The sequence below is a fragment of the Spirosoma lacussanchae genome (assembly GCF_005870035.1).
GTDB classification, from domain to species: Bacteria; Bacteroidota; Bacteroidia; order Cytophagales; family Spirosomataceae; genus Spirosoma; species Spirosoma lacussanchae.
The window spans coordinates 2271212-2386554 of sequence record NZ_SWJG01000001.1 but is presented as its reverse complement, the minus strand read 5'-3'; the positions used below and the strand labels follow the sequence as shown (position 1 = coordinate 2386554).

Here is a 115343-nt window from a genome sequence, read left to right as displayed (position 1 = left end):
GCAAGGTAGAGACCGTCAACAACGATGCTTTATTCAAAAAATCATCGGGGGGCGGTGGGTCCAACGGTACCGTGGGGAAAGCATCCGGCACCGGCGGGAACAGCAACGGAGATGACGCGAGTGGAGTCGGGGATAAAGGGAATCCCAACGGTAAAATCGACGCCAAAGAATTTTATGGTACCCCCGGCGGAGCCTCGTCCGGGGTCGCATTCGATGTATCCGGCTGGTCACTGGCTTCGCGCCCCAGCGTGAACGACGATTCTGATGAAACCGGTAAAATTATTTTCCAGATCAAAGTCGATAGCGGAGGGGATATTATCAACGTCCGTACGCTACAGACTACGGTGAGTCCGTCGGTGGTTGATGTGTATCGGAAAGCAGTACAGCGGCTCAGACTCCGACCAAAAGGTGGTGCTACCCCCCCAACAGCCACCGGTACCATTACCTTTATCATTACCTCCAAGTAAATGCAGTATTCGGAAGCACTCGACTACCTCTACAGTCGGCTCCCTGTTTATCACCGGATCGGCCCCAAAGCAATTAAACCCGGTCTTACCAATACCCTGCGGCTTTGTGCGGCTCTGGGCAATCCACAGCATAAATTCAAAAGTATCCACGTGGGCGGTACCAACGGGAAGGGTAGTACTGCACATATGCTGGCAGCCGTGTACCAGGCTGCCGGCTACCGGGTGGGTTTGTATACGTCGCCCCATCTTCGCTCGTTCACCGAACGGATTCGGATCAATGGTCAGCCCATCGACGAAGAGGATGTAGCGGACTTTGTCACGAGCCAGCAAGCCCTGATCGAATCGGTAGAGCCGTCTTTCTTCGAAGTTACGGTGGCTCTGGCTTTTCTGTATTTTGCGTACCAGGAGGTTGATGTGGCGGTGATTGAAGTGGGGCTGGGTGGTCGGCTGGATTCTACCAATGTCATTACCCCGGCCGCATCGGTGATCACGAACATCGGGTTCGACCATATGGACATTCTGGGGGATACCCTGCCTGCTATTGCAGCCGAAAAGGCCGGCATCATCAAGACTGGTATTCCGGTCATCATTGGTGAGACCCATCCTGAGACCGAACCGGTCTTCAGGTCCAAAGCCACCCAGGAAGCGGCCCCTATTACGTTCGCGGATCAACAAGTCCGGGTTCAGGACCAGGGACTGTTTACGGGTTTCCGCCAGGTGCTGGTCAGTCAGGATGGCGAATCCGATAGCCGGTTTGAACTCGGGCTGACAGGCGGTTACCAGCGTCACAACCTGGCAGCGGTTTTGGCAACGGTCGATACGTTGCAATCTGTCTGGCCCGTCAGTACAGAAGCGCTTCAGCGGGGGGTACGGGAGGTTGTTACCTTGACCGGGCTGAAGGGACGGTTTCAGTTGCTCAGTGAAGAGCCCCGTGTCTTTGTCGATACGGCTCATAACAAACCGGGGCTGGAGGCATTGATGGAGACCGTTTCGTCCCTGTCGTTCGACAACTTACGGATTGTGATGGGGGTGGTAGCTGATAAAGCGGCATCGTCTTTACTGCTAACCCTGCCCTCGTCGGCTATCTATTATTTTTGTCAGGCATCGTCTCCCCGTTCTCTACCTGCCATACTTCTTCAGGCCGAAGCGGCAGAGGTAGCCCGGTTTGGTGAGGTATATTCAGATGTAAACATTGCGCTGGATGCAGCCCGGCTGGATGCCCAGGCCAATGATGTTATTCTTATCACAGGCAGCAATTATGTCGTTGCTGAATTAATCGATTTATAACCGTGACTCGTCGTAAGCAACACCGCTTTCTGCAAAACGCAGAAAGTCAAAACGTCATTGAAGTTGGTAAACCGCTGTACAAAACAATTAAAGGCAACTGGCGTAGCGGCTATTTTAACAATAATAATCCGATTGTTCTGGAGTTAGCCTGTGGGAAAGGCGAGTACACGGTTGGACTGGCACAGGCTTACCCGGCCATGAACTTTATTGGTGTAGATATCAAAGGAGACAGAATAGCGCGTGGTTCACAAGCTGCTCTGGGGCTGAATTTACAAAATGTAGCTTTCCTCCGTACCGATATAAACTTTCTGCTTGAGTTCTTTTCTGCGGGTGAGGTTAACGAGATCTGGATCACATTCCCCGACCCGCAACCACGGCCCAAGCAGGAAAAGCATCGGTTAACCCATCCGCGATTTCTGGACTTATACAAGACTATACTAGTTCAGGAGGGGACGTTACACCTCAAAACCGATAATCCCGAGCTATTTGCGTATAGCCTGGAGGTCATTGGTCAGAATGGATTCGCTGATTTACAATATACAACAGATCTCTACGAGTCAGCTTTGAATGCTATTCACATGAATATTAAGACGAAATACGAGCAATTGTTTTTTGATAAAGGATTTACAATTAATTATTTACAATGTAAAAAAGTATAATTTACATATATATCGATAGTATTCACAAAGAAAAATCTCACATTGTTAAACGATTGACAGTTTAACAATGTGAGATTTAATATTTACAATTGTTAGCTTAGAACAACTTTGCGATCAGATCCGCCACCCGGCTCGAGTAACCGAATTCGTTGTCATACCAGCCTACTACCTTAGCCAGTGTACCGTTTACGGTCGTCAATTTTGAATCGAATATGCACGAGTGCGGATTGCCAATGATATCGATCGATACAATTTCATCAGTCGAATACTCAAGGATTCCTTGTAGCGCGCCTTCCGAAGCCGCCTTCAACGCATTATTAATCTCTTCAACCGACGCTTCTTTTTTCAGGATGACCGTCAGGTCAGTCAACGAACCATCTGGCGTGGGCACCCGCATGGCGTTGCCATCCAGTTTACCTTTTAGTTGAGGTAATACCAGACCCACTGCTTTGGCAGCACCAGTAGAGGTTGGTACGATTGACAGAGCGGCAGCCCGGGCCCGGCGTAGATCAGAATGGGGAGCATCCTGTAGGTTTTGATCCGCTGTGTAGGCATGGATCGTTGTCATATAACCTTTCTCGATTCCAAATACGTCGTCCAGTACCTTAGCCATTGGGGCCAGGCAGTTCGTCGTACACGAAGCGTTTGAGATAATGGTTTCGTCTCCCGTCAGTGTATCGTCGTTTACGCCTAATACTACAGTTGGAATATTTCCTTTAGCGGGCGCTGAAATGATTACTTTTTTGCAACCAGCCTGCAAGTGCATGCCCGCGCCGGCTTCATCAACAAAGCGTCCTGTTGATTCCAGAACTACGTCAATCTCCAGTTGCTTCCAGGGAAGATTTTTAGGATCACGTTCGGCGTAGGCATTGATTCGTTTACCGTTTACAGTTATGCTTTCGCTGTCTGATGATATGTCGCCTAAAAAACGGCCATGAACCGAGTCGTATTTTAGAAGATGAGCCAGTGTAGCATTATCTGTAAGGTCATTTATGGCTACTACTTCTATGTTATCTTTCTCGATCAACCGCCGAAAGGATAAACGACCGATTCTACCAAAGCCATTAATGGCTACGCGTATTTTTTCCATGAACTGATAGATGTTAGTTTTCGGGGTCAAATATACTGATTAAATAAAAAATCATCGAGTTTATGGCAAGATAGGGCAGGTAAATACTAAATAAACGTTATTAGTAAAATCAAACCATATTTTTTAGCAAACTAAGTATTTTAGCATAATATTAGTAGGTTGTCATATAATTGCTAAGAATCTATGGCAAAATAGTGCCTTTTTACTATAAATTTTAGGAAAATACTATTATAATACTAAAAATAGCTAAAATTTTGTTTTATTAATTACTAATACTAGGCTGTGTTATTACCTGTGTTACTAAATAGCTTTTGGGTTATTATTAGTAGATAGAACAAGTCATAGAATAGTAGGGGTAGAATATCCCACTTTACAAGGCCATTAACACTTAGCCTTAACCAATTCTCGTAAAAGAAAATATCACATTGATTAGCTTCTCAACTACGTAGCTTGCTCGCTAACGGACATTATTTGAACCACTAATCTCATGATGGTATTTCAAAGCTAATACTGCAATACGAGTCATCAGCTCATTGCTGTTACTTGTCCCTGATGATTAAGTATTGCATTGACTTCGGTATAGTCTCAACTACAAAACATCGTTTTCAGTCATATTGATATTTTGCGACAGCTAATGTATCGGTAAGCTAATTCTATTATATATACCCAGATGAATTAGCCGAGAACATAGGTATATGTTTAACAGAGATCTTGCTCTCCTTTAAATAAGCAAGAAATAACCTATGGCATTGACTTTGCACTAACAAGTTGTGGCTTAGATTCTCGTGGATGTTATTCCTCATCGCGGCACAGATCGTTTTCAAAAAATTAGTGGCGTATGTTTCAGATATAAGGTTCTGGGCCTTACATTTGGATAAAGAAAAAAAGATAAAACTATAATATAAATAGCTCACAGAATATTATTTGTCTTCAAACTAGTCAACCTTAATATTCAGCAAGTTATAATCTGTTTAGTGAACCTTTACTTTAAATTAATGAAGCAATTAGTCGAAGAAATCTGGGCCGATCGGACGTTGTTGGCTCAACCAGAATCACTAGTAAGCATCCGCAGTGTAATTGCCCAATTAGATAGGGGAGAGCTCCGCGTAGCCGAACCGTCATCCACAGAAGAAGGGGGGTGGGTGGTCAACGAATGGGTAAAAAAAGCCATACTACTCTATTTTGTCAGCCAGTCTATGAAACCCGAGGAAGTCGGGATTTTTTCATTTCATGACAAAATCCCTCTAAAATCTGACTACAGCGAGCGCCAGGTTCGCGTGGTACCACCGGCAGTTGCCCGTTATGGTTCTTACCAGGCTCCCGGAGTTATTCTCATGCCTTCCTATGTTAATATTGGTGCCTACGTGGATGAACGGACTATGGTTGATACCTGGGCTACTGTTGGAAGCTGTGCTCAGATTGGCAAGGACGTTCACCTTAGCGGTGGAGTAGGAATAGGCGGTGTACTCGAACCACCGCAGGCCGCTCCCGTCATTGTAGAAGATGGTGCCTTTATCGGTTCCCGGTGCATTGTTGTCGAAGGCGCTCACATCGGTAAACGAGCTGTTCTAGGTGCTGGCGTCACGATCACCGGCTCCTCTAAAATTATTGACGTTACGGGCAACGAGCCTGTTGAGTACACAGGTTTTGTCCCAGCTAATTCAGTAGTTATTCCAGGGAGCTTTGCTAAACGTTTTCCGGCAGGGGAGTTTTACGTTCCCTGTGCCATGATTATTGGCCAGCGGAAGCCGTCTACTGATCTGAAGACGTCCCTGAACGAAGCGCTCCGGGAAAATAATGTTAGTGTCTAGTTGATGACGAGAATCCTGATATTATCACAGGCAGTACACATTTGTAATTAGCTCAGAAATTCACAAAAAACAACGCATTGATCGATTTACATAAAGACATTACAAGTGTGCATTAACTGTAAATTGATCAATTCGCTTTACATTTATAGCTAATTTATTTATGTTTGTAACATATCGACTTCCGTGTTGACACTATGAACATAAATGACAAGATTAAACAGATTCTGATCGAGCGTAACTTTACGCCATCTTATTTTGCTGACGAAATTGGCGTGCAGCGATCAAGCATATCCCATATTCTATCGGGCCGGAACAGACCAAGTTTTGATATTATTCAGAAAATAATTCGTCGCTTTCCTGAACTGGGATACGAATGGATTATGGAGGAAGACAACCAATCTGCACCAAATCAGACCCAGTCACCCTCGACATCCCGGTATTTGAATCCACAACCTGTCTTAGCCTCATCAGCCGACAACCGGTTCGAATCCCGACAGAATAACTCAGGCCCGGTTTATTCATCTCCACCACGTGTGGCTTCATCAGGACCAATCCGTTCTCAACGTCACGAGATTGCCGCAGCACCGCCAGACATTTCTAGTACAGATCCGGTTGCTGATTCAACCGATTCTACGGTTGGCACTGCGGTAAAGAAAGTAGAACGAATTTTGATTTTTTACAGCGATGGGTCATTTCGGGAATACATGCCTGCTTAATGTATTCTAATGTATTCTTCCGCTTCGGCTTGTAGTAACCCTTTATTAGAATCTCAAAAACGGCCTCCATTAGCTTTCAGGGGCATTTTTGACTTAAAAAATCTTAAGTCTTTGTAAAGCAGTACATTAACGTTCCACGTGGATAACTTGTGGATAGGCTGTGGATTACAGCCTATTATTTTGTTGTATAATTTATATTATGTTAAGTAAGAATCACTTAATAAGGGCTGGTGATTAACCAGCCCTTACCTATTCCAGCTTATTTACTTTCTACGCAAACGATCTTACGCTCTTCGTACTGTTTCAGGATATTCTCCAAGTTGGTCAGGTTTTCAACCAGATCGGCTTCTTCCTTCACGCTTTTGGCTTTCTGGAAATATGGAAGAGCCTGCTTGAATTTACCACAAACTCGGCCATCAACTTCTTTACCACGCTTGTTGTACTCAGCCATGTCCATACCATCAACGGCTTTCTTCATTTCAACCCCGTCGTTGAAATAAGCCACACCTAAGTTGAAGTTGGCATCGTAGTTAGCCGGATCGATGGCGAGTGCTTTCATGTAGCTCTCTTTTGCCAATGCCCGCTGATCGGCATTCTTCTTCATCAGGTCGGCCAGCTTCGCTTCGTTACCGGCGGTGCTTGAGCTTTTAGCAGCCTCTTCTTTAGCCTGCGTTTCCAATTGCGCCAGAGCGGCTTTCGTATCAGCCTGACGCTTGGTTACGTCGGCTAGCTGACGCTTGGCATCGGCATTTTTGGGCTCTTTCTTTACCTTAGCCGTAAGCCGGGTAATCTCACCATTGATTGCGTCCAGTGCGTCTTTCTGGGCTGCCAGTTTCTTCGAAATGTCGCCCCCTTTTTTGGTCTCTTCCGACAGTTTACGGATTTCGGTCTGCATCCCGTTAGCTGCATTGTCGTACAGAATACCCAGGTTAGCGATATTCTGCGCGTTGTTTGGCTCCCGCTGTACCAGTTGCTTGTAGCCTTCAATAGCTTCGTCGATCCGGTTAGTCGCCAACATAATGTTGATCCGTTCATTGGACAGATCCTTGTTGGTAGGCGCCATAGCAATACCTTTATCCAAGGTAGCCAGTGCTTTGTCAATCTCGTTATCGGCGCGGTACAGCATGGCCAGCGAGCCGTAGATGGTAGCATCCTTACCGCCGGCGGTCATGTATTTTTCCAACTGCGTTTTGGCAGTAGCATTGTCTTTGATCTGCTGAGCAGCAATAGCCGTGTAGAGCGGAGCCAGCGTGTCGGTTGGCGTGATTTCTCCGGCAATAATCATCGACTTCATCGCTTCAGCATAATTCTTGTTCTGAAACTTAGCTACCCCCTGCTGCATGAAAGCGCCATACATAGCCTGACTCTTCATAGCCTCCTGGGCTTCTTTAGCCAGACGACCCGGACCACCTTTTTTGTCCTTGTCAAGTTCAACTACCTTGGTGTATGCCTCTTGGGCTTTCGTTGCTGCCATAGAATCTAACCGAATGTATTGTCCGGCTATGCTCTGGTAGGTTTTGGCCCGGTCCATCCAGGTCGATGCCTTGGCCGAAGCTTTTGCATCCGTGATATCTTTATCACTCTTTTCCTTGTCCTTCTTCACGGCATCCATAGCAGCCTGATCGAGTACCGATGCAGCTCCCTGTCCTTGTTGCTGAGCCTGCACCCGCGTACCAAAAGCGAGAAAGCAAACCATCAGCACGAAATAGATTGATTTCATGTGTTAATTGGGATTGTTTTTGTTTCAGAAACGAAATTACGGAATCAATCCGTATAAGCATAGACGGGCAGGAATTGTTTGAGCCGCTGGTCCTGATTGATTACAACCAGAACCAGCGGCTCAAACAAACTTATACCGGGAAATTATACAATTATTCAGAGGCTTCCGCTACCTGTACGGCCGCTTCCTCCTCGCCTTCTTCCTGCTTGATCTTGGTTACAGACGAAATGGCATCGCCGTCACGCAGACTGATCAGCCGCACTCCCTGGGTATTCCGACCGATCACACTAATGTCGGACACCGGAGTACGAATAGCGATACCTGATTTGTTGATGATCATCAAATCGTCGTTATCTGCTACATCGAGGATCGCAACCAGTCGGCCTACTTTCTCCGTAACCTTGAGGGTGCCTACTCCTTTCGCGCCCCGGTTAGTAATCCGGTACTCATCGATTTCGGAACGCTTTCCGTAGCCCTTCTCCGAAACCACCAGCAGCTGGGCCTCGGTAGAACCGATGCAGACCATACCCACCACGTGATCGGTCGTATCCTCATCGTCGAGCGAGATACCACGCACACCGGTAGCCGTACGTCCCATGGGCCGTACCCGGCTTTCGTGGAAACGAACCGCTTTGCCAGCACTTGACGCAATTACGATATCGTTATCGCCATTGGTCATACAAACACCGATCAGTTGATCGTCCTCATCAATGGTGATGGCGATGATACCGTTCTGGCGGGGCCGCGAGTACGCTTCGAGCATGGTCTTTTTAATCGTGCCCTGCCGCGTACACATCACAATGTAATTATTATTGATATAGTCCTCGTTCTTCAAATCGGTCACGTTGATTACCGCGCGCACCTTATCGTCCGATTCGATATTGATAAAGTTAGCCAGCGGCCGTCCTTTCGACGTACGCGATCCTTCGGGCAGTTCGTATACCGGTAGCCAGTACAGTCTGCCTTTCTGGGTAAACGCCAGCAGGGTATTGTGCATCGTGGCCGTGAAGAGATGCTCGGTAAAGTCTTCTTCCTTGGTCACGGCGGCTTTGGCACCCACCCCTCCCCGGCTCTGTGAGCGGTACTCGGTCGTTGGCGTCCGTTTGATGTACCCTTCGTGCGAAATGGTGATGACCATGTCATCATCGGCAATCAGGGACAGGTCGCTGATATTTCCGTCGCCCAGCGGGTTGATTTCGGTACGGCGAGGATCCCCATAACGAGCCCGGATATCGAGCAGCTCTTCTTTGATAACCTGACGCTTGCGATCTTCACTGGCCAGAATCTCTTTGAGACCGGCAATCTCCTGCATCAGCTCATCGTACTCGGCCTGGAGCTTATCCCGCTCCAGACCGGTCAGCCGCTGCAACCGCATTTCCAGAATAGCCTTCGCCTGCACATCACTCAGCGAGAAACGCTCCATCAGACTCGTACGGGCAATTTCGGGATCGCGCGAGGAACGAATCAGGTCAATCACCGCGTCGATGTTGTCGAGCGCAATCAGCAAGCCCTCCAGAATGTGAGCCCGTTTTTCGGCTTCACGCAGTTCGTATTGAGTCCGACGGGTTACCACCTCGAAACGGTGTTCGACATAATACCGCATCATATCCTTCAGATTCAGCAACATAGGCCGTCCTTTTACGAGGGCTACGTTGTTGATGCTGAACGACGACTGCAGGGCTGTGTGTTTATAGAGGTTGTTGAGTACTACGTTGGGGATAGCATCTTTCCGCAGGTCATACACCACCCGAAGGCCATCCCGGTCCGACTCGTCACGGAAAGCACTAATTCCCTCGATTTTTTTATCGTTGATCAACTCAGCGGTTTTCTCGAGCATAACCGCCTTATTGACCATGTAGGGTACATCGGAGACGATGATCTGGGTTTTGCCCCGATTCTCTTCAATCGTGGCATTGGCCCGCATCACTACGCGGCCCCGGCCGGTTTTATAAGCCGACTTCACCCCTTCCATGCCGTAAATGGTAGCTCCCGTCGGGAAGTCAGGGGCTTTGACGTGCTGCATCAGGTCTTCGATCGAGATATCCTGATCGTCCAGATACGCAATAATTCCGTCTACCACTTCGGTCAGGTTGTGCGGAGCCATGTTAGTAGCCATCCCGACAGCGATCCCTGACGAACCGTTCAGCAGCAGGTTTGGTAGTTTGGCCGGCATAACGCTCGGCTCTTCCAGCGAATCGTCGAAGTTGGGCTGAAAATCGACCGTTTCTTTGTATATATCCGACAGGATCTCATCGGCAATTCGCTTCAGGCGAGCCTCCGTATACCGCATAGCGGCCGGCGAATCGCCGTCGATAGAACCGAAGTTGCCCTGACCATCGACGAGTGGATACCGCAGCGACCAGTCCTGGGCCATCCGGACCATGGTATCGTATACCGACGAGTCACCGTGCGGGTGGTACTTACCAAGTACCTCTCCGACGATACGGGCCGATTTCTTGTGTGGCTTATTGTAATTGACTCCCAGTTCCGCCATACCAAACAGAACCCGGCGATGCACCGGTTTCAGACCGTCACGAACGTCGGGCAGAGCACGCGAAATGATAACCGACATCGAATAGTCGATGTAGGCACCACGCATTTCGTCCTCAATGTTAATGGGAATGATGTTACTGGGTGATTCGAGGTCGGGATTTTCTTCCGCCATGTGTTCAGTATATTTCGCAGAAAATTACTATTCCGGCCCACACCCTGCGCATGAGCCGCTGTATAGACAAATATACAAATTTTTCGCATCAAAAGGAAACAATACCGGTAAAACGGCCCAAAACGACGGTAAAAGCCCCATCCAAACCCGACGTAAAATACCTGATCAATCCCTCAACGTCCCCTCCCCTATTCCAGATCAAATACAATTCTATTTCAAGGAAAACACAGCGTTGGAAACTATAAACGCAGCTGGTTCATCCGACTGAGACCGTATTGTTGCGTAGCCGTTTGAAGACCAGCCAATTGGTGCGAAAAAGATCAAATACATTGTTTTCTACGTTCCGCGCCCGCCCGCAAATCCCCGGCCGATTCCCCCCGCTGCCACGCTTCGCAGGCCGCTTGCCGGTTGCCACTCGCCTGCTCGGCCCGACCGAGGTAATAATACAGGTCATCAACCGATGCATCCAGTCGCTCGGCCTGCCGAAAAGACGCCAGTGCTTTTACTGCTTCCCGCCGATTCAGGAAGTAAATACCCGTTGTTCGGTGAGCCCAGGCATTATCAGGATCCAGCCGCAGCGATTCCTGCACGAGCGGCAGGGCCTCTTCACCCCGGTTCAGCATCAGCAGCAGATAGGCTTTATTGTTCAGGTAATAAGGTTGGTTAGGCTGCACCAGCAGTGCCCGCTCCACGTACGTCAGCGCATCGGTGTAGTTCTCAGCCCGGGCCAGTAACAGACTAAGGTTATTCAAAGCGGCATCCTGCCTGGGGTTGAGCAGCAGCGCCTGACGAATATCCGATTCGGCCTGTTCATACGCTTTCTGGCTATACAGCAGGGCACCCCGGTTGGTGAGGGCTTCCGCATTTCTGGGATCGAGTTGTACGGCCCGGTCGTAAGCGGCCTGGGCAGGGGCCGGTTTGTTGAGTCGAACGTAACTATCGGCAAGTCGGACCTGGTAGAATGAAGAGTCTTTGTATTCCCGCTCGATCCGTTGCAGATCGGCCAGACTCCCGGCGGCATCGCCGGTTTCGAGCCGCACCTCAGCCCGGTTCAGGTAGGTAGCGCCGAAGTCAGGGTCGGTATCAATAGCGCGGTTGTAATCGGCCAGGGCCCCTTCCCGATCACCGTTCCGATATTTCGCCAGGCCTCTGTTATTGTACGCGTCGGCAAAATCGGGCTTTTTATCGAGCGCTTCTGTATAATAGCGTATGGCTTCCCGGTATTCTCGCTTCTGGAGTTGCAGGTTTCCGCGCAGAAAAAACTGAGCTGCTTCGTCGGCGTTACTGTCCGAGCAGCCAGAACCGACAGCTAGTATGAGCAGGAACAGTGTATATCGTAAATAGTGCAGCCGGGCCGGGTGTCCTATCTGTTCCTTCGGCGTCTGCCCTTTTTGAGTTGATGAACCGATTGGTAAACTGATTTGCGTCGTCATTGGTTGGTATTACGTAAACAGTACGCTTATTAGCCCTCAACATGCGTTTCGTCCAGGACATTCCCCACCCGCAGTTTCGAATAGGCCTCTACGCCTGGAATGGCAAATATATCCTCAAAATAGAGGCAGGGCCCTACGAACAAACGTACAAGGTAAGCGAAATGGACGTTACCGACAGTACCGATGTGCTTCAGATGCTGGATACGGACTTTCTGAATCGGGTTGCCCAACGATTTGCTGATATGGACACCGACTGGCAGGCTACCGGCGAACGAAACGAGGTGTTTTAAGCTGATGATCAGCCAGTCGGTCCGGATCGAGCGCTATGCTCACTATGTGCGTATGTACCGTTAGTTTTCTCATATCTACCGCTACAGTGACCCTTCGGCATCGCGACACTGATAACCAGTTTTTATAGACCATAACCAATAGTTGGGCGAGTTCTGAACCATACCCCTTCCTATTTTATTTAGTATTGTAGGTCACATTCACCCGACACACGCCGACAATCAACGGCGTTTCGTTTTATTTAATTAGTCTTTTAATTCTATAGACAATATACCTTATGTCTATTCAGCTCACCGACAACGTTAGCGCAGCCGCCCGACGCGACATCCTCGATCTGGACCGGAGAATCCGTTCGTTCCAATCGGGGGATATTGCCGACGAAGCCTTCCGGAAGTTTCGACTGACGCGGGGCGTGTATGGTCAGCGCCAGCCCGGCGTGCAGATGATCCGGATCAAACTGCCCCATGGCCGCATTACCGCCAATCAGCTGATTCGGATTGCTGATCTGTCGGATCAGTATGCCACCGGTAATCTGCACGCGACAACCCGTCAGGATATCCAGCTTCATTTTGTCAAACTGGCCGATTCGCCCCAGTTGTGGGCCGACCTTGAGGATGCGGGCATCACCCTGAAAGAAGCCTGTGGCAATACGGTACGCAACGTAACGGGATCGGCCCGCGCCGGCATAGACCCCGACGAGCCGTTTGACATAACCCCCTACGCCTACGCCATTTTCGACTACTTTCTGCGGAATCCGATCTGTCAGGATATGGGTCGAAAGTTCAAGATATCCCTGTCGTCGAGTGAAAAGGATTCAGCTTACGGCTATATGCATGACGTAGGACTGATTCCCCGCCTTCAGGATGGCAAACGAGGATTCAAAGTGATGCTGGGCGGTGGCCTGGGGGCACAGCCCTTTCCGGCTCAGACCGCCTATGAGTTCCTGGAAGAAGACCGAACCATTCCTTTCATTGAGGGGGTTATCCGGGTATTCGACCGGTATGGAGAGCGCGTCAAACGTCACAAAGCTCGTATGAAGTACCTCCTCAACGACATTGGTCTGGACGAGCTGCTTCGGCGAGTGGATGAAGAAACGCCCGCCCTTCGCAACAAGGTTTACGCCATTGATACCACCGCGCAGTCACCCGTGCTCCCGGAGGGACTACCCGCTCCTGATTTGTCGGCACACGAAGCCATGCTTGCTTCCAATCCGACCTATGCCACCTGGTTCAAAACCAACGTTTTTGCACAGAAACAAACTGGCTGGTATGCCGTACAACTCCGGGTACTGCTGGGAGATATGGATTCAAACACGGCCCGTGCACTGGCCAACGTGGTCAGGCAATACGCAGCCGATGACATCCGGGTTACTGTAAACCAGGGGTATCTGCTTCGGTACATCCGTCCCACCGACCTGCCGGCGGTGTTTACGGCCCTCACCCCCCTGGGACTGGCCACGCCCGGTTTTGACACCACCGCCGATATTACGACCTGCCCCGGGACCGACACCTGTAACCTGGCCATCTCGAGCAGCTACGGCATTACCCGCGCTCTGGAGCAGATGATGCACGACGAATTCCCGGATCTGGTCTTCAATGACGATATCAAGATCAAGATTTCGGGCTGTATGAACGGCTGCGGTCAGCACTCGGTAGCCAATATCGGGTACCACGGCTCGTCGCTGAAAAATGGAGCGTACGTATTGCCAGCGCTGCAGGTATTGCTGGGTGGCGGCTTCAACGGGAAGGGCGAAGGATTGATTGGGGATAAAGTTATCAAAATTCCTTCCAAACGCGGACCTGACTCCCTCCGGCTACTCCTGCGCGACTATGAAGCCAATGGTTTCGACGGCGAGTACTATAGCGATTACTACGCACGCCAGGGCAAAAATTATTTTTATCAGTTGCTCAAACCCCTGGCCGATCTAAAAACCCTGGTCGACACCGATTACATTGACTGGGATCATACGGAACAGTACGTTACCGAAGTTGGCGTAGGTGAGTGTGCCAGTGTGCTCATTGACCTGGTTGCTACCACGCTGACCGAAGCGGCTGAAAAAATGGAATGGGCTCGGGAAGCGTACCACGACAGCCGATGGGCCGACGCCGTATATCACGCCTACAACGTGTTCATCACCGGTGCCAAAGCAGCGCTGATGAGCCGGGATATTCCCACGAATACCCAGCACGGTATTGTCAGCGACTTCGACAAAACGTTTGCGGGTGAGCCTGGCTTTCACCCGGCCGAAGGCGATTTCAAAAGTCGGGTGTTTAGCATCAACAAGCAGGAGCCTTCCGAGGACTTTGCCACCCAGTTTATGGCGGATGCCGACATCTTCCTGAAGGCAGTACAAGCCTACCGCGACATCCAGATTGAGCGGGAAGGCTTGCCCGAACTTCAGGAGCTGGTTCAGGCTAAAGACAGCTAAATAAACGTGTACGCGAACAGACCGGCAGATGCATCCGCTTCGCCCGTCGATTCTTCGCGAGCCTTGTCCCTTATTGATATGAAACTTACCCTGGTTGGCGCGGGTCCCGGCGATCCCGATCTGATTACCCTGAAAGCCATCAAGGCGCTACAGGCCGCCGACGTAATCATGTATGATGCGCTGGTCGCCCCGGAGTTGCTCGACTATTGCAAACCGGCTGCCCTTAAGGTATACGTAGGCAAGCGGAAAGGGGCTTACAGTTGTATGCAGGAAGACATCAATCCGTTGATCGTTCATTATGCCCGCCAGTACGGACATGTTGTCCGACTTAAAGGAGGAGATCCGTTCGTATTTGGGCGGGGTTACGAAGAAGCCGACTACGCCAGCCAGCACGGCCTGGATGTCGCCATAGTACCCGGCATTTCGAGTAGTTACTCGGTTCCAGCCTCAGCCGGGGTACCGCTGACGAACCGGGGCGTATCGGAGAGCTTCTGGGTCGTTACCGGTACCACAAAAGACGGCCAGCTTTCCCGCGATATGCAGCTGGCGGCCCAGTCCTCAGCTACCGTAATCGTATTGATGGGTATGCACCAGCTTGCCAAAATAGTAGCGCTCTACGAATCCATCGGCAAAGCGGAACTACCAGTCGCCATCATCCAGAACGGCACGACCCCCGATGAACGAATGGTAGCGGGTCGGGTATCGACCATCCAGGAACAGGTACAAACGGAAGGTATCGGTAATCCGGCCGTCATTGTACTGGGCGAAGTAGCGGGTTTACCGGTGGCCGGTTGGCATAAACAGGTTCAGCAACTGGCGCTACCGACGCAGGAGTAAATTGCTTTCACGACAGTATAAAGCCGTATGGTTCAGTAACCATACGGCTTTGTTTTTACCGTTGACACAGTAGGTTTACCGTTGGTATACTTCTTCCGTTTTTACACTAGTAAAATTATAGACATATTAGTATCTTTAGCCGCAGTACAAGCTGACGCTGAGCCAACTACTCTTTTTTATACCTAATCCTGAACTCATCTCCGGAGACTCTCTGGCATGATACGCATTCATGACGCCTACCTCCGCTGGTTAGGCCCTGCGCTGTTATTTTTGTTTGGCACTGTTTTTTTCAGGCTTTCTTTTTGGCTGGAAGCCTCTTCATCGTTGCTGATCCACGCTACGCTGGTAGGCCTGGCAGCGGGTTACCTGTTCTGGCAAATTAGCCGTTGGGTCGTTTTGTGGCTGCAGCAAGAGTTTCCAGGGCTCGAACAGACCCGGAAACGGCTGCTCATGCTGCTGCTGATAGGCCCCCTGCTGGTTAATGCAGCTGTTTTCTTCCGGTTTGGTGTCCATCTGCTGCTGGGCTCCCGCACCACGCTCTGGCTGGGTCTGGTCGACTACACCACCTCGCTGGGGATTCAGCTTTTTTACCACGTTGTGTATTTCAGTATCTACGAAGGGCTGTATGTTGTCCGACAATGGCGGGAAACCTGTATTGAGAAAGAAGAACTGCTTAAAGCCCAGTGGCAAAGCCGCTTCAACTCACTCAAAAGCCAGGTCAACCCCCATTTCCTGTTTAATTCCCTTAATACCCTATCGGTATTGATTGATGAGTCACCCGTTCAGGCCAGCCGGTTTGTCGACGAACTATCCTCCATTTACCGGTATCTGCTCCAGGCCAACGACCGGGAGCTGATTACCCTCAGCACCGAGCTAACGTTTATCGAGTCGTATACGAACCTGCTTCGGACGCGCCATGGCACAGGCATCGACGTACGTATAGCCGTAGCCGACCCGTACCTGTCCAGTTCGCTCCCCCCGCTCACCTTACAGCTACTGGTCGAAAATGCCGTAAAGCATAACATCGTTCTGCCCGACCAACCTCTGTTCATTGAGATCAGCACCACAGATGCGGGGCAACTCCGGGTCCGGAACAACCTGCAACGCAAAAACCGATGGGTCAGCAGCACGGGGATCGGCTTAACCAATATCGCGGCTAAATACCGAATGCTGACCCAGACCGATATTATCGTACAGGATAGAGACGGCTATTTCACCGTCCTGCTTCCCCTCCTGAGCGAACCCGTTCAGGCTGCCGTTTACCAGGGAGATACTGTCTATCCAGCTTAGCTCTTGGTCACGAACGCGATCAGTTCATCGGCGGTCAGTTTCTCCTGAACTCCAGTCAGCATGTTTTTTACGGTAAGCTGCCCCGTCTGCACCTCTTCAGAGCCAATCAGGACGACTAGTGGAATCCGTTTGGCGTTGGCGTAATCGAGCATCTTCTTAACCTTAGCCAGATCGGGGTACATTTCGGCCGATGTGTTGGCCTGCCGCAGTTGATTCAACAGCGGTAAGGCTACGGTACGACCATCGGCATCGAAGGGAACCAGCAGCACGGCCGTACCCTGACCCGCATCGGCCGGGAACAGGCCAAGCTCTTCCATAACATCGTAGATCCGATCGACGCCAAAGGAGATACCGACCCCCGACAGCCGCTCCGAGGTGCCGAACGCGCTGGTCAGGTTATCGTACCGCCCTCCTCCGCTGATACTACCAATCGAAACGCCCAGCGCTTTGACTTCGAAAATAGCCCCGGTATAATAGGATAGGCCACGCGCCAGGGTGACGTCGAGTTCGGTTTTCGACGGATCGAGACCATACTGACTAACTAGCCGCAGCGTTTCTTCCAGCTCGGCAATGCCCCGCTGCGCAGTTTCGGACGAGGCAAGCCATTCTTTCAGCCTGGTCAGCACCGCGTCTGTGTTCCCCTCCACGGAAAAGATGGGCATGAGTGCTGTCAGGGACTCCTCCGAAAAGCCCCGTCCACGAAGTTCGTCCAGCACTTTTTCCTGACCAATCTTATCCAGCTTGTCGATAGCTACGGCCAGTGCTCCCTCCTGCCCCGGCACACCGATTACCTCGGCAATTCCGGTCAGAATTTTTCGATTGTTGACTTTTAAGGCAAACTGCCCGATACCAAGGTTTCGCATCACCTCGTGCACCATCAGCACAATTTCGGCTTCGCACAGCAGCGAATCGGTACCGACCACATCGGCATCGCACTGGTAAAACTCGCGGTATCGGCCTTTCTGGGGACGATCGGCGCGCCAGACCGGCTGCATTTGGTACCGCTTAAACGGGAGGGCCAGGGCATGCCGGTTCATAACCACGTAACGGGCAAAGGGAACGGTCAGATCGTACCGCAGGCCTTTTTCGGCTATTCGGGGTAACAGGGCTTTCGAATGGAGAGACGGCTGATCGGCTCCGTCAGTGGTCAGGCCGGCCGCAAAATCGCCTGAGTTCAGAATCTTGAACAAGAGCTGATCACCTTCATCGCCGTATTTGCCCGTGAGCGTAGACAGGTTTTCCATGGCGGGCGTTTCGAGCGGCAGAAATCCAAACCGCTTGAAAGTTGCCCGGATTGTATCGAATATAAACAGCCGTTTGCTCATCTGCTCCGGCCCAAAGTCACGTGTTCCTTTAACGAGGGATGGTTTCATACGGCAAAGGTACAACAGCCGCTCCAACCAGTCTATCCTGGTCGGCCATAACCCTCACCCGCTCCGGTTACGTCTATACCCCACCGGCGTATTTTCGCCAACGGACCAGGCTGACACAAGCTATAGCTACTGGATAGCTGGAAGAGGTGGAGGTAAATACTGTGACCGATGGCGGTACGGCCTGATGAACCATACCGGGTATTACTTGCCAAATAGGCCAACAAATACAGCCGAAATCTATTTTGCTGTCGAGAAATTCCTTACTTTTGCGGTCTGAATTCAGGAACTGACTAAAAAATACAGGTATACCGTCATGGCAATTACAGAACTAAAGCGCAAAGGCCGGAAGAACCGGGCTATTGCCAATAACAAAACCAACGCCATCAAACAACTGCTGCGTAAGCCAACGATTAAGAACGTTGACATCGAAGCAATCAAGGCATCGTTTGCTGAGAAGAAAGCCTAAGGCTCTTTTCGCGTACGGAATCAGACCTCATCCCGACCGGATGAGGTTTTTCGTTTTTTGTTACCCCCCCGCTGATCCCGTTTCTTCAGTTCACGGCGCACAAACCGGCGGTAGTCCAGCTGCACCCGAAAGCGAACCGCCTGCCCGAACAACGACAACCCGCCATTGACCAGGATGAGTCCGTATGCGCCCCACAAAAACCACTGTCGGAAGGGCGCGCCGGTATGTTTAGCGTAACCGGCTTCGCTAACCACGCACAGCCCGGCTCCGATTAACGCCAGACTAATTGGAGCCAGCAGTAACCATTTTGTTCGGGTGGTCATCCGGTTGACTAACCGACGACCCGGTGGTGGGGGGATTTTAGCCATGTATATACGTCTCAATCGCAGGGGTAAATCTACAACGGAGAGTCATTTATTTTGTTAACATTGGCTTAACATCTTAGGAGGGGTACTCGATCGATGCGCCGGTCTCCCTAAAGTCCCTGGGCTCCCGAAGTCGCTTCCAGCCTTCGCTCAGAAACCCGATGCCGTAACCGGTCAACTGCACAAAAGCTGCCAGTACACTTAAGGTGCCTACCTGAATGCTCTTCTGCTGCCGAGAGCCGTCTATGAAAATAAGCAGGGAGAACAGCACCAGTACCCCAACCGCCAGCCCGAACAGAACCGGGCTGACCAAGGCCCATACCGGTATTGACGCCAGAAACAGAGTAAACAAAGCCGGAAACGTATGAACCAGCTTCAGCTCGGCTGGGTAATAGCGGGAGATATTGATCCGGGCGCGGCCAAAAAACCGAAGTTGCCGAAAAAACTGCCCGAAACTCGTACGCCGTTTGTGATAAATAAATGCCTCAGGGATCAGACCGGTCGAAAATCCAGATTCAATAATCCGAATGGCGAATTCGATGTCCTCACCCATCCGACTCAGCCGATACCCCCCGGTCTTCTCCCAGACCTGCCGCGACAGACCCATGTTGAAACTGCGGGGGTGAAAGGTACCTCCCAGATTTTTTTTGCTTCCCCGAATGCCTCCGGTGGTAAACGGGGAGGTCATCGAGTAACTGATCGCCTTCTGGATTGGGGTAAAATCGGGGTGAGCCGCATCCGGACCACCGTAGGCATCCAATAATGGCTTCCCCGACGGGGTCTGGCTGGCCTGTAACCGCTCATTCACTACCGAGAAATAATGGGGAGGAATCAGCGCGTCAGAATCGAATATAACGAAATAGTCACCGGTAGCCCGTTCAAACCCGTAGTTTCGGGTAAACCCCTGTCCGGAATTTGGTTTACAATAATACCGCACGCTCAGCCGCTCGGCGAAGTCGGCTACCACCCCATCGGCTTTAGTTAGCGAGCCGTCTTCAATGACCAGCACCTCAAAGTGGGTATACGTCTGCTTCGTTAAGCTTTCGAGCAGCTCCCGTAACTCATCGGGTCGGTTGAAAATGGGAATGATAACGGAAAAAAACATATCGGTTCAGGCTGGTGGGCAACTGAGTGGCCCTCCGGTTCGGGGCCACTCAGTTGCCCATTAGGCGTTCGTCAGGGCGACGGTCAGACTTTCTTCGTTGGCCTGGATTACCTGATCGATCAGCTCGTCGGTCAGCGCTACCGATACAAACAGGCTTTCGAACTGCGACGGGGCCAGATAAACCCCCCGTTCGAGCATAGCGTGAAAATACCGGCCAAACAACGGCAGGTCACACGTTTTGGCATCGGCGAAGTTTGACACCGACCGCTCAGTCATGAATAGGGTGAACATGGAGCCGATCTGGTTGATGGTAAACGGCAAGCCGAGCCTGGTCAGGCTGTTGCTGAAACCGGTATGAAGTTTGGCACCAATCTCCTCCAGCCGCGAATAGACCCCGGGATTATCGTTCAGATGACGCAGCATGGCCAGCCCGGCCGACATGGCAATCGGGTTGCCGGACAGGGTACCGGCCTGGTAGACCGGTCCGGCTGGCGATACCATATCCATGATCTCCCGTCGGCCTCCGTAGGCGCCTACCGGCATCCCCCCCCCGATTATTTTACCCATCGTTGTCAGGTCAGGGGTAATACCAAACCGCTCCTGGGCTCCACCCCTGGCGAGCCGAAATCCCGTCATCACCTCATCAAAAATCAGTACGACCCGGTGTTTGTCGCAGAGCGAGCGGATGCCTTCCAGAAACCCGGGTTCGGGCAGCACACATCCCATGTTGCCGACCACAGGCTCCAGAATCAGGGCCGCTACCTGGTTGTGGTTGTTCTCGAGCAGGCCCTCAACAGCGGCCAGATCATTATAGGGCGCGGTCAACGTGTCGGCGGCCGTGGCTTTGGTGACCCCCGGCGAATCGGGCACGCCCATGGTCATGGCGCCACTGCCGGCCGCGATCAGAAACGAATCGCCGTGGCCGTGGTAGCAGCCTTCAAACTTGATGATCTTGTCGCGGCCGGTAAACCCACGCGCTACCCGAATGGCGGCCATGGTCGCTTCCGTTCCGGAGTTGACCATTCTTACTTTCTCAACCGACGGAACCATACTGATGATCAGTTCGGCCATTTCTACCTCTTTCCGGGTAGGTGCGCCAAAGGAGAACGAGTGCTGTATGGCATCACGAACGGCTTTTTCAACGGGTTCAAACGCGTGGCCAAGTATCATAGGTCCCCAGGAGTTGATCAGCTCGATGTACGACCGACCGTCTTCGTCGTAGATATAGGGGCCTTTAGCCGACTTAATGAAGAGAGGATTTCCGCCTACCGCCCGAAACGCGCGAACGGGCGAGTTTACCCCACCAGGTATCAATTCTTTAGCCTTCTCGAACAGTTGTTGACTCGTTGTCATATCACTAGCTAGGTAAACGCAGGTAGACGGCCGGTAGCCCAGGATACGCCTGAGCGGGGGCTACTACTAATTCATTTTTACAAACCGACCGCCCTCGTACCGGACGATTGGAACGATCTGGTTATCATTGCTTCTACTATAATCAAAACCCGACAGCAGATAATCATCCGTATCCGAGCGCAGGGCAGACCGGTTCCGGATTTGCCCGCCATTACGGGCTAGCTGACGCCCAAAAAACAACATCATGTCATACCCCTGGCTGGCAAATACCGAGGGAATGGTATTCCGGCTGGCCAGATAATCGGCCCCGAAATTACTCACTATGTCGCGGCTGGTATCGATAAAATCAGGATACAGCAGGTACAGGCTCCGGCGGGTAAAGGTAGAGAGGGTGTTGCGGTAATAATCGAATGCTGCGGATGTGGCAATGAGAGAACCGGACACCCGTCGGCGGGATAGCGCATCGAGCAGCTTCGGCCCATCTTCATCGTTACTGCTGGCCAAAAACACATGATTCAGCGATACAGTCGGCTGGCTGGCCGGTGTGCTGGACGAACTGGACGAAGGGCGGGCCGACACCGACGCATTGGCCGATAACATGAGGCTGGCCATTGTCTGCGCTGAACCAGCTACCCGCTGAAAATCAACAACCTGATAGTTTTGCCGTTTCAGTTCATCCCGGTACGAAGCTGCCAGTAACGAATCTTTCCGGGCGGTACCGAAATAGATGGCCACCCGGCGGGTCCCCGTTTCAGTAGCGGGCCGACCGGGCTGTCGGATGAAGTCGGCCACCTGCTGAGCCTGACTCGTCAGCGACGGCTGCACCAGAAAAGACATAGGCTGGTTGGCAATCAACTCACTACTGGTCGCTATGGGATTGAGCAGTACGATGTTGTTCTGATTGGCGTAAGCCGATGCAATCCGGTTCGGCTCGGCATAGAGGGGGCCAACGATCAGATCCGTTTGGGAAAAGGCCGGACTGTTGACCAGTTCCAGCGTCTTGTTGGCGTCGTTCTCAATATCGTAGGCGAGGAGATTAATTGTTATGCCTTCTTCCTGCAGTTTCTCCTTCGCCAGCTTGATGCCATTGTACAGATCGAATACGTACTGATTGGAGCGCAACCGCTTGCCCGCATCGAACTCATCGAGTCGGAAAGGCAGCATAACGGCTACGTTAAAATATCCTTTGGACCGCGTTGAACGGGTCGTGGCGGAGGGCGTAGCCGACGAGGCTGGCCGGTTGGCAACAGGTGCTGTGGGCTGAGCAGACGGAACGGCCGGTAAGCCAAAGCGGTTTGTCAGCCGGTCCGACAACTCCAGATCGTCCTTATCGGTAGAGGTTCGCTGGATCATGGCAATCAGGTTCAGGGCAATGGTCCTGTTTTCCGGAAACTCTCGATGCATCTGCTTTAACCGGTTCAGGTCGGTAATCCGACCCAAAAAATACTGTTCCAAATTGCTGGCATCGGCCCGTAGGCCGGGATCGCCAATCCGCTGCAGGTTGGTCAACCCTTCTTCATACTGACCAGTTTCCATGGCGATGGCAGCCAGCAGATACTGGGCGTCATCGATCTTGCGCCAATCTGGGAATCGGCTCGTGAGCTGCTTCAGCATCAGCCGGCTTTGATTGAAGTCACGCTGTCGAAACGCGGCTATCGACCAGTAGTAATGGGCGTAAGGGGCCAAGGGGCCTCCCCGCTGTATGATGGCGCTGAGTTCCGATTTAGCCTGGTTGTACTCGCCCCGCTGCAGTTGGCTAACGGCTGCTTTGTAGCGCTTCTGCAGGTCGGGAGGAATCTGCGCCATGGCCGTGCAGCCGGGTAGGAGCCCGATCAGGCCAACCAGCCCTAGTATAAGCCAACGGAATTTTGGGTTCATAGTCGTGGCAGCTATCAACGGAATACGGTCGAATGAAGGGGCTTACGCCAAAATCATCCGACCGTATTCTGCCGATCTCGACGTTTACTTTTTCTGTTTTGCTTTACGCTGAGCCTCTTCAGCCTGTTTCCGGGCCTCTTCGGCAGCGGCCAGCTGTTTTTGAAGCAGCGCCTGGAAACCACCCGGTTTCTTGCCCTGACCAGCGGCATTCTTCTTCCGGTTCTCGTCCAGTACCGCCTTGATTTTCGTTTCGTCAACAAACCGGCGAATGAGCTGTTGCTGGGCAATGGTCACTACGTTCGATACGAAATAGTAGAACGTCAGACCCGCCGGATACGAATTCAGCACGAACATGAACATCAGCGGGAACACGTAGCTAAGCGCCTTCATGTTGACCGGGCCCGGTTGGGTAGGTGTTGTCTGGTTGTTGTAGTAGGCGTAGGCGATCGATGAGGCAGTCATCAGCACCGTGAACAGACTCAGGTGACTGCCAATAAACGGAATGGCCGGGAACGTAACGAATGCGTCGTAGGTCGAAAGGTCGCCCGCCCACAGAAACGGCTTCTGACGCAGCTCAATCAGGTTCGGAAACAGCATGAACAACGCAAACAGAATCGGCATCGTAGCCAGCACCGGTACACACCCGCTCAGCGGACTGACACCCACCTCCTGATACAGCTTCATCTGCTCAGATTGCTGTTTGGCCATATCGTCACCCACCCGTTCCTTAATAGCCTCAATCTCGGGTGCCAGCACCCGCATTTTGGCCATACTGACGTAAGAACGGTAGGTTAACGGTGTTAGAATGAGTTTTACAAACACAACCAGGGCAATAATTAGCAACCCGTAGTTCGAGATGAATTTCTCCAGCAGGTTAAATACCGGCACGAAGAAATACTTGTTAATGGGCTTCAGTACGGAGTACCCCAGATAGACGTTCTGGTCGAATTCGGGGGCTACCGTACCCAGTAGCTGGAAGTCATTAGGACCATAATAGAATGAATATTGCCCTTTACCGGCTTTTACATCGGCCATGGGCAGGGTTACGTCAGCCACCGCCGTTTTAACCACGCTCTTGTCGTCAGGATTGACGAGCGTCTGGAAACTGGCTTTGGGCATGGGCGCGTTGCGAGCTACAAAACCAGCCAGAAAATACTTGTGCTTGATCGTGAACCACTGAACGGGCTGATCGACCGTTACGTCCTGATTGCTGGTGCCTTCTGCCAGTTTCTCGAAGCTTTCGTCCGCCGTCAGGTAGTTGATCGTGGCCGACTGGACATTGTTAGCCAGATCGTTTTCGTACTGCTGCATCCGGTCCTGCCAGTAAAACCGGATGTTATCGTTAGTCACTGAGCTACCCAGCCCATTCAGTTTTAGGTCGTACGAGATCACGTAGCCTTCAGTCGGTACGGTATATACCTGTTCAACGGATTGACCCGGAGCCACCTCAGCCGTGAAACGGATGGTTTGAGCCTGACCGCCAACGCTGCTGTTCTGGGCCGACGTTTTAAAATACAGACGGTGCAGGTCTACCGGTCCGCGGTTGGTAGGCAGCTCGAGCCGCGTCTGGCTGTTACGGCCGTCAACCAGGACCAGCGGTTTCTGATCAAAAGTCTTGTAGTTTTTCAGTATGACTTCCTTCACCCGGCCACCAACTGTGCTGAAGGTAACTTTCATGTCTTTATTCTCCACAACGACATCGCGGGTCTCTCCCGTGGCGACAGTGGCGAAATCGCCGAAGCGGGCGCGGGCCGTGGCGGAGTCAAGCGAAGGGCGAGCAGCGGATGAAGCCGTTGATGAGGTGCCGGAGGCAGTGGTAGGCGGGGTGGTTTGTGTTGTCTGAGCCGGTTTTTTGCCGGACTGAGCCGCATCGGGTGCGGGTTTTGGCACCAGCAGCTGATAACCGACCAGCATGGCCATTATCAGAACGATACCAATAAGTTGATTGCGATCCATTTTAGAAGTTTTCCGCTTCCGGATTGCGGTTTACAGTCGAAAACTACCCGCCCGGCATACCGGACTGATCGTAAAACTGTAAACCACAAACCAAAAACTATTTTGCGCAAAAATACGCCAATCTACCCGCTTAATCAACCGCGTCGACGGTTTCTACCGCCCTCGATTCAGCAGCGGTAGAATCGGCCGTACCAGCGGTACGTTTTTGCTGACTGTAGGTCAGGGCGGCCCGTACAAAATGGACAAACAGCGGATGCGGATTCATGACCGTACTTTTTAGCTCGGGGTGAAACTGAACCCCAACGAACCACGGATGACTGGCCAGTTCAACAATTTCGACCAGCCCCGTATCCGGGTTGATACCCGTTGGCCGCAGGCCGGCCCGTTCAAACTGGTCCAGATAATCGTTGTTGAACTCGTACCGATGCCGGTGCCGTTCGCTGATCTGGGTTTTTCCGTAAATCTGGTGGGCCAGCGAATCGCGCTTAAGCTTACAGGTGTAGGCACCCAGCCGCATGGTACCGCCTTTGTCGGTGATTTCTTTCTGCTCGGCCATCATGCTGATGACCGGGGTAGCGGTATGCGGCTCCATCTCCGTAGAGTGTGCGTCGGCAAGCCCCATGACGTTACGGGCGTACTCGATAACGGCCATCTGCATACCCAGGCATATACCCAGGAACGGAATCCCGTTTTCCCGCACGTAACGAACGGCATTGATCTTGCCTTCGATACCACGCTCGCCAAAGCCGGGGGCTACCAGCACCGCATCCAGCTCGCGCAGCGCGTCGGCGCAATGGTGTTCATCGACCAGGGTTTCTGACTGAATCCACTCCAGCTTCACCTTGCACTCGTTCTGCGCTCCGGCATGAATAAAGGATTCTGCTATTGATTTATAGGCATCTTTCAGCTCGATGTATTTTCCCACCAGACCGATCCGAACTTCGTAGCCGGGGTTCTTGAGCCGCCCCAGAAAACTCTTCCAAGCGTCCAGATCGGCATCTTTGTCGTTGTACAGATCGAGCATGTAGAGCGCCCGCTGGTCGAGCCGTTCTTTCTGCATCAGCAGCGGCACATCGTAAATCGTTTCGGCGTCGATAGCTTCGATAACCGAGCTAACCTGTACGTTGCAGAAGAGCGCAATCTTCCGCCGGATGTCCTGCGGCAGCGGGTGTTCCGTGCGGCAAACGATGATGTCGGGCTGTACTCCGTTCTCGAGCAGCATCCGAACCGAATGCTGGGTTGGTTTGGTCTTCAGCTCGCCAGCCGACTGCAGATACGGTACGAGAGTCAGGTGAATGACGAGCGTATCGTGTTCGCCCAGCTCAAACTTCAACTGACGAACGGCCTCCACAAACGGTAACGACTCAATGTCGCCCACGCAGCCGCCAATTTCGGTGATGATGATATCGTACTCGCCCGTGTCGCCCAGCAACCGGATATTACGCTTGATTTCATCGGTGATGTGGGGAACGACCTGCACGGTCTTACCCAGAAAATCGCCCCGGCGTTCGCGGGTGATCACGTTGTTGTAGATCCGGCCGGTGGTGATGTTGTTAGCCTGCGACGTGGGTCGATTCAGGAACCGCTCGTAGTGGCCGAGGTCGAGGTCCGTTTCGGCCCCGTCGTCGGTTACGTAGCATTCTCCATGTTCGTACGGATTGAGCGTACCCGGATCAATATTGATATACGGATCGAACTTCTGGATGGTTACTGTAAGCCCGCGCGATTGCAGCAGTTTGGCAAGTGAAGAAGCGATAATGCCCTTGCCGAGCGATGACGTCACCCCGCCTGTGACGAAAATATATTTTGCGGATTTGGGTCCCGTAGCCGCCATGATTGAAACCTTGTTTGGTCGTTACGGGATATAAAGGTACGACAAAAAAGGGGCATTGGGTGGATCACAACCGGAAAAAAATCAAGGGAACGCCGTAAGCGGTTGGTGATCAGTTACTGGCCCCACCCACTTTTTTTTAGTTACTCTACAGCATCGCGGCTGGCTCTCCCGATCGGCCCAACACCCCCCTTCGTCGGGTTACGTTTACGGGCCTTGCTTAACCGCCTGAGGCAAAACTTTCAAATACGGTCATACCTCCATCAATAAAGATACTGGCTCCTGTAATATAATCTGACAGATCCGAAGCCAGAAAAACGGCCAGATTCCCGATATCCTGCGGTTGCCCAATCCGGTTATACGGAATAAGGCCCATTAGGGAATTATAGGCCTGCGGGGTGGCCCAGGCATCGCGGTTGATGGGGGTCTGTATGGCACCGGGGCAGATACTGTTCACCCGAATCTGGCGGTCGCCGTATTCCTGCGCCAGCGACTGCATCAACATTTTAATGGCTCCTTTCGATGCGGCATAGTTGACATGACCGGCCCAGGGAATCAGCTCATGCACCGAACTCATACAGATGATTTTTCCCGTAGCGGCCGACACCTCCGGCCGGGGACCGCGACGCAGAAACTCCCGGATGGCTGCGCGGGCACATAGGAACTGCCCCGTCAGGTTCACGTCGATAACCGTGTTCCACTGCTCCAGGGTGAGTTCGTGAAAGGCGGCATCCCGCTGCAGACCGGCGTTGTTGACCAGTATATCGACCGTGCCGTATCGGGTGATCACCTCGGCAAACATGGCCTCTACCTCGGCTTCTTTACTGACATCGCACTGGGCGATCATACCGCTCCCCCCGGCACTGGTGATTTCGTCCAGGACTGCCTGAGCGGCCGGCTGGCTTTTCGATGAGGAATAGTTGACAACAACCGTAGCGCCAGCCTGAGCCAGAGATTTGGCCACCCCTGTACCAATGCCGCTGCTTGCGCCTGTGACAACCGCAATCTGTCCTTTTAATACGTCCTGCATACTTTACCTGCTTGTTATATTCTTAGTAAGACAATCGGACAGATTTTGTTTTCGATTCGTTTGGCTCCGATTATTGTAATCAAGCGCCGAAGCGGTTCTTTATCAGTCGCTCTGCCCGCTGTCTACGTATCGCTTTTCACCCTTCAGCACCTCCTGCTCATGTTCACTACCAAACGTGTACCGTTCGCCATCGTGTTTCCGTTTGCCTGGCGCGCTGTCTTGCTGTTTTTCGTTTATTCAACGCTGATCTGCTCCCTCTACACCTTTGCTGACTGCACGTTTCTGGCCATTCCATTTGTGCCCGTAGCGACCATCGGTACGGCCGTCGCCTTTTACGTTGGCTTCAAGAACAATTCGTCGTACGATCGTCTGTGGGAGGCCCGCCGGATCTGGGGAAGCCTGACCAACGCGAGCCGCTCCTGGGGTATCATGGTACTCGATTATGTACAAGGAGCCGATGCCGATGACCCACTGCCCCGCCTGGCCCATCGCGACATGATTTACCGGCATTTGGCTTACCTGACCGCAATTCGGGTACAGCTGCGGCAAAAACCCGTCTGGGACCTTCACCACGACCCGGCCCATGAGGTTATTGAGCGCATCAAGGAATTCAAACAATGCAGCCTGGACAAGGAGCTGAGCCGATTCCTGTCCAACGACGAGGTCGAGGCCATTATCAAACACCCTAACCCGGCTACCTACCTGCTTCGACAGCAGTCGGCTCAACTGCGCGACCTGCGCGATCGGGGTTACCTGAGCGACTTCTACCACGTCGACCTGGAGCGGATGCTGGTTGAATTTTACAACCAGCAGGGCGCCTGTGAACGAATTAAGTCGTTTCCGTTTCCCAGGCAGTATGCGTTCTTCAGCTACCTCTTCACCTGGCTGTTTATCCTGGTCCTCCCCTACGGCCTGCTCAGCGAAATGGCCAAATTCAGCGGCTGGCACATCTGGCTGACCGTACCTTTCTTCACCGTTATCGCCTGGATTTTCAACACCATGGAAATTGTGGGAGATACCAGCGAAAACCCCTTCGAAAACAGCATCAATGATATACCCATGACTGCCATATGCCGCAATATCGAGATTGATCTGCGCGACATGCTGGGTGAAACCGAACTCCCGAAACGGGTTCAGGCCGTCAACAACATCCTGATGTAAGGCTCCCTGACGGACTGCGGCACAGGCTCCGATTTATCATCATTTTTATAAAATTGGATTCTTACCATGAAAAATAGCGTGCGGTAACGACGAAATCCAATCTTTTCAAATTATTGGAAAAATGCAAACTACATGCCATTTATAGGGACTTGTTGCACTTTTCCGATAATTGCACTATTCTGTTTATAACGAATTGACTTTTAAGAGGAATCTTCAAAAAACAGGACTTTCTGATGGGTTCGACACTTGCATTTAGCCGCCTGACAGCCACACCTTTGTCACGGTAAAACCAAATTTCAAACCACAATGAAACAGTTCCGTTTATCAATTGCTGTACTGCTATCAGTATGGAGTCTGGCTGGCATGGGAGGTGCAAAAGCTGACACAGGTTCGGGGGTTAGTGGGGTGAAAGTCGTGAAGTCCGAAAGCAAGAAAGTTCGTTTGTATACACAGGCAAGTCTGCCCGTTGATGTCGCTATCATCGACGCCGACGGCAACGTGCTCTACCGCGGTGAAACGAAAGGCCAGAAACAGGCCATGACGTCGTTCAACCTCAACAGCCTTCCCGATGGACAGTATTACATCACGGCCGGTAACAATGCCTGGTGGATGTCGCAGGCGCTGACGATCAAAGGGAATTCGCTGACCATCGACGAGCGCAACATGCAGCAGCTCGCGCAGCCAACCCTGACGGCGTACGAGAAAAATAAAATTGAAGTAAGCTTACCAGCTACCAACGTCGATCATGCGAACGTGGTTATCTACGACGCGCAGAGCAACCCGGTCTATACCGATACGTTTAAAGGATCGGTTCGGCGGTTCGACCTGTCGTCGCTGCCTGCCGGGTCGTACACGTTCGTGGTAGGTCCTGATCAAAAGCAGTTTACCTCGCGGATCGACGTTCGCTAGTTCGTTGCAGCGAGTGATCCAGTACGTAATATCCCAGTACCATTTCACGACTTGATGAGCCGTCTTTTCGGACAGGACGGCTCACCCACTACCAGAACATCCCGCTGCTTTCTGCTGAAAGCAGCGGGATTTTTTTGCACCATCTTTCCGCTATGAGCGTCCCGATCATCCTACCACTTCGGCCGGCGGATTCTCAGGGTCCTTCTTTTTCTGCTGGTTGATGAGCCGTTCGAGTTGGGGAGTCAGGTCGGGTTCGTCGCCACGCAGCCGCATAATGGAAAGTTCTTTCATTTTAGACTCGAATACAATATCGACTTCACGCCCGTACGTATTGGCGGGGGTATAGAGCCAGTCTGCATGCGCTTCGGCGCGGGCCTTTGGGTCTTCATAATCCCGGCGGGAGTTGGAATAATGCACTACCGGCCTAACATCCCAGGTGTCATAGGCCATCAGAAAGGCCTCCTGCTCGGTGAGCCCGTCGGGGTGAAGTGAGTGGTGAAAATAATCGAAGACGATGGGGGTTCCGATCCGCTCATGAACCGGCACCAGGTCCCGAACCGAATACAGACTGGGGCGATCGTCATTCTCGACTGTTAGCCGGGCACGCAGGTTTTCTGACAGGCGGTTGAAATTGGCGCAAAACCGAGCTATGGTGGCTCCTTTATCGCCGTAGGTACCGCCCAGGTGAATGTTGATTTTATTCCAGTGCGATGGCGTCAGCCCCATCAGGTCGAACAAATCGGCATGGTACTCGAGGTCCTTAATCGTGTTGGTCAGTACGCTCCCCTGCCCGGCCAGATGATTAAACGGCCCGGGATGTACCGTTAGCCGAATGAGGCGACTACCAATTTCTTCCAGCGTGGCCCGAATGTCGATGAAGTCGGGTAACTCGGCAATCTTGTATTCCGAGGCCCAGGGAAACAGATCAGACGAGATCCGAAACAGCCGGAATCCGTGCTCCAGGTTCCAGTCAACAATTGTAAGCAGGTCCTGTACGTTTTTTAAAGCCAGTTCCGAGGCATAGGCCAGGCCGCGGCTCTGGAACGTTTTCTTGATCATGCCCCGGTTGGTCATGATTTTGTTGGCCTGTAAATTCAGGTTGATACAGGCGTAACCAACAGTAGGTGATAAATCAATCATAGGTGTAAAACCGGAACATAGGCATCCTGGTTTACTGACCGTTCGTTCAAAAGTCCCGAAAGCCTGCCCACATTCGGCTGCAACCGCTTATTTTTCCAACCTAACGGAGTTTATTCCGATGAAAAAACTATACCTTTTCTGGGTAGGATCGTGTGCACTGCTGCTAACGAGTTGCCTGAACGTAAAATCAGTAAACACGTTCAGCACGGCCACCCAGGCGGGTCTGCAACCCAGCCCAGCCCTGCCCGTGACGTTTGAACGAATCTACCGGTATCGAACCCTGACCGATTCGCTCAGTCGACATCCTTTCAACCGGATTCCCGTTATCGGACTCGATTTTGACAGTGAGGTTGGTCGCGACTCGCTGGCGTCGTACCGCCGGGCCGATAGCCTGACGCTGGCCGGAACAGCGTTACTGGTCAATTATTTCAAAGGAATAGCGGCTTTATCGGCAACCGGCAGTTCGTTTAAACCGGTTCAGCTAAAATCGGCTTCATTTGATGCGTTCATGCAGGGATCGGTGGTCAAACTAACCCCCGAAGAAACCGTTGCGTTTAACCGGGTACTGTCAGTAGTTGGCACCCTGGCTACGAGTGGCTACCGGCAACGTACCCTCAAAGCCCTGCTGGATCAAAGCTATCCGGATGTCAGACAGGTGCTCGGCGTGCTGATCTTCGCCCACGAGCGACTGGCCGATGTTGTGGCCATCAGTCGGGAGCAGCAGTATAACGCGTACAAGAACGGACTGATTCGGGACCCGGCCCTGTCGTATACCCAAAAGCGTGAACTCGCTCAGCAATGGCTACGCACCAGTCAGGAAACAGAACTAAACAGACAGGCCGTTCGTACGCACGTAAAAACGCTCAGCACCATCCGGGCTGGGTATGACCAACTTTACGCCAGCCGCAATCACCTGACCCGGAAAGACCTCGTTTCGACTCTGGGTAATTATGTGGCCACCATCCAACAACTCCGTACTGATCTAGAGCAACTTAGGCCCGTATATGGAAGACTTGTCCCCTGAACAAATCGTTGAGCTCGCTAACGGATACCGGAGCCTCGCCCGGTCGTTGAACGAGTTTCAGGTCAGCCACTGGCCCGACCTTACGGTCGAGCAACACCTGGATCTGAACGCCTATCAAAGTAGTTTATTAAACAGGGCTCAGGATTTGCAGACCCTGGCCGTTCGTCCGGCTTTTCGGGACGCTGCCGAGCTAATTACCCGCATTCAGCAGGCAACCAACGATGCGCAGGCCAGCCTGAAGCGCATTCGGAACCTGACCATTGCCCTGAACATTGGGGCCATTACGGTGGCTTTGGCCTCCTACATTGCCCGGGCTAATCTGCGGGGCATCCAGACGGCCCTGCGCGAGCTGGGCGACCTGTTGAGTATGAGCGAAGAAACCACCTGACAACAAAACGGCCTGTTGCCGGAGAGCAAAATACTCCGGCAACAGGCCGCTACCACTGGTACGGATACATTACAGAATCAGCCCCGAAGCCGATTTCACCCCGACCAGTTCAACCTCAAATACGAGATCCTGGCCCGCCAGCGGGTGGTTTGCATCGAGCGTCACGCTGGTATCCGTCAAATCGCGTACGATGACGGGAATAGGACGTGGATTACCGTCTTCGTGCATATTCAGGGTCATGCCTAACTCGAGCGGGATATCATCGGGAATATCGGAGCGATTCAGCGTAAAAATCATCTCTTCATTAGCCGGGCCATAGGCGTCTTCCACCGGGATATTGATGGTTTTCTTTTCGCCCTGGCTCATGCCCGCCACGCCATCATCGAAGCCTTTGATGACCTGGCCACTACCGACCGTAAATTCAAGGGGGGTGCGGCCTGCCGACGAATCGAAAATCGTACCATCGGTCAGGGTGCCGGTATAATGCACCTGAACGGTGTCGCCGGATTTTGCTTGTGCCATAATTGGGTTGGTTTTGTAAAAGCAGCCGCAAACCTACCGAAACTTCCGGCAGGCCGTTAGCTATACGCTAATTTTTGACCAACTCGTTATAGCGGCCAAAAGTTCAGCCTGGGTAGATTGGGTATGGTCTTCGTTGTACCAGCGCTGGGCCCGCTCTACGGCTTCAGAAAGGGGTAACTGCTCGGTTTTCCAGGTTTGCATATGGGCCTGAAGCCCGGCTGGCCGTGGGCCCCAGGTACCAATTTCTTCGTACGCGGGCCGGGCGAGTGGTATTTCGTGCAGGCAGATCAGCTTGGGAATCGAGCGCCCCCCGTTTGTCAGGTAATCATTCATCAGCCCTGGATTTTTATCCCGCAGCAGAAACCGAAGATGTATCCGATCAGACTCCCCCGCGATCCGGTGTAATACGGGTACGAGCTGAGCAGCATCCCCACACCATGACTCAGTCAGGACCAACCATATCCACGGCTCGGAAAGCTGGGCCAACGCGGTTTTCAGCTCATCGGACACTACCGTCAGTCTGTTCAGGCGACTCATGCGATGCAGATTCAGCTTAGTATACCCCAGGATTTCGGGGGTGTTGTAATGGGGGTCATCGGAGGTGGTTCGACCCTGGGCAAACAGGTCGGTCGATAGCTGGACATACTGCTCATACGTCAAAGCTGATGCGATCAGTTCGGACGTAATGAGCGGAGAAGCGATTTGCATATAATCAACGAATTTGTTTTCAAGAGCAACAGCCGGGTGGCCTGATTTCGTTCAGGATTACCGATGGGGTCAACAATCGACGGTAGTCCTCCCGGTCATGTCAGTGGCTACGAGCTATTCATACACGCAAAATGGGCCGGCAACCAGTAGCCACCGACCCATCCTGACGACCCGCTAAGGGGCTGTTTGTTAGTATGCCCGGGCAAACACGACCCGGCCGGCCGATGGTTTACCGGAGAAGATACATACGCCTGCTTCGGGTTCCTGATCGAAAGGAATGCAGCGAATTGTGGCTTTTGTAGCCTCTTTGATGGCTTCTTCGGTCTCCGATGTACCATCCCAGTGCGCCAGGATGAAGCCACCTTTCTCGATTTGCTCCTGAAAGTCAGCAAATGTGTCGACCCGGAAGGTGTTTTCCTGCCGGAAGCGGCTGGCTTTGTTATAGATGGTCTGCTGAATGTCCTCCAGCAGCGCCTGAATGCGTTCGGTCAGTCCTTCGAAGGGTACAGTTTCCTTGGTTTTGAGATCCCGACGGGCCATTTCTATAGTCCCATTTTCCAGGTCACGGCCACCCATGGCCAACCGAACCGGCACGCCACGAAGCTCATACTCGGCAAATTTCCAGCCGGGCTTGTTGGCATCCGAGTCGTCATATTTGACCGATATACCCGCCTTACGCAGCTCGGCAACCAGCGGTTTCAGTTTGGCCGACAGGGCGTCCAGCTGCTCGTCGGTGCGGTAGATCGGCACAATGACCACCTGAATGGGCGCGAGTTTGGGTGGCAGAACCAGGCCATCGTCATCGGAATGGGCCATGATCAAGGCTCCCATCAGACGCGTCGATACCCCCCATGACGTACCCCATACATAATCCAGCTGGTTCTGTTTGTTCAGGAACTGCACGTCGAACGCTTTGGCAAAGTTCTGCCCCAGGAAGTGCGAGGTGCCCGCCTGCAGGGCTTTGCCATCCTGCATCATGGCCTCGATACACAGGGTATCTTCGGCGCCGGCAAACCGCTCGTTCGGGGTTTTATGCCCTTTCACCACCGGCAGCGCCATCCACTCTTCAGCAAACCGGGCATATACATCAAGCATCTGCCGGGTTTCGGCCTGGGCTTCGTCGGCAGTGGCATGAGCGGTATGCCCTTCCTGCCAGAGAAATTCGGCCGTGCGCAGAAAGATCCGCGTCCGCATTTCCCAGCGCACGACATTGGCCCACTGGTTGATGAGCAAGGGCAGATCCCGATAACTCTGAATCCAGTTTTTGTAGGTACTCCAGATCACCGTTTCTGAGGTGGGCCGTACGATCAGCTCCTCTTCCAGTTTTGCCTCCGGATCGACGATCACGCCCGAGCCATCTTCGGCGTTCTTCAGCCGGTAATGGGTCACTACAGCGCACTCTTTGGCGAATCCTTCAACGTGACTGGCTTCTTTGCTCAGGTAGGATTTTGGGATAAACAATGGGAAGTATGCATTCTGGTGGCCGGTTTCCTTAAACATATCATCCAGCGCCCGCTGCATCTTTTCCCAGATGGAAAAGCCATAGGGTTTGATCACCATACAGCCCCGTACGGCTGAGTTTTCGGCCAGATCGGCCTTCTTGATCAGTTCATTATACCACTCAGAATAATTCTCACTACGGGAAGGAATTGCTTTTGCCATGACGGGAGGGGATTTCGGCCGGTAATTTTCTACCCACAGCTATTCAGAACCGGGTGGTTAAACGCTGCTGATGGAAGACCCGTGCCGAAACCTTAATACTTTTTTTGAATACGGTTTAAACCCTTCGATTCTAATTAGAATCTAATGAATGAAAAGTTGCAAATATAGGTTTTTATCCTATTTTTGTAATCAAACGATCCACATCCGTGTTATGTGCATACGGCGGTTGGTCCGACAGGTTTTACTACGAAAATTCCCTTGCCAAATGAACAAACAACGCATATACAGCTATCTCACGCTGGCCGTGCTGATGGGTTTCTGGAGCTGTTCATCCAGCCGCCAGACAGCCCAGAACACCGGCGAAGTGGATGACTTGTACGGCAATTCTGCCAACGCAGTGGTGTACGCCGACAATTCGTCCGACGCGTCGTCGGTAGTGCAACGCCCCAGTCGGCAGCAGCAGCGGCAACAACGGTTAGGCCGCAATGACAACCCAGACTACGCCCTGAACGATGAACAGCAGGGCTACAATGCCAATGCGGACGAGTATTACTCAGAGCTAAGCACCCGCAAACTGAATCGGGGCCTTTCGCCGGATCCGGGCTGGAACGACAGCGGCACGAACGCCTATAACTCCGGTTTTGTCAATGGCTACAACGCAGCACAGACCTCGGCGCTGAGCTGGAATCGCTGGGGCTTCAACAACATGGGCTTCTTTAACGGCTTCAACATCGGTTTGGGTGTCGGCGCTTTCGGCTATTCTCCCTGGGGTTTCAACCGATTTGGCTACGGCGGCTTCTACGATCCGTTCTGGGGGAGCTCGATGGCGTATAGCCCGTTCTACTCGCCCTTCGGCTACGGTGGCGGCTTCTACGATCCGTTCTTCAGTCCGTATGGCTTCGGTGGTTTCAACTCCTTCTATGGAGGAGGTTGGGGCGGTGGCTGGGGTCGTCCGGTGTACGTCAACAACGTAACCGTGGTCGGCGCTGATCCATACCGCGTCAACCGTACCTACGGTGCTCGTACAGGCGGCTCATCGGGTCGGTACAACAACGGCTTTGTAAACACCCCGCGCTCGGCAAATGCCAACAACGGCGGTCGGTCGGGTAGCTACAGTGGCTCGGGCAGCAGCCCAGCTTATAGCAACAACACCGGTTCAGGTACGTATGCCGCTCCGCGTCGGAACAGCCGGGGCGCCTACTACTACGACAACGGCTCATCGGTCAGCGGTGGCCGGGCCAGCAGCACCACAACGCCGACCTATAGCAACCGGCCTACCCCTTCGTATAGCGGTAGCGGGTCGAGCAGTGACTACTACGCAGCCCCCCGTCAGAACAGCCGGGGTAGCTACACGCCCCCCAGCAGTTCGGGCTCGGGCAGCTACAGTAGTGGTCGCAGCAGCTACAGCCAGCCTAGCCAGCCTCAACGCACCTACAGCGCGCCCAGCTATCAGAATCAGTCACGTACTTACAGCCAGCCTAGCCAACCCAGCTATTCGGCTCCTGCTCCCTCCTACAGCGGAGGTTCGCGGGGCGGTAGCAGCAGCGGTGGCGGTGGCTACTCCGGTGGCGGAGGGGGCGGTTCGCGCGGCCCACGCTAACAACCGCTTCGTTAATCCATAAAAAAACCCGCCGTTTGCGACAAACGGCGGGTTTTTTCGTTATTAGCAATACTACCGTTAAACATTGCCGGGCGACCCCTGTCAAAGGGCAAAAAACGGATTCACGACAACCACTTCCATGAAGAATAAGCTCTTACTACTCTCAGGAATGCTCCTCGGCGCAGGGGCCTCCTTTGGCCAGACCGGCGATATCTATTCCGGAGAGGCCTTTCGCTTCTCCGAGATTCAGCAAACCGGTACTGCCCGTTTTCGCGGCTTAGGTGGCAACCAGGCCGCCCTTGGTGGCGATGCCAGCTCTTTATTTGGCAACCCGGCTGGCCTGGGATTCTATAACCGCTCCGAGATCAGCATCAGCCCAACGCTCAATCTAAACAGCAGTCAGGCGTCGTTTCTGGGCAGCTCCCTGTCCGAAAATGGAGCCAAATTTTCGGTGGGTCAGCTGGGGTTGATATTTGCCGGGGGCGATAACGGTAACCGGCGGTGGCGCCGGACAACGTTTGGCATAGGGTATCATCAAAATATCAATTACTTCAACCGGTTTACGTTTCAGGGACGCAATAACCGCTCTTCGTTCGTAGATCCTATTATTCTGGATGCCAACGCCCGCAATGTTACGGGTAGCCAGATCGACGCCGAGTACGATCCGAACACGAATCAGGCTACCGACCTGCTGGCAGCTGCCTACCAGTTGTTCCTGGTCAATGGCAGCCCGATTGGCCAGAATGACAGCGGTGCTCCATTCTCCCGGTTCGATGCCAACCGTCCCCGTGATCAGCGCAACACCTTCGAGTCGACCGGGTCGCAGTCTCAGTGGACGTTCGCCTATGCCGGTAACCTGGACGATAAACTCTACCTGGGCGTTAACGTCGGCCTGTCGAGCGTGCGGTACAATTCGGAGAATGTGCTGACGGAGTTCATCGTGAACGGGCAAACGTTTGATAACTACTCCCAGCGGGATCGGCTAACGGTTCGGGGCAATGGCTTTAACCTGTCCGTAGGGGCTATTTATAAACTGACTCCTGAGCTGCAGATAGGCGCTACCGTAGCTACTCCCACGTTCATGAGTATCCGGGAAACATTCAACCAGGGCCTGAGCGTGGTAGCCCGCGACCCAGCCCTGCCGTTGATCGGCAATGCAGTCGATGTGTATCCTAATGATTTTAACTATAGCATTACTTCGCCATTCCGGGCGTCGGGCGGAGCGACGGTGTTTCTGGGAAAAGGTAAAATCGGCTTCCTGACCGCATCAGCGGAATACGTCGGCTATGGTGGCATTCGCGCCAACACGACCGACAATAGCAATGCGCAGGTCAACAGCGACTTCCGGAACGACGTGCGCAACTCGGTACAAACCACCTACCAGAATGTGATTAACTTCCGGGGCGGAGCGGAGTTCCGCGCGGGTCAGTTCCGGATTCGGGGTGGGGCTGCTTACCTACCCGATCCGTACATCTCCCGGCTGGATAATATCGACCGGAGCCGACTGCTGCTCTCGGGTGGCGTGGGCGTTCGCAACGAACGGTTCTTTGCCGATGTTTCGGGCACTTATAACACCTTCAAGTCGGCCTTTACCCCGTATACGCTGCCCAACTCAGCCGATTACGGTTCAGCCCAGATTACGAACAACAATACCAACCTGACCCTATCGGTCGGCACGTTCTTCTAATCCGTTTTGCCCGGGCCTAAAAAAAGGAGTCAGATCTGATCTGACTCCTTTTTTTAGGCCCGGATAAGCCTGGTTACAGCCAGGCCCCCACCTGCATTAATACTTTTTCGGCCGTAGTTTCGCCGGTCACAATGAGTGTGGCCTGCCGATAAAATAGTAACCGATCCTGATAGCGCTGCTGCAGGGTTGTCAGCAGTTCGGGATCGTTGGGCCGATATAATGGCCGGTCATCGGTATTGTGGGCCAGCATCCGCCGTACCAGCGTCTCTACGGGCACATCCAAAAACACAGACAAACCGGTAGCGTTGATATACGCCATGTTATCGTGAAAGCACGGCATACCGCCCCCCGTCGACACAACCAGGCTCTGCCCCGGGCGTATGGTGCGCAATACACGCCGTTCAGCCTCCCGAAAATACGCTTCGCCATCCGTCGCAAAAATGTCGGCAATAGACCGGCCCTCCTCCCGGACAATCATTTTGTCGGTGTCAACGAAGCGACAGCGCAACGCGTCGGCCATACGCTTACCCACCGTACTCTTGCCCGACGATGGCATACCAATCAGGAAAATATTCTTCATGTCTCAGGATGACAATGAGTGAACGGGTGGTAGTACCGGATGTTTCACTCAACCACTAACTGCTTAACAGCGGCCGCATCGGGAGTGGTGTTGAAGTGCCATTTGCCGCGGACCACGCCGTCTTTGAGGAGCCAGGTTCCGGGGTTCGATCGCATGATTGTTTTCAGCACGGTGCCATCTACTTTGTAATAGGGTAAGCCCGTCAGCTGATATTCATTCAGGAAAGCGTTGATCTCCTCGTCGCTCACCGACGTCAGCAGCGCGGGCGTAACCCCCGACCCTTTCAGCCCTTCTACCAGCGACCGAATAGCCGGAATGCTACCGGCGTCAATGTCGTTCGTATTCTTCACGATGACGAACAACCGGCTTCCCTCAAACGTCTGCTGCGTAAAGTCGCCCTCGTCGTTCCAGACCCGATAGTCGGTGATTTTGGGTTTAGCGTTTTCATTGACCAACACCATTTCTTTGAATTTATAGCTCGGGTCGGTAGGGTACTGGTCAAATTCGGCCGTTTTACCTCCTTTTTCCATGATGTACCGGTACCGCAAAGGCTCCGACGGCTTCATTTGGGCCGGAATGCTTTTACCAACGGCATACGGTAGCAGATCGAGGGGCGGTAAGAACTGAATGGCGTAAATCCCCAACCCTAGGGTCAGTAGCGTAGTAAGCGCGACCAGCCAGCCCGTTTTTCGTGGCTTGATCCGATTCCGGTGGCCGATAATAAAGAGGATCAGTATGGTCAGGATTACGTCTTTCCCGAACGAGGTCCAGGGTTTCAATTTAATCGCATCTCCGAAACAACCGCAATCGGTTACCCGATTGAAGTAGGCCGAATAAAAAGTCAGGAAGGTAAAGAAGGCAATCAGGAAAAACAGCAGCCAGGTCGTCAGCTTGGGCTTGTACGAAGCCAGCAGGGCAACCCCGAGGATGATTTCAGCCGCGCAGAACAACACCGACATCGCCAGCGTGAACGGCACCAGCGCCATGAAAAAATCATGCAACAGCGGTACATCCTGGGCAAAGACTTCGAAATACTCCTCAAACTTAATTTGGGTACCAACCGGATCGTTGAGTTTGATGAGTCCGGAGAAAATAAAGATCGCACCGACCAGGAAGCGGGCAATCCGGGCCGCCCATAACATAGGCGGGGTACCAGTTTTCAGTTTAGGCGGGGTGGCAGTGGGGTTCATACGAAGCAGCAGGTGATGAACAAAGTATATTGACAACAAAAAGGCCAACAGGCTTCTGTGGAAAGTAGGTCGTTTGCGGCCTTCCTTCGCCGGTCAGTCTTAATGTGTCAGTTTGATTAAACAGAAAACGGCGTAATTGATCATATCCATATAATTGGCATCAACCCCTTCCGATACCAGGGTGTTTCCCTGATTATCTTCTATCTGCTTGGTACGGAGCAGTTTCATCAGGATGATATCCGTCATTGAACTGACCCGCATGTCGCGCCAGGCCTCGCCGTAATCGTGGTTCTTGGCAAACAGCAGATCAATAACCCGGCCAATCTGTTCGTCGTAGTGATGTTCGAGTTCGTCAGCAGGCAGGTCGGTTCGGCTGTCATTTTGCAGGGCGAGCTGGATCAGCGCCATCACGCAGTAGTTGATGATCCCGACAAACTCCGGCTCGATGCCCTCGCCTACTTTGCTAATGCCAGTTTCCTGGAGGGTGCGAATCCGCTGGGCTTTGATGTAGATCTGATCGGTGATGCTGGGCAGCCGCAGAATTCGCCAGGCAGTGCCGTAATCTTTATTTTTCTTCAGGAAGAGATCCTTGCAACGCTGGATAACCTGCCGATATTGAGTTTCGGTTTCTGACATCGTCATTTGTAGTCGTAGATCGTCAACGGTCGTCATCACCTGCGCAGTCTGATCTGACCACAAATGACCATCAATGACGCCAAATGACAATTTTGATGCCGAAAGTTACGAAAAAAACGCTGAACTGCCGGGGCAGGCTGGTTTCCCTCGACACCCCCGTGGTGATGGGCATCCTGAACGTAACCCCCGATTCTTTCTACGCCGGGAGCCGCGTCTCGCCCGAATTGACAAAGCCTAATGGGGTGTTGGAGCGGGCTGAAAGCATGCTTCAGGCCGGCGCCACGTTTCTGGATATTGGTGGCTACTCGACCCGGCCCGGTGCGGCCGATGTTGGCCCTGCCGAGGAAGCTGACCGGGTTCTGCCCGCCATTGATACAATTCTCCGCCATTTTCCGAATGCCCTAATTTCTATTGATACGTTCCGGGCTTCGGTGGCGCGGCAGGCCGTTGAGGCCGGGGCCTGTATGGTCAATGATGTGTCGGGCGGTAATCTGGATACGACCATGTTCAGCACCGTTGCCGAGCTGGGAGTGCCTTATGTGCTGATGCACATGCGTGGAACCCCGCAAACCATGCAATCGCTATCCAACTACACCAACCTGGTCACCGAGGTGATTGATGAGCTAGCTCTTCGGCTGTACGAATTGCGGGCCCTGGGCGCCAAAGACATCGTCATTGACCCCGGATTTGGGTTCGCCAAGACAATTTCTCAAAATTTTGAGCTATTACGCCAGCTGACCGCTTTTCAGTATTTCGATGAGCCCCTGCTGGTGGGTTTGTCGCGCAAGACAACCATATGGAAAACGTTGACTACGACGGCCGATAAGGCATTAAATGGGACTACCGTGCTGAACACCGCAGCCCTGCTCGGCGGAGCCTCGATTCTGCGGGTTCATGATGTTCAGGAAGCTGTAGAGGCCATAAAATTGACGCAGTCACTAACTTTTTTTTAGGACTGCTCTTGCGTTTACAAGATCAAACCTCTACTTTTGCATTCCCAAACGACAACAACCATTTGTCAGCCGGGAAACGATCTGGTAGCTCAGCTGGTAGAGCAATACACTTTTAATGTATGGGTCCTGGGTTCGAATCCCAGCCGGATCACCAGAAAACGCAAAGCCGCTCACTCGAGCGGCTTTTTTTATGGCCTATAAGAAAAGTAGGAAAACGCGTCTGCATTACCTTGCGCACGCTTTTGCCTACCTTCCGTTTTACCATAGTAGCACAACTAGGTGCCGATTCTCGTTCGTCTCATTCGTTCTTCAGGCTTATTGGGTCAAATTCACACAAGTCGGCTTTCACGAAAGATTGATCGGCAAAATGAGCCGAATTATGACAGTGGGTGGCTTATTTGCTTACTTTCAACACTACTATATTTTTAGTTTTATATATACCAGTTGCACTATTTGTTTCAAGGGTTATGGACAAGCTGGCGTTCGTTTATTCACTTTCCAAGAACAACTATAATCAAAATCATAATTGAGATCAATCACGAACAAATTCCGCCAAAAGCGATTTTTGCCAAATATTTTTTGTATTATATTGCATGACTTTGTCGCAAACGCCCATCATTTCGGTAGTCAACTCCTGATTTATTTACCTGCCGAAATCCATTAGTTTTTTCAAATTTCGTAATACATCCAGTCATTTTTTGCAACTGTCGCAATACAGGGTAGAAAACTGACGAGTAACCCCAACACTGTTACGACCATGTCTGATCAGGTTGACCAACCCACGCAGGCCAATTCGGGCCTTTACCGTTCTGAGTTTGAACACGACAACTGTGGTATCGGCTTTGTTGCCCATATCAAGGGCCGCAAATCGCACCAGATTGTTTCGGATGCGCTCCAGATGCTTCGGCGTATGGAACACCGGGGTGCAGTTGGCTCAGAACCCAACTCCGGCGATGGGGCGGGGTTGCTTATCCAGATTCCGCACGAGTTTTTCGTCGACGAAACCCGTAAACTCGGCGTTCACCTCCCGCCAGCGCTCGAATACGGCGTCGGGATGGTGTATTTCCCGAAAGATGTCTGGCTACGCGAAGAATGCCGGGCGGTACTGAACCGGAAAATGAAACGCCTGGGGCTTGAATTGCTCTGCTACCGGGTCGTTCCGGTCAACAACAGCGACCTGGGCCATGGGTCGCGCTCCTGCGAGCCGCAGATGGAACAGGTATTTATCAAACGCCCGGCCGATATTATCAATCCAGACGATTTTGAGCGTAAACTATACATCCTTCGTAATGCCAGCACCCGGATCATCAATGAAACGGTAGCCGGTGTTGATACCTTCTATTTTTCCTCGCTGTCCTGCCGCACCATTACCTATAAAGGACAGCTGACAACCCTGCAGCTCGAACCCTATTTCCCCGATCTCCAGAACGAAGATGTGGTTTCGGCACTGGGCGTAGTACACTCGCGCTTTTCGACCAACACCTTCCCCTCCTGGAAACTGGCCCAGCCGTTTCGCTACATCGCTCACAATGGCGAAATTAACACGGTTCGGGGTAACGTGAACTGGATGAAAGCCGCCGAGGGTCTGCTCGAATCCAGCAAGTTCACCAAAGATGAGATGGACATGCTGTTGCCCATCTGCGATCCGAAGCAGTCCGACTCGGCTAACCTCGACAACGCGATCGAATTGCTGGTGATGAGCGGCCGTTCCCTGCCGCATGTCATGATGATGCTGATTCCGGAAGCCTGGGATGGTAACGAACACATGGACCCCGTCCGCAAAGCTTTTTACGAATACCACGCTGCGCTGATCGAGCCCTGGGATGGCCCCGCGTCCATATCGTTCACCGACGGTCGTATTGTGGGGGCCACCCTCGACCGGAATGGGCTGCGTCCGTCCCGCTTCTGGGTTACCAACGAAGACGTCGTCATCATGGCCTCGGAGGTAGGCGTGCTGGATATTGATCCAGCCAAAGTAGTTCGCAAAGGTCGTTTGCAACCCGGCAAGATGTTCCTGGTCGATATGGAACAGGGCCGCATCGTTGCCGACGAAGAGATCAAAGAACAGATCAGTACCCGTCAGCCCTACCAGCAGTGGCTGAACGAGAACAAAATCAGGATTTCAGATCTGGAAGCGCCCATCCGGTCGTACAACCCCTACGATCCGGCCAAGCTGCTTCGGATGCAGCAGGCCTTCGGTTTTACCTCCGAAGATCTGCGCATGATTCTGGCACCGATGGTAGAAACCGGCAAAGAAGCGCTCGGTTCCATGGGTACCGATGTGCCACTGGCCGTTCTTTCGGAGCAGAGCCAGCACATGAGCCACTACTTCAAGCAATTGTTCGCGCAGGTGACCAACCCACCGATCGACTCGATTCGGGAACGGGCAATCATGTCGCTGATTTCGTTTGTTGGCGCCACCTACAACCTGCTCAGCGAATCGCCCGAACATTGTCATCAGGTCGAACTGGATCAGCCCGTTCTGACTACCCCTGAATTTGACAAACTCCGGTTCATTGACCGGCCTAAATTCCAGGCCAAAACCATCAACTGCCTGTTTACGGCCGATGGTCACGGCAAATCGCTGGAGCGGGCGCTCGACCGCATCTGTCGCTACGCTGAAGACGCCATTCAGGATGGTTATTCTATCCTGGTGCTGTCGGATCGCGCGATTGATTCAAGTCACGCGCCTATTCCATCACTGCTGGCCACGTCGGCCATACACCATTACCTGATCCGGCAGGGTCTGCGCGGTAAAGTCGGCATTCTGGTCGAAGCAGGCGACGTCTGGGAAACCCACCACGTGGCTACCCTCATCGGTTACGGCGCGTCGGGGGTTAACCCGTACATGGCTTTTGAGACCATTGCCAGCATGAAGGAGAAAGGGCTGTTGCAGGTCGATTACGATCTGGACAAGCTCTACAAAAACTACATCAAAGCCGTCAATGGTGAGTTGCTGAAGATCTTTTCGAAGATGGGCATCTCTACCCTGCAGTCGTACCAGGGCGCCATGATCTTCGAGTGCCTGGGACTGAACCAGGATGTAGTCAACCGCTACTTCACTGGCACCGTTTCGCGCATTGGCGGCATGAGCCTGGACGAAATTGCCCGCGAAATCCTGGTTCGCCACTGCATTGCCTACCCGCCAGCTCCGGTGGCCAACCCACGGCTTGAGGTGGGCGGTATATACCAATGGAAACAACGCGGGGAGAAACACATTTTCAACCCGGATACGATCCACCTGCTGCAACAGTCGACCCAGCGAAACGATTATACGCTATTCAAGAAGTACTCGAAGCTGATCGACGACCAGACGCAGAAGGCCATTACCCTGCGCGGTCTGTTGAAGTTCAGAAAAGGGACGCCCGTTCCCATCGACGAGGTTGAGCCGATCGAGGCCATCTTCAAGCGGTTTGCCACCGGTGCCATGTCGTTCGGTTCGATCTCCTGGGAGGCTCATACCACCCTGGCCATCGCCATGAACCGCATCGGCGGTAAGAGCAATTCCGGCGAGGGGGGCGAAGACGAACTGCGCTATACCCCGCTGGCCAATGGCGACAGCATGAATTCGGCCATCAAACAGGTGGCTTCGGGCCGATTTGGGGTAACGAGCTACTACCTGACCAACGCCCAGGAATTACAAATCAAGATGGCGCAGGGTGCCAAACCGGGCGAAGGAGGCCAGCTACCTGGCTTTAAAGTCGATGACTGGATTGGCCGCACGCGCCACAGTACGCCGGGCGTCGGGCTTATTTCGCCCCCACCCCACCACGATATTTATTCGATCGAAGATTTAGCTCAGCTGATTTCCGATCTAAAAAATGCCAACCGGGCCGCCCGTATCAGCGTCAAACTGGTGTCAGAGGCTGGGGTGGGGACTATTGCCGCCGGGGTAGCCAAAGCCCATGCCGACCATATCCTGATATCGGGCCACGACGGCGGAACGGGAGCCTCTCCGCTGTCCAGTATCCGGCATGCGGGTCTACCCTGGGAGCTTGGCCTGGCCGAAGCTCACCAGACCCTGGTTCGGAACAAGCTGCGCGGCCGCGTTACGGTTCAGACAGACGGCCAGATGCGTACGGGTCGGGACCTGGCGGTGGCGGCTCTGCTCGGCGCCGAAGAGTTCGGCGTGGCTACCGCGGCTCTGGTTACGGCGGGTTGCATCATGATGCGGAAATGCCACCTGAATACCTGTCCGGTAGGGGTTGCGACCCAGAATAAGGAGTTGCGGGCCCTCTTTACCGGTAAGCCCGAACACGTGGTAAACATGTTCACCTTCCTGGCTATGGAGTTGCGGGAAATCATGGCTGAGCTGGGCTTCCGCACGGTGAACGAGATGGTTGGTCAGGCGCAGATGCTAGAACTACGCAGCGACCTCCCCCACTGGAAATACAAGCACATCAACCTCGACGCGTTGCTGTACAAAGAGCCGACAAACCTCGATGTGGCGCTCTTCAAACAGGAGGAGCAGAACCATTATCTCGACGACGTGCTGGACCGTAAGCTAATGGCCGTGGCCAAACCAGCCCTGGAATCGGCCGAGCCCGTATACGCTGAATTTCCGGTGCAGAACATCGACCGGAGCATCGGCACCATGCTATCGAACGAAATTTCTAAGCAGTATGGCGGGCCGGGCTTACCCGAAAGCACCATTCACATAAAACTACGGGGTACGGCGGGCCAGAGCCTGGGGGCTTTTGCCACCAGCGGCATCAAACTGGAACTGGAAGGCGATGCGAACGACTATTTTGGCAAAGGACTTTGTGGTGCTCAGCTGATTGTGTATCCCGACCGGGCCGCTACGTTCAAGCCCGAAGAGAACAGCATTGTCGGCAACGTGTCGTTCTACGGCGCTACTTCGGGCGAAGCCTTTATCCGCGGTATGGCGGGAGAGCGGTTCTGCGTTCGTAACTCCGGGGCCAAAGTGGTAGTAGAAGGCGTTGGGGATCACGGTCTGGAATATATGACCGGTGGCCTGGCTATTATTCTGGGCCAGACGGGGCGCAACTTCGCAGCGGGTATGTCGGGTGGCGTTGCCTACGTCTGGGACCAGGATGGCACATTTGCCAGCAAAGTCAATCCCGAAATGGTCAGTCTGGAACCGCTCAACGACGAGGACCAGGGTATTGTACGCGAGTTTGTCGATAAGCATTTCCAGTATACGACCAGCAACGTAGCCCTGGCGCTGATCCAGAACTGGACCGACCAGATTGGTCAGTTTGTGAAGGTGATGCCGTCCGACTTCCGGCAGGCGCTCGCCGGCCGAGGTATCTCACTGGCCGAGCAGATTCGGGACAAAAACGTTGTTTACCAGGATATCACAGTCGACGTGACGCAGGGTTAAGCAGCCCCCGCCAGCAGCCATAAACGGAGCAGGCTGTTCAGGAGCGAACAGCCTGCCAGACAGATTAGATAAGCCGTAGACGCTTTACAAGAATGGGAAAACCTACCGGATTTTTAGAATTCACGCGCGAACTGCCCAAGAAGCGCGACCCGCAACAGCGGATTCACGATTATAAGGAGATTGAAATGCCGTTTTCGGAGCAGGATTCCCAACGGCAGGCAGCCCGCTGTATGGACTGTGGTACCCCCTTTTGCCATAGTGGTTGTCCGCTGGGCAACATCATCCCCGAGTTCAACGACGCAGTGTATGAGCAGAATTGGGGCTACGCTTACGAGATTCTGGCAACGACTAATAACTTTCCTGAGTTTACCGGCCGTATCTGCCCGGCGCCCTGCGAAGCCTCCTGCGTACTCGGCATCAACAAGCCACCCGTTGCTATTGAATTCATTGAAAAATCAATTGCCGAAGTAGCTTTTGAACGGGGATATGTCAGCCCGAAGCCTCCCAAAGTGCGCACCGGCAAAACCGTCGCCGTCGTTGGATCGGGGCCGGCGGGACTGGCAGCAGCCGCTCAGCTCAACAAAGCCGGGCATACCGTTACCGTTTTTGAGCGGGCCGATCAGATTGGCGGGTTACTGCGTTACGGCATTCCTGATTTTAAACTGGAGAAATGGACCATTGACCGGCGGCTGGCCGTTATGGAAGCGGAGGGAATCACTTTCAAAACAAACGTCAACGTAGGCGTCGATGTCAAAGCGAACGACCTGCTGGCCGACTTTGACCTAATCATGCTCACGGGCGGCTCAACCGTTCCGCGCGATTTGCCTATACCCGGTCGTGACCTGAAGGGCGTTTACCCGGCCATGGAATTTCTGAGTCAGCAAAACAAACGCGTGGCTAACCGCCCCGTTGAAGTAGACCACCGAGGTGTTCCATACAGTCAGGGCGAACTGATGGCGACCGGAAAAAATGTTGTGGTTATTGGCGGTGGCGATACGGGTTCTGACTGCGTTGGTACCTCTAACCGGCACGGCGCTACCAGCGTCACTCAGATCGAGCTGATGCCGATGCCGCCGAAAGAGCGGGCTGCCAACACGCCCTGGCCCAACTGGCCCATGATGCTTCGCACCAGCACCAGCCATGAAGAAGGTTGCGAACGGCACTGGAGCATCAACACAAAAGCCTTTATTGGCGATGAGAACGGCAACCTGAAAGCTTTGCGAATCGTAGAGCTGAACTGGGAAACTAAGGACGGCCGGATGCAGATGGTCGAACAACCCGACACCGAGCGCGACATTCCCTGCGAGCTGGCTCTGCTGGCGGCCGGCTTCCTGCACCCCCAGCACAACGGGCTGCTCGACGACCTTGGTCTCGAATACGACGAACGGGGAAATGTGAAAGCGACGAACTATCAGACCACGACCAACCCGAAAGTGTTTGCCGCTGGCGACATGCGCCGGGGTCAGTCGCTGGTCGTGTGGGCGATTTCAGAAGGTCGCGAAGCTGCGCGGGCTGCCGACTGCTATCTCATGGGCGAAACCCTGCTCGAAGCGAAAGCAGTATCTTTGCTGGAAACGGCGTAGCCCACCTATCCTCTTTATGAAAAAGCCGCTGTTCTGGGGAACAGCGGCTTTTTTTTGTCTTATTTAAACTACGGGATGCTACGGCTAGTTGAATGACTAATCTGTCATTTACTCAACGAACATTATCATGCGTCTGCTCTTACTCGGCCTGTTGCTTAGCGGTAGCCTTACGGTTTGTACCGCTCAAAAAGACACCACCCGCCGGTCTACCCAATCTAATGCATCGCCCCAGAAGCAGGTACTGGTACCGGGGGTAGATTCGCCGATCTCGTCACCGGGAACGCTCATGCAATCATCCCCGCAGCCCAACATCCAGCCCGAAACTCAATCCGGGAAGCGCCGTAAGACGGCGCCCCCCAGCGATCCGCGGGCGTTTGGGGTGGGAATTCCGGTCGGGAAATCCCGGAAAGATACCCTACGCCCGTAAGATCCCGTAGCCGAACGGGTTACTTGATGGCAATCACCTCGACCTCAATCAGCACATCGTCGCTGATGATCTGAGGAATGGCTTTCACGTCCGAAATTTTGGGTAAACCCGCGGTAAAGAAACTAGCCCCTACCGCCGAAATCTGCTGGTTGGCCAGGTTACTAACCTGCCCCGCCTGATCTTTGATGTGATAAGTAACCTGGGTTACATTGTCCAGCGACATGCCCACAGTACCTAGCGCAGCTTTCAGATTTTCGAATATCTGCCGGGTCTGCACACCAAGATCTCCAGCGCCAACGAGTCGGCCTTTTCCATCGAAAGGCCGCTGACCGCTGACATATACCTGCTTACCAGGCAGGCCCGGTTCTACCTTGTAGATGTAGCCGGGCTGGGGCGTGGTGGGAACCTGTGCCTGAGCGCCATAGCTCATCAGCACACCCGCCAGAATAATGAAGAGTTTTTTCATGGGATAAAGCAAAATGGTTATTAAAGCAAAATCGGTTCTTCTTTTTCGTCGAAGAAGAGGTAATTCAGAAAATCACAGTACGGTTTAAGCAGGCGGCTGCCTTTCACAATCTCGTCGGCAAACCCGGCCTTGAGCACGTCCTTGTCAGAAAATCGGTGAACGAAGAACAGCTCCTTCCGGCGAAGTAAGTCCAGCTCAGGATGGTCGGCCGGATACCCTTTCGGCGCGGTCTTGGTGCTTTCGCCATGTGCTTCGGGAAAATACGTCCGGAACTCCTCCGCTTCAATAATCTGCTTCAACTCCCCGGCATTATAGTCGATCTCCTGCCGGAACTTGGCCAGATTGGCTGGCGTAGGCTGCCACATACCCGCCCCCAAAAACGACTGATTGCCCGGTTGAATCTGTACGTAATAGTCGATTCGTCCGGAATGTCGCCCACCCGGACCGATAGCAAAAGCCAGATGGGATTTGTAAGGCGCTTTGTCTTTCGAAAATCGTATGTCGCGGTTGATTCGGAATATACAGTCTTTAACCGCGGTATTCGCCAGTGGCTCGAACGCACTCATGCCCGTCAAAACCCGCTCTACTACACCACAAAGTTCGGCTTTGGCCGTATCGTACCGGGCGCGATTGGCCTGAAACCATTCCCGGTTATTATGCTGAACCAAATCCTGTAAAAAATCAAAGGTCTGGTTGGTGAAAGCTGACTTTTGGACGCCCTTTGTTGCCATAATTGACCAAAGATAAACAAACTCGATTTTATCTGGTACGTTTTCCGGCCTTTTCTCGTCACTGCATTCGTCAGGCCGGCATAATCTGTTTCCGATACTGCGTGGGAGAAATGCCGATCTCACGCCGGAATAACTTCATGAAATAGGTCAGGTTGTTAAAACCGCACTCCATACTGATATCGGCCAGGCACCGGTTGGTAGTGCGCAGCAGCTGGGAGGCCAGCGAGATTCGTTGCTGGTTAATATAATCTACAGGAGTCATGCCAAACGTATTCTTGAACGTTCGGTAGAAATTAGGTTCGCTCATGCAGGCCTCGTCGGCCAGTTCCTTAATGTGCAGGCTCCGGCTCAGGTGTTTGTTGATATACTGCGCTACGTGCGCCAGCCGATTCACATTGGCGAAGCTGGTTTTTGGGTTTAGCAGCAGGCCGCGGGCCTGCGTTTGCATGAGTCGAACTACCAGTTCCTGAATAACCAGATTGGCAAATACTTCTTTGGCGCGGTTGTTCTCTGTAAATATATAAATCAGTCGGCCAATCAGCTGGTGAATCGGCTCATCATTGGTCAGGAAAAAATTATGCTGCCCAAACTGCCACCCCTGGGCGCTATCGATGAGCGGAGCCCGGTCGTTGAGGGTGTCGGTTACCTGCCGAACCTTATCCGGCGCAATAGCCAGGGCCAGACACTGGGTTGGGTTTTGGATCTGCGCTTCCGGGAAGTCAATACACATGGTTTCATCGCTGGGCACGATTACCGACTCGCCGGGCAGGAAATCGAACGAAGGGGTACCGGGCAGGTGCATCACTTTTTTTCCCCGAATCATGCTGGCCAGCACTGGATTGGTAAACGTCAGTTCTACTTTTTCGGCCACATGCTGCGTTTCATAAATATTCAGTTCGGCCGAGTCGATAGTGTAGGCAGTTCGGTTTTCAACTTCCTGTTCCAAACGTCGCGTGTGTAGGTGGCGCCCTATATCGAAAGGTTGTGCAGGGGTTGATTTCATAGCAGATGCGTTTGGCGATAACCAGAGAGGAAACAGACAGAATTAGTTGTAACAGTCGTCTAAGCTACACAAATTCATAATTATTTCGGGTAAGAATAGTATAAAATCGGCGAATTAACCATTAATCGGCAGATACTAACGCAACAAAAGGTATCTGGCATTTTGATAGAATAGTGCAAGCAGTCGATATGATCGGACACATTTTATTGACTGATTCTCTCAAAATTTGTGACGATTCCAATTGACCTGTTAACTATCATCTTTTACCATCTGTATGGAAACGCTCGAACTCGTAGAAACCCACGTTAGTCGGCCCAAATTCCGGTCTCATTATGATAATTATATTGGCGGCAAATGGGTACCACCGGTCGGGGGCGAATATTTTGATAACCAATCGCCGGTTGATGGCAGCCTGATCGCTAAAATGCCCCGCTCTAAAGCGGCAGACGTAGACCTGGCCGTCGATGCGGCTCAAAAAGCGTTCGAAACCTGGGGGAAAACATCGGCCACCGAACGCAGCAAAATATTGTTGCAGATTGCCGATGTCATTGAAAAAAACCTGGAGTTTCTAGCCCGGGTAGAAACCGTCGAGAACGGAAAGGCCCTGCGCGAGACGATGGCGGCCGATCTGCCGCTCTGCGTAGATCACTTCCGGTATTTTGCCGGGGTCATCCGCGCCGAAGAAGGTTCAGCTACCGAACTTAACGCCGATACCCTCTCGCTGATTATCAAAGAGCCCGTCGGCGTGGTGGGGCAGATCATTCCCTGGAACTTTCCTCTGCTGATGGCCACCTGGAAACTGGCCCCGGCCCTGGCAGCCGGCTGCTGCGTTGTGATCAAGCCCGCCGAGCAAACCCCTACGTCCATTGCCGTTCTGTTCGAGCTGCTGGAGGGTATCGTTCCGGCCGGCGTGGTCAACATCGTGCATGGCTTCGGTCCGGAAGCGGGGAAACCGCTGGCCCAGCACAAGCGGGTTAACAAGGTAGCCTTCACCGGCGAAACCACCACCGGCCGGCTCATCATGCAGTATGCATCCGAAAATCTCGTCCCGGTGACGATGGAACTGGGGGGTAAATCGCCTAATATCTTCATGAAATCGGTAGCCGATGCCGACGATGAGTTCTTCGATAAATGCGTGGAGGGAGCCGTTATGTTTGCCCTCAACCAGGGTGAGATCTGCACCTGCCCTTCTCGCCTGCTGGTTCATGAAGATATCTATGACAAATTCATGGAGCGGGTCATTGCCCGGACCAAAGCCATCAAGCTGGGACACCCGCTTGATCCCGACACGATGATGGGGGCACAGGCCAGTAACGACCAGTACGAGAAAATTCTGTCGTACATTGATATTGGCAAGCAGGAAGGCGCCGAAGTGCTGACCGGTGGCGGACCCGCCCACAGCGTGGAAGGCGGCTACTACATTCAGCCGACCATTTTCAAGGGCCACAACAAGATGCGCATCTTCCAGGAAGAAATTTTCGGGCCGGTGCTGTCGGTGACGACCTTCAAAACGGCCGAAGAAGCCGTTTCCATAGCCAACGACACCTTATACGGGCTAGGTGCCGGGTTCTGGTCGCGCGATGCGCACGAACTGTATACCATTCCGAGACAGATTCAGGCCGGTCGGGTGTGGGTCAACTGCTACCACGATTACCCGGCTCACGCGCCGTTTGGTGGCTACAAGAAGTCAGGCTTTGGCCGCGAAAACCACCTGATGATGCTGAATCACTATCGCCAGGTCAAAAACCTGCTGATCTCGTACAGCAAGAATAAACTAGGTTTCTTCTGAAAATAAGGAAGACAGCTATAGGGGGAAGAGCGGAACAGCGGGCGCATGTGGGTGTTGCCGGGTGGTCCGGCCTTCCCCTCTTCTGTTCCTTTCTTTTGCTCATTTCTCCAGTAAGTTTTATGAATCGTGTTGATCTAACCCCGGCTGCTGCCGACATACTGAGCCAGCTCAAGGCTGAACATGGCCCCCTGATGTTTCACCAGAGTGGAGGCTGTTGCGACGGCTCATCACCGATGTGTTTCGCGAAGGGTGATTTCATCGTTGGTGAGTCGGATGTGCTGCTGGGGCAGATCGACGGCTGCGACTTCTGGATGTCGGAAGATCAGTTTGAGTACTGGAAACACACGCACCTGACCATTGATGTCACACCGGGGCGGGGCGCCAGTTTCTCGCTTGAAATTCCGCTGGGAGTTCGGTTCCTGATCCGGTCGCGGCTGTTCGAGATGGCCGAGTACGAGCAGCTGCCGCCGGTGCAAACGGGTCCGTTAGCTGCACAGTAAATAACTGACAATCAACTTGTTTTTGCTCGTCCATTGCTGTAAGTTCGGTACATATTCACTAAACCGCTTACGGCAATGAATCTTTTACACCGAGTCGAACACTGGGGTGATACGCATCACCCCGCCTGGACCGATGCCCTGCGGATCATGCTGGGCTTTATCCTGGTGCTGAAAGGCGTCAGTTTTATCAGCGACACGACCTACCTGAGCCAGCTCGTGGGTGGTCTTCATTTCGATCTGTGGTCAGTCATGATCGTTCATTACGTGGCCTTTGCGCACCTCATGGGCGGATTTCTGATTGCGGTGGGTTGCCTGACCCGGCTCATGGTCATTCTCCAGCTGCCAATCCTGGTGGGGGCCGTTTTCTTCGTCAACATTTCCCGCGGTTTCTCGGCGCTGAACTCCGAACTCTGGCTCTCGCTGATCGTTCTGATGCTGTTATTGCTATTTCTGGTGATCGGCTCAGGGCGTTTTTCGATGGACGCCTACGTCAAACAAAACGCCCGTTGACAGGTTAGTCTGCTATCACTCAACGATAGAAAATCATGGCAGACAAAACCCTGGAAAAAGTAGAGGAGTCGTACAACGACCAGCGGATCACGGGTAACCAGGACAACGGTACCCAACACGGCGAGAAAGGCAACGGCCGCAGTTCAACGGCCCATAAAAGTGCCAAACACTCGAAGAGCAGTCACAGCAGTGCCGGTAAATCGTCGGGTAACAAAGGTGGGCACAGCAGTTAGGTAACCACCCGCGCAGCTAGCCAAACGAGCCTTCGTATGAAGCTGTTCATCAGGTATTATTCGCCCCAGTCGGGCGGTGGCAACAGCCACATCAATCAGCAGGAGAAAGGCAAAGCCGGTAAGGCCGGTGCCAACCAGCGCTCGACCAAAAAGACGACCGAGCAGGTTGATCCTGATAAGGTTGAGACAGCGAAGAAGAACGCCAACAGCGTCGATTAACGCACGATTAGCAACGGGTCAGGGACCATAGCTGAAGGCCATTCACCTGAATGAATCCTGTCAGCGGTGGTCCCTGACCCGTTAAAATATGTACCGGATGGTACACCACGGAATCTCATCGGCAATGAGCCGCTCGAACACCGCCACCATTTTACTCTTAAGCTGGTGATCATACCGGATGTTCCAGCCGCCGTACTGGCTTACCTTGCTCTCCTGCAACTCGGGCACCCACAGCAGTTCTTCTGCTTTTGGGTTTATAGCCAGGTTGGCCTGGTGCTGCCACTGATTATGGGTCAGAAAAATAACTTCGCATTTTAGCTGCGCCTTCACCTCAGGGCGCAGGGCCGCATCGAGCTGGCGGAACAGATCGCGGTAATCGTTACGCCAGGCCTTTCGATCACCATCCGGACCGCTGTACACGATGACGGGCGAAAAATTAACGTGCACTTCGTAGCCGGCCTCGTAAAAATCGTTAATAGCTGCTATGCGTTTTTCAATGCTGTCGGTCCGCACATCGACCAGTTTGCTCACGTGGCCCGGCATCAGGCTAAACCGAATCCTCACTTTTCGCTGCGGATCGAAATCGAGCAGGTCATTATTAACAAACTTGGTGGCGAACGTTGCTTTGGCCCGCGGGTGATCGCGATAAAACGCAAACACCTCTCGCACGCCGTCGGACAGGCTATAATCGACCGAGATATCCGAATTGCAGCCGATGTCGTACGTCCAGAACGTGCTGTCGGTCTGGTTGATCGGCTTAGGCCACGCCAGTGCCTGAACGTGGGTATCGACCGACGCCATAATTTCGTCAACGTTGGTGAAGAGCGTGATGGGATTGACTTTCTTGTGGCGGTCTACGTAGCAGTAAGCGCAGCCACCAAAACAGCCGTTCGCTAAACTGGGCGCGATGTAATCAGAACTCCGGCCGCTCCACTTGATCTCCTGTGACTTTAGTTTTCCCAGCACCAGCACGTCGGACTTGACCTTGAAGTGATTCATACCCAACTCCGGCAACCGGTTGTGCTGCTTGACTTCGAGCGTCTCGGCGTCGGGATAACGAGCCACAACCAACTCACCCTGCGCGTTGAGTGCGTCGGCGGTATACAGAATCAGACTGGGATTGAAATCAGGCATAAACGGGTCGTTGAGTGTCTATAAACAAAACGTACAGAGGAGGTTATTAGTTCACCCAAATCTTGTTACAAAATTTTGATTCTCAATTAATTAACTACAAAAAATAAACACTTTCCACTCCCCTTACCGGACTTGGCCGAGTAGTTTATGCCAGACAAGTGCTACGGGCCGAAGCGGTTTTGTCGTACTTTTAGGGACACACAGAATACAACCCCATGATGCGCACCTTGCTCTCTTTTCTCTGCTGTTTTATCGGCTCCGCCCTCGCACAGGCGCAAGCGGTTACGAAACCCAAAGTGACCGTTACGCCCCTGAATGAGCGGGTATACGTTCATGTTACCTATAATGTCTACCAGAACAGCGTTGTCCCATCAAATGGGCTTATCATTAAAACAAACGACGGTGTCGTGCTGGTCGATACGGGCTGGGATAGCGATGGAAATACGGATAATACCGAGGATCTGCTGCGGTGGGTGGCCGATAGCCTGCACCAACCTATCCGGCTTTGTATTGTCACTCACGCGCATGAGGATCGGGTGGGCGGCATTAGTGCACTCCGCAAAGCCGGAATTCGGGTGGTCAGTACTCCACTGACGGCTCAAAAATCTGTCAAGTTAGGCTATGAAGCCCCCGAAGCGGTTTTGTCCAATGACACAACCCTGTATATCGGGCAGGAACCCATTCGCTGCTATTTTCCGGGCGAGGGGCACACCAGCGATAATATAGTGGTCTGGTTGCCCAACCAGCAGATTCTGCACGGGGGCTGTTTTGTTAAAAGTGTGGCCGCCTTCGGTATGGGTAATGTAGCCGACGCAAATCTGAACGCCTGGGCCTCGTCTGTCCGCAACGTCATGAATCGGTTTGGTACCGCCCGAATCGTTATACCGGGGCACGACAGTTGGGGCGACACCCAATCGCTCGAGCATACCCTTCGGTTGCTGGAGAAACATGCCGCAGCCCGGCGCTGATCGGGTCGCTGACCCGTTCGTTCGATTCCTTTATTCTCTGCCCCTGCCCGCATTATGCAACCCCTTCCTCCCATCGAGACCGTTGATCTGTTTCCCATCCTCAACGATCATTTGCTCGATCTGCTCCGGCGGCTGGCTCCCGACGACTGGCAACGGCCCACCGTATGCAAAGGCTGGACGGTGAAAGACATTGTGTCGCACATTGTCGATGGCAACTGGCGCCGGATCACCCTGTATCGGGATCACTATCAGTCGCCCGAAATACCGGTCATCAACTCGTACGAGAGCCTGGTCCAGTACCTGAATCAACTGAATCAGGACTGGGTCGTAGCCACCCGCCGGCTGAGTCCGGCGATCCTGATCGGCTGGCTGGCCCAGACGGGGCCGGCTGTATACGAGCTGTTCAAACAGCAGCCCCCCTTCGAAGCCGCCCCTTTCTCGGTAGCCTGGGCAGGCGAAGAAACTTCCCTGAACTGGTTCCACATAGCCCGGGAATATACTGAGCTGTGGCACCATCAGCAGCAGATCAGGTTGACCCTCGATCAAACCGACGTGCTGATGGCCCCCGAACTTCATCACCCACTGCTGGACACGTTTATGCGGGCTTTGCCCCATACCTTCCGCTACGTAAACGCCCAGCCGGGCACCCTCGTTACCGTTACGATTACCGGACCCGGCGGGGGTACCTGGTATTTGCTCCGTCAGGATACGCAGTGGACACTCGTTCAGGGGGCAGGCAGTCTGCAACCCGCGGCAGCCGTGAGGCTGGACGGGGCTGTAGCCTGGCGGTTGTTCACCAAAGGACTGTCGACCGATGACGCACGACCCTATCTTTTCGTGTCCGGCGATCAGACCCTGGGCACCCCAGTTCTACAGATGCTCTCCGTGATGGCCTAGCCCTGCGGATACGCCTGAACGGCCGACTTGTGGAGCAAACAAAACGAGAGGAGCAATGGTAATTACGGAGTCTGGTCAGGCAGCGGCTTTGGCATGGCCAGGGCTTATGGTTTTCTCTTCGTATATACTCCATGTCCAATGCAGTTTATTAGTCAACTCCTCGAACATCCTGCGCTACTCGCTTATTTTTCGGGTGCCAACAATTACACCTGGCTTCAATTCAGAAATGGTGAACGGCGCCTGCTGGCCAAGCCACTTACTTATTTTGAAGAGCGTCTGCCTGCCTTTCTCCGTATTCATAAAACGGCTTTAATCAACCCAGGCTGTGTGGTCAGTATCCATCCCCCCCAACGGGCAAAGATGCCGGGATCGGTGCGAATGCACGATGGCACCGAATTACCGGTAAGTCGCCGGCGCTGGCCCTATATCAGTCAAATTTTTGATAATCAATCACCTACTGATTCATTGACCGAAAAATTCTCGACCCTTTCAGGTTTGGATAGTCGTGCAGAATGTAAGCCCCAAGCCATGGCACCCGTAAGCGTCGTTGCCGTTATGACAGGCGATGCGCTACTCCTGACCCGCCAACGGATCGAGGCCTTAGGCATTCATTGTCAGCTACAAGCCGTTGAATGGGGGGCCGAGCTGGCCAATGTGCTCCTGACCCATCCGGCTGACGAGTGGCCTTCGCTCATCCTGCTCGACGGCCGTGAAAACCGCCCGGACCGCATGCTGACTCTGCAGCGATTGAAGAGTGATTACCGTCTGCGGGCGATACCCGCCGTTTGGCTGGCATCACCCGGCGATAACCCCATACCAGCCTACGAACTGGACGTCAACTCAGTCATTGAAGTAGCCAATACGCCAACTTCGTTCGTAGAGACCATCGATCAGCTTTGTCAGTACTGGCTGATGCTGGTGCAGCTCCCGCAGGAGACGGATGCCCAAGCTGTCTGACCAAAGCCCCGGTGTTTCCATAGACAACCCACCCAGCGCCAGGGCCGTTGCCTCACTTCGGTGCTGAGCGGGTTGTCATTTTCGTTTGGTCTGGCGGTTTGTTTCGCATAGCCTGCTTACCGACAGAGAGCTGTTGCGCTCGGGTAAGCGTCCTGATTCCCTATGCAAACATCAAACGATACTAGTAACGCCTGGGCTTTTTCTACAGCCTCCTCAAACTCCCAAAAAAGTAGACCCGGTAGCGCAGGAACCCGAGATACCCAGACGGTCTCCACCAGCAGTCCACCGATTCAGGACCTGGTTTGTTTCTCTCATCTGCGCTGGAACTTTGTCTATCAACGGCCTCAGCATCTGCTGAGCCGGGCCGCCACCCACTGGCGAGTGTGGTATATTGAAGAGCCGATCTGGTCAGACACACCCGGTCTATCGATAAACACAGTCAGTGAACAACTCTCGGTCGTTGTTCCTCACTTACCCCATGGCACCCCGCCCCAACAGGCCGTTCAGGCACAGCGAACCCTGATCGACCAGCTTTTTAGCGAACAGAATATCCACCAGTACGCGCTGTGGTATTATACACCCATGGCCTTGCTCTTTAGCGAGCACCTGAAGCCGACGCTCACCATCTACGACTGTATGGATGAACTCTCGGCCTTTCTGGGCGCACCTCCGCAACTACTTGATCAGGAACGGGAGCTCATCAGGCGGGCTGACGTGGTCTTTACGGGCGGCTACTCACTCTATGAAGCCAAACAAAGCCGCCATGCTCAGGTCTTTGCCTTCCCAAGCTGTATTGATTACAGTCACTTCAGCAGCTCCAGACGGTCGTTACCTGACCCAGCCGATCAGCAGTCCATAGCGCAACCCCGTATCGGATACAGTGGTGTCATTGATGAACGGCTGGATCTACAGCTGATTGACGAGCTGGCCCGGTGCCGACCCGACTGGCAGTTTGTCTTCCTGGGACCGGTCGTCAAAATAAACCCCGGCCAGTTGCCCCAGGCCGCCAACATCCACTACCTGGGCATGAAAGCCTATGCCGAGTTGCCGGCCTATTTCAGTAACTGGCAGGCAGCCATACTCCCTTTTGCGATCAACGAAGCTACCCGGTTTATCAGCCCCACCAAAACCCCCGAATACCTGGCGGCTGGCTTGCCGGTTGTTTCTACACCCATCCGGGATGTGGTTCGAACCTATGGCGGTTGGGAAAAGGTAGCCATTGCTGACGATCCCTCCTCGTTTCAGCAGCAGCTAAATCAACTGCTCCTGGGCTATGCCTGCAGCGACCAGCCGCAGCTGGATCAGTTTCTGCTTGAACAATCGTGGGATAATACCTGGCAGCAGATGCAGCAGATACTGACCGGACATCTCCAGACAGAGCCCTTGGTATAATTACAAACCCCTTGGGTAGATTCAGGATAGAATCTACCCAAGGGGTTTGGTTCGGCTACCCGAAAGGGCTTTTCATAAACAAGCAGAATACAACACCGCCCCACCTCTACCGTGAGGACGGAACGGCTTTGTATCCTGACAGTGAGCCTTTATTTTTTTGATCCAGCCTGTTCAATCTGCTCCGTCTGGGCGTGGCCCGCGGGAATGGGTGGACCCAGCATGGGCTCGTCTCCGTGGGGCTGGGCTTTCACTTCTCGGAACTCACTCCGTCCGTCAAGCGAAGGACCGTGGGTCCACCGGCGGTTGGCCCCGGCTGAGGGTTCTACGGGATCAATGTTGGTATTGACAAACGCATAACTGAACTCCTGATTCTCGCTGCTCTGCGGAAAACTGTTGGGAATGGGCAGCACACCCCGAATATCGCCATGCCCCAGCTCTTCCAGTACCGCCAGCCACTGCTGCTGGTGCATGGTGTCGCGGGCAATTAGGAATGAGAGCATATCTTTCATTCCACTATCGTCGGTCAGTTCGTATAATCGGGTAGCCAGAACGCGGCCTGTTGACTCGGCCATTACGTTGGTAAACATGTCGGCCGCGAGATTTCCTGAGCTTACGACCCACGATCCGTTGAACGGAACCCCATTGGCATCGGCCGCCATTGCTCCCAGTCCACCCGACAGGAAATGACGAGGGTCGCCCCCGCCCACTATTTTTTCCATGATGGGGTCGTTACCGACAATGGTATCGATCACGCTGCTCGATGCACCTTCCAGATTCAACGCGACAGCCGTAGCCAACATTTCGATATGCGCCATTTCCTCGGTACCGGTATCCAGCAGCATATCCCGGTAACGTAGCGGTCCGCGTGAATTCCAAGCCTGAAACAGGTATTGCAGGCACACCCGGATTTCGCCTTCTACACCGCCAATTGCCTGTTGCAGGGCACGGGCAAACTGAGGATTGGGCTTGTCGACCCGAACTTTGTACTGAAGCTTTTTATCGTGGTAAAACATATATAGAGGGGTTATTGGTTGCTTGTCACCATCGGCTTAGCTTATTCTTCTGTCAATCGGGAATTACGATCAGAAGCTGCGTCTGCGATCTACTGGTTAACCCGCTGCCTGGCCCGGCCACCCGAAACAGGACAAGCCCGAGTAAGGAAACGGCCCCTTTTGGAGCGACCGCCCCATTACCTCACTACGTCACTAGTTTCCCAACCCGGCCCTACTGGCTGACTAGTTGATCCCTCAACAACGAGTACACCTTTATCGCTAAACACCTATGCTAGTACAAACCCATATCCAACGATCGGCCGATACGGATTCGCAGCCAGGAGGATTAGCCTCTAACGAAGCCGACAACAACGAACGGTCAACCGAAGCAGCACCCGATCAGCGTCATAGTACCAGTAGTCCGACCGAAACACCTTATACGGGTAGCCATGCCGATAACTACCAGCCTGAACAGGCAGCGACGCCTGATACCCCCGACGAATGGCCGTCAGGAGAGCATACAAAAAACCATGGCGAACGGGGCGGTGGACTCTGGACAAGCGGGGGACAGGTGACTACCGGTACGCCCTACCATGACGAAGATGAACCTGAAAATAACTGACGGGCGACGTCGTCTGATACGGACTAACTATAAGCAGCTAGTCCGTATCAGACGACGTTAGCCGAGCCCCCAAATACTCCCGATTGAGCCGGGTAATGTTTTCCAGGGATACGGAAGCCGGACATTCAACGGCGCAGGCCCCCGTAAACGAACAGGCGCCAAACCCTTCAGCATCCATCTGAGCTACCATACGTTGAGCCCGCAGGCTACGTTCAGGCTGCCCCTGGGGCAACATAGCGAACCTCGATACCTGAGCCCCAACGAACAACATAGCCGAAGCATTTTTGCAGGCAGCCACGCAGGCCCCGCAGGCTATGCACGCAGCCGCATCCATCGTAGTTTCCTGTACGTGTCGCGGAACCGGAATTTCGTTGGCATCAGGCGCTGACCCTGTACTAACCGAGATGTAGCCCCCGGCCTGTACGATCCGGTCGAAGGCAGAGCGGTCGGTAGAGAGGTCTTTGAGTACCGGAAAAGCCCTGGCCCGCCAGGGCTCTACCACGATTGTGTCGCCATCTGAAAAGGACCGCATGTGTAGCTGACATACGGCAGCTCCGGTCTGGGGCCCGTGAGGCCGGCCGTTAACAAAAAGAGAGCAGGAGCCGCAGATTCCCTCGCGGCAGTCATGATCAAACATAACCATCTCTTCGCCCCTCCGGACCAGCTCACCGTTCAATACGTCGAGCATTTCCAGAAACGACATGTCGGCCGTGATGTTTGTCAGCTGGTAAGAAACCAGTTTGCCTGTCGCACTTGTGTTTTTCTGCCGCCAGATTTTGAGTGTAAAGTTCATTGAACGGATTTTTTTGGATAAATTCTACACCCTGCCTTTGTAATCCCAATGGTCTTTACGCACGACGCCATTGACGTCTTTCAGGAACCGGCGCGTAAACTGATGGCCCCTGATATGCCCCCGCTCATCGGCTTTTCCAATAAACAGTAGTACCGGATTGCCTTCGCCATCGGTCTTCGTTGCCACATCGTACCGCCCAAAGCGGAACGCAACCAGGGTTGAGGGTTCATATTTCTTACCGAGCTGCCGGAATAGCCGGTCTCCAATTTTCGGTTGCATAGCCATCTTCTTCAGTTTTGAGTACAACCTGTATTCAGGTTAATTTCCACCCTGGCATCAGCTATCGCCTGCCGGGCTGACCTACGTTTGTAAAGCATCGTAACACCCTGGCGATTGACTGGCTCTTACCATTTCCAGGGTCGAATAAGGGAACGGCCATATGGGTTAGCGCTGACTGACCGGCAGGGGCTGCGCGGCCCGAAGCTGAATCAGCGCACGAACCAGGCACCGCATAAAACCGGCGGGCTCCTCTAAAAATGAGTCTGTGGGCAGAATTGCGGAAAGTGAAGATACGTTTTCGCGGAGCCGAAATCTGGTCGGCATGCCGACGGGCAATCGGGTAAGATGTCGGCCTGGCTCCTGCCTATACTTCTGAAAACCAACTTAAAATCAGTCGGTCTCGTTTCATCTTACGATACGGCCGGTACCCAGTTCGCATCTCCGCACCGATCACAGACCCGCGACGGATCAGCCGGAGCCGGTTCCGGATTGCCGCAATTTTTACAAACCATCAGGTCATCGCTTTTCGCTTGTCTGTCCCGAAATTCGCGGTCCCACTGGGGCAGAATCGAGAGGCCGGGTCGGGGTTCCGGATGTTTGATCAGGGTAAAACTCCCGTTGGGCTCCATAAAGAGAAACTTTACAGCCCCCAGCTGATACAACCCTTTAGAACGAAGTTGCGCAAAAACCCGCTCGCGGCTTATGGTCGTTACCTGCATGTCCCTCAGTTGCAGAATCCCTTCCTGAACGAGCACGTTCAGCTCCCCTTCTACCAGCGCTTCAAACGATTCTTTTTTGGCCGCGAAATGGGCCGACACCCGCTGAACCGTTACGATCACCCCTGCCGAGATGAAGGCAGGTAACAAGCCCCGGTCCGGCGCCAGAATCGGCACCCCGATCGAAGCCGCCAGTGAGGCCATCGCGATCAATTCGGTTCGGCTGAGCTGCGACGCCATACGTTTCCCCATCAACCGCATGGCTATCAGCAAAATGAGGTAAACCACCACTACACGCAGGATCAGTTCCAGGTAAAAACCGGCTGGAATTTCGCCAATCATCATCCGCTGCCAGTCGCCGATGTGTATATCTTCGGGTTTCATGTGGTTGGCGGAGTTAGCAAATGGGCTCTACCCATTTCGTTTTGTGGCAGGCCGGACATGGCTCGTTCGCCTGGTCTGCCGGTACAGTAGTGCCGCAGTTCTGGCAAACCCGGAGCTGGTCACCGGCCCGCGTCTGCACACCCAGCCAGTCGGCTCCCTGAAGTCGTTCAAACTGCGTTGGCAATACCGACAGGCCGGGTTCAGGGTGTTCGTTGGTATATATACTGAACAAGCCACAGGCCTCCAGATACAGCCGGTCGACCTGCTTGATGTTGTAGATATTTTGAGCCCGCAACACGCTATATATCTGCTGTTTGGATATCCGCGAGGCTGCCATAATATCCAGTTGCATGACCCCATCTTTCACCAGCGCGCTTTCGGTCCCCTGCACGATCTCTTCTACCCGGCTGTTTCTGAAGCCCCAGAAATTGATGCCCCGCTGCAGCGCCAGCACACAGGTCAGCGCCAGCACGCCCAGCAGCACCCCCCGATCGGGCAGTTGCATGGCCGGCGCGATGATGGCTCCCAGAGTCAGCATGACCGCTACCTCGGCCTGGGTGATCTGTCCGTTCATGCGTTTACCCAGCAGACGGGCAACCACCGTAAAAACCAGATAGATGATCAGGGAACGGATCAGCACTTCGAGCATGAACTCGCCAGGGGCTAACCCGAACACAATCCGCTCCCAGTCGGCGAGGTGAATCTCTTCTTTTTTCATAACGATTTCGGCAGTACCTCTATGGATGCTAACCGGCAGGCCGGGGTTTGGTTAAAACTTCGGCCTGCCGGTTAGCATCAGGACGCAATCAGCCGGGCCGGCATAGGAGCAGGGTTGGCCAGATGATATTCTTCATGCCCCTGGCCGTAGAGTACCATCGACTCGCCCTGCACCTCTACCCCACTGTCGCTGAAGACACTGGCAGGTGCCTGGCTGATTTTCTGCGCATCGGGACCCTGCCATGATTCATCGGCCGAGTCGAACAGTTTTTGCCATTCGCCCTCGCCCGGCATCCGGATCGTCCGCGGCTCATCAGCAAAATTCATCAGGCAAAGTACCTGCTGTTCGTCATGCCAGCGATGCAGAGCCAGCGTCTGGTTTTCTTCATCGGGGATGACGGCCACTTGCTTCCGACTCAGGGTATGTAGCGCCGGAAGCTGTTGTCGTAAGGCAATCAGGTACTGGTAGTACCGCAGCAAAGTCCGGTGCGGCTCCTGTTCCAGCAGGTTCCATTGCAGTTTGGTTTGCCGGAATGTTTTTCCGCTCTGCGGGTCCGGCATGTCGTTTCCGGTGTAAAACGAAGCGAACTCCTCCCGTCGGCCCGCCCGGACGGATTCGATCAGGTCAGGGTCTGAGTGATGGACAAAGTAGAAGAACGGATTGGTTTCGCCCCACTCTTCGCCCATAAACAGCATCGGAATAAACGGACTGGCCAAAACGGCCCCTGCCATCAGTTTAAGCCTGTCGAAGCTAAATAGCTGACTCGAGCGCTCGCCCCCTTTCCGGTTACCTACCTGGTCGTGGTTCTGGGAGAAAACAATAAACTGACAGCCGGGGTGCTGACCAAGCTTACGTCCGAAGCGCTTCTGCCGGACACAGGAAAACTGCCCGTCGTAGGCATAGGCGTCGATATAGGATTTGGCCAGGTGATAGATCCGGTCAAAATCGGCGTAATACCCCGTTCGCTCTTCGCCCACGCTCACCCGCAGGGAGTGGTGAAACTCATCGATCCACTGCGCATCCATTCCATACCCCTGCTCAGCCAGCGGACTGATCACCCGCGGGTCGTTGAGATCGCTTTCCACCATCAGGTAATAGGTGCGCCCGGTCTGGGCCGATAGCGCATCGACCTGTTGCCGGAGTTCACTCAGAATATGCGTAGGGCTAAAGTCCTTGATGGCGTGAACGGCATCCAGCCGCAAAGCATCGATGTGAAAATCACGAAACCACATCAGCGCATTTTCGATCACGTACCGGCGGACGCCGTCGCACCAGGTGTCGTCGAAATTGACGGCCTTGCCCCAGGGTGTGTGATATTGGCTGGTCAGGTAAGGACCAAAATCGGTCAGGTAATTGCCTTCGGGCCCAAAGTGGTTGTAGACCACATCCAGTACCACCGCCATGCCCCGGTAATGGCAGGCATCGACCAGGTGCTGCAGGGCCCGCCCCCCCCCGTAGGCGTCATGTACCGCATAGCTATAGACGCCGTCGTAGCCCCAGTTGCGCTTACCTGAGAACTGGGCCACTGGCATGATTTCGATGGCGTTTATGCCAAGCGACTTCAGGTAGTCGAGCTTCTCCTCCAGCGCGGCAAAGGTACCCTCGGGAGTAAAGGAGCCGGTATGGATTTCGTACAGTATATAACTCGACAGCGGTGGATTCACCCAGCTCTGGTCTTCCCAGTAAAAGGAGCCGGTATCTACCGCCTGCGAAGGTCCATGTACCCCGTCGGGCTGGGCCAGGGAAGCGGGGTCGGGCCGGTCGAGGTCCTGATCGCTCTGGTCGGGCATTTCCAGTGCCGACCCATCCAGATCGGGCTCTTTTTGGGGGTCGGTATTTCGTAACCGAAACGTATATCGATCGCCCGGCCGGATCAGGTCAGTACGAAGGTGCCAGTAACCATACGCTTCTTTATTCAAAGGAACAGGATCCGGTTGCTGCTCAATACAAATAGATACCTGCGTAGCCAGGGGTGCCCATACCAGCACTTCGGCCTCCCCATCGGCCGGAAAGCTAACGCCCAGCAAACGGCGTTCTGTAGTTAATGGGTATAGGTGCCGCGCGTCTTTGGCACGCGGACCAACGCGTAACGATACGGTTGAGTTTATTGACTGATTCATACGTATAGATCGGTATGGCCTTGAGCGGACTCATCCTGTAAGGGGCGGTGCGATAGCTGCGACTCCTGCTGCAGGTAGCTGATGATATTGAACGGTTGTCCGGTCAGGAACGGATTGATGAATAACGCCATATCTGCCTCACGCTGGCATACGCCTTCCAGCGTTTCATCGGGCGAAGTCACCAGCCGATCGAATGCGCCATGCAGCTGGTCTACATAAGCGACTGTTTGCTCATATAGTGCTTTCCAGAACAGAATCTGAATCACCGTGTCGTCCTTGTCCGTATCATCGATACGTAGCAGCGGGCATAACTGCCGCATCGCCTGGGGTTGGATATCTGTAACCATACCGTTGATAATGACCAGGAGAGCCAGCCCTAGCTGGCTCTCCTGGATCTGGTTATTCACTTTGGGCTGCCTGCTGGTTTACCTCACCCGTAGCAATGGTTGTTAGTTTGGTATCGGTGGCTTTCTCTTCGTTGAGCGTCTGCTCGAGCAGATCGGCAGCCTGCTTCTGTCCAGCCTGTTGAGCCAGCGTACGGGCCGTTCCATAAGCGGCAATTTCGTAATGTTCCATTTTCTGGGCTGCGCCAATGATCGCAGCATCGGCCAGTTGACCCGGCTCCAGCTGGCTCAGCAAATCCCGGGCTTCTTCGATAAGTCCCTGCATGGCCAAACAGGTTTCGCCTTCAGGGTCTATCCCCAGTTGCTGGGCAATCTGTACCAGCCGCTGTAACTGCATTTCGGTTTCGCGCTGGTGTACCGTAAACGCCTGTCGAAGGTGTTCGTTTTGGACCATGTCACTAAGTTCCGGCATGGCTTCCAGCGCCTGTTGTTCGGCAGAGTACAGATCCTGGATCGTGTGCTCCATGAACTCATCCATTGTTTTCATGTTGAGTAAACGTTTAAGTGGTTTGTAAACCAGATTAACCGGTTTTATCGGACTGGTTAGGCCAGTTGATTGAACCGTACAAAAACAACGCGCTCTACATGCCTGAACGGCCGTTCTTACAACACTCAAATGAGGAAACGGCCCGTATTTTCAGCTAATGTCTTATGGTCTTAATCGAGCTGAATATACTGCCTGCGGAGCCATTGGCTGAGCCCATCCAGTCCAGGAAAAAGCACCCGCTCGTTGATGTTTGCCTGATCGAGCTTATCCCGGATTTCCCATTTGAGTTCGGCCGGTATAATAAGCTTCCGATACATGGTCGGTCGCTCTTCCAGCCACTGCCCCAGCCCTACACGAGCGTCAGACACGATCGAGAACATAGCGTACTGGTTAACAATACGCTCGTCAATGGAAGGCGGATCGAAAAACAGAGCAAACGGCTCCCGAGCGAGGGTATCGAAGTCCGGCAGGGATTGAATTTGGTTAAGCATATCGACCGTGAAGACGTCGGCCCCCTCACTGTCAAGCAACACACGAAGCGACTCCGGTACCTGCTGATGCACTTTCTTATAATCGATACACCAGATTACCCCATCCCGGTCGTACAACTCAGTAGAAGCCGTAACGAAATGAAGGGCCACAAAGGGGGAGAAGGTCCAGTCGAGCAGGCGCGTCGGCAGGCCATGGTGCTGCGCAATAGCCAGCCAGTACCAGAACGATTCATGATGCGGCACCCGCCCAACGGCATATTTTCTGAAGTTCCGGAGTAAATGTCCCTCACTACAGGTATAGCCATTACCCAGCCGCATAAGCGACGTATTCAGCAGAAAAGAGGCATCGGCCATGCCGCGAAACGCAACGGGCGGACGAAACCGCCGGATGGTCGGCGTCCAGGCATCGGCATACAGCCGGTCCATGAGCTGACTCCAGGAAGCAACCCGTTCGTCCGGTACAGACTTCCTACTAGTCATATGTTTACCTCAACAGCGAGGTTGTTTAACGGCTTTCGTACAACCAGCAGGGCCAGTCTTCATAAAAACGAATCGACCGGATTCCATCTTTATACAGACTGGCCCTCTATTCCTGGAAACAACTTGTATGCTTCGAACGCTGACCGCCCAGCAGATGGACCATCAATTACGATAATGCGTTTTTACGATTTCTGAACAGCACGACAACCGCCGTGGTAATCAAAGCCCCTACCACGACCGTCTGCACCAGGGCTTTCTGGTTATACTTCCAGTCGGCTTTCATACCTTTCTCGGCGAAGATATTCGGTACGTGGCCCCGTTTGAGGTCATCCAGAATGCCTTCTACCACGTTGACGCGGTCGGCAACCAGCAAGGGCAGCCAGTGACCGTAGCTCGACTCACTGTATCGGAACGCGAACCGACGTATCTGACCACTAAGTCCCTGGGGCGGAACCGACGTTCCGAAAACGGCGCTTACGTTGGGGCGCTCGATCGAGCGCAGCACCTCTATATCTTCCGGTTGCTGCGCGGGCCGCTCCCAGCTGTAGCCTTTCTGCTCCTCGTCGGTGCGGTGCTTCATGGGGTAGGTCGGATCGTTTTTCGGGTCCGCATCTACGCCCCATCCTACTATGTGTGTGTATTGATCTGCTAAGTTTTCCATCGTCGTTCTGGATTATGATCGGGCTGAGGGTGGAATAAGAACCGGTTTGATGCAGTTGTCGAGCTTGGCCGAGAAAATATGGTACGCTTCGGCAACCTCCTCCAGCGGAATGCGGTGGGTAATAATCGCTTTGGGGTTGATACGTCCCTGCTGAATATGATCGATCAGCCGGGGCAGCAACCGCTTCACGGAGGTCTGATTGGCCCGGATCGTGAGCCCTTTATTGACCACATTACCAATCGGCACCAGGTTATCGGTTGGGCCGTACACCCCAACAATCGAAACGATACCGCCTTTCTTGACCGAGTTGACGGCCCAGTGCAGCGCGGTGGCCGAACCGGCCTGTAGCAGCGTTTTCCGGCCCGTTATGGTTTGCATGGCATTACCAGCGGCTTCGGCTCCTACGGCGTCAATACAGACGTCGGCCCCCAGCCAGTCGGTCAGCTTCTTGACAAACACAACCACATCGTCTACCTCCCGAAAATTATATACCTCGCACTGGGCGTAGTTACGCACAAATTCGAGCCGATACTCGACATGATCGAAGACGATGACCCGGCCCGCCCCGAATAGCCAGGCGCATTTGGCCGCCATGATGCCAACCGGACCCGCCCCGAAAATAACGACCGTATCGCCGGGCTGAATACCACCCATCTCGGCGGCCTGATAGCCCGTGGGCAGCACGTCGGTCAGCAATACTGCATCGTCCGGGTCCATATCGGGCGGAATCACCGTGGGACCAACGTTGGCGTAGGGAACCCGAACGTACTCGGCCTGTCCGCCGTCGTATCCACCGGCCGTGTGCGAATAGCCGAAAATACCCCCTACCGCCGTGGCCTGTGTGTTGGACTCGTGGCAGTTGCCGTACAGACCCTGCTTGCAGAATGCACATTTCCCGCAGGCAATATTGAACGGGACCAGCACAGTATCGCCCACTTTTACGTTGTGAACGTCTGGCCCAATTTCTTCGATAACCCCCACGAATTCGTGTCCAAACGTCATACCCACGCGCGTATCGGGCACATTTCCGTTGTACAGGTGCAGGTCGGACCCGCAAATGCAGGAGCGGGTAACCCGAACGATGGCGTCTTCGGGATGCTTTATTTCCGGAAACGGCTTCCGGTCAATACGGACCCGCCGGGGGCCCCGATAATTCATAGCTAACATAAGTTCTTCCTTTCTGTATGTGATGACCAGGCAGACATAAGACCGCCCCGATTTATTTCATAGGCCTGAGAGATCCTGGCGATAAGCCGCAGTCGGCAGGCGCATGACTATTCTCAACGAATGGCGCTGCTAGATGGTAGGCGACCCACCGGTTACCTGTACGGTACTGCCGGTCATATAGCTAGAGTCCTCGGAAGCCAGCAAAACGTAAATCGGAGCCAGTTCAGCAGGCTGGCCAGCGCGTTTGAGCGGCACATCCTGTCCGAACGTTTTTACCTTCTCGGGGGGCATCGTTGCCGGAATCAGCGGGGTCCAGATCGGGCCCGGTGCTACACAATTGACCCGGATGCCTTTCTCCGCCCATACCTGACCGAGGTTGGCCGTGAAGTTCTGGATAGCCGCCTTCGTGGCTGCATAGGCCAGCAGTATCGGGCTCGGTTTGTAGGCATTGACCGAAGTGGTGTTGACAACTGTACTGCCCGGTTTCAGATGTTCTTCGGCCGCTTTACAGAGGTGGAACATCGAAAATATGTTGGTACGGAACGTATGGTCCAGCTCTTCGGCGGTGATGTCCTGCAACGATTCGTGGGCCATCTGATAGGCTGCGTTGTTGACCAGGATGTCCAGACCACCTAATTCTGCAACCGCCCGGCTAATCAGTTCCTGGCAGTGGGCTTCGTCGCTGATATCGCCCGGTACCAGTACCGCTTTCCGACCGGCTTCTTCTACGTAGCGGGCTGTTTCGCGGGCATCTTCTTCTTCGTTCAGGTAGGAGATCAGCACATCAGCCCCTTCGCGGGCAAACGCAATGGCCACGGCCCGACCGATGCCGGAGTCACCACCCGTAATAAGAGCTTTACGGCCGGTCAATTTGCCCGATCCCTTGTACGATGTCTCACCATGATCGGCTTTGGGCTGCATGTCGGCTTCTACACCGGGTACGTCCTGTTTCTGATCGGGGAAAGGGGGTTGCGGGTGTTTGGTGAGCGGGTCTGTCTGTACCTCTTCGGGTGTTCTGTCCGTTGTGTTCATAACGTTATATCAGTTTAGTCTATAGTATTTATAAACTATAATACTATACTCCCCCGGGTCCCGTACAGTTATCGAACTCCCGGCCTGAGTTAGGCAACGGCCTGGCTCCTGTTCCAGGAAGAAGCCGTCCCCAACAGGTCCAGGTCCATTATCTAACCGGACCGGGCCTGTCGAAAAAACCAGCCAGCCGGCAAAAAAGAACGCGCGGGGCCTGACAACAGGTCCCGCGCGTTCAAACAGCTGTCTACAGCTTATTTATCAATTACCTGTGGCTGGTGTTCAGCCCCTTTGTTCTCTTCCCGGGCTTTGTTTTTGAGGGCTTCGAGGCCTTTCTTACCGTAGGCCAATCGGGTAATGCCCACGTACAACACCGGCACCACGAAGATGGCCAGCGAGGTAGCAGCCAGCATCCCTCCCAGCACCGTACGGCCGATGGTGGCCCGGGCCACCCCGCCCGCACCGGTGGCAATAGCCAGTGGCACCACCCCCAGGATAAACGCAAGTGACGTCATCAGAATAGGCCGTAACCGCAACCGAACCGCTTCAATGGTCGACTCGAGCAGATCCTCTCCCCGATCAACGCGCTCTTTAGCGAACTCGACAATCAGGATGGCGTTCTTGGCAGCCAGGCCGATCAGGGTGATCAGACCAATCTGGGCGTATACGTTGTTAGTCAGGTACGGAAACATGACCAGCGCCAGAATAGCCCCCAGCGCCCCGATTGGCACCGACAGCAGGACGGAGAATGGCACCGACCAACTTTCATATAGCGCAGCCAGGAACAGGAATACGAATCCGATACTGAGCAGGAAGATATAGACCGAGCTATTGCCCGCGTTGATCTCTTCGCGGCTCAACCCCGAAAAATCGTACGAGTACCCGGCAGGCAATACCTGGGCCGCCACCTCCCGTAAGGCATCATTAGCCTGGCTGCTACTGAAGCCGGGTTTGGCCCCGCCGTTCAGCTCGACCGCCCGGAATAGGTTGAAGTGAGAGATGAGCGGTGCGTTCTCGATTACGGTCGTTTTGATCACGTTACTGATCGGAATCAGCTGACCACCGGCGTTGCGGACGTAAAACTGGTTCAGGTTCTTCACGTCAGTCCGGTACATGGTATCGGCCTGGGCAACAACCCTGAACTTACGCCCGTAGATGATGAAATCGTTTACGTACTGGCTACCCAGGAAGGTCTGCATCGTCCGGTAAACGTTGGACACCGATAGCCCGAGCTTTTTACACTTGTCGCGGTCCACTTCGACCCGGTAAGCCGGGGCCTTAGCCGTAAAGTAAGAGAAAGCGCGGCCTATTTCGGGGCGTTTGTTGGCTTGGGCCAGGAAATTCTGCACCACCCCATCGAAAGCCTTCACGTCGTCGTTGGTTTCGCGCTGCTGGATCTCGAACGTAAAACCCGACGACTGCCCCAATCCCGGAATGGCGGGTGGTTGAATAACCTGCACCCGCGCATCGGTCAAGCCAGCAAAGGCGCGCTGGAGTTTAGGTACCAGCGAGTCGGCCTGCATACCCGGTCCGGTTCGCTCTTCCCAGGGTTTCAGCTGAATAAATACCGTACCGCTGTTCGATTTGGAGGCAAAGGTAATGGCATTCAGACCACCCAGCGCCGAGAAGTGAGCCACGTAGGGCTGCTGCTTCAGAATGCTCATGATGTTCTTCAACACCACCAGACTCCGCGAGGTCGAAGCCGCTTCCGGTATTTCGTAGGTCACAATGAGCCGACCTTCATCCTCGGTCGGAATAAACCCGGTGGGTTTGGCTTTGAACAGCAGGCCGGTCCCTACATACACCACAGCCAGGCCCACGAGTACCAGCGGGGTGGCCTTGATCAGCCGCTTAACACTGTTAGAATAGGCATTCGTTACCCGTTCGAACCACTGGTTGAACTTGTAGAAGAACCGGTTGAGTCCCTTCGCATTTTCATCGATGTGCATGGGCCGAAGCAGCATGGTACACAGGGCGGGGGTAAGCGACAGCGCCACGAACGCCGAAATCAGTACCGATACCGCAATGGTGATCGCGAACTGCTGGTACAAACGACCCACAATACCCGGTATAAAGCCGACCGGCACGAATACAGCCGCCAGAATGAGCGCGATGGCAATTACCGGCGCCGAAATTTCCCGCATGGCCTCTACCGTTGCCTCTTTGGGCGACATGCCCTTATCGATGTTTGCCTGAACAGCTTCCACCACCACAATAGCATCATCGACTACAATACCGATGGCCAGTACAAAGGCAAACAGCGTCAGGGTATTGACCGTAAACCCAAGCGGCACGAACAGGGCAAACGTTCCGACGATGGATACAGGAATAGCCAGCAGAGTGATCAGCGTAGCGCGCCAGCTCTGGAGGAACAAAAAGACCACCAGAATTACCAGCACCAGCGCTTCGAGCAGGGTCTTGACCACCTCCGATATCGACACCTGAATCACCGATACGGACTCGAACGGTACAACATAATCAATATCTTTCGGAAACGTCTTTTTCAGATTTTCCATGGCCGCGTATACCCCCTCGGCCGTTGCCAGGGCGTTACTGCCCGGCAACTGGTAAACAAGCAGGTAAGCAGCGCGGTTGCCGTCAACGAAGGAGTTACTGGCATAGGAGAACTTGCCGAGCTGAACCCGCGCCACATCTTTCAGGTACACCAGCGAACCACGCGCCGGGTCTGACCGAACCACAATGTTGTTGAACTCTTCTTCCTTGCTGAGCCGGCTGTTGGTAAATACCGTGTACTCGAATGCCTGCGAGGTTGGCTGGGGCGGTCCCCCTACCGATCCGCCGGCAACCTGCAGGTTCTGCTCCTGCAGGGCCGCCACAACATCGTCGGCGGTGAGGCCGAGCTGCGCCAGCCGGTCGGGCTTCATCCAGATCCGCATGCTAAAGTCGTCGGCCCGGCTGAAAATGTCCCCCACCCCTTTCACGCGCAACAGCGCGTCGCGGATGTAGATGTTGGCGTAGTTGTCCAGAAACGAGACGTTGTGAGTACCCTTTGGCGAGTAGATCGCGACCAGCATAAAGAGCGAAGGGTTCCGCTTCCGGACCGTTACGCCCAGGCGGGTCACCTCTTCGGGCAGCTGGGGCTGGGCAATACCGACCCGGTTCTGTACGTCAAGTGCAGCAATGTTCACGTCGGTCCCCACATCGAAGGTAACGTTCATGCTCATACGCCCGTCGTTGGTGGCATTGGTCTGGACGTAAGCCATGCCTGGTGTACCGTTTACCTGCGTTTCGATGGGAGTGGCTACGGTCTGTTCAACGGTCTGGGCATCGGCTCCGGTATAGGTAGCCGTTACCTGCACCACCGGGGGCGTAATGTCGGGGTACTGACTAACGGGCAGGCTCAGCAGCGCCAGCACACCCAGCGCCACGATGACAATGGATATGACGATAGCCGTTACGGGCCGATTGATGAAAATTTCTGCGAACATCGGTTCTGTTGAGTGATACCGATGGGGTGATTGAGTGGCCGATCATAAACCGATCCACTCAATCACCCCATGGCTAATTAACGTTTACTTTAGCTCCTTCCCGAACTTTCTGCGTGCCTTCCGTGACGATCAGCTCGCCTTCCTTCAGGCCGCTTTTCACAATCACTTTGTCGTTGATCCGCGCGCCCAGCACCAGCTTTTTCTGCGTTACCTTACTGCTATCGCCAACCACGTAAACGAAGTACTCGCTCATTTGCTCGGTAACGGCCTGGTAGGGAATCAGCAACTGCGGCTGGCCGGTATTGTTTTTCACCCGTATGTTGGCGTTGATGCCGACTTTGAGCTGTTTCTTCGGATTGGGGAAAGCGACCCGAACCCGCAGCGTGCCGGTCTGCGGATCGACCGCCCGGTCAACGATTCGTACCGTTCCCGGATATGGGTATACACTGCCGTCGGGTAAGACCAGCGTCAGTACCGAATCCCGAACGCCGTTTTTCTGGTTCTGAAGGGCTATAAAACGCGGGATCTGGGCTTCGTCGACCTGCACATCGGCCGCAATGGGATTATCGGAAGAGATCGTGTTGAGCGGTGCCGAACCCGGGGCTACGGCCGACCCGATCCGTACCTGAGAGATGCCGATCGTACCGTCGAGGGGAGCATAGATGGTGGTATACTTAAGGTTTGTCCCAACCGCCCGGATGCTGGCTTCGGCCGCAGCAACCTGCATTTTGGCAGCTTCGAGGGTGGCGGATGCATTATCGACTACCTGCCGGGCTATGGCATCCTGCTGCGCCAGCGTGTTGTACCGATCGGCGTCTTTTTGCGCCCGGTTGAGGTTCGCTTTCTGCACGTTCAGGTTCGCCACGGCCTGGTCGTAACCGGCGCGATACTGCTGCGGGTCAATGGTGTACAGCTTCTGCCCGCGCCGAACCGGCTGCCCATCCTGAAAGAAAATACCGGTGATGTTCCCCGCCACCTGTGGCAGTACGTCTACCTCGAGCAGGGCGGTAATCGTAGCCGGAAATTCATCATAATAAACCGCGCTTCCCTTCGTCACCTTCACGGCCGAAACGGGGGTTGGCGGTGGAGGTCCCTGCTGCTGTTCGTCTTTCTTACCGCCACAAGCCGTAAGTACCAGCACGGTAGCGCCTAGTAAAAGTGTATTTACCTGTATGTTCATCGTTTTACAAATCTCAAAACTGAATAAGCCCCAATGCCCGCTGCACGTCCAGCTTACTGATCAATACCTGATACAATGCGTTGAATACATTCAAACGAGCCGTTCGCAGGTCGGCTTCGGCCACGGTTACGTCCAGATAGGTTTTGATACCGGACCGGTACTGTAGGTTGATGATCCGATAGACATCCTGGGCCAGCGCCTGATTCTCCCGAAGCGCAAAATAGTTGGCCAGATTCCCTTTGTAGGTAGACAGCGCCTGTGCGTATTCGGCATCAACGGCACTCGTCAGGGCCGCCAGATCCCACTGGAGCCGCCTGACCTGTAGTTCTGCAATGCGCAATTGCTGCACCCGGCGACCACCCTGAAAAATGGGCAAAAACACCGACACCCCTACCAGCGAGTTGGGAAACGACTGGCTGTAGAGCTGCCCGAACGAGTTGTTCTGATACAACAAATTATAATTGGCGTTGGCATTCACGATGGGCAGATAGGCCCAGCGGTTATAGCGGACGTTCGACTCCAGTAGCCGCCCCTGTGTTTGCAGGAGCTGGTACTCAATTCGGTTAACCGGGTTAGCCAGCAGGGTGGTATCCAGCGCTGTTTCGGTCGCCAGTTGCAGGGTGTCATAGACCAAGTTCAGCTGCGCATTGGGCGGGTACCCCATCAGCTGTTTGAGGGTCTGCTGCTTGGCACCAACCAGGTCCTGAAATTGCTTTCGCTGGGCCAGGGTATTGTTGAGGGCGATGCGCGCACGCTGAGCGTCGGTTTTGTCAACAACCCCGCTCTGGTACTGGTTGGTCGCATCCTGCAAACTGCGCTGGAGTCGGCTGATGTCCTCGGCCAGAATGTCGACCTGGCGCTGAGTCAGGATCACATCGTAAAAGGCTTTGCTCACGTTAACCACCACGTCAATTTTGTTCTGCACGGTGACCTGACTGGCCTGTGCCCGGTAGGCATCGGCGGTCCGGCTGGCCAGGAGCACATCCCGGTTAAAGACCGACTGGGTCAGTGAAAACGATACGGTTGAGGTGTTTTTCGCGCCCAGAGCAACTGGCCGTCGCTCACCGGTTGTTGCATCCGGAATCAGGGTAACGGGCAGTTGCAGGAAATGCGTAAGCCCGTAACCGGCGTTCAGCTGCGGATACCAGGCAGCCAGTGCCGACCGCACCGACCGATCGGCAATCTCCTGATCGATGGCCGATTGACGAATAAGGGGCTGATTCTCCAGGGCGAACTGAATGCAGTCGGCCAGGGGCGCCTGCTGGGCCAGAGCATCTGTATTTTTCTGAGCAAAGGCTGCCTGTGTCATCACCCAGGTGCCCACAAAAAGAAGTAACGGTAACCAACTATTTTTCATAACCGCGGTAGCAGACAACAGCACGCTGCTGACCGATAGTCAACAGAGTGTACCACCTACTAACTACCGACAGCTCCCTTTTTGTTCGATTGATAGACTAATTAACCTGAATCCTTCGTGCGGACCGCCCCCCGTCCGTTTGCCAAACCCGCGATAACACCGTAATTTCGGGGCTTTATCAGCAGCCTGCAACGATGACTGAAGCCCCAAATGAATCCTCGACCGATCGCGGTCATCTGAATTTTATTGAACAGATCGTTGAAGACGATATGGCCTCCGGGAAACATGGCGGACGCGTGCATACGCGCTTTCCGCCCGAACCCAATGGCTACCTGCATATCGGCCACGCCAAGTCGATCTGCCTGAATTTCGGTCTGGCCGACAAATACGGTGGACAAACCAATCTCCGCTTTGACGACACCAACCCGGTTACCGAAGACACCGAATACGTTGATTCGATCAAAAACGACGTTCGCTGGCTGGGCTTCGACTGGGAGAACGAACTCTACGCGTCCGACTACTTTGAACAGCTTTATCAGTTTGCCGAAGCACTGATTCTGAAGGGCCTGGCGTACGTAGACGACTCTACCTCCGAAGAGATTGCGGCTCAGAAGGGTACGCCCACCGAACCCGGTCGCCTGAGTATATATCGCGACCGGAGCGTCGATGAAAACCTCGACTTTTTCCGGCGGATGCGCGCCGGTGAGTATCCCGACGGGGCGAAGGTGCTCCGGGTCAAGGTCGATATGGCGTCTCCAAACATGCAGCTGCGCGACCCGATCATCTACCGCATCAAGCACGCTCACCACCACCGTACCGGCAACGCCTGGTGTATCTACCCAATGTATGACTTTGCCCACGGCCAGTCGGACAGCATCGAGCAGATCACCCACTCGCTCTGTACACTGGAATTTGTGCCCCACCGGCCGTTGTACGACTGGTTCATTGAGCAACTGAATATTTTCCCCTCCCGCCAGTACGAATTTGCGCGGCTCAACCTGACGTATACCGTCATGAGTAAGCGAAAGCTGAAGAAACTGGTCGAGGAAGGGCACGTTTCCGGATGGGATGATCCGCGGATGCCAACCATTGCGGGCATCCGGCGCCGGGGCTATACGCCGGCCAGCATCCGCGATTTCTGCGAACGGATCGGGGTGGCCCGGCGCGATAACCTGATCGATGTGGGGCTGCTGGAGTTCTGTATCCGGGAGGAGCTGAACAAAACGACCCCCCGCGTCATGGCCGTACTGGATGAAAAACCGCTGAAGCTGGTGATCACCAACTACGACGAAGGCCGTGAAGAGATCATGCGCATCGAAAACAACCCCGAAGATGCCAGTTCGGGCGAACGCGACGTACCGTTTAGCCGCGAGGTCTATATCGAACGTGACGATTTTATGGAAGTGCCGCCGAAGAAGTTTTTCCGGCTTTTTCCGGGCGGCATGGTCCGGCTCAAAGGCGCGTACATCATCAAATGCGACGAGGTTGTCAAAGACGAGACCGGCGAGATAACCGAACTACGGTGCAGCTACATCCCCGAAAGCCGGAGCGGCTCCGACACATCGGGCATCAACGTAAAAGGCACGATTCACTGGGTATCCGTTCCCCACGCCGTTGAGGCTGAGGTTCGTTTATACGACCGGCTCTTCTCGGTCGAAAACCCGGCTGCCGACGAGCGCGATTTCCAGGAACTGCTCAACCCGAATTCGCTCGAGGTGGTACGGGCATTCGTTGAACCGGCCCTGGTTGACGCATCCCGGTCGGGCTCGCTCACCAATGTGCAGTTCATGCGGAAAGGGTACTTCATTCTTGATGCCGACTCGACCCCGGAGCGTCCGGTCTTTAACCGGACAGTGACCCTGAAAGATGCCTGGGCCAAAGAACAGATTAAAGGCGAAGTCAAAAAAGGATAAGCTTTTCAACCGATACCGGGTAGCCCCGCTCTATACGTACCGATTCTTCGCAAACCGGCGTATGTAGCGGGGCTACCTGTTAGGTATATACGTCATCTCTTTCTCTCGTCATCAAGACGTTTGCGTCAGGCCAATGAGTATACTACGAAAGGGGCTTCCCTCCCATTCCTGAGTAGATCCGATGAGCATTTTCACGACGCTCTGCCAATCAACTCTCCATGGGCTGTGCCGGCGCAACGAGCGACCAGGCCGGTTCTTCTAAACCAATAAGCAGGCATCTCGTTTGACAGGTAGTACCAACGACGTGTATCTGTATGCAGCTCAACAAGCGTATCGACCAGCCGGACGCCATCTCCCCGGACCTGGCCCGGTTTCGAACCCACAAAGCAATTCCGTCGGTCATCGAAAAAAACGTGTTGACCGCTTTGTCTTTTTTTCCGGCATTGCAGCAGACACCGATTCGCTTTGTCTTTAAACAACGGATCAACTCATCCGTCATGCAGGCGCAACCGGTTTTTCAGACCCTGCTGCGTCCCCGGGCCGACCGGGCGTACCAGATCAACATCAGTGCGCTGTTTACCCTGACGCATACGGCCATCCCGATTCATCAGCTGCCCGATGCTATCATGATCGGGTGGATTGGCCACGAACTGGGGCATATCATGGATTACGAGCGCCGGACCAACCTCGAGCTGGTGGGTTTTGGGCTTGGCTACGTTTTCTCGGCGGCCTACGTAAAAAAGGCCGAGCGGATTGCCGACAGTTTTGCGGTCAACCACGGCCTCGGCCATTACCTGATCGAAACGAAACGATTCATTCTGGATCATGCCGAGTTACCCCAGGCCTACAAGGACAAGATTGCGCGCCTGTACGTCTCGCCCGAAGAAATTGTTGAGCAGGTAAAGAAGCTGGAAGAAGAAAAACTCGACCGCCAGAAAAAAGCCCTATGACAGGCCTTTTACGTACTCTCCGAACTCCAGCAAATCGGCTTCTTTCATCACGCGCGGGATTTTAGCCTGTCCGCCCAGCTTCTTGAATTCTTCACTCCAGCGGTAGAAATGCTCGACCGGAATCACTTCGGCCTCCACCCCTTTCAGCGCTTTGGTCCGGGCTACGTTGTAGTTTTTATTAGCCTGGCGTAGTTCTCTGTCGAGTGATTCGGCAAACGTCTGGTTATCGACGGTTCTGTTGGAGCCGATATACCATTTGTTGATGTACTCGCCCTCCTTCCGCACTGCCGAAACCAAGAACTCCTGAATTTCGATGTCGAACTGCTCCTGCATGAGCTGCATAGCGTCGTTCATCTGATGCACCGAGAGTTGCTCCCCAACGATGTTCAGAAAATGTTTGGTCCGGCCGGTAATCTGGATCTCAGCCCGCTTCTTATCGGTGATCATGACGGTATCCCCAATCATGTACCGCCATGCTCCCGAAACCGTAGATATCAGCAGCACATAGTCAGTATTCTCTTCAGCTTCGGCCAGCGACAGAATCGTGGCACCCTCTCTGACACGTCCGGCTTCGTCCATATTGGCGTCGACAAATGGCACGAACTCGAAGAAGATGCCATTATCGACCATCAACGCCATCGACGACGTATCAGGGCGTTTCTGGGTGGCCAGGTAGCCTTCTGACGTCAGGTAGGTATCGATGTAGGTGAGTGGCCGGGCCAGCAGCGTTTCCAGACTCTTCCTGTACGGCTCAAACGCAACCCCTCCCGTGGTGTATACCTGGAGGTTGGGCCAGATGTCATGGATCGTGTTGAGCCGGTTATGCGCAATCACTTCTTTCAGCATCATTTCTATCCAGGACGGAATACCACTCAGGCTACCAATGTCCCAGGTTGGGGCTTCCTGCGCAATCCGGTGCACTCGCTCGTCCCAATCCTGGATCGACGCAATCTCGACACCGGGCTTATAATATCCGCTGAACCAGCCCGGTATATTAGCCGCACTGATGCCGCTGATCTCGCCTTCCTGATGATCGTCTTTCTCGATGAGGCTTACGCTGCTGCCCAGCATCATGATCTGTTTTTCGAAGAAGTCGGAGGGCAGATCGAAATTTTTCAGGCTCATCACCTGCTGAATACCGGCTTTGCGGATCGCTTCCAGCATATCATCGGTAACCGGAATTGCCTTGCTGGTACTGGTCGTACCGCTGCTGAGGGCGAAATACTGCTGCCCGCCGGGCCAGGTTACGTTCTGATGGCCTTCCAGCAGGTAATGCCACCAGTCGGCGTTCATCCTGTCGTAGTCGTGCACCGGCACAGCCTGCTGAAAGGCCCGTACCGGATCAGCACTGGTTAGAATCTGACTAAAGTTGTATTTTTTGCCGAACGCGGTGAGCTTCGCTTTTTTCACCAGATCCAGTAACACTTCGCGTTGGGCTTTGACCGGATCGGGGTCCGACACAACAAAGCCGTATACATCAATTGCTCTTTTTAATAACTCGCCAATAACTGCCATGGGTAATTTTTCGGATGGATTTGCTATCGGCTTAACCAGATCGGCCCGACTTTGTTGATGATTACAATTGCCTGACCCGTAAACCGACTTTCGACTGCACGTGAATCAGCGTTTGTATACTGCTCGGCCGGATGGCGATCTGCTCGGGGGTGAACCGGAACGACTGGATAACCAGATCCGTTTTCTTACCCGCCCCGCCTTTCTCGTACGCCTGGGTAATTTTCTGCGGAAGCTTATCAATCTCGTCGCCCAGCGAAATTTCCAGCAGCTCATCGACTAGCTTCGGCAGACTTTTCCGCACCAGCGAACTCACGATGCGGGGCATACCACTCTGGCTGGCCGCATCGAAATCAAGGTTCTTGACCCGCAGGGTATTGGTCAGCGTATCGAAGACCGGACGCCCCCGCAGGTAGATCACCCCGTCCATCAGCCCACCGACCTCCGTTTTGACGAGTAAGGTCCGCTGTCCACCGTAGACGGCCACGTTCCGGATCGTTACCGCCCCGAAGAGCAGCTGTTTTTTTTGCTGACTGAGGGTCAGGTTTAACACCCGGTTTATGTCGGCATAGGGCAGGTCGCTCACCAGTCGCAGGTCAGACAATAACGGGAGTTGTTCTTTCCGTTCCAGGGTCGGTAACTGGGTCGGGGTGTAGGTGGGTGTGGTGGGTTTGAGCTTTGTCTCCGTATTCAGCGCAATTCGGAGGTGAGTGATAATCGACCTGTTCCCTCCGCTGATGGGACTGGTCTCGACCCGAACCGGCTTGGGAAGTAGCCAGAGGCCGAACTCTTTACTGATCAGCAACGGCTTCTGGATATCCTGCCAGATCGGCCCAACGATCCGGTCAATCCGGAGTTCTTTGTAGATAGCGGTGTCGATAGCCGACTCGATAGCGGGCTGGTAACGGTCGAGCAGTTTTCGGGCAAAGTCGGTCAGCTGAATTTCCTGCCCCAAGATTTTGATCTCCGGTTTTATGATCCAGTCAAAGCTGGTGAACTTTACCTGGCTGGCCAGGCGCCAGTCAGGCGTTACCGTCAGTGGGCTCTGAAAATTGATATGGAGCGAACAGAACGGCTTGTCGGGTGGCGTTTTGTCCTTACTGAACGGCTTGGTAATCCAGAGCTGAAGCGGGGTCGAAAACCGGAGCTGCTGATTCTCGTACTGAATACGGACCCGACCCGACCGCGCCACCCGAAATGGGAACACGCCCCCCCGTTTACCGCCGGGCGCGCCTTTACCAACCAGCAGCGGGTCAAGTTCACGGTTAATTTTTTCTTCCAGTTCGCGGATCGGAAACTCAATCGATCCGGCCACGTGCGAAATAGTAGTTGAAATCGGCGGGTCGAACCCTTCCGCTTTGGGGGGCGGTGTTTCTACATGCTGACAATCCGAAAGGCTGACAATCAGCAGCAAACCCATGAAATAGTGTAGTAGCAATGGTTTCATCAGGCAATCTGGTAGAATTGGTAGTAACACACGGGCTTTGCTTTCTCACCTCCTGCCCCAGCCCGTGTGTTACGAATCATCGAATGGGCTACGACAGCACTTCTTTTTTCTCAATACCGTTCGGGTTACCGTCCAGCACCGCTTTGGCCGAAGCCACTACATTGTCGACCGTAAATCCGAAATAAGCCATCACCTCGTCGCCGGGCGCTGACAACCCGAATCGGTTCATGCTGATGGTTGTTCCTTCGTCGGTGACGTACTTGTGCCAGCCGATGGGCGAGCCCGCTTCTACCGCCAGCCGCTTGCGGATAGAAGGCGGCAGTACTTTGTGATGGTAAGCCTGATCCTGCTTTTCAAAAAGCTCCCACGAAGGCATACTGACCACCCGTGCCTGAATACCCTGTTTTTTGAGTTCGGTCTGCGCTTTCAGCACTAGCGATACTTCGGAGCCCGTTCCGATGAGGATAAGCTGCGGAGTGCCTTCGGCCTCACTCAGGATATAAGCCCCTTTTTCGACACCCTCCCGGGCCGAGCCGTACGTTCCCTGGTCAAGCACCGGTAGCTTCTGCCTCGACAGGATCAGCAGCACCGGCGATTTGGGCTGCAACATAGCGACACGCCAGGCTTCAACGGTCTCGTTGGCATCGGCCGGTCGGATTACGATACAGTTCGGAATGGTTCGGAGGGAAACGATTTGCTCGACGGGCTGGTGGGTTGGTCCGTCTTCACCCAGGCCGATGCTGTCGTGGGTAAAGACGAAGGTAGCTTTTGATTCCGCCAGGGCGGTCAGCCGTATGGCCCCACGCATGTAGTCCGAAAAGTTTAGAAATGTACCGCCGTAGGGATGTATGCCCCCGTGTTGCGACAGGCCGTTCAGGGCAGCTCCCATGGCATGCTCCCGAACGCCAAACCACACGTTCGAGTGGTCGTAATGCTCCGGCTGAAAACTCACATCCCCTTTGGTAGGCATATCGTTGGACGAAGCCAGATCGGCCGATCCGCCGAACAGGAACGGAACGTTTTGCTTGAGGGCTTCCAGCGCTTTGCCAGAGGCCTGCCGGGTCGCCATGTCTTTATCATCGGCCGTGAAAAGTGGCAAGCCGGCATCCCAGCCATCGGGTAACTTTCCGGCAAAAGCCAGTTCAAACTCCGTTCCTTCGGTCTCAAACTGCTTTTTGTAGGCGTCGAACCGGGTTTGCCAGTCGGCCTGAAGCTGGCGCCCCCGCTGTCCCGCTTCGCCCAGATGCTCCCGAACGCCGTCGGGTACCACGAACGACTGGTCGGGATCGAATCCAAAATAGGTCTTCACCGCCCGCAGGTTTTCGTCGCCCAGCGGGCTGCCATGTACCTTACTGGTTCCCGCCAGCGGACTGCCATACCCGATTACGGTACGAACGGCAATGATCGACGGGCGCTCGGTCTCGTCCTGTGCCGCCCGGATGGCCTGGTCAATGGCGTCAAGGTCGTTGCCATCGGCTACTTCCTGCGTATGCCAGCCGTAGGCAGCAAAACGTGCCATCCGGTCTTCCGTAAACGCCAGGTTGGTGGGGCCGTCGAGCGAGATCAGGTTGTCGTCGTAGAGGTAGATCAACTTCCCCAGCTTTAGATGGCCCGCCAGGGAAGCCGCTTCAGACGCAATCCCCTCCATCAAATCGCCATCACTGACAATCGAGTAGGTGTAGTGATCAACGATGGTGTGGCCCTCCCGGTTGTAGGTGGCGGCCAGAAAGGCTTCTGCCATGGCCATGCCGACACCATTAGCAAACCCCTGTCCAAGCGGCCCTGTTGTTACTTCTACGCCAGCCGTCAGATTGGATTCTGGATGTCCGGGTGTTTTAGAATGCATCTGCCGGAACTGCTTCACATCGTCGAGGGAAAGATCATACCCGTACAGGTGTAACATACTGTAGAGCAACGCAGAACCGTGGCCGGCCGACAGAACAAACCGGTCGCGGTCGGGCCAGTGCGGATCCTGCGGATTGAATCGCAGAAACCGGGACCAGAGTACATAAGCCATCGGCGCTGCGCCCAGTGGTAAACCCGGATGACCGGAGTTGGCCTGCTGCACGGCGTCTACCGCCAGCAGCCGGATGGTGTTGATGCTACGTTCGTCGATTGAGGTTGCCTGGTTTGTCATCATAAGAAAGGATTGATTGCAGTCAATACAAAAACGCCGATCTGCCATACCTGGGCAAACCGGTTACCTATCATAACCCGGAATAAGAGAAAGTAGATAAAAAAAGTTGATAGTTAATCAGCTACCTTGCTATCAATCAATTATTTACTATTGAGGTATCAGCTCTTTTTTTTCCAGAACAGCCAACCGCCGGTCAGCCAGCCGGGTACTAAAACTGGCCTGCGCCCAAGCCATTTTATCAGTACTGGAATGACCGAAAAAAAAGACGCTGTTTCACTCCTGCAGCATGTACAGGAGTGAAACAGCGTCGACATTGGCAGCCAGCCGACTGGTATACACCGGGTCTAGGTAGAACGGTCTGGGCAGTCTTTGCTTTACTGAATGGCTTCAATGGCCATGAGTTCCCACATCATGGTCCACTGTTCGGAGTCGAGCCATTGCCGGATGGTCATATCGATCAGGTTTTTGTCGATGGCATATTCGAGGGCGTCCATAACCCGCCGGTGCTTCGGAATGGCGTGGCCCACCCGAGAGTAATAATCTTTCAGAAACTGATCTTTATCTGTCGTGAGCAGCGAGAAATTCTCTCCCGTATGCGGATCGCGAAGAAGAATCGGATAGGCATTCCAGAACTCGAGGGCCGCTTTTTGGCGGTTCTGATCGAACAGATCGCGCCCTACTTCATCAGTCAGCACAAAGAAGTCGAGATAGTAGTAGCCCTCTTTGTTCAGGTTAAGAATAAGACCCCGGTCGACCAGGTTACCGATTTCTTCGGCCGAAAAGCTGGGGCCTTCCTGGCCGAACCTGTACAAAGCGGCATACTGACGCGTGTGAGTCAGAAATAAAAATACGTACTGATTCGGGGTGATGTTATAACGTAACAGTGCGTCGAGGTTGATTTCAATGGTATTCATCAGAGTACAAGTTATGAGGCTGAAAAACTTTTCCTGAAGGCAGACGAACCCATTTGTTTGTTAAGCAATAGATTATTCCGCTTCCTAAAATTATGCAAAATATTGTTAACGTTAATACTAAGCGTTTAACTATAGTGACGAACTTATCTGTAAGTATACACTACATACATTAAATACTATATCAGTAAGAAATTATCCAATTACCAGAACAGTTTAATACCCTACCTGTTTAATCTACATAAACCAGCATAACTCAACCAGCACGCATGACTATTACCCTCGAGCAGGCCCAGCAGGCTATTGAAGCGGCCAAGCAAAAATCGATTGAAATCGGCACCCTGATGAACATTGCTATCGTCGACTCGGGTGCCAACCTGGCCGCTTTTGCCCGTCAGGAAGGGGCCTGGCTTGGCTCCATCGATATCTCCATCCGAAAAGCCAAAACGGCCCGCTACTTCGACATGCCAACCGGGGAAATCGGAAAGCTTTCGCAACCCGGCGGTCCTCTTTACAACATTGAACACTCTAACGGTGGACTCATCTCGTTTCCGGGTGGTATTCCCATCAAAAATGCGGAAGGTACCATTATCGGGGCCATCGGCGTTTCGGGGAGTACGGTCGAGAATGACCATACCGTAGCCCAGGCGGGGGTCGACGCCATCTCCTGATGGCAATATTTGTCTGGCTGGTTCCCTTACCCAACTTACTTCTGTTTTTTCTGTTCATCTAACCCCGCTACTCACTATGGCAAGCAATCGTGGTGTCGTATACACCGGTCCCGGCAAAGTCGAAGTACAAGCTATCGACTTCCCGAAACTGGTTAACCCCAAAGGCAAAAAGATTAACCATGGGGTTCTGTTAAAAGTAGTATCGACAAACATCTGCGGTTCCGACCAGCACATGGTCCGTGGCCGAACAACCGCCGAACCAGGCTTGATTCTGGGCCATGAGATAACGGGTGAAGTGATCGAGAAAGGATCTGACGTCGAGTTTCTGAACGTGGGCGACCTGGTTTCTGTACCCTTCAATGTTGCCTGTGGCCGGTGCCGGACGTGCAAAGAGCAAAAAACCGGTATCTGCCTGAATGTGAACGAATCGAGGGCCGGTGGTGCCTATGGGTACGTGGACATGGGCGGCTGGATTGGCGGTCAGGCTGAGTACGTGATGGTTCCCTATGCCGACTTCAACCTGCTCAGGTTTCCCGACAAAGAGCAGGCCATGGACAAGATCCGCGACCTGACCATGCTCAGTGATATATTTCCGACGGGTTTCCACGGTGCGGTCAACGCCGGCGTCGGGCCGGGCACTACCGTATACGTTGCGGGAGCCGGGCCGGTCGGTATGGCCGCTGCGGCTTCGGCTCAGCTCCTGGGCGCTGCCGTGGTCATTGTAGGCGACATGAACAAAGCCCGATTGGCCCACGCCCGCTCCATCGGTTGCGAAACGGTTGATCTGAACGAAGATGCGTCGCTGGCCGATCAGATCGCGCAGATCCTGGGCGTTCCCGAAGTAGACTGCGCTGTCGACTGTGTCGGATTTGAGGCCCGCGGACATGGCGGAGAGGTTCAGAAAGAAGTACCGGCTGCCGTGTTAAACTCCCTGATGGAGATTGCCCGGGCAGGCGGGGCCATTGGTATTCCGGGTCTGTACGTTACCGAAGACCCCGGCGCTGAAGAGTCAACCGCAAAAACGGGGAACCTGTCTATCCGCTTCGGGCTGGGCTGGGCCAAAAGCCATTCGTTCTTTACCGGCCAGACACCCGTTATCAAATACAACCGGCAGCTGATGATGTCGATCCTGTACGACAAAGTGCAGATTGCCAAAGCGGTCAATGTTGAAGTAATTACCCTGGATGAGGCCCCCAAAGGCTATGCTGAGTTTGACAGCGGGGTGGCTAAGAAATTTGTCATCAACCCGCATGGCCTGATTCCAGCTTAGCCTCCGCAACCCAGATTGATCTGACAAACCACCGCAAATGAGCTACCGGGCTTTTTTTGCGGTGTTTTTGCTACCAACGGGGCAACCTTCCGGCCAAATAGCAGTTTATTCCAGTAATATAATAGACAACATAATCACAAACGTTATGAATGAGTTGGAGGGAAAAAAAATAGCCGCTTTGATGACAGAGGGCTTTGAACAGGTAGAGTTGACAGAGCCGCGGCAGGCGCTCGAAGCCGCTGGCGCCACGGTACACCTCATTGCTCCCAAAGGCGGGGAGATAAAAGGCTGGGACCATACCGAATGGGGTGACTCGTTCGACGTTGATCTGCCCCTGGATGGGGCCGATCCGGGCCAGTACGATGCCCTGCTGCTACCCGGCGGGGTCATGAATCCCGACAAGCTGCGTACCGAGCAGAAAGCCGTGCAGTTCATCCAATCGTTTTTCGAAGAAGAAAAACCGGTTGCTGCCATCTGCCACGCACCTACCCTGCTGGTCGAAGCCGATGTGGTGCAGGGACGTACGCTGACGTCTTACCCCTCCATTCAGACGGACCTGGTCAATGCAGGCGCCAACTGGGTAGACCAGGAAGTGGTGACGGACGGGAATCTGGTTACCAGCCGCAAACCCGACGATATTCCAGCCTTCAACGAGGCCTTTATCAAACTTATCACGTCGGGTGTTACCGCCGATCGGTAAACCAGACATAAAAAAGAGGGCGCCACATAGCGCCCTCTTTTTTATGATTAAAATACCGCCCGGGCAATTTGCATGACGTTGTCGGCTTTGCCCATGGTGTAGTAGTGGAGAACGGGCGCTCCGGCAGCCATCAGCTCCCGCGATTGCTGTATACCCCATTCGATACCCACCTGACGAGCCTGCTGGTCGTTCTCGCAGGCTTCTACGGCGGCAACCAGCTCCTCGGGGATGTGGAGGTGAAACAGCTTGGGCAGGATTTGCAGTTGCCGGCGTGTGCTCAGCGGCTTCAATCCCGGAATAATTGGGATACTGATACCGTGTTGCCGACACCGGGCTACGAAATCAAAATACTTCTGGTTGTCGAAAAACATCTGGGTTACGATGTAATCAGCTCCCTTGTCTACTTTCTGCTTCAGGTATTCGAAATCGATGTCGTGATTTTCGGCTTCAAAGTGCTTTTCGGGATAAGCCGCCACACCGATGCAGAAATTGCTCGGAGCCAGAGCGGTATCTTCTTCGTGCAGATAAACACCCCGATTCATATTGGCCACCTGCTCAACCAGTTCGCTGGCGTAGCTGTATCCGTTTTCTTTGGCTTTAAAGGTTGTAAAGGGTTTGGCCGGGTCGCCCCGTAGTACCAATGCATTGTCGATACCGAGGTAGTGGAGATCGATCAGGAAGTCTTCGGTTTCTTCCCGGCTGAAGCCACCACACAACACATGCGGCACCGGATCGACCCCGAACCGATGCATAATGGCCGAACAGATACCGACCGTTCCGGGGCGTTTGCGGGTAACGATCTTCTGAATGGTACCGTCGGGTAACGGCCGTTCGATATACTCCTCCCGGTGATACGTAACATCGACAAACGGGGGCTTGAACTCCATCAGCGGCTCGATGTTGTCGAGCAGGTTTTTCAGGGTATCACCCTTAATAGGCGGGATAACTTCAATGGAAAAAATTGGCTTGCCGTTCGCAGCCTTTATATGATCGGTAATCTTTGTCATGGCAGGTCAAAGTTAACGCGAAAACACGGCCAGGCGCAGGTAAATTCCATTCGCCTGCCCCGTGCTCCAGGGCTGAATGTCGAGTCGTTTTCCTAGTTCGCCCTTGTTTTTTACCTCGTGTAGTTTGGGAATACCCCAGCCGATCAGCGAACCAAATGCGGCTCCGGCCAGCAGGTCCGTGGGGTAATGCAGACCGCCTTCGTACCGCAGTACAGCAGTTGCCGTGGCCAGTCCTAATGAACCAACCCAGACCACCGGTTTCCAGTTCGATTCGGGAAAGTAATGCCGAAAAACCTCGCCGGTAAATACTGCCGTGGCAAAGGCATTGGTGGCATGACCGGAAAAAAAGGCCTGACGGGCACTGCGCTTCAGCTTCTCATCCAGCGGAGCCGCGGGGTTGTACACAAAAGGCCGGTTACGCTGGGTCAGGTTTTTAACGGATCGCTGCAGACCGTTGGCCAGCAGCACCGTTTCGATATACATCACCCCAATTGTTTTGATATCCTGCCGCATGGGCTTCGTCCCGATCGTCAAAAAACCCGCCAGCGCCACATTGCCCGCCAGCGACGCATCGCTCAGCCGGTCGGCGGTGGTGCTGTACCGGTCGATAGCGCCCCGGTCGAAGGCGGAGATGCCGGCCCTGTCCAGGCTGGCCAGATCCGCGATTGTTAGCGGCTCGACCCGGGATTCCAGTACAAGGGCAGTACCAGCCGCTACGCCCCCTACCCCCAGCAGGCCCAGTTCGCGCCCCGTCTGAAGTTGGTAGGGCGATTGTCCGAAGCCGGCTATGACCAGGGTCAGCTGAACAAGACAGCCCGACAGGATAGTTCTCAGGTGTTTTGCCGTGGTTGATGAGCGTAGGTATGGTTTCATGGAATGAGTGATTGGGGCACTTTTACACGGTGAGTACAGTAGGTTCGTCGGCCAGAATGACCAGCCGCCCTTCCACTTCCGGAAACCCCATCTCCCGGTAAAGCCTGGAAAAGTAAAGCAGACTACTGGTCATAGCCGGATCAGCGTCAGGCATAACTGCTGAAGATGAGGCCGGCCCGGGTGCCGATTCGTACTGGACGAGTACGATATGCCCATCGGGGTAATGCACGACCCGGTGAGGAGCCCCGTGCAGGCGTTTGCTGCTCAGAATACTCCGGTCGGTGTCGATCCGCAGGGTCGAATCGAATAGCGGAGCCAGCGCCGGATGCGACACGATCATCATCAGTCGCCCGCGCAGGTCGTTGCTTTCGCTGTGTCGGATAAGGCCCTCCCGCACCAGCTGCCGCAGCGCCCGGTCGACACCGTCAGGGCCTTTGATCAGACTGAGGGCAGCACAAAGTTTGCGGTCGCGCTCCCGGTTACGCTGAAATGTAGCCACGTCGAACACCCGGTCAGCCTGCCGACGCAGGTTCAGTTCCTGTTGCCGATGGCCGCTTCGAATATCGTCCAGCAGGATTTCCTCATCGGTCTGCTCGTCTACCCGGTGGCTGAAGGCATCGGCGCAGAGGCTTACTTCGTAACTCGACCGCCCATCCTGCCACACACAGCCGCAGAGCCGGGCCTGTTCGCTATCGCGCAGGAACGCATGCAGCCAGTAACTCACGTTTTTCTGTTCGCCCGGCTTGCTGAAATCAGCCAGTTCACCAATCACATACAGTCGGTCGGTTGGTCGGGTAAACGCCACGTACAGCAGGTTCATGTTTTCGAGAAACGTCCGGGTTATCTCTTCCACGTACTGCAACCGCACGACCTCCGGGGTTTTATCCAGGCTGCTGTTCGGATGGGCGGGTGCACTAAGCAAACGGGTCAGTTCACCGGTCTGAGCCTGGTGGGTAAGCTGATCCGTAGGTACGGCACTCAGATCGAGCCAGATTGTTCCCCGGCTGTTGGGGGTTACCTCCCAGTTGGCAAACGGGATAATCACTACCGGGTACTCCAGCCCCTTGGAGCGGTGAATCGTTTGAATACTGACGGCATTGCGGGCGTTTCCTTCGACCGATACTTTTTGCCGGACGCTATCCCAGTACAGCAGAAAATCGGCCAGGTGGCCACTGCGTTTCTGATTGAACGTCAGCACTTCATCGAGAAATCGAAACAGAAAGGGGTTGTTCTCTGCCTGGCTGAAGAGCCCGAACTGAGCCGTCAGCCGCTCGGCCAGCTCGTATGGATTCAGCTGCCCGAGGGCATACGGGTCAAGCGGGTATCCTTCATCCGTCAGATACGCATACACGGCATCGGCCCCTTTTTCGGCAATACCCCGCAACTGTTCGGTCAGCGCATCGTCGGGGAAAACACCCCTGACTACCCGATGAAACAGATACAGCAGTTCGTAGCGAAGCAGCTTATGGTCGGGCCGCATCAGGAGTCGCATCAGCGTGACGATCCACTTGACCGGGTCCGAAAACTCCAGCGATAGCGAGTCGGCCGAGACCAGCGGAATCTGACGAGCATTCAGCTCGCTAGCCAGCGCTTTGGCGTGACTCCGCTTCCGGCACAGAATAGCAATATCGCCGTACTGATAGCCGTCGGCCAGCGCTTTCTGCAGGTGGTCGATGGTTTTTTCGAGCATGACGGCCGTCAGATCCTTTCCCGTACCAGTGTCTTTGGCGACAAAGTCGATCTGGACATGCCCCTGCTCTTTGGCCCTTGGCGACACTTTCTGATGAAATAGCTGCTCGGCATCGAATACGTCGGCCACTTTCGGGTACTGGTACTCGAAGGAGCGGGCGGTATGCTCAAAAAACTGGTTGTTGAACCGAATGATCGGCGCTGCGCTGCGCCAGTTGGTATCCAGAAATTCGCCTTCCAGATGCCCTTCCAGCATCCCGATCCGATCGGCAGTCCAGGTGTCGGGCCCGTGCGCCTGCTTCAGACTGACCAGATCCTGCCGGTGCAACGCTACGATCTGATCCATATCGCCCCCCCGAAACCGGTAAATGGCCTGTTTACCGTCACCCACTGCCAGGTTAAAATGCTGAAAGCCGAGCGCGTTTTCGATCAGGGGCAACAGGTTGGCAAACTGGAGCCGGGAGGTATCCTGAAACTCGTCGATCAGAATATGGTTGTATTTATCGCCGAGCCGCTCGTAGAGGAACGGCACGGGCTCTGACGCGACAATGCTCAGGATTTTCTTGTTGAACTCGGAGATATGCACCCGCCCATCTTTCCGCAGCAGCTCATCAAACTCGATCCGCATCTGCTTCAGGAGGGCCAGCTTCTGCAGATGGGGCAGCAGACAGTCGAAGAGCGCAGCCTGACGCCCTCGTTCTTCGCGCAGGCTGATGATCTGACTAATGCAGTCGCCCAGTTCATCGACCATGCTGTCAATCAGGCCCTGAACCGGCAGGGGCGTCTTTTTGCCGTACCATTCGCCGTTGTTGACCGCATTATTGACTCGGGCACCGATATCCTTCCGGGCTTCGCCAGCCGCTACCGCTTTCAGAAAACCACCCACTCCGCCGGTACCATAGTGAAAATCGGCTTCGCTCAAACCTGCTCCCGTAATTCGTTGCCAGGCCCGCTGGGCGTGGGCTACGATATCCGTTTCCAGCTGCTGATTATGGGCTTTTAGCTGCTCCCGAATGGCCCGCAGCGCACCGGGCGACAACTGCTGGGCGGCATTGACCGACTCATAAAATTGATCGGAAGTCAGGTTGTAGCCAAACTCTTTCAGTAATTCGGGCAGTTGGTTCCAGCTTTTGCCTTCGGTGGCCGTATTGGTGAAATACTCGCTCAGGATGGTGGTAATTTCCTCCATCTCCTCGACCCCGGCTTTTTCGATCATGTTGTCGATGGCCAGTTCAAGTACCTCGTCCGTATCCATCTCCACCTCAAACGAGTAAGGCAAACCTAGTTCGTCAGTGAAAGCCATCACCACCCGCTGCGTAAATGAGTCGATGGTCGTTACGGAAAAATCGGCGTACCGGTGCAGGATAGTCCGAAACACCGACGACGCCTTCTGCCGGAGTTCGTCCCGGGCGATTTGGAATGCATCCTGCGCATCTTCGGTGGCCGGAATCCCGTACAGCTCCGTAACGAGGTCGTTCAGGAGGGGAGAATCCTTACCGTCGGCGATGTCACGCAGCCGGTCCAGGATTCGGTTTTTCATCTCGTTGGCTGCCGCATTGGTGAACGTGACGGCCAGGATATGCCGAAAATAACTGTCCTCTGCCCCCGGCCGCAACGCTAGCTTGAGGTACTCTTTGGTAAGCGTGTATGTCTTACCAGACCCAGCCGAAGAACTGTATATTTTAAACATGAGGACGGGAGGAGGAACTGAATCCGAAACGCGACGGTCCTGATTCAGTTCCCTTCGTTAAAAATTATACCGTATCCCCAGGCCTGTATTCAGGTTGAGAAAGAACGGCGCCTGGAGGAGCTCCACGTAAACGCCCCCTTCCAGGAAAAACGAGTAAGGTTTGCCGGCCGGAAAATACTCCAGCCCCCCAATGCCGGACCCACCGAGCGACAATGCATTTTCATACTCACCATTCAGCCGGGGCGGATAGTAACGTCGGGAGTTTATCTGTCCGCCAAATCCGTAGTATCCGCGAAGGCTCTCACTGCTGGTCAGGGCTTTGTGCCAGATATAGTGTCCCTGCACACTCAGCCCGACGCTCTTGTAATCGCCGGAGCGGTAGCTGCGCCGGGTGCCATAGAGGCCGCCGTACGTCCCGATGTTGAGATCAAACGCGTGATTACTGCCGAAGTACTTGCGCACATTAAGACCCGAGGGTTCACCAATTCGAAAGCCAACCGACCAGTTGTTGTACTGAGCCAGTGCCTGGTTCGAGGTTGCCAGCCCGATACTCAGCGCCAGCATGCAGAAAAAAGTTAGTTTTCTCATGAAATTCAGTCGTCAAAACAGACCATTCAGGCATTCGATACAGCCTCAGGGCGGTGGGATTCGTCTCCCGCGCCAAGCGGCAGGTCAGCAGAAGCTACCGGGGGATCTTTATGCCGCAACACGTGCATCAGCTGTTCATTCTCGGCCCGGGTGCCTACCGTAATCCGCAGGCATCCCTCGCACAGTATCACTTTCGAGCGATCCCGGACAATGACCTGCTGATCAATCAGGTGGGTAAACGTACCCGGCGCATCGTCGAACTGAACGAGCAGAAAATTGGCGTCCGATGGATGAATAAGGCGTACAGACGGTAAGGTGTGCAGGGCATTCGCCAGCCATGTCCGTTCGGCGAGTATCCGCTGTACGAACTCATTTTTATCCGTCTCGTGATCGAGCGCTTCGAGGGCGAGTGTCTGCGTTGGAGCCGAAATATTGTAGGGCGGCTTGATCTTATTGAGTACATCAATCAGCTCTTCCGAGGCAAAACACATACCCAGTCGCAAGGCAGCCAGCCCCCAGGCTTTCGAGAACGTCTGCAACACCACCAGGTTAGGATACCTGTCGAGCTGCGTGGTCCAGGAAGGAGCCTCCGAAAAATCGATGTACGCTTCGTCGACGATCACAAGCGATTGATCGGCTGCCTCTAGTATGGCATGAATGGCCTGATCCTGAAGCCGGTTGCCAGATGGATTATTGGGTGAGCAGAGCCAGATCAACTTGGTATTGTCGGTAATAGCGGCCAGCACCTGATCCGTATCTACCTGGAAATCGGACGTGAGCGGCACCTTGATCACGTTCACGTCGTTGATACCCGCCGACACCTCATACATACCGTAGGTAGGGGGCATAATCAATATGGAGTCCTGACCTGGCCGGCAGGTAGCACGCACCAGCAGATCAATGGGTTCGTCGGACCCGTTTCCCAGAAAAATCTGGCCGGGCCGAACGCCTTTAATACCGGCAAGTCGCTGCTTGATGGCTCCCTGGTGCGGGTCGGGATAACGACTGTAGTTGCCTGACCCGGACGCCGACCCAAAGGGATTTTCATTGGCATCCAGAAAAATACCGACGCTACCTGTATACTCATCGCGGGCCGATGAATAAGGTGTCAGAGACAGGATATGCGGGCGAAGCAGTTGGTTTAAAGCAATCATTGCGGCAAGTTAGCAACGGACTGCCAAACTGTGCATGGTTACGCTAAAAAGATAGGTTTCAGTCCCATCAACGGGCATGGGGTGCGCGTCTGAAGGCTTATCAGCGATCTGGCAGAAGTTCGCGCAGGGAGACCCTGACCAAAAATGGATCGAGCCGGTGTAACTCCTGAAAGGCACGTACCATGGTCATCTGGTCCGAGTTTTTTTCGTACCAAACTTCCACGAAGAAATTATTTAGGCTAAACAGCTGCGTGTCGTAAAATAACTGTTTCTGACCCGCAAGCAGGTAGGTTCCTTCCCGGTGAACAATACACAGTTGGTCCTGCATGGCCAACTGTGCATACTGTTGAAATAGTGTATAATCTGACGAGTCTGGTTGTTTCATACAGCCTCTACGGTCAGCACTCCTCCTCCAGCCGGATCCGGTCATATAGATTTCGGGCCCGATCGCGGGCCCGCTTGATGCGCATTTTTACGGCACTGGACGTTAGATCCTGCTTGCTGGCCAGTTCGTTGATCTGCAGGCCATCCTCGTATTTTGCCAGCAGCAACTCCCGCTGGTGATGAGGCAGTTGGTTTAGGACCCGTTCAAAGATGTGAAAGTAAGACTCGTCGAAGGTACTGTTTTGTTCATCGAGCGATTCCTGTTCGCGCATGTAGGAGCGCCAGAGCGTCTGGTGTTGTTGTTTCTTCCGAAGTTGATCGATGCAATAATTGGCGGTGACGGTATGCAGCCAGGTGGTGAACTTCGAGTCACCCTTGAAACCACGCAGCTTCATGGTCAGACGGACAAAGATGTCCTGCACATAGTCTTCCGAATCATCTGAGTTTCCGGTAAAGAACAGGCACTTCTGGTAAACCAACTGGCGATAACGTGTGTAAAGCTGCCCAAAATACCATTCATTGTTCGTATCCAGATAGAGGGAAACTAGTTCTTGGTCGGTTAAGTTACGCATTTAATAAGAGTTACGGTGGTTACAGCTGAACAAATATAACCGACTGTATTTCTCTCTTTTGGTAACTACACACCCTAGTAAATGAACAATCAACTTACCGAATGAACGGGCAATTTATCTAATAAACAAAGATCCCTACTTTGCCTGTCGTGCTGATTATTTGCCCCAAAGGGTCTTTTCGACCTGTTCCCGGTAGGTAGCTCCCAGCGGAATCTGATGCTGCTGGATGGAAACATGTCTGGATCCGATACGGGTTATTGACTGCTGGGAAACAATATACGATTTATGCACCCGGATAAACGCACCAGCTGGCAACTGCTGATGAAGGTTGGCCAATAGTTCGCTGACTACCAGGACTGACGTTTTAGTGTACACCTTACTGATCGCGCCAAAGGCCTCGATATACAGGATATCCTCAACTGCTACCCGTACGGACTCGCGACCCGTCTTAAGGAAGATGTAGGTGGGCGCTGCATCAGGCGAAGAACCTGAATCATTGGCGCCGATCACCCGGCTAACTGCCCGCAATAGCCGTTCGAAGGTGTAGGGTTTGACCAGGTAATCGACCACTCCTATCTCAAACGCTTTGAGGGCGTGGGCAGGATCAGCCGTTGTCAGTATGACCCGGGGCGGGCGCTGCAAGGTTGACAAAAACGAAAGCCCATCTATACCCGGCAAGTTGACATCCAGAAACAATATGTCAACCTGTTCCTGATGAAGAAGCGATACAGCACTCAACGGATTGTCAAAGCTACCAATCATTGACAGATTAGGCAACTGACTCAGATGGTGCTGCAACAACTGTTTTTCAACTGTATCGTCTTCAATGATTAATGTTCGGTATAGATACATGCAGGTCAGGTGGGATTGTTGGCTTGATAAGGCGCTCTTATAACATGCTGTTCCGAAAGTAGTTACATTTTCGAAATAGCCCGATCTATCGACGGGGCCAGTTCCCCTTTTCCGGCTGTGGACGCAAAACAAAAACGTCCAGGATGGCATAAGGTCGGGCCAGATATTCCCGGACTAGGGTTTTTAATGAGTATCCATCAGGTACGTCCTGAGCCGAAAAGGCAATTGCGTCGATGCCCTCATGGTTGCCGATAAACAAGGCCCGGGCGTTGTGGAAATTCTGAGAGATGATCGTAATTTTTTCCTGATTGAAAACATCCTTGCATCGTACAACCGAATCGAACGTCCGGTAACCGGCATAATCCAGCGTCATGACCGAACTTGGTACACCCAACCGGATCAGTGCCCGTTGCATATCGGCGGGTTCGTTGTAGTATTCAGAATCGTTGTTTCCGCTCAGGATCAGGTATTTTACCTTACCTTCCTTCCAAAGTCGGGCGGTTGCTTCCATTCGATAGCGGAAGAACAGATTTTCTTTGCCGGTCCGTACAAATTTACTGGTTCCCAATACCAGCCCTACGTCATTGGCAGGCAACTCCTGAAGATTGAAATAAATCTGGTTCCGGGTGTTTTGAACGACCCACCAGTTACAAATCAGTATCGTCGTTGCGCCAACGAACGCAACGACGATACTGAATTTTATGACTCCCTTGACCACGCGCACGCCAACCGCTTCACGGGGAGACTGGTTCGTGTAATCGCTGGCCAAGGTAGAGTCCATAAGTTACAGGTTCTGAGCCAGAGCTACGAAAACAACCCTAACTGCACTGATTCTTTATCTTCAGCTTCAGCTTCCGTTTCCGTACTGACCTGCGTACTGGAAGCCTTGGTCTGCTCTATTTTCGGCAATTCACTGACCACTTTGGGAGGCAGGAGCTTTACTTCCTTAACTCGGGCAAAAGGCAGTTTGTTGCCCAACGCTTTCCAGCCACGTACCTCGATAAAACCCTCCGGCTCCAGTACCATCTTCTCCAGCGGCCCCCGGTCTTTTACCTGATGCACAATCTCGATCCGAGGGTACCGATCGGCCGTAACCGCCATCGATTTAGAGCCCTTTACGTCGCCGATAAAGCTGAATTTTTTGTCCAGAGAAGTGGTCTCTACCTTGAACCGTTTTACGTACCAGGACTTCTGGTTGGCTTCGTAGTAGATAGCCGACAACACCATATCCGGATCAAACTTCGTCAGCACGGCAATATCGTTCGGTTCGTAGCGGTTGGTCAGGTCAAAGCTGGTCAGTTCATACTGCCCATCTTTGTACACGACCAGGATACTATCCTTGGCATCGAAGTTACCAAGCAGCCTACCCCGCTCGTCGCGGTTGAGCCGGCCCAGATGCTCGTCATACCAGATATCGACTCCACCGAGGGTCGACGTACCTGCTGTCTTCTGAACGATTTTCCGCACGGGATATTTGGTCAGGATGTTCCCCTGTGCCGAGCGGTTCTTGATGCCTACCGTTGCGAAGTTGTAATCAAACTGCTTAATCTTAGCCGAACTCTGGGCCGTGAGGTTAACCGTAATCACTTCGGCTTCACCGTTATCGTTGGCGCTGAAATAGGTTATCTTCGACTTGGGATTACCCATAGTTAGGTCGTACTCCCGATCGCGGGTGACACCCGTAACCGGAAACCGTTTGGCCATCGAAATACCCGATTTACTGTCCAGATAAACCATATTATAGATCTTACGCTCGTCGGCCTTCTTAAACACCGATACGTAAACAATATCTTTGCCAACAAAGACTTTTTCCTGAATTTTGGTAACAACGCATTTGCCATCCCGCCGGAACACGATAATATCGTCGATATCGGAACAATCACTGACGTATTCATCTTTCTTCAGCCCGTACCCGATGAACCCGCCTTCGCGGTCTACGTACAGTTTCTGGTTAGCAGCGGCCACGACGCTGGCTGCAATGGTATTGAATGCCCGGATCTCCGTTTTGCGCTCGCGCCCTTTGCCGTACTTCTTCTGCAGTTCCTTGTAATAGGCAACAGCATAGCGGGTGATGTTAGCCAGGTTATCGTTGGTTTCTTCCAGCTCCTGCTCCAGACGGCGCATCAGTTCGTCGGCCTTGAAACCGTCATACTTCGAAATGCGCTTGATCTTAATTTCCGTCAGCCGGATCAGGTCATCTTCGGTGATCTCACGGTAAAACTGTTTCTTAAACGGTTTCAGCGCCTTATCGATCGTTGACAGCACGGCCTCGAACGTCTCGCACTCCTCAATCTTGCGGTAGATGCGGTTCTCGATGAATATTTTCTCCAGCGAGCTGTACAATAACCGCTCCATGAGTTCACCCCGCCGGATCTCCAGCTCCCGCTGCAGCAGTTGTACTGTCTGGTGAGTATTGACCCGCAGAATATCCGTTACGCTGACAAAATGGGGTTTATCGCCAATGATGACGCAGGCGTTGGGCGAGATGCTGACCTCGCAGTCGGTGAAGGCATACAGTGCATCAATGGTCACGTCGGGCGAAACCCCGGGTTGCAGATGCACCAGGATTTCAACATCGCGGGCAGTATTGTCGATAACAGCCGCGACGTTCCGGCTGGGGGCTTTGATCCGGATCTTACCGAGTTCGGCCGCCTTGACGATCGACTCGATCAGCTGCGAGGTGGTGACCCCGAACGGCACATCCCGAATGGCGAGTGTCTTTTTATCGACCTCTTCGATCCGGGCCCGTACGCGCACTTTGCCGCCCCGGTGGCCATCGTTGTAGTTGCTGACATCGATGAGTCCACCCGTCTGAAAGTCGGGGAACAGCGATACGGGTTTGTCTTTCAGGATCTGAATCGATGCATCGATCAGCTCGTTGAAATTGTGCGGCAGAATTTTGGTTGAGAGGCCGACCGCAATTCCTTCCACGCCCTGCGCCAGCAGCAGCGGAAACTTGACAGGCAGCGTTACCGGCTCTTTCTTACGACCATCGTAGCTAAGCTGCCACTCGGTCGTTTTATCGTTATAGATGGCATCGAGCGCAAACTTCGACAGGCGGACTTCAATATAACGGGGGGCGGCCGCGCCATCGCCCGTGCGCACGTCTCCCCAGCTTCCCTGCGTATCGAACAGGAGTTCTTTCTGACCGATATTGACCAGCGCTTCGCCAATCGACGCGTCGCCGTGGGGGTGGAACTGCATCGTCTGCCCGATGACGTTGGCGACCTTGTTAAAACGCCCGTCGTCCATTTCTTTCAGGGCGTGCAGAATACGTCTCTGTACGGGCTTCAGCCCATCTTCTACCGCCGGGACGGCCCGCTCCAGAATAACATACGAGGCATAATCCAGGAAATAGTTTTCATACAGTCCTGATACGACCGTCTGGTCATGCAGAACTTCTTCCGGTGTGTTGGTTGGCTGGTCATCAGGGTCGGTGTCGTCGGCCAGCGGTACGCTTCCGTCCGGTTGGCTGTCACTGGCGGGCAGCCCGAATTCCTCCATCGGTTCCTGATTTTCTTCGTTCATCATGAATTGCTACACTACTGTTTCAGTGGATAAAAAGGCAGGCTGACCAACCAATTATCACTGGTGTTTGGTCTCTTAAAGATACAAAAAAAACGGGATATACGTGCGTTTTAGGCGGTTTTTGTCTAGCGGCCCGTAGTCAGTTGCGTCAGCAGCCAGGTGGTTGCTTTTTCGGTTTGCTCGGGGTAGGTCCAGTGACCCGTATCGCGGTAGAGCTCCAGCTGTTTGGCTCCCGGAATGACGTTATAGGCCGCGTACATGGAGGTTGGCGGGCACGTTTCGTCGTTGTAGCCCCACGAATAATAGCCCGGCACTTTTACCAGCCGCGCGAAGTTGACGACATCGTAGTAGCCGGTGGTCCTGATCCGGTCGGGTTTATTGTTGAAGGCCAGATTGTCACCAGCAAACAAATGCGGCCACCCCCCGGCCCGGCCGTTCAGATACCCCGTTACATCGCATAGCGCGGGATAATAAGCCGCCAGCCACCTGACCCGACTGTCGAGCCCAGCTGTAATGATTGATAGCGCGCCCCCCTGGCTCCCACCGGTAATACCCAGGTTCTGCCCATCGTATTGGGGCATAGCCGCCAGGAAGTCGACGGCCCGTACGCAGCCCAGGTAGACCCGCTTGTAGTAGTATCGATCCGGATCGTCGAGGTTAGCGGCCTGATACCCGTTGAGCGGTCCCCGGCTGAGGTTGTCATACACCGCAGGGTCCATGGTAACCGGCACTCCGTGGATGCCGACCTCCAGGGTAATAAACCCTTTTTCGGCTTCGGCAATCATACCACCGTATGGCCGCACGCCCGCCCCCGGCACCCGCAGAATGGCCGGGTATTTCCCTTCTTTTTTGGGAACGCACAGAATACCGTAAAAGCGGGAGTTGTTTATGTTTTGCAGACTCAGATGGTATACGTTTGTTCGTTCGGTGCAGCGTTCGGGCAGGAGCGTCATACGGGCATCGACAGGGATTTTGGCCAGATCGGCCTTTGCTTTTTCCCAGAACGCCTGGAAGTCGGCGGGATCCGCTACGGTGGGCTTGATGGTGAGCGGCTCAAAACCAGCCGTTGCCATGCCTCGGTATTCTTTACCGTCGATCTCTACCGTGGCCACGCACCGCAGAAACCCAGCCGTTTTCATGGTTCCTCCGTTTACGACCAGCGGCTTATCAGACAGGGTAATGGTTTCGGTCTGGGTCGGCGGCATTTTTTCGGGACCGACCTCATAGCGCAGTCGGGTGCCTTTCAGCGGTTCGTTTTCCCGGTAGGCGGTAATGGTAAACCGAACGGGTTCGCCGGTCTTATAGAGCCAGTCGGTATGGTCAGGGGTAACGACCAGCTTGACCAGGCGTTCGGCGGGTTGTGCCACCAGCCTGGTGGAGATTAGTACAAGGAGCAGTAAACAACGTTTCATAAGCGCACGATGGCTATATGTGGGAGAAGGATTCAGGGGCATAAGTAATCGGGCAGCTCTGCCTACTGAGCCACCTGACTACTTTTCAGGATATGACATTAAACGACCGGCATCAACGCTTTTCGGCGGCTTAACTGCAGGTTGACCAGGCAGCGAATCAGCAGGGCCATCGGAAAAAGGATATCAACGCCCCCCGGCACCTTCGACACCACCATACCGACCAGGATCAGAACAGCGGTCAGACCGAAATAAACGGATCGCCGGCGAGCAGTGGTACCCGGCCCGGTGGCCCAGTAGATGAGTGGCATGTGAAGCGGCATCAGCCACAGCAAGGTCGGATTCCAGGCCGTGACGCCGTGATCAGTACCGACCCAGAGCAAAAACAGAAACCAGCCCAGCACCCCGGCCGTGCCGAATAACAACCTGTCGAGCCAGCGATCGACCCGCCCTCGCTGGTAGCGCCGAATGGTAAAGAACGTCAGGCCAATGGTCAGGAAGGCAACGACAACATTCGGGTCGAAGATGAACGAGACTTCCTTTTTCACCGTATTCGGCGCCTGGTATAAGGTGGTATCCGATGCCACCAACGGAACAACCTGACCATTGGCCTGGCGGACGGTGGACCGGGCCAACTGATCATGCACCTGGTCGGGCAGATACATGGCCTGCCAGCCCGTGGTGATTACGTCGGCGGGGGTTCCCAGGGCCAGGTTCATCCCCAGCTGCGCCCAGGGTTTCTCGCCCAGGTACTCATTCATCCAGTCGCGGTACGATTTACCGGTCGATCGGGTGCGGGTGGGCACCGTCAGACTATCGCCACAGACCTGAGCGATTTTGTCGCGGGGGCGGGTGGCGCAGTTGTCGTAATAGAATTTATACTGATAGGTGCGATTTTCAGGCTGATAGTTTTCCATCAGCAGATTGAACAGCTGCTGACGCTGTGCGGCAGACAGGTTCAATACCTGTTCGCGCAGGGTGCGGTGTTCGATCTGGTACTCGTACATCATAGCATAGATGTCGGTCACCGAGATCGTATACGGCAGCGTGCCCCGCAAAAACTTGACGTAAAAGTTGTCGGTTCGGAAATCGAACGTTCCCCAGCCGAAGATACGCTCCTGCCCCACCCCCGGATCATAGACCCGGATAGCGGTATGGCCGAAGCTGGAGTACAACTCCGAACCGGGCGACACTGTAATCAGACTAATCCGGGCGGCAGGCGTCAGCGTCTGACCGCAGGCTGCGATTGGCCCCAGCCCGTTCAGCACCCACAGTCCGGTCAGGACCACGGTCGTGAGCAGCCAGCTCCACTTATTCGTCTTCTTCATCGTTGTCGGGTTCTCGGCGGCCTGCTCCCTTTTTTTCTTGCTTACCTGTCTGACCCTGTACGCAAATAACGAGTTCACCTTTTACCGTTTTTTCGGCAAAATACGCAATAAGTTCGGACAACGCCCCGCGTCGGTTTTCTTCAAACAGCTTGGTCAGTTCGCGCGACACGCTGGCGGGTCGGTCAGGTCCGAACACCTCCGCAAACTGCCCCAGGGTTTTCAGCAATCGGTGGGGCGACTCATAAAAGACCATAGTGCGCTCTTCGGTAGCCAGCTCGGCCAGGCGCGTCTGTCTTCCTTTTTTATGCGGCAGAAACCCCTCGAAGGTAAACCGGTCATTGGGCAGGCCGGAGTTGACCAAGGCCGGCACGAAGGCCGTGGGGCCCGGCAGGCATTCGACCGGAATATCGTGTTGGATACAGGCGCGGACCAGTAAAAAGCCAGGGTCCGAAATGCCTGGGGTACCCGCATCCGATACCAGGGCGAAGGTCTTCCCTTCTTTAAGCTGGTTGACGAGTCGCTGTACGGTCTGGTGTTCGTTAAAAATATGGTAGCTATGCAGCGGCTTGCTGATGCTCAGATGCCGGAGCAGCACCCCCGATGTGCGCGTATCTTCGGCCAGAATGGCATCGACTTGCTGCAGGACTTTGATGGCTCGCAGGGTAATGTCGTCCAGATTGCCGATCGGGGTTGGTACAAGGTAGAGTTTCATGGTCAGAAGCGAACGGGCTGAGGAGTGAATGGCGTGTAATACCGGCAGGGTACTCCCTCGCCCCTACCCACTCACCCGTTCATGGAGCAGGGCATCGATAGCCGCGGCCAGTTGGTGGTCTTTGTCGGTTACCGTGTTCCCCGCATCGTGGGTCGATAGCCGGATCGTGACCTGATTATAGACGTTCGACCACCAGGGATGGTGATTCATTGTTTCGGCCAGTAGCGCTACGCGGGTCATGAACGCAAAGGCTTCGGAGAAGTCAGCAAACGTAAAGTTGCGGGTGAGTTGGTTATCGGCTTCGGTCCACATACGCATTGAGCAGGGTTGATTTAGGCAAAAGTGAGCCGAATTTGGCGCAAAAGGAAATAAAAAAAGCCCCAACCTGACGCTGGGGCTTTTGCAGAGAGGAAGAGATTCGAACTCTCGATACGGTTACCCGCATACACACTTTCCAGGCGTGCTCCTTCAACCACTCGGACACCTCTCTAAATACAAAATCAGCAAGCGGGCCTGCTGATTTTTGTGGTCTTTGGCAGAGAGCGAGGGATTCGAACCCCCGGTACCCTTGCGAGTACTTCTGATTTCGAATCAGACCCGTTCGACCACTCCGGCAGCTCTCTATTTGTTTGGGAGTGCAAAGATGCATGTTAGCGCGTAATGACGCAAGATCTAACCCCAAAAAAATCAATGATCGTCGCTCATTTCTCCGCTGATGGGTTGCGCCAGTAACGTCCGAAGGCGGGTTACGGCTTCGGCATCCGAACCGTGTTCACGACCCAGCAGCACCATCAATTTAGTGATCGCAGCCTCGGTCGTGATGTCGGCTCCGCTAACGACGCCGATCTGCTGCAGCTGCTGACTGGTCTGGTACCGGCCCTGGGTTACCCGCCCCCCTTCGCATTGCGACACGTTGAATACCAGCACGCCCCGATCTACAGCCGCTTTGAGCGTATTCAGAAACCAGGCATCGGTGGGGGCATTCCCCGCCCCGAATGTTTCGAGCACAATGCCCCGCAAACCGGGTATGTTCACGATGGATTCGACAACGGGTTGGGTGATGCCCGGGAAGAGTTTTAGAATGGTTACGTTCGGATCGAGAACCGTCCGGATTTTCAGCACCTGATGGGCCTGGTACGACCGAATATAGGGTCGATTATAATCAATACTGACCCCGGCAGTGGCCAGATGAGGGTAGTTCTCCGATACAAACGCGTTAAACTGTACGCTTTCCCGCTTGGTAGATCGGTTGCCGCGGAGCAGAAACGAGTTAAAATACACGCAGACTTCGGGCACCATGGGCTGACCGTCTTCCTGGGCCGATGCAATCTCGAGGGCCGTCAGGAAATTTTCCCGGGCGTCGGAACGGGCTACCCCAATGGGTAGTTGGGCACCGGTCAGAATTACCGGTTTGTTCAGACCCACCAGCATGAAACTGAGCGCCGAAGCCGTATAAGACATCGTATCGGTACCGTGTAGTACCACAAAGCTGTCGTAGTCCCTGTAGTTGGTTTCGATCAGCTGCGCCAGTTCAACCCAGACCGCCGGTGTCATATTCGACGAGTCAATGATTTGATGCAAGGTCACGATCGTAATGTCAAAATCGAGCCGGTTCAGCTCAGGTACGCGATCGAGCACCTGCTCAAAGTCGAACGGGATGAGCTGGCTGGCTTTCCGATCGTACACCATGCCAAACGTGCCCCCCGTGTAAATTACCAACACCGACCGGTTCGGTAAATCGGCGCTCCGATCCACACTCGGAGATAGACGTACAGTTTTATATGTCATCCGCCAAAGATGCGAAGAAGCATTCATATAGCGTAATCGAACCGATGTGCAGGCCGTCATCAGCCTGACGAGACGTTCAGCCGACACCCGCCAGTAGTAGAGCCGACAACAGGTGCCCAGGCCCGAATCTGGTTACAAATTTGACCTTCCCGAGGATTAAAATCACATACAATAGACTTAGTAGCCGTTGCCTCACTTCCGGGCAAAATCAGGCAGCTATGCCCTCGCTTATCCAACCTATTTATACGGCCCCGGTTGGAAGCACATAGTCCTGTAATGTAGTAGACAAATTACTTTAAACCCGTCTATCCGGTGGACACCCCTTAATTAACACCCTATTCTATGCGACGGCACTACATAACAAAACAGAAAGTAGCGGTCATCAGCGAACACGCATCTCCCCTAACGGTAGTGGGGGGAGTCGAAGCCGGTGGGCAGAACATCGCCGTGGCTGAGCTGACCCAGCATCTGGCCCGATCAGGCTATCAGGTCGATGTGTTTACCCGCTGGGATGATCCCGATCAGCCCGAAATTGTCCATTGGCAGTCGGGGGTTCGCGTCATTCACGTCAAGGCGGGCCCGGTTAGCTACGTGATTAAAGAAGAGATGCTGCCGATGATGGATGAGTTCACGAAGCACCTGACCTGGTTCATGCAAAACGAGGAAGAGCCCTATCAGCTCATTCATGCGCATTTCTTCATGTCCGGCCTGGTAGCTGCCAACATCAAACGTATACTGGGTATACCCTTCGTCGTAACCTTTCACGCGCTGGGCGAGGTTCGTCGGCAGTACCAGGGTAGCTGTGACCGCTTTCCGAAAGAGCGTTTACTGGTTGAGCAGCGGGTTATGGCGGAAGCGGACCGGATTATTGCCCTGTGCCCGCAGGATCGTGACGACTTGCTGACACTTTACGGAGCCGATCCGCAAAAGCTGACCATCATCGGTAATGGATTCAACCCCGACGAATTTTTCCCCTTGCCCCCCGATACAGCCCGTACCCAACTGGACATCCCAACTACCGGGCCTGTCATCCTACAGCTGGGCCGAATGGTTCCCCGCAAAGGGGTAGATACTGTCATCAGCGCCCTGGGGGTTCTAAAACGCGATTACAAGCTGAGTGCCCGACTCCTGGTTGTTGGGGGAGAATCAGCCGATCCGGACTCCAGCAAAACGCCTGAGATAGCCCGGTTGCAGCAGCTGGCCATGACCGAAGGGGTGGCTGATCAGGTAACGTTTACGGGTAGGCGTGGACGCGACAGTCTGCGGTATTACTACAGCGCAGCGGACGTATTCGTTATTACCCCCTGGTACGAACCCTTCGGCATTACCCCGCTCGAAGCAATGGCCTGCGGCACGCCCGTAATCGGCTCCAACGTGGGGGGCATCAAGCACACGGTCCGCGATCAGAAAACCGGCTTTCTGGTTCCGCCCAGACAGCCCAAAGCGCTCGCCGAACGCTTGTCGGTTCTACTGACCAACCCCGACCTGATGCACCGCATGGGTCAGCGGGCGCTGCGGCATGTACAACAGCACTACACCTGGCATCAGGTTGCCTGCCAGACCGCCGACCTCTACCAGGACGTACTGAGCAACAGCCATTTGGCAACCCGGCTCCGGGAAGAACGACAGCAGCATGGCCTGCCAGCCCTGGTTTCATCGAATAAACTCGCGCTCCGGTGAAAAAAGCCGTATTTCTCGACAAAGATGGCACGCTCATCGTAGATGTTCCCTACAATGTCGACCCAGCCCGTATTCAGCTGTATCCTGATGCCAGCCCGGCCCTGAAACGCCTTCAGCGGGCGGGATACCGACTGCTTGTCATTTCCAATCAGTCGGGGGTAGCCCGGGGGTATTTTCCCGAAACCGCGCTCAACCCGGTCTGGCAAAACCTGAGCGCTCAACTCGGAAGGTCGGGTGTCACTATCGATGGGTTTTATTATTGCCCCCACCACCCCCATGGATCAGTCGAGCACTACGCGGTAGACTGTACGTGCCGTAAGCCGGCGCCCGGTCTTTTGAAGCAGGCGGCCGCCAGCTACGGGCTGGACCTGAGCCAGTGCTGGATGGTGGGCGATATTCTGAATGACGTCGAAGCTGGCAGCCTGGCTGGCTGCCGAACCATTCTGGTCGACCGGGGTAACGAAACGGAGTGGCTGACGGGACCTCATCGAATACCCACGACCACTGTACAAAGCCTGACGGCAGCCGCTGATTACATACAAAATGCGGACGAGTCCGCCCTTAGCGACACAGACAGAAGGCAGGTAAACCAGGTATGACCAGACATGTACATGAATCTTGATAAGCGATGGCCCGATGGCTGGCGAATTCTGTGCGTCCGGCCCGATAACCTCGGCGATGTGCTCATGACAACACCGGCCTTTCGGGCCTTGAAAGAACTCGCGCCTAACGGCCACCTTACACTGCTAACCTCGTCGGCAGGAGCGACTGTAGCCCCCATGATACCGGAGCTGGACGATACGCTGATTGTCGACCTGCCCTGGGTATCGACCTGCAGCCAGCCTGACCCGGCGGCCGTGCTGGCCCTTGCCGATCGGCTCCGGCAAGGGCGGTTTGATGCCGCCGTCATTTTTACGGTACAGAGTCAGAACCCGTTGCCGTCGGCGATGCTGTGCTATCTGGCGGGCATTCCGCACGTGTTGAGCTACTGCCGCGAGAACCCCTATCAGCTGGTCAGCAACTGGGTTCCCGACCCCGAAGTGCTGGTAGCTACCCGGCACGAGGTAACCCGGCAACTTGACCTGGTGCGGACCATCGGGGCAGAACCGCAGACCGACCGACTATCGCTGGTGGTGCCAGCAGGCGCTCGGCAACAGGCCCGGCAAATTCTCTCGTCGGCCGGCATTGACTCAACCCAGCCCTGGTACCTGCTGCATCCGGGCGTGAGCGAAGAGAAACGACGATACCCGGCTGCGGCCTTTGCCAGTGCTGCCCGGCAACTGCTGGACGAGCTTGGCGGTCAGCTCATCCTCACCGGCAGTGCTTCTGAACAGGCCTATGTGGAAACCATTCGTCAGCAGATTTGCTCCGACAACGCCTTTCGGCCGGTCTACAATCTGGCGGGTCGGTTTGATCTGCCCACGCTGGCAGGCCTAATAGCCGACGCCCCGGTGCTGATCGCCAACAACACAGGCCCCGTTCATATGGCAGCCGCCCTGAGAACCCCCGTTGTGGTGCTTTATGCCAAAACCAACCCGCAGCATACCCCCTGGCAGGTTGCCAGCCGGGTGTTGTATTTCGATGTGCCTGTTCACCTCCGCTCCCGCAATGTGCTCCTTCAGCAATTTCCGGATACAGATGGGCCTGTGGCGTCGGCTGGCGCCATTGTGCAGGCCGTACGGGAGCTGACCCGGCTGGATACCCGCCATGATATACATCCGTTTCAACTCAATCAATCACTCAGATAAACTATGTACACCCTCGGAATTAACGCCACGTTTCATGACCCGGCTGCGGCCCTCATTAGGGATGGGGTCGTACTGGCTGCGGCCGAAGAAGAACGTTTCTCGCGCATCAAGCATGGTAAACGCCCTATTCCTTTTTCTACCCGGGAACTGCCCTATCAGGCCATCGATTTTTGCCTGAGAACGGCAGGAATATCCCTGGCCGATGTAGACCATATTGCCTATTCCTACGACCCGTCGGTTCAGCTGGCTGGCCAGCCCGACCAGCTAACGGTAGAGATACCACTCCGCCCTGCCGGTGTGACTCACCTTCGGCAGCATCAGCCAACCAGCTGGACCAACCCCTATGAGGGACTGTTTCTGTCGTCGATCCTGAATGCGCCGGGTCATCTGGTCGATGGGGTACCCCTGCACCTGTCAGGTCGGTTTAAGGGAGTACCCATTGAGTCTGTTCAGGAAAAATGGCAGTTCGTCAATCATCATCTGGCCCATGCCGCCAGCGCTTTTCTGCCCAGTCCACACCAGCAGGCGGCTATTATGGTCATCGACGGACGGGGCGAAGAAGCTACGACCAGCTACTGGCTTGGCAGCGGCAACCAGCTCGAACTACTCGCCGAAGTAAAGCTTCCGCACTCCCTCGGTCTGCTCTACGAAGAATTGACGACGTATCTGGGTTTTTTACATTCGTCCGATGAGTACAAGGTAATGGCTCTGGCCTCGTTCGGCCAACCCGTTCATGCTGATTATTTCAGGAGCCTGGTTCACGTCGGTTCAGACGGGCAATACCGGATTGATCCGCTTAATCTGGTAGAGCGATTTGGACCCGTCCGGGAAAAAGGCGGCCCCCTGACCGATCAGCATTTCGACATTGCGCATTCGGTGCAGGTCGTCCTGGAAGAAACCGTACTGGCGCTCATCGACTGGCTCCATAAACGCACTGGAGGAGTCGAGGCCCTGTGTTTGGCCGGGGGCGTAGCGCTCAACTGCGTCATGAACGCCCGCCTGCGCGACCACGGGCCTTTTCAGCACCTCTGGATCCAGCCTGCTGCCGGTGATGCCGGTACTGCCTTAGGAGCGGCTATGTGGGTCGATACTACGCAACGCCCGGCCACAGCACCGGACTGTGACGAACGTCGGTATGAGATGGACCAGGTGTATCTGGGCCCAGCCTTCAGCGACGAGGAGATCGAACGATTCCTGCGCTGGTCTAAACTGTCGTATCGCAAACTTAATGATGTCTCTGGGGAGGTGGCCGACTACCTGGCCGAAGGGCATGTTATTGGCTGGTTCCAGCAGGGTATGGAGTTTGGCCCAAGAGCCCTGGGAGCCCGGTCTATTCTGGCTCCGCCGTTTCCGGCCGATATGCAGGGAAAACTGAATGACCTCAAAGACCGAGAAGATTTCCGCCCGGTGGCGCCTGTAGTAATGGAGGAACATGCCGACGATTATTTTCTCCAGGCCCGCAAATCGCCGTTCATGCTGTTTGTCAACGACGTGCGGCCGGAGCGGAAGCATGAGATCCCGGCCGTAACCCATACCGACGGAACCGCCCGGATTCAGACAGTAAACGCGTCCCAGAACCCACCTTACTATAATCTGCTCAAAGCCTTTCGCGACCTAACGGGCGTACCCGTGCTGATCAATACTTCGTTCAACACCCGGGGCGAGCCTGTGGTCTGCACCCCACGCGATGCCATCGAATCGTTCTGGACGTCACCGCTGGATGCGCTGGTCATCGGTTCGTTCATGCTCGAAAAAACCGGCGAAGCCTGGGAGCGTCAATCTGAAGCCACGTCCAAAGAGTTTCAGCCCATCTTCGGCCCAACCTGGCGTGGCTGATCTGCCACACCGATGTATCGATCAGAAATGACTATCAAAGAAACCGACTACTTATGTCTTCCGTACGATGCTCTGTTGTGATTCCGACCTATCAACGGTTACCGCTGCTGAACAGATGCCTCGACGCACTTAGTCAACAAACCCTGTCGACCGATGCGTTTGAGGTAATTGTTGTAGACGACGGCAATCAGCTTGCTGTAGCTGAAGCTATTATGGCTTTCTGCCGGCGAACAGGAATCCAAACCCACTACCTCGGCCAGCGGACCCGGCGCGGACCGGCAGCCGCCCGAAACCGGGGCTGGCTGTCGGCCAGAGCGCCGATTGTTGCTTTCACCGACGACGACTGTCTGCCCCAGCCGGACTGGCTGTCGGCGGCATTAGCGCAATTCGACCAGGGAGTCACGGTGGTAACCGGTCGACTTCAGATGCCCCTGCCCGACCAGCCCACGTACCACGACCGGACAACCGCCTTCCTAGAAACTGCCGAGTTCATTACCGCAAACTGCTTTTGCCGGAAAAGCGCGCTGGACCAGGTAGGTGGTTTTGAAGAGTCGTTTGCCATCGCCTGGCGGGAAGACAGCGACCTGCAGTTTAAGCTCCTGCAAGCGGGCCATGTCCCAAGCCCGTGCCCGGAGGCAGTTGTCATTCATCCCATGCGGCCGGCCCCGTGGTACGCCCCACTTCGCGATGAGCGCAAGAACCAGTATGACGCACTACTTTTTAAGCGCCACCCGCAACTGTTTCGACAGCGCATCCCCGCCTATCGAGGTCTGGTCGTACGTTATTACGCCACCGTTCTGGGCGGTACTGTTGGAGTGCTGGGCCTGCTGCTGGGTCATACCGCGACAGCCCTAGCGGGTTGGGGCAGCTGGCTGATCCTGGGTGGGTGGCTGGTGGCCGAGCGGTGGCCTGCGGAACCCACTCAGGCCCGTATTCGACAGACCGTCCTGACAGCGCTGGCTACTCCTTTTCTATCGATCTACTGGCGCCTGTACGGAGCCATAAAGTACAGGGTTGCTTACTTTTAGCACACATTTTACCAGCTCATGAACAAGATCAATATGGCCCTAGGCCGCGTTCCCGAACGAATTGCTGTTTTCCGGGCGCTAAAACTCGGCGATTTACTCTGCGCCGTTCCAGCCTTCCGGGCGGTGCGACGGGCATTCCCAAACGCTCATATTGCGTTGATCAGCTTACCGTGGGCATCCGAGTTTGTCGCTCGCTTCCCAAACTATTTCGATGAGTTCATAGCCTTTCCGGGATGGCCCGGTCTGCCGGAGCAGCCCCTTAACCCGGCGCAAACCGTGCAGTTTCTGAGCACGATGCAGAGCCGCCAGTGGGATCTGGTCCTGCAGCAACAAGGCAATGGCACCTTGATCAACGCCATGCTCGCGCTGTTCGGGTCAGGCGCGGTGGCGGGGTTTCACCCAACTGACCACCCCGAACGGTTTGCACCCAATCCGGATCTGTTCATGCCCTACCCGCCGGTTGAACACGAGATTATTCGCCATAGCCGACTGATGGAGTTTCTCGGCATACCGGTGCCGGGCACCGAGCTTGAATTTCCCCTGACCGATGCCGACCAGACTCAACTCAACGGATTGCTGGCAGCCCATCACCTGACGCCCGGCAGCTATGTCTGCCTGCATGCGGGGGGCATCTCTGGTCGACGGTGGCCAGCAGACCGGTTTGCCCGGGTCGCCGATGCACTGGCCGAACGGGGGCTAACCGTCGTACTGACTGGCACCCAGGCTGAGCTCCTGGTAGCCGAAACGGTTCAGCAGCAAATGCATCACCCTTCGGTTCGGGTGGTAGGCGAAACGAATTTAGGCTCGCTGGCGGCACTGCTGAAAGGATCGGCTTTGCTCGTCAGTAATGATACCGGCGTTTCGCACGTAGCCGCAGCCTGCGCCGTACCCAGCGTTGTTGTGTTCACATCTGCGAACCCCGCCGAGTGGGCGCCCCTCGACCAGCAGCGGCATCGGGTGGTTCTCGAAACCGAACCCGATATCGTCGCACGGGTCGTATCTGAAGCTATTGATTTACTCAACCATGCAAAAACTGAACATTCTCATCTGGCATATTCACGGGGCGTATCTGACGGCCATCACCTCGGCTGAACACAACTGGTACGTACCAGTCAACGAACGCAAAACCGAAGGTTACAGCGGCCGGGGTCAGGATTCGACTATGCCCAACTACGTCCGGGAGGTCCCCGCCGGCGACGTGCAAAACCTGCCCCTTGACCTGATTATTTTTCAAACCCCGACAAACTACCATACCGACCAGTACGAAATCCTGACCGACGAGCAACGGCAGCTCCCGCGTATTTATCTCGAGCACAACAGCCCCGAACCGCACCCCACCGAATCGCGGCACCCGGCCGCCAACGATCCATCCGTACGAATTGTGCACGTAACCCATTATAACCGGCTCATGTGGGACAACGGGTCGGCACCGACCCAGGCCGTGGAGCATAGCGTAGCCATCGACCCGACGATCAGCTACGAGGGGCATCGGAACGAAGGCATCGTTGTCGTAAACGAGATTGGCCGACGCGGTCGGATGGCGGGCTTAGACCTGTTTCAGCAACTCCGTGAGCGGGTTCCCCTGACTGTAGTCGGCATGAAATCAGTGGAGGTAGGCGGCATCGGCGAGATGCACTATAGTCGGCTACACCGGCGCGTGGCGGAGTATCGGTTTCTGTTCAGCCCCATGCGTTACAGCAGTTTGCCGCTCGCCGTCGTTGAAGCAATGACAATCGGGATGCCTATCGTAGCGCTGGCCACTACCGAACTCCCCCAGGTCATTCAAAATGGCGTTCATGGTTTCGTGTCGACGGACCCCTACGAACTAGCCCGGCAGATGCAGTATTTGCTGGACCATCCGGATGAGGCCCGGCGTATGGGCGACAACGCCCGGCAGCTGGCCCTCAGCCGGTTCGGCCTGGCCCGTTTCGTACGCGACTGGAACACCGTTTTCGCCGACGTGTGCGCCAAAGTACCCGGGTAGCTACTGGTTACAACCACCGCATTACTGGTGACGTTTCCTGATGCGGGTGATGGCAGTAAATCAAAAAAAGCCTTTGCCGCCATCATCCTCTACGGCAACCTCTTGCCTGACCTTAGCGCGGCAAAAGGTTGCCGTAGAGGGCAGGGAGCAGTGCCTGGGCATTGGCGGTGGTATGCCGAGCGACATCATCGATGCTGATCTGCATCAGATCGGCAACGCGTTGCGCAATGAGCCGGATGTAGGCGGGTTCGTTGCGTTTTCCGCGGTACGGGACGGGCGCCAGGTAAGGACT

The 115343-nt window shown here is 54.1% G+C and carries 100 protein-coding genes, 3 tRNA genes and 1 pseudogene (2 of these 104 running past the window's edge); 44 read left to right on the top strand and 60 right to left on the bottom strand.

The features are described from left to right. The 3 genes in view from FBR45_RS09875 to trmB are tightly spaced (at most 2 nt apart) and all read left to right on the top strand, a layout consistent with a single transcriptional unit that may run on beyond the window. On the top strand, positions 1–467 hold the final stretch of the coding sequence (locus FBR45_RS09875; protein WP_138501590.1) for a hypothetical protein. It extends 475 nt beyond the left edge of the window; 467 of the gene's 942 nt are visible here — the last part of the coding sequence; its start codon lies beyond the left edge, outside the window; the stop codon is at positions 465–467. Beyond that, positions 468–1754 carry a bifunctional folylpolyglutamate synthase/dihydrofolate synthase gene (locus FBR45_RS09870; RefSeq protein ID WP_138501588.1) on the top strand — a complete coding sequence of 429 codons (1287 nt, stop codon included), beginning with the start codon at positions 468–470 and terminating at the stop codon, positions 1752–1754. It abuts the gene before it with no gap. Positions 1755–1756: 2 nt separating this feature from the next. Continuing rightward, entirely contained in the window at positions 1757–2413 is a 657-nt protein-coding gene (gene trmB, locus FBR45_RS09865) for a tRNA (guanosine(46)-N7)-methyltransferase TrmB (protein ID WP_138501586.1), read from the top strand. A gap of 97 nt (positions 2414–2510) precedes the next feature. Here the strand turns inward: trmB and gap are convergent, their stop codons facing one another. Beyond that, entirely contained in the window at positions 2511–3503 is a 993-nt protein-coding gene (gene gap / locus FBR45_RS09860; RefSeq protein WP_138501584.1) for a type I glyceraldehyde-3-phosphate dehydrogenase, read from the bottom strand. A gap of 995 nt (positions 3504–4498) precedes the next feature. Between gap and FBR45_RS09855 the strand changes: the two genes are divergently transcribed. Both FBR45_RS09855 and FBR45_RS09850 read left to right on the top strand, forming a co-directional pair. After that, entirely contained in the window at positions 4499–5314 is an 816-nt protein-coding gene (locus tag FBR45_RS09855; RefSeq protein ID WP_138501582.1) for a 2,3,4,5-tetrahydropyridine-2,6-dicarboxylate N-succinyltransferase, read from the top strand. 194 nt (positions 5315–5508) lie between these two features. After that, the gene (locus tag FBR45_RS09850; RefSeq protein ID WP_138501580.1) at positions 5509–6030 is read left to right on the top strand and encodes a helix-turn-helix transcriptional regulator; all 522 of its coding nucleotides are present in this window, start codon (positions 5509–5511) and stop codon (positions 6028–6030) included. A gap of 259 nt (positions 6031–6289) precedes the next feature. On the opposite strand, the gene FBR45_RS09845 is transcribed toward FBR45_RS09850, so the two are convergent. The 3 genes from FBR45_RS09845 to FBR45_RS09835 all read right to left on the bottom strand — a co-directional run bounded on the left by FBR45_RS09845 (position 6290) and on the right by FBR45_RS09835 (position 11848). Continuing rightward, positions 6290–7750: a tetratricopeptide repeat protein gene (locus tag FBR45_RS09845; protein WP_138501578.1), complete on the bottom strand. Its 1461-nt coding sequence runs from the start codon at positions 7748–7750 to the stop codon at positions 6290–6292. Between the two features lie 151 nt (positions 7751–7901). After that, positions 7902–10415 carry a DNA gyrase subunit A gene (gene gyrA, locus FBR45_RS09840; RefSeq protein ID WP_138501576.1) on the bottom strand — a complete coding sequence of 838 codons (2514 nt, stop codon included), beginning with the start codon at positions 10413–10415 and terminating at the stop codon, positions 7902–7904. 320 nt (positions 10416–10735) lie between these two features. Then, positions 10736–11848 (bottom strand): tetratricopeptide repeat protein, encoded by a 1113-nt coding sequence (locus FBR45_RS09835; RefSeq protein WP_138501574.1) that lies wholly within the window; start codon positions 11846–11848, stop codon positions 10736–10738. Between the two features lie 41 nt (positions 11849–11889). Here FBR45_RS09835 and FBR45_RS09830 point away from each other — a divergent pair, with 41 nt between their 5' ends. From FBR45_RS09830 to FBR45_RS09815, 4 genes are all read left to right on the top strand, one after another. Then, positions 11890–12138, top strand: a complete 249-nt coding sequence (locus tag FBR45_RS09830) for a hypothetical protein (protein WP_138501572.1) — start codon at positions 11890–11892, stop codon at positions 12136–12138. Positions 12139–12413: 275 nt separating this feature from the next. After that, a complete protein-coding gene (locus tag FBR45_RS09825) occupies positions 12414–14564 on the top strand; it encodes a nitrite/sulfite reductase (RefSeq protein WP_138501570.1) in 2151 nt (716 codons plus the stop codon). A 78-nt stretch (positions 14565–14642) separates the two neighbouring features. After that, complete coding sequence (gene cobA, locus FBR45_RS09820; protein WP_138501569.1) at positions 14643–15401, top strand: uroporphyrinogen-III C-methyltransferase; 759 nt, start codon at positions 14643–14645, stop codon at positions 15399–15401. Positions 15402–15617: 216 nt separating this feature from the next. Continuing rightward, positions 15618–16691, top strand: a complete 1074-nt coding sequence (locus FBR45_RS09815; RefSeq protein ID WP_138501568.1) for a sensor histidine kinase — start codon at positions 15618–15620, stop codon at positions 16689–16691. Here the strand turns inward: FBR45_RS09815 and hisS are convergent. After that, the gene (gene hisS / locus FBR45_RS09810; protein WP_138501567.1) at positions 16688–18064 is read right to left on the bottom strand and encodes a histidine--tRNA ligase; all 1377 of its coding nucleotides are present in this window, start codon (positions 18062–18064) and stop codon (positions 16688–16690) included. The two genes, FBR45_RS09815 and hisS, sit on opposite strands and share 4 nt — an antisense overlap. Before the next feature lie 313 nt (positions 18065–18377). Here hisS and FBR45_RS26340 point away from each other — a divergent pair, with 313 nt between their 5' ends. After that, the gene (locus tag FBR45_RS26340; protein ID WP_165358882.1) at positions 18378–18530 is read left to right on the top strand and encodes a hypothetical protein; all 153 of its coding nucleotides are present in this window, start codon (positions 18378–18380) and stop codon (positions 18528–18530) included. A gap of 20 nt (positions 18531–18550) precedes the next feature. Here FBR45_RS26340 and FBR45_RS09805 read toward each other — a convergent pair whose 3' ends face one another. The 7 genes from FBR45_RS09805 to FBR45_RS09775 all read right to left on the bottom strand — a co-directional run bounded on the left by FBR45_RS09805 (position 18551) and on the right by FBR45_RS09775 (position 28048). Further along, positions 18551–18898, bottom strand: coding sequence for a hypothetical protein (locus FBR45_RS09805; RefSeq protein WP_138501566.1), 348 nt, complete (start codon positions 18896–18898; stop codon positions 18551–18553). 73 nt (positions 18899–18971) lie between these two features. After that, positions 18972–20000, bottom strand: a complete 1029-nt coding sequence (locus FBR45_RS09800) for a glycosyltransferase (RefSeq protein WP_138501565.1) — start codon at positions 19998–20000, stop codon at positions 18972–18974. A gap of 60 nt (positions 20001–20060) precedes the next feature. Continuing rightward, positions 20061–21353, bottom strand: coding sequence for a glutamate-1-semialdehyde 2,1-aminomutase (gene hemL, locus FBR45_RS09795; protein ID WP_138501564.1), 1293 nt, complete (start codon positions 21351–21353; stop codon positions 20061–20063). A 66-nt stretch (positions 21354–21419) separates the two neighbouring features. Continuing rightward, positions 21420–23231: an ABC transporter substrate-binding protein gene (locus FBR45_RS09790; RefSeq protein WP_138501563.1), complete on the bottom strand. Its 1812-nt coding sequence runs from the start codon at positions 23229–23231 to the stop codon at positions 21420–21422. Between the two features lie 84 nt (positions 23232–23315). Continuing rightward, positions 23316–25187 carry a membrane protein insertase YidC gene (gene yidC, locus FBR45_RS09785; protein WP_138501562.1) on the bottom strand — a complete coding sequence of 624 codons (1872 nt, stop codon included), beginning with the start codon at positions 25185–25187 and terminating at the stop codon, positions 23316–23318. A 130-nt stretch (positions 25188–25317) separates the two neighbouring features. Continuing rightward, a complete protein-coding gene (locus FBR45_RS09780) occupies positions 25318–27021 on the bottom strand; it encodes a CTP synthase (RefSeq protein WP_138501561.1) in 1704 nt (567 codons plus the stop codon). Positions 27022–27238: 217 nt separating this feature from the next. Then, complete coding sequence (locus FBR45_RS09775; RefSeq protein WP_138501560.1) at positions 27239–28048, bottom strand: SDR family oxidoreductase; 810 nt, start codon at positions 28046–28048, stop codon at positions 27239–27241. Positions 28049–28207: 159 nt separating this feature from the next. On the opposite strand from FBR45_RS09775, the gene FBR45_RS09770 reads away from it, so the two are divergent. Then, positions 28208–29209, top strand: a complete 1002-nt coding sequence (locus FBR45_RS09770; RefSeq protein ID WP_138501559.1) for a bestrophin family protein — start codon at positions 28208–28210, stop codon at positions 29207–29209. Positions 29210–29515: 306 nt separating this feature from the next. Continuing rightward, positions 29516–30118 carry a T9SS type A sorting domain-containing protein gene (locus FBR45_RS09765; protein WP_138501557.1) on the top strand — a complete coding sequence of 201 codons (603 nt, stop codon included), beginning with the start codon at positions 29516–29518 and terminating at the stop codon, positions 30116–30118. Between the two features lie 165 nt (positions 30119–30283). Here the strand turns inward: FBR45_RS09765 and uvsE are convergent, their stop codons facing one another. Then, positions 30284–31258, bottom strand: coding sequence for a UV DNA damage repair endonuclease UvsE (gene uvsE, locus FBR45_RS09760; protein WP_138501555.1), 975 nt, complete (start codon positions 31256–31258; stop codon positions 30284–30286). Between the two features lie 118 nt (positions 31259–31376). Between uvsE and FBR45_RS09755 the strand changes: the two genes are divergently transcribed. After that, positions 31377–32282: a hypothetical protein gene (locus tag FBR45_RS09755; RefSeq protein WP_138501553.1), complete on the top strand. Its 906-nt coding sequence runs from the start codon at positions 31377–31379 to the stop codon at positions 32280–32282. After that, positions 32263–32670, top strand: coding sequence for a hypothetical protein (locus FBR45_RS09750; RefSeq protein WP_138501551.1), 408 nt, complete (start codon positions 32263–32265; stop codon positions 32668–32670). Before FBR45_RS09755 ends, FBR45_RS09750 begins: the two co-directional genes overlap by 20 nt. Positions 32671–32739: 69 nt before the next feature. Here FBR45_RS09750 and FBR45_RS09745 read toward each other — a convergent pair whose 3' ends face one another. The 3 genes from FBR45_RS09745 to proS form a co-directional block, all read right to left on the bottom strand. Then, entirely contained in the window at positions 32740–33192 is a 453-nt protein-coding gene (locus FBR45_RS09745) for an FKBP-type peptidyl-prolyl cis-trans isomerase (RefSeq protein WP_138501549.1), read from the bottom strand. A gap of 60 nt (positions 33193–33252) precedes the next feature. Next, positions 33253–33900 carry a thioredoxin family protein gene (locus FBR45_RS09740; RefSeq protein WP_138501547.1) on the bottom strand — a complete coding sequence of 216 codons (648 nt, stop codon included), beginning with the start codon at positions 33898–33900 and terminating at the stop codon, positions 33253–33255. Between the two features lie 189 nt (positions 33901–34089). Beyond that, positions 34090–35562 (bottom strand): proline--tRNA ligase, encoded by a 1473-nt coding sequence (proS, locus tag FBR45_RS09735; RefSeq protein WP_138501545.1) that lies wholly within the window; start codon positions 35560–35562, stop codon positions 34090–34092. A 265-nt stretch (positions 35563–35827) separates the two neighbouring features. On the opposite strand from proS, the gene FBR45_RS09730 reads away from it, so the two are divergent. Both FBR45_RS09730 and FBR45_RS09725 read left to right on the top strand, forming a co-directional pair. Next, entirely contained in the window at positions 35828–37162 is a 1335-nt protein-coding gene (locus FBR45_RS09730) for a hypothetical protein (RefSeq protein ID WP_138501543.1), read from the top strand. A 139-nt stretch (positions 37163–37301) separates the two neighbouring features. Then, positions 37302–38849: a hypothetical protein gene (locus FBR45_RS09725; RefSeq protein ID WP_138501542.1), complete on the top strand. Its 1548-nt coding sequence runs from the start codon at positions 37302–37304 to the stop codon at positions 38847–38849. Positions 38850–38922: 73 nt separating this feature from the next. Here FBR45_RS09725 and FBR45_RS09720 read toward each other — a convergent pair whose 3' ends face one another. From FBR45_RS09720 to FBR45_RS09710, 3 genes are all read right to left on the bottom strand, one after another. Beyond that, positions 38923–39429: a shikimate kinase gene (locus FBR45_RS09720; protein WP_138501540.1), complete on the bottom strand. Its 507-nt coding sequence runs from the start codon at positions 39427–39429 to the stop codon at positions 38923–38925. 44 nt (positions 39430–39473) lie between these two features. Continuing rightward, a complete protein-coding gene (locus tag FBR45_RS09715; RefSeq protein WP_246082173.1) occupies positions 39474–40619 on the bottom strand; it encodes a BT_3928 family protein in 1146 nt (381 codons plus the stop codon). Between the two features lie 99 nt (positions 40620–40718). Beyond that, entirely contained in the window at positions 40719–41255 is a 537-nt protein-coding gene (locus FBR45_RS09710; protein WP_138501538.1) for a DUF1599 domain-containing protein, read from the bottom strand. Positions 41256–41350: 95 nt separating this feature from the next. Here FBR45_RS09710 and folP point away from each other — a divergent pair, with 95 nt between their 5' ends. The 5 genes from folP to FBR45_RS09685 all read left to right on the top strand — a co-directional run bounded on the left by folP (position 41351) and on the right by FBR45_RS09685 (position 49562). Then, positions 41351–42208 carry a dihydropteroate synthase gene (gene folP / locus FBR45_RS09705; protein WP_138501536.1) on the top strand — a complete coding sequence of 286 codons (858 nt, stop codon included), beginning with the start codon at positions 41351–41353 and terminating at the stop codon, positions 42206–42208. Between the two features lie 78 nt (positions 42209–42286). Continuing rightward, positions 42287–42362: transfer RNA gene (locus FBR45_RS09700), tRNA-Lys, on the top strand. A gap of 603 nt (positions 42363–42965) precedes the next feature. After that, the gene (gltB, locus tag FBR45_RS09695) at positions 42966–47552 is read left to right on the top strand and encodes a glutamate synthase large subunit (protein ID WP_138501534.1); all 4587 of its coding nucleotides are present in this window, start codon (positions 42966–42968) and stop codon (positions 47550–47552) included. 92 nt (positions 47553–47644) lie between these two features. Then, positions 47645–49135 (top strand): glutamate synthase subunit beta, encoded by a 1491-nt coding sequence (locus FBR45_RS09690; RefSeq protein WP_138501532.1) that lies wholly within the window; start codon positions 47645–47647, stop codon positions 49133–49135. Positions 49136–49262: 127 nt separating this feature from the next. Then, positions 49263–49562, top strand: coding sequence for a hypothetical protein (locus FBR45_RS09685; RefSeq protein ID WP_138501530.1), 300 nt, complete (start codon positions 49263–49265; stop codon positions 49560–49562). A 19-nt stretch (positions 49563–49581) separates the two neighbouring features. Here FBR45_RS09685 and FBR45_RS09680 read toward each other — a convergent pair whose 3' ends face one another. The 3 genes from FBR45_RS09680 to FBR45_RS09670 all read right to left on the bottom strand — a co-directional run bounded on the left by FBR45_RS09680 (position 49582) and on the right by FBR45_RS09670 (position 51705). After that, positions 49582–50028 (bottom strand): RidA family protein, encoded by a 447-nt coding sequence (locus FBR45_RS09680; protein ID WP_138501528.1) that lies wholly within the window; start codon positions 50026–50028, stop codon positions 49582–49584. 20 nt (positions 50029–50048) lie between these two features. Then, positions 50049–50759, bottom strand: a complete 711-nt coding sequence (locus FBR45_RS09675; RefSeq protein WP_138501526.1) for a DUF2461 domain-containing protein — start codon at positions 50757–50759, stop codon at positions 50049–50051. 70 nt (positions 50760–50829) lie between these two features. Next, positions 50830–51705 (bottom strand): AraC family transcriptional regulator, encoded by an 876-nt coding sequence (locus tag FBR45_RS09670; RefSeq protein WP_246082172.1) that lies wholly within the window; start codon positions 51703–51705, stop codon positions 50830–50832. A 331-nt stretch (positions 51706–52036) separates the two neighbouring features. Here FBR45_RS09670 and FBR45_RS09665 point away from each other — a divergent pair, with 331 nt between their 5' ends. The 5 genes from FBR45_RS09665 to FBR45_RS09645 all read left to right on the top strand — a co-directional run bounded on the left by FBR45_RS09665 (position 52037) and on the right by FBR45_RS09645 (position 55013). After that, a complete protein-coding gene (locus FBR45_RS09665; RefSeq protein WP_138501520.1) occupies positions 52037–53551 on the top strand; it encodes an aldehyde dehydrogenase family protein in 1515 nt (504 codons plus the stop codon). Positions 53552–53670: 119 nt separating this feature from the next. After that, positions 53671–54051, top strand: coding sequence for a DUF779 domain-containing protein (locus FBR45_RS09660; protein ID WP_138501517.1), 381 nt, complete (start codon positions 53671–53673; stop codon positions 54049–54051). A 75-nt stretch (positions 54052–54126) separates the two neighbouring features. After that, positions 54127–54561 (top strand): DoxX family protein, encoded by a 435-nt coding sequence (locus FBR45_RS09655; RefSeq protein WP_138501515.1) that lies wholly within the window; start codon positions 54127–54129, stop codon positions 54559–54561. 35 nt (positions 54562–54596) lie between these two features. Further along, positions 54597–54794 carry a hypothetical protein gene (locus tag FBR45_RS09650; RefSeq protein WP_138501511.1) on the top strand — a complete coding sequence of 66 codons (198 nt, stop codon included), beginning with the start codon at positions 54597–54599 and terminating at the stop codon, positions 54792–54794. A 36-nt stretch (positions 54795–54830) separates the two neighbouring features. Further along, positions 54831–55013, top strand: a complete 183-nt coding sequence (locus FBR45_RS09645) for a hypothetical protein (protein ID WP_138501509.1) — start codon at positions 54831–54833, stop codon at positions 55011–55013. Between the two features lie 81 nt (positions 55014–55094). On the opposite strand, the gene FBR45_RS09640 is transcribed toward FBR45_RS09645, so the two are convergent. Beyond that, entirely contained in the window at positions 55095–56147 is a 1053-nt protein-coding gene (locus FBR45_RS09640) for a spore photoproduct lyase family protein (RefSeq protein ID WP_138501507.1), read from the bottom strand. A gap of 215 nt (positions 56148–56362) precedes the next feature. On the opposite strand from FBR45_RS09640, the gene bla reads away from it, so the two are divergent. The 5 genes and pseudogenes from bla to FBR45_RS09620 all read left to right on the top strand — a co-directional run bounded on the left by bla (position 56363) and on the right by FBR45_RS09620 (position 60361). Further along, positions 56363–57115 (top strand): subclass B1 metallo-beta-lactamase, encoded by a 753-nt coding sequence (gene bla, locus FBR45_RS09635; protein WP_246082171.1) that lies wholly within the window; start codon positions 56363–56365, stop codon positions 57113–57115. Positions 57116–57169: 54 nt separating this feature from the next. Next, complete coding sequence (locus tag FBR45_RS09630; protein ID WP_138501505.1) at positions 57170–58012, top strand: maleylpyruvate isomerase N-terminal domain-containing protein; 843 nt, start codon at positions 57170–57172, stop codon at positions 58010–58012. 93 nt (positions 58013–58105) lie between these two features. Continuing rightward, positions 58106–58438: pseudogene (locus FBR45_RS26595) on the top strand (LytR/AlgR family response regulator transcription factor); the annotation flags it as partial. 102 nt (positions 58439–58540) lie between these two features. Next, a complete protein-coding gene (locus FBR45_RS26590; RefSeq protein ID WP_246082194.1) occupies positions 58541–58969 on the top strand; it encodes a response regulator in 429 nt (142 codons plus the stop codon). A 162-nt stretch (positions 58970–59131) separates the two neighbouring features. Continuing rightward, entirely contained in the window at positions 59132–60361 is a 1230-nt protein-coding gene (locus FBR45_RS09620) for a glycosyltransferase family 1 protein (RefSeq protein ID WP_138501501.1), read from the top strand. A gap of 149 nt (positions 60362–60510) precedes the next feature. Here the strand turns inward: FBR45_RS09620 and FBR45_RS09615 are convergent, their stop codons facing one another. Then, on the bottom strand, positions 60511–61374 hold the full coding sequence (locus FBR45_RS09615) for a manganese catalase family protein (RefSeq protein WP_138501499.1): 864 nt from the start codon (positions 61372–61374) through the stop codon (positions 60511–60513). Positions 61375–61642: 268 nt separating this feature from the next. Here FBR45_RS09615 and FBR45_RS09610 point away from each other — a divergent pair, with 268 nt between their 5' ends. After that, complete coding sequence (locus FBR45_RS09610) at positions 61643–61975, top strand: hypothetical protein (protein ID WP_138501497.1); 333 nt, start codon at positions 61643–61645, stop codon at positions 61973–61975. 37 nt (positions 61976–62012) lie between these two features. On the opposite strand, the gene FBR45_RS09605 is transcribed toward FBR45_RS09610, so the two are convergent. The 14 genes from FBR45_RS09605 to FBR45_RS09540 all read right to left on the bottom strand — a co-directional run bounded on the left by FBR45_RS09605 (position 62013) and on the right by FBR45_RS09540 (position 77690). Then, entirely contained in the window at positions 62013–62768 is a 756-nt protein-coding gene (locus FBR45_RS09605; RefSeq protein WP_138501495.1) for a succinate dehydrogenase/fumarate reductase iron-sulfur subunit, read from the bottom strand. Positions 62769–62792: 24 nt separating this feature from the next. Further along, positions 62793–63047, bottom strand: coding sequence for a hypothetical protein (locus FBR45_RS09600; protein ID WP_138501493.1), 255 nt, complete (start codon positions 63045–63047; stop codon positions 62793–62795). A gap of 410 nt (positions 63048–63457) precedes the next feature. After that, positions 63458–64147 carry a DUF421 domain-containing protein gene (locus FBR45_RS09595; RefSeq protein ID WP_138501491.1) on the bottom strand — a complete coding sequence of 230 codons (690 nt, stop codon included), beginning with the start codon at positions 64145–64147 and terminating at the stop codon, positions 63458–63460. A gap of 13 nt (positions 64148–64160) precedes the next feature. Beyond that, positions 64161–64865 carry a DUF421 domain-containing protein gene (locus FBR45_RS09590; protein ID WP_138501489.1) on the bottom strand — a complete coding sequence of 235 codons (705 nt, stop codon included), beginning with the start codon at positions 64863–64865 and terminating at the stop codon, positions 64161–64163. A gap of 77 nt (positions 64866–64942) precedes the next feature. Next, positions 64943–66985 (bottom strand): malto-oligosyltrehalose trehalohydrolase, encoded by a 2043-nt coding sequence (gene treZ, locus FBR45_RS09585; protein WP_138501487.1) that lies wholly within the window; start codon positions 66983–66985, stop codon positions 64943–64945. Beyond that, positions 66982–67392 carry a hypothetical protein gene (locus tag FBR45_RS09580; RefSeq protein ID WP_138501485.1) on the bottom strand — a complete coding sequence of 137 codons (411 nt, stop codon included), beginning with the start codon at positions 67390–67392 and terminating at the stop codon, positions 66982–66984. The genes treZ and FBR45_RS09580 overlap by 4 nt, the downstream gene beginning before the upstream one ends. After that, positions 67385–67876 carry a ferritin-like domain-containing protein gene (locus FBR45_RS09575; RefSeq protein WP_246082170.1) on the bottom strand — a complete coding sequence of 164 codons (492 nt, stop codon included), beginning with the start codon at positions 67874–67876 and terminating at the stop codon, positions 67385–67387. The genes FBR45_RS09580 and FBR45_RS09575 overlap by 8 nt, the downstream gene beginning before the upstream one ends. Before the next feature lie 170 nt (positions 67877–68046). Next, complete coding sequence (locus FBR45_RS09570; protein ID WP_138501483.1) at positions 68047–68847, bottom strand: FRG domain-containing protein; 801 nt, start codon at positions 68845–68847, stop codon at positions 68047–68049. 166 nt (positions 68848–69013) lie between these two features. Then, a complete protein-coding gene (locus tag FBR45_RS09565; RefSeq protein WP_138501482.1) occupies positions 69014–69508 on the bottom strand; it encodes a hypothetical protein in 495 nt (164 codons plus the stop codon). 12 nt (positions 69509–69520) lie between these two features. Continuing rightward, positions 69521–70675: a zinc-dependent alcohol dehydrogenase gene (locus FBR45_RS09560; RefSeq protein ID WP_138501480.1), complete on the bottom strand. Its 1155-nt coding sequence runs from the start codon at positions 70673–70675 to the stop codon at positions 69521–69523. A gap of 129 nt (positions 70676–70804) precedes the next feature. Further along, positions 70805–71707: an SDR family oxidoreductase gene (locus FBR45_RS09555; RefSeq protein ID WP_138501477.1), complete on the bottom strand. Its 903-nt coding sequence runs from the start codon at positions 71705–71707 to the stop codon at positions 70805–70807. 251 nt (positions 71708–71958) lie between these two features. Continuing rightward, the gene (locus FBR45_RS09550; protein WP_138501475.1) at positions 71959–75153 is read right to left on the bottom strand and encodes an efflux RND transporter permease subunit; all 3195 of its coding nucleotides are present in this window, start codon (positions 75151–75153) and stop codon (positions 71959–71961) included. A 73-nt stretch (positions 75154–75226) separates the two neighbouring features. Further along, on the bottom strand, positions 75227–76333 hold the full coding sequence (locus FBR45_RS09545) for an efflux RND transporter periplasmic adaptor subunit (protein WP_138501473.1): 1107 nt from the start codon (positions 76331–76333) through the stop codon (positions 75227–75229). A gap of 13 nt (positions 76334–76346) precedes the next feature. Next, the gene (locus FBR45_RS09540; RefSeq protein ID WP_138501471.1) at positions 76347–77690 is read right to left on the bottom strand and encodes a TolC family protein; all 1344 of its coding nucleotides are present in this window, start codon (positions 77688–77690) and stop codon (positions 76347–76349) included. Positions 77691–77884: 194 nt separating this feature from the next. Here FBR45_RS09540 and FBR45_RS09535 point away from each other — a divergent pair, with 194 nt between their 5' ends. Both FBR45_RS09535 and FBR45_RS09530 read left to right on the top strand, forming a co-directional pair. After that, complete coding sequence (locus tag FBR45_RS09535) at positions 77885–79603, top strand: glutamine--tRNA ligase/YqeY domain fusion protein (protein ID WP_138501469.1); 1719 nt, start codon at positions 77885–77887, stop codon at positions 79601–79603. 314 nt (positions 79604–79917) lie between these two features. Beyond that, positions 79918–80553 (top strand): hypothetical protein, encoded by a 636-nt coding sequence (locus FBR45_RS09530; protein WP_138501467.1) that lies wholly within the window; start codon positions 79918–79920, stop codon positions 80551–80553. Here the strand turns inward: FBR45_RS09530 and FBR45_RS09525 are convergent. From FBR45_RS09525 to FBR45_RS09510, 4 genes are all read right to left on the bottom strand, one after another. Further along, entirely contained in the window at positions 80548–82068 is a 1521-nt protein-coding gene (locus FBR45_RS09525) for a GH3 family domain-containing protein (protein ID WP_138501465.1), read from the bottom strand. The genes FBR45_RS09530 and FBR45_RS09525 overlap by 6 nt on opposite strands. 61 nt (positions 82069–82129) lie before the next feature. Further along, a complete protein-coding gene (locus FBR45_RS09520; protein ID WP_138501463.1) occupies positions 82130–83512 on the bottom strand; it encodes a DUF4403 family protein in 1383 nt (460 codons plus the stop codon). Between the two features lie 88 nt (positions 83513–83600). Continuing rightward, positions 83601–85652: a transketolase gene (tkt, locus tag FBR45_RS09515; RefSeq protein ID WP_262709523.1), complete on the bottom strand. Its 2052-nt coding sequence runs from the start codon at positions 85650–85652 to the stop codon at positions 83601–83603. Between the two features lie 371 nt (positions 85653–86023). Then, positions 86024–86563: a hypothetical protein gene (locus FBR45_RS09510; protein ID WP_138501461.1), complete on the bottom strand. Its 540-nt coding sequence runs from the start codon at positions 86561–86563 to the stop codon at positions 86024–86026. Positions 86564–86829: 266 nt separating this feature from the next. On the opposite strand from FBR45_RS09510, the gene FBR45_RS09505 reads away from it, so the two are divergent. From FBR45_RS09505 to FBR45_RS09495, 3 genes are all read left to right on the top strand, one after another. Continuing rightward, entirely contained in the window at positions 86830–87231 is a 402-nt protein-coding gene (locus FBR45_RS09505; RefSeq protein WP_138501459.1) for a GlcG/HbpS family heme-binding protein, read from the top strand. Between the two features lie 76 nt (positions 87232–87307). Continuing rightward, positions 87308–88501 (top strand): formaldehyde dehydrogenase, glutathione-independent, encoded by a 1194-nt coding sequence (fdhA, locus tag FBR45_RS09500; protein ID WP_138501457.1) that lies wholly within the window; start codon positions 87308–87310, stop codon positions 88499–88501. A gap of 145 nt (positions 88502–88646) precedes the next feature. After that, positions 88647–89201: a type 1 glutamine amidotransferase domain-containing protein gene (locus FBR45_RS09495; RefSeq protein ID WP_138501455.1), complete on the top strand. Its 555-nt coding sequence runs from the start codon at positions 88647–88649 to the stop codon at positions 89199–89201. Positions 89202–89248: 47 nt separating this feature from the next. On the opposite strand, the gene metF is transcribed toward FBR45_RS09495, so the two are convergent. The 17 genes from metF to FBR45_RS09410 form a co-directional block, all read right to left on the bottom strand. Continuing rightward, positions 89249–90208, bottom strand: coding sequence for a methylenetetrahydrofolate reductase [NAD(P)H] (gene metF / locus FBR45_RS09490; RefSeq protein ID WP_138501453.1), 960 nt, complete (start codon positions 90206–90208; stop codon positions 89249–89251). Between the two features lie 12 nt (positions 90209–90220). Beyond that, positions 90221–91081, bottom strand: a complete 861-nt coding sequence (locus tag FBR45_RS09485) for a phosphatase PAP2 family protein (protein ID WP_138501451.1) — start codon at positions 91079–91081, stop codon at positions 90221–90223. A gap of 22 nt (positions 91082–91103) precedes the next feature. Beyond that, positions 91104–94460 carry a UvrD-helicase domain-containing protein gene (locus FBR45_RS09480; RefSeq protein ID WP_138501449.1) on the bottom strand — a complete coding sequence of 1119 codons (3357 nt, stop codon included), beginning with the start codon at positions 94458–94460 and terminating at the stop codon, positions 91104–91106. Positions 94461–94517: 57 nt separating this feature from the next. Then, positions 94518–95048: a hypothetical protein gene (locus FBR45_RS09475; RefSeq protein ID WP_077919644.1), complete on the bottom strand. Its 531-nt coding sequence runs from the start codon at positions 95046–95048 to the stop codon at positions 94518–94520. Between the two features lie 26 nt (positions 95049–95074). Then, positions 95075–96202, bottom strand: coding sequence for a histidinol-phosphate transaminase (hisC, locus tag FBR45_RS09470; RefSeq protein ID WP_138501447.1), 1128 nt, complete (start codon positions 96200–96202; stop codon positions 95075–95077). Positions 96203–96302: 100 nt separating this feature from the next. Continuing rightward, on the bottom strand, positions 96303–96587 hold the full coding sequence (locus FBR45_RS09465) for a hypothetical protein (RefSeq protein WP_138501445.1): 285 nt from the start codon (positions 96585–96587) through the stop codon (positions 96303–96305). A 13-nt stretch (positions 96588–96600) separates the two neighbouring features. After that, positions 96601–97158, bottom strand: a complete 558-nt coding sequence (locus tag FBR45_RS09460) for an RNA polymerase sigma factor (RefSeq protein WP_138501443.1) — start codon at positions 97156–97158, stop codon at positions 96601–96603. A gap of 156 nt (positions 97159–97314) precedes the next feature. Then, positions 97315–98010, bottom strand: coding sequence for a LytR/AlgR family response regulator transcription factor (locus tag FBR45_RS09455; protein ID WP_171044861.1), 696 nt, complete (start codon positions 98008–98010; stop codon positions 97315–97317). Between the two features lie 85 nt (positions 98011–98095). Continuing rightward, positions 98096–98791 carry a SanA/YdcF family protein gene (locus tag FBR45_RS09450; RefSeq protein WP_138501439.1) on the bottom strand — a complete coding sequence of 232 codons (696 nt, stop codon included), beginning with the start codon at positions 98789–98791 and terminating at the stop codon, positions 98096–98098. 23 nt (positions 98792–98814) lie between these two features. Then, complete coding sequence (locus FBR45_RS09445) at positions 98815–101541, bottom strand: DNA gyrase/topoisomerase IV subunit A (protein ID WP_138501437.1); 2727 nt, start codon at positions 101539–101541, stop codon at positions 98815–98817. A gap of 122 nt (positions 101542–101663) precedes the next feature. Further along, on the bottom strand, positions 101664–102950 hold the full coding sequence (locus tag FBR45_RS09440) for an acetylxylan esterase (RefSeq protein ID WP_138501435.1): 1287 nt from the start codon (positions 102948–102950) through the stop codon (positions 101664–101666). A 98-nt stretch (positions 102951–103048) separates the two neighbouring features. Continuing rightward, positions 103049–104275, bottom strand: coding sequence for an Lnb N-terminal periplasmic domain-containing protein (locus FBR45_RS09435; protein WP_138501433.1), 1227 nt, complete (start codon positions 104273–104275; stop codon positions 103049–103051). Continuing rightward, a complete protein-coding gene (gene rsmI, locus FBR45_RS09430; RefSeq protein WP_138501431.1) occupies positions 104259–104987 on the bottom strand; it encodes a 16S rRNA (cytidine(1402)-2'-O)-methyltransferase in 729 nt (242 codons plus the stop codon). Before rsmI ends, FBR45_RS09435 begins: the two co-directional genes overlap by 17 nt. Before the next feature lie 63 nt (positions 104988–105050). After that, positions 105051–105299: a 4a-hydroxytetrahydrobiopterin dehydratase gene (locus tag FBR45_RS09425; RefSeq protein ID WP_138502045.1), complete on the bottom strand. Its 249-nt coding sequence runs from the start codon at positions 105297–105299 to the stop codon at positions 105051–105053. 91 nt (positions 105300–105390) lie between these two features. Further along, positions 105391–105477 (bottom strand) — tRNA-Ser (locus FBR45_RS09420). A 43-nt stretch (positions 105478–105520) separates the two neighbouring features. After that, positions 105521–105610 (bottom strand) — tRNA-Ser (locus FBR45_RS09415). 64 nt (positions 105611–105674) lie between these two features. After that, positions 105675–106775, bottom strand: coding sequence for an asparaginase (locus tag FBR45_RS09410; RefSeq protein WP_138501429.1), 1101 nt, complete (start codon positions 106773–106775; stop codon positions 105675–105677). Positions 106776–107117: 342 nt separating this feature from the next. On the opposite strand from FBR45_RS09410, the gene FBR45_RS09405 reads away from it, so the two are divergent. The 7 genes from FBR45_RS09405 to FBR45_RS09375 are packed head-to-tail and all read left to right on the top strand — an operon-like array spanning position 107118 to position 115051. After that, a complete protein-coding gene (locus FBR45_RS09405; RefSeq protein WP_138501427.1) occupies positions 107118–108455 on the top strand; it encodes a glycosyltransferase family 4 protein in 1338 nt (445 codons plus the stop codon). Continuing rightward, a complete protein-coding gene (locus FBR45_RS09400) occupies positions 108452–109054 on the top strand; it encodes a D-glycero-alpha-D-manno-heptose-1,7-bisphosphate 7-phosphatase (RefSeq protein WP_138501425.1) in 603 nt (200 codons plus the stop codon). Before FBR45_RS09405 ends, FBR45_RS09400 begins: the two co-directional genes overlap by 4 nt. A 12-nt stretch (positions 109055–109066) precedes the next feature. Further along, on the top strand, positions 109067–110203 hold the full coding sequence (locus FBR45_RS09395) for a glycosyltransferase family 9 protein (RefSeq protein ID WP_138501423.1): 1137 nt from the start codon (positions 109067–109069) through the stop codon (positions 110201–110203). Positions 110204–110206: 3 nt separating this feature from the next. Continuing rightward, positions 110207–112039, top strand: a complete 1833-nt coding sequence (locus FBR45_RS09390) for a carbamoyltransferase family protein (protein ID WP_138501421.1) — start codon at positions 110207–110209, stop codon at positions 112037–112039. A gap of 53 nt (positions 112040–112092) precedes the next feature. After that, a complete protein-coding gene (locus tag FBR45_RS09385) occupies positions 112093–113067 on the top strand; it encodes a glycosyltransferase family 2 protein (RefSeq protein ID WP_138501419.1) in 975 nt (324 codons plus the stop codon). 18 nt (positions 113068–113085) lie between these two features. Continuing rightward, complete coding sequence (locus FBR45_RS09380) at positions 113086–114159, top strand: glycosyltransferase family 9 protein (RefSeq protein ID WP_246082169.1); 1074 nt, start codon at positions 113086–113088, stop codon at positions 114157–114159. Next, positions 114092–115051, top strand: a complete 960-nt coding sequence (locus FBR45_RS09375; protein WP_138501417.1) for a glycosyltransferase family 4 protein — start codon at positions 114092–114094, stop codon at positions 115049–115051. Before FBR45_RS09380 ends, FBR45_RS09375 begins: the two co-directional genes overlap by 68 nt. A 112-nt stretch (positions 115052–115163) precedes the next feature. Here the strand turns inward: FBR45_RS09375 and FBR45_RS09370 are convergent, their stop codons facing one another. Then, positions 115164–115343: the end of a TatD family hydrolase gene (locus FBR45_RS09370; RefSeq protein WP_138501415.1), read on the bottom strand. It continues 636 nt past the right edge of the window; the window shows 180 of its 816 coding nt (coding positions 637–816); its start codon lies off the right edge, out of view — the gene reads right to left on this strand; its stop codon occupies positions 115164–115166.

Bases quoted from the DNA above. Each gene is read 5' to 3' on its own strand.
- FBR45_RS09870 (WP_138501588.1), top strand. From the start codon at position 468: ATGCAGTATTCGGAAGCACTCGACTACCTCTACAGTCGGCTCCCTGTT.
- gap (WP_138501584.1), bottom strand. From the start codon at position 3,503: ATGGAAAAAATACGCGTAGCCATTAATGGCTTTGGTAGAATCGGTCGT.
- FBR45_RS09855 (WP_138501582.1), top strand. From the start codon at position 4,499: ATGAAGCAATTAGTCGAAGAAATCTGGGCCGATCGGACGTTGTTGGCT.
- FBR45_RS09850 (WP_138501580.1), top strand. From the start codon at position 5,509: ATGAACATAAATGACAAGATTAAACAGATTCTGATCGAGCGTAACTTT.
- FBR45_RS09845 (WP_138501578.1), bottom strand. From the start codon at position 7,750: ATGAAATCAATCTATTTCGTGCTGATGGTTTGCTTTCTCGCTTTTGGT.
- gyrA (WP_138501576.1), bottom strand. From the start codon at position 10,415: ATGGCGGAAGAAAATCCCGACCTCGAATCACCCAGTAACATCATTCCC.
- FBR45_RS09835 (WP_138501574.1), bottom strand. From the start codon at position 11,848: ATGACGACGCAAATCAGTTTACCAATCGGTTCATCAACTCAAAAAGGG.
- FBR45_RS09830 (WP_138501572.1), top strand. From the start codon at position 11,890: ATGCGTTTCGTCCAGGACATTCCCCACCCGCAGTTTCGAATAGGCCTC.
- FBR45_RS09825 (WP_138501570.1), top strand. From the start codon at position 12,414: ATGTCTATTCAGCTCACCGACAACGTTAGCGCAGCCGCCCGACGCGAC.
- cobA (WP_138501569.1), top strand. From the start codon at position 14,643: ATGAAACTTACCCTGGTTGGCGCGGGTCCCGGCGATCCCGATCTGATT.
- FBR45_RS09815 (WP_138501568.1), top strand. From the start codon at position 15,618: ATGATACGCATTCATGACGCCTACCTCCGCTGGTTAGGCCCTGCGCTG.
- hisS (WP_138501567.1), bottom strand. From the start codon at position 18,064: ATGAAACCATCCCTCGTTAAAGGAACACGTGACTTTGGGCCGGAGCAG.
- FBR45_RS26340 (WP_165358882.1), top strand. From the start codon at position 18,378: ATGGCAATTACAGAACTAAAGCGCAAAGGCCGGAAGAACCGGGCTATT.
- FBR45_RS09805 (WP_138501566.1), bottom strand. From the start codon at position 18,898: ATGGCTAAAATCCCCCCACCACCGGGTCGTCGGTTAGTCAACCGGATG.
- FBR45_RS09800 (WP_138501565.1), bottom strand. From the start codon at position 20,000: ATGTTTTTTTCCGTTATCATTCCCATTTTCAACCGACCCGATGAGTTA.
- hemL (WP_138501564.1), bottom strand. From the start codon at position 21,353: ATGACAACGAGTCAACAACTGTTCGAGAAGGCTAAAGAATTGATACCT.
- FBR45_RS09790 (WP_138501563.1), bottom strand. From the start codon at position 23,231: ATGAACCCAAAATTCCGTTGGCTTATACTAGGGCTGGTTGGCCTGATC.
- yidC (WP_138501562.1), bottom strand. From the start codon at position 25,187: ATGGATCGCAATCAACTTATTGGTATCGTTCTGATAATGGCCATGCTG.
- FBR45_RS09780 (WP_138501561.1), bottom strand. From the start codon at position 27,021: ATGGCGGCTACGGGACCCAAATCCGCAAAATATATTTTCGTCACAGGC.
- FBR45_RS09775 (WP_138501560.1), bottom strand. From the start codon at position 28,048: ATGCAGGACGTATTAAAAGGACAGATTGCGGTTGTCACAGGCGCAAGC.
- FBR45_RS09770 (WP_138501559.1), top strand. From the start codon at position 28,208: ATGTTCACTACCAAACGTGTACCGTTCGCCATCGTGTTTCCGTTTGCC.
- FBR45_RS09765 (WP_138501557.1), top strand. From the start codon at position 29,516: ATGAAACAGTTCCGTTTATCAATTGCTGTACTGCTATCAGTATGGAGT.
- uvsE (WP_138501555.1), bottom strand. From the start codon at position 31,258: ATGATTGATTTATCACCTACTGTTGGTTACGCCTGTATCAACCTGAAT.
- FBR45_RS09755 (WP_138501553.1), top strand. From the start codon at position 31,377: ATGAAAAAACTATACCTTTTCTGGGTAGGATCGTGTGCACTGCTGCTA.
- FBR45_RS09750 (WP_138501551.1), top strand. From the start codon at position 32,263: ATGGAAGACTTGTCCCCTGAACAAATCGTTGAGCTCGCTAACGGATAC.
- FBR45_RS09745 (WP_138501549.1), bottom strand. From the start codon at position 33,192: ATGGCACAAGCAAAATCCGGCGACACCGTTCAGGTGCATTATACCGGC.
- FBR45_RS09740 (WP_138501547.1), bottom strand. From the start codon at position 33,900: ATGCAAATCGCTTCTCCGCTCATTACGTCCGAACTGATCGCATCAGCT.
- proS (WP_138501545.1), bottom strand. From the start codon at position 35,562: ATGGCAAAAGCAATTCCTTCCCGTAGTGAGAATTATTCTGAGTGGTAT.
- FBR45_RS09730 (WP_138501543.1), top strand. From the start codon at position 35,828: ATGAACAAACAACGCATATACAGCTATCTCACGCTGGCCGTGCTGATG.
- FBR45_RS09725 (WP_138501542.1), top strand. From the start codon at position 37,302: ATGAAGAATAAGCTCTTACTACTCTCAGGAATGCTCCTCGGCGCAGGG.
- FBR45_RS09720 (WP_138501540.1), bottom strand. From the start codon at position 39,429: ATGAAGAATATTTTCCTGATTGGTATGCCATCGTCGGGCAAGAGTACG.
- FBR45_RS09715 (WP_246082173.1), bottom strand. From the start codon at position 40,619: ATGAACCCCACTGCCACCCCGCCTAAACTGAAAACTGGTACCCCGCCT.
- FBR45_RS09710 (WP_138501538.1), bottom strand. From the start codon at position 41,255: ATGTCAGAAACCGAAACTCAATATCGGCAGGTTATCCAGCGTTGCAAG.
- folP (WP_138501536.1), top strand. From the start codon at position 41,351: ATGCCGAAAGTTACGAAAAAAACGCTGAACTGCCGGGGCAGGCTGGTT.
- gltB (WP_138501534.1), top strand. From the start codon at position 42,966: ATGTCTGATCAGGTTGACCAACCCACGCAGGCCAATTCGGGCCTTTAC.
- FBR45_RS09690 (WP_138501532.1), top strand. From the start codon at position 47,645: ATGGGAAAACCTACCGGATTTTTAGAATTCACGCGCGAACTGCCCAAG.
- FBR45_RS09685 (WP_138501530.1), top strand. From the start codon at position 49,263: ATGCGTCTGCTCTTACTCGGCCTGTTGCTTAGCGGTAGCCTTACGGTT.
- FBR45_RS09680 (WP_138501528.1), bottom strand. From the start codon at position 50,028: ATGAAAAAACTCTTCATTATTCTGGCGGGTGTGCTGATGAGCTATGGC.
- FBR45_RS09675 (WP_138501526.1), bottom strand. From the start codon at position 50,759: ATGGCAACAAAGGGCGTCCAAAAGTCAGCTTTCACCAACCAGACCTTT.
- FBR45_RS09665 (WP_138501520.1), top strand. From the start codon at position 52,037: ATGGAAACGCTCGAACTCGTAGAAACCCACGTTAGTCGGCCCAAATTC.
- FBR45_RS09660 (WP_138501517.1), top strand. From the start codon at position 53,671: ATGAATCGTGTTGATCTAACCCCGGCTGCTGCCGACATACTGAGCCAG.
- FBR45_RS09655 (WP_138501515.1), top strand. From the start codon at position 54,127: ATGAATCTTTTACACCGAGTCGAACACTGGGGTGATACGCATCACCCC.
- FBR45_RS09650 (WP_138501511.1), top strand. From the start codon at position 54,597: ATGGCAGACAAAACCCTGGAAAAAGTAGAGGAGTCGTACAACGACCAG.
- FBR45_RS09645 (WP_138501509.1), top strand. From the start codon at position 54,831: ATGAAGCTGTTCATCAGGTATTATTCGCCCCAGTCGGGCGGTGGCAAC.
- FBR45_RS09640 (WP_138501507.1), bottom strand. From the start codon at position 56,147: ATGCCTGATTTCAATCCCAGTCTGATTCTGTATACCGCCGACGCACTC.
- bla (WP_246082171.1), top strand. From the start codon at position 56,363: ATGATGCGCACCTTGCTCTCTTTTCTCTGCTGTTTTATCGGCTCCGCC.
- FBR45_RS09630 (WP_138501505.1), top strand. From the start codon at position 57,170: ATGCAACCCCTTCCTCCCATCGAGACCGTTGATCTGTTTCCCATCCTC.
- FBR45_RS26590 (WP_246082194.1), top strand. From the start codon at position 58,541: ATGGCACCCGTAAGCGTCGTTGCCGTTATGACAGGCGATGCGCTACTC.
- FBR45_RS09620 (WP_138501501.1), top strand. From the start codon at position 59,132: ATGCAAACATCAAACGATACTAGTAACGCCTGGGCTTTTTCTACAGCC.
- FBR45_RS09615 (WP_138501499.1), bottom strand. From the start codon at position 61,374: ATGTTTTACCACGATAAAAAGCTTCAGTACAAAGTTCGGGTCGACAAG.
- FBR45_RS09610 (WP_138501497.1), top strand. From the start codon at position 61,643: ATGCTAGTACAAACCCATATCCAACGATCGGCCGATACGGATTCGCAG.
- FBR45_RS09605 (WP_138501495.1), bottom strand. From the start codon at position 62,768: ATGAACTTTACACTCAAAATCTGGCGGCAGAAAAACACAAGTGCGACA.
- FBR45_RS09600 (WP_138501493.1), bottom strand. From the start codon at position 63,047: ATGCAACCGAAAATTGGAGACCGGCTATTCCGGCAGCTCGGTAAGAAA.
- FBR45_RS09595 (WP_138501491.1), bottom strand. From the start codon at position 64,147: ATGAAACCCGAAGATATACACATCGGCGACTGGCAGCGGATGATGATT.
- FBR45_RS09590 (WP_138501489.1), bottom strand. From the start codon at position 64,865: ATGAAAAAAGAAGAGATTCACCTCGCCGACTGGGAGCGGATTGTGTTC.
- treZ (WP_138501487.1), bottom strand. From the start codon at position 66,985: ATGAATCAGTCAATAAACTCAACCGTATCGTTACGCGTTGGTCCGCGT.
- FBR45_RS09575 (WP_246082170.1), bottom strand. From the start codon at position 67,876: ATGAAAACAATGGATGAGTTCATGGAGCACACGATCCAGGATCTGTAC.
- FBR45_RS09570 (WP_138501483.1), bottom strand. From the start codon at position 68,847: ATGACTAGTAGGAAGTCTGTACCGGACGAACGGGTTGCTTCCTGGAGT.
- FBR45_RS09565 (WP_138501482.1), bottom strand. From the start codon at position 69,508: ATGGAAAACTTAGCAGATCAATACACACACATAGTAGGATGGGGCGTA.
- FBR45_RS09560 (WP_138501480.1), bottom strand. From the start codon at position 70,675: ATGTTAGCTATGAATTATCGGGGCCCCCGGCGGGTCCGTATTGACCGG.
- FBR45_RS09555 (WP_138501477.1), bottom strand. From the start codon at position 71,707: ATGAACACAACGGACAGAACACCCGAAGAGGTACAGACAGACCCGCTC.
- FBR45_RS09550 (WP_138501475.1), bottom strand. From the start codon at position 75,153: ATGTTCGCAGAAATTTTCATCAATCGGCCCGTAACGGCTATCGTCATA.
- FBR45_RS09545 (WP_138501473.1), bottom strand. From the start codon at position 76,333: ATGAACATACAGGTAAATACACTTTTACTAGGCGCTACCGTGCTGGTA.
- FBR45_RS09540 (WP_138501471.1), bottom strand. From the start codon at position 77,690: ATGAAAAATAGTTGGTTACCGTTACTTCTTTTTGTGGGCACCTGGGTG.
- FBR45_RS09535 (WP_138501469.1), top strand. From the start codon at position 77,885: ATGACTGAAGCCCCAAATGAATCCTCGACCGATCGCGGTCATCTGAAT.
- FBR45_RS09530 (WP_138501467.1), top strand. From the start codon at position 79,918: ATGCAGCTCAACAAGCGTATCGACCAGCCGGACGCCATCTCCCCGGAC.
- FBR45_RS09525 (WP_138501465.1), bottom strand. From the start codon at position 82,068: ATGGCAGTTATTGGCGAGTTATTAAAAAGAGCAATTGATGTATACGGC.
- FBR45_RS09520 (WP_138501463.1), bottom strand. From the start codon at position 83,512: ATGAAACCATTGCTACTACACTATTTCATGGGTTTGCTGCTGATTGTC.
- tkt (WP_262709523.1), bottom strand. From the start codon at position 85,652: ATGATGACAAACCAGGCAACCTCAATCGACGAACGTAGCATCAACACC.
- FBR45_RS09510 (WP_138501461.1), bottom strand. From the start codon at position 86,563: ATGAATACCATTGAAATCAACCTCGACGCACTGTTACGTTATAACATC.
- FBR45_RS09505 (WP_138501459.1), top strand. From the start codon at position 86,830: ATGACTATTACCCTCGAGCAGGCCCAGCAGGCTATTGAAGCGGCCAAG.
- fdhA (WP_138501457.1), top strand. From the start codon at position 87,308: ATGGCAAGCAATCGTGGTGTCGTATACACCGGTCCCGGCAAAGTCGAA.
- FBR45_RS09495 (WP_138501455.1), top strand. From the start codon at position 88,647: ATGAATGAGTTGGAGGGAAAAAAAATAGCCGCTTTGATGACAGAGGGC.
- metF (WP_138501453.1), bottom strand. From the start codon at position 90,208: ATGACAAAGATTACCGATCATATAAAGGCTGCGAACGGCAAGCCAATT.
- FBR45_RS09485 (WP_138501451.1), bottom strand. From the start codon at position 91,081: ATGAAACCATACCTACGCTCATCAACCACGGCAAAACACCTGAGAACT.
- FBR45_RS09480 (WP_138501449.1), bottom strand. From the start codon at position 94,460: ATGTTTAAAATATACAGTTCTTCGGCTGGGTCTGGTAAGACATACACG.
- FBR45_RS09475 (WP_077919644.1), bottom strand. From the start codon at position 95,048: ATGAGAAAACTAACTTTTTTCTGCATGCTGGCGCTGAGTATCGGGCTG.
- hisC (WP_138501447.1), bottom strand. From the start codon at position 96,202: ATGATTGCTTTAAACCAACTGCTTCGCCCGCATATCCTGTCTCTGACA.
- FBR45_RS09465 (WP_138501445.1), bottom strand. From the start codon at position 96,587: ATGAAACAACCAGACTCGTCAGATTATACACTATTTCAACAGTATGCA.
- FBR45_RS09460 (WP_138501443.1), bottom strand. From the start codon at position 97,158: ATGCGTAACTTAACCGACCAAGAACTAGTTTCCCTCTATCTGGATACG.
- FBR45_RS09455 (WP_171044861.1), bottom strand. From the start codon at position 98,010: ATGTATCTATACCGAACATTAATCATTGAAGACGATACAGTTGAAAAA.
- FBR45_RS09450 (WP_138501439.1), bottom strand. From the start codon at position 98,791: ATGGACTCTACCTTGGCCAGCGATTACACGAACCAGTCTCCCCGTGAA.
- FBR45_RS09445 (WP_138501437.1), bottom strand. From the start codon at position 101,541: ATGATGAACGAAGAAAATCAGGAACCGATGGAGGAATTCGGGCTGCCC.
- FBR45_RS09440 (WP_138501435.1), bottom strand. From the start codon at position 102,950: ATGAAACGTTGTTTACTGCTCCTTGTACTAATCTCCACCAGGCTGGTG.
- FBR45_RS09435 (WP_138501433.1), bottom strand. From the start codon at position 104,275: ATGAAGAAGACGAATAAGTGGAGCTGGCTGCTCACGACCGTGGTCCTG.
- rsmI (WP_138501431.1), bottom strand. From the start codon at position 104,987: ATGAAACTCTACCTTGTACCAACCCCGATCGGCAATCTGGACGACATT.
- FBR45_RS09425 (WP_138502045.1), bottom strand. From the start codon at position 105,299: ATGTGGACCGAAGCCGATAACCAACTCACCCGCAACTTTACGTTTGCT.
- FBR45_RS09410 (WP_138501429.1), bottom strand. From the start codon at position 106,775: ATGACATATAAAACTGTACGTCTATCTCCGAGTGTGGATCGGAGCGCC.
- FBR45_RS09405 (WP_138501427.1), top strand. From the start codon at position 107,118: ATGCGACGGCACTACATAACAAAACAGAAAGTAGCGGTCATCAGCGAA.
- FBR45_RS09395 (WP_138501423.1), top strand. From the start codon at position 109,067: ATGAATCTTGATAAGCGATGGCCCGATGGCTGGCGAATTCTGTGCGTC.
- FBR45_RS09390 (WP_138501421.1), top strand. From the start codon at position 110,207: ATGTACACCCTCGGAATTAACGCCACGTTTCATGACCCGGCTGCGGCC.
- FBR45_RS09385 (WP_138501419.1), top strand. From the start codon at position 112,093: ATGTCTTCCGTACGATGCTCTGTTGTGATTCCGACCTATCAACGGTTA.
- FBR45_RS09380 (WP_246082169.1), top strand. From the start codon at position 113,086: ATGAACAAGATCAATATGGCCCTAGGCCGCGTTCCCGAACGAATTGCT.
- FBR45_RS09375 (WP_138501417.1), top strand. From the start codon at position 114,092: ATGCAAAAACTGAACATTCTCATCTGGCATATTCACGGGGCGTATCTG.